Source organism: Streptomyces sp. NPDC001903 (genome assembly GCF_042891345.1).
Taxonomy (GTDB): Bacteria; Actinomycetota; Actinomycetes; order Streptomycetales; family Streptomycetaceae; genus Streptomyces.
The window spans coordinates 307336-420920 of sequence record NZ_JBIASZ010000005.1 but is presented as its reverse complement, the minus strand read 5'-3'; the positions used below and the strand labels follow the sequence as shown (position 1 = coordinate 420920).

Genomic DNA, 113585 nt, shown 5'->3' with positions numbered 1-113585 from the left:
CTGGCAGAGCTCCATGATCGCGCCGATGAACTCGGTGGGCGCGAGCACGGTGGCCCGGACGACCGGCTCGAACACGTCCGAGATCTTGCCCTCGGGGAACTCGCTCGGGTTGGTGACCTGGACTTCCTTGCCGTCCTCCAGGACGACGCGGTAGACCACGTTCGGCGCGGTGGCGATGAGGTCGAGGCCGAACTCGCGCTCCAGGCGCTCGCGGACCACGTCCAGGTGCAGCAGGCCGAGGAAGCCGACGCGGAAGCCGAAGCCGAGCGCCGCCGAGGTCTCCGGCTCGTAGACGAGCGCGGCGTCGTTGAGCTGGAGCTTGTCCAGGGCCTCGCGCAGGTCGGGGTACTCGGAGCCGTCGAGCGGGTAGAGGCCCGAGAAGACCATCGGCTTCGGGTCCTTGTAGCCGCCGAGTGCCTCGGTCGCGCCGTTGTGCAGGCTGGTGATCGTGTCACCGACCTTGGACTGACGCACGTCCTTCACGCCGGTGATGATGTAGCCCACCTCGCCGACGCCGATGCCGTCGGCCGGGGTCATCTCCGGGGAGGAGACACCGATCTCCAGCAGCTCGTGGGTGGCGCCCGTGGACATCATCCGGATGCGCTCGCGCTTGTTGAGCTGGCCGTCGACCACACGGACGTACGTGACGACGCCGCGGTACGAGTCGTAGACCGAGTCGAAGATCATCGCGCGGGCGGGGGCGTCCTTGACGCCGACCGGGGCCGGGACGGTGGCGACGACCTTGTCGAGCAGGGCGTCCACGCCGAGGCCGGTCTTCGCGGAGACCCGCAGGACGTCCTCGGGCTGGCAGCCGACCAGGTTCGCGAGCTCCTCGGCGAACTTCTCCGGCTGGGCGGCCGGCAGGTCGATCTTGTTCAGGACGGGGACGATCGCGAGGTCGTTCTCCATCGCCAGGTACAGGTTGGCGAGGGTCTGGGCCTCGATGCCCTGGGCGGCGTCCACCAGGAGGATGGTGCCCTCGCAGGCGGCGAGGGAGCGCGAGACCTCGTACGTGAAGTCGACGTGCCCGGGGGTGTCGATCATGTTGAGGATGTGCGTGTTGCCCACGCCCTCGCCCGTGGTGGGCGCCCAGGGCAGACGGACCGCCTGGGACTTGATCGTGATGCCCCGCTCACGCTCGATGTCCATGCGGTCGAGGTACTGGGCGCGCATCTGCCGCTGGTCGACGACGCCGGTGAGCTGGAGCATCCGGTCGGCGAGCGTCGACTTGCCGTGGTCGATGTGCGCGATGATGCAGAAATTGCGGATCAGCGCCGGGTCGGTACGGCTCGGCTCGGGCACGTGGCTGGGGATCGCGGGCACGCAGTGTCCTGATTCTCGGGTCGCAGTCGGAAGCGTTTCCGGCTCTCGTCGGATCTGTACGCAGGTTCCCATGGTCCCATGGACGGGGCGATGCGCTCGGTTTGGGCCGGTCGGAGCGTGCCTGGTAGCCTGGGCAGCTGTGTCTCGTATGCCCTCTCAGCTGTCGGGACACAATCCGAAGATCAAACTCTGAACCTGAAAAGGCTCTTTCGTGGCGAACATCAAGTCCCAGATCAAGCGGAACAAGACGAACGAGAAGGCGCGCCTGCGCAACAAGGCCGTCAAGTCTTCGCTCAAGACCGCGATCCGCAAGGCCCGCGAGGCCGTGGCCGCGGGTGACGTCGAGAAGGCCACCGTGGCTTCTCGCGCCGCCGCGCGTGCGCTCGACAAGGCTGTCTCGAAGGGTGTCATCCACAAGAACGCCGCCGCCAACAAGAAGTCGGCGCTGGCCACCAAGGTTGCCTCCCTCCAGGGCTGAGCTCTGATGTGATCGCCGGAACGGACCCAGCGGGCCCTCTCTCCCGCTCCTGACCGGCACCCCGCGCCGCACACGAAGCGTTCGCCACGCGGGTGCGGCGCAACAAGAAGTAACGAAGGCCCCGAGAGCCCCCCTTCCCCAGGGCGGCTCCCGGGGCCTTCGCCTTGCCCGGGGGTCGGCCGGCGGCGGGCGCTCCGAGCCCGGGCCGCCGGCCGGTCGTCAGCGGCGCTGGGGGCGGGCGGCCCGGGCCACGGCCACGACCGCCTTCTCCAGGGCGTACCCCGGGTCGTCGCCGCCGCCCTTGACCCCGGCGTCGGCCGCGGCCACGGCGCGCAGGGCGTCCGCGACTCCGTCCGCCGACCAGCCCCGCATCTGCTGGCGGACCCGGTCGATCTTCCACGGCGGCATCCCGAGGTCCCGGGCGAGGTCACCCGGACGGGCACCGCGCGGGGCGGAGGCCAGCTTGCCGATGGCCCGCACCGCCTGCGCGAGCGCGCTGGTGATCAGCACCGGCGCCACCCCCGTGGACAGCGACCACCGCAGCGCTTCGAGGGCCTCCGCCGCCCGCCCCTCGACCGCCCGGTCGGCGACCGTGAAGCTGGAGGCCTCGGCCCGGCCGGTGTAGTACCGGCCGACCACGGACTCGTCGATCGTGCCCTCGACGTCCGCGCACAGCTGCGCGGCCGCGCTCGCCAGCTCCCGCAGATCACTCCCGATCGCGTCGACCAGCGTCTGGCAGGCCTCCGGGGTCGCCGACCGGCCCAGCGTGCGGAACTCGCCCCGCACGAACGCCAGCCGGTCCGCCGCCTTCGTCATCTTCGGGCAGGCGATCTCCCGGGCCCCGGCCTTGCGGGCCGCGTCCAGCAGCCCCTTGCCCTTGACCCCGCCCGCGTGGAGGAGCACGAGGATGATCTCCTCGAACGGCGCCGCGAGGTACGCCTTGACCTCCTTGACCGTGTCCGCGGACAGGTCCTGCGCATTGCGTACGACCAGTACCTTGCGCTCGGAGAAGAGCGAGGGACTGGTCAGCTCGGCGAGCGTGCCGGGCTGGAGCTGCTCGGGTGCGAGGTCGCGCACGTCCGTGTCGGCGTCGGCGGCCCGGGCGGCCGCCACCACCTCCCGTACGACGCGGTCGAGCAGCAGGTCCTCCTGCCCCACCGCGAGGGTGAGCGGGGCGAGCGGATCGTCGGTGGAATTCTTCCTGGTGGCCATCGCGTCCAGCATCCCACGGCCCGCTGACAGCCCCCCGCACCACGGCCTCCCCCACCGCATCCCCGAGAATGGCCGGGTGAACGTGCGACATGTACTGGTACTGCCCGACCGCGACGCCGCCGAGGAGGTGGCCCAGGAGGCCGTGGACCGCTTCGGCCTCCCCGAGGAGCCGCAGCTGCTGCGCGACGCCCTCGCCGGCGAGGACGACGCCGAGGACGCCCAGTGGCTGGTGGTCGTCGAGGACCCGCAGGAACGGCTCGACACCACGGTGCTGGACGGCCTCGCCGCCGAGTACGAGGGCTGGCTCGAAGCCCCGTAGCCCCCGCGGCGCCCCGCGCCCCCCTGGGGGGTGTCCCCCTAGGCCTTGTGCACGATCTGGACGTCCAGCACCACCTGCACGCTCGAACCGATCGCCGCTATCCCCTGGGCCAGCACGGACTGCCAGTTCAGGCTGAAGTCCTCGCGGTGCAGTTCGGCGGTGGCCCGGCAGGCCGCGCGCGGTTCGCCCTCCAGCCCGGTGCCGAGACCCAGGTACTCGGTGTCCAGCGTCACCGAGCGGCTGGCCCCGTGCAGGGTCAGGGCGCCCGCGACGGCCCAGCGGCTGCCGCTGCGGTGGATGAACCGCTCGCTGTAGAACTCGACCGTCGGATACCGGGCCGCGTCCAGGAAGTCGGCGGAGCGCAGGTGGTCGTCCCGCATCCGCAGGCCGGTGTCGATGCTGGCCGCGTCGATGATCACGTGCATGGAGGAGTCCTCCATGCGGTCGGCTATCCGCACCCCGCCGGCGAAGGTGTTGAACCGGCCGCGGATCCGGGCGAAGCCGATGTGCTGCGCGGTGAAGGCGATGGACGAATGCGTCGGGTCGAGCTCCCAGTGGCCGGGCGCCGGCAGCAGCGGCGGCTCCACGGCGTCGAGCACGATCTCCCCGGTGCCGGGCTGCGCCGGGTCCCCCACCAGCGTCGCCCCGTGGAACGGCGCATAGCCCTCGGCGGTGACGGTGAGCCGGTACTCGCCCTCCGGCACGGCCGCGGTGAACCCGCCGTACGGATCGGTCTCGCCGCTGACGACGCGCCGTCCGATCGGGTCGGTCACCTCGAACCTGGCCTGTCTGACCGGCTGGTGGACCGTGTCGAGGACGCGACAGCTGAGCAGCCGCGCCGTATGAGGCAGCGTCAGTGTCGCGGATGTGTGCTGACCGGCGCTTCCGGCCGTCTCCATCCCCCTTCGGCGACCGAACATGGTTGATGCACCCCCGTGCTGTGTGGACTTGTACCGCTCTGGCGAAGACGCATTCGATCATGCTGTCGGGTTGCGGGCAAACGGAAAGGCCGTGTCCGGTATGCCCGTGTCGGCGGCGCCGCCGACGCGAGGGGAAGGCCCGCATCCCCGGACCGCTCCCGGCGACGGCGATCGAACCGTCGGTATCCGTGCGCAGCACGGTCGCACCCATGGACCGCAGCCGCGCGAGAGTGCCCGGCGCGGGGTGCCCGTAGCGGTTGCCCTCGCCGACCGGGACGAGTGCGAGCCGGGGCCGGATCCGGTCCTGGAGGCCGGGGTCCTGGTGGGCGGAACCGTGGTGGGCGACCTTGAGGACATCGACCGGCCCCAGGTCCGGACGGGCCCTCAAGAGGGCCTCCTGCGAAGGCGGTTCGAGATCGCCGAGCAGCAGGAGGGTCAGGCCCGCGGCGCGGACCAGCAGGGCGACACTGGCGTCGTTGGGCCCCTCCGGCCGCGGGCCGTCGGGCGAGGGCCACAGCACCTGCCACTCCAGCGGCCCGGCGCGCCTCCGCTCGCCCGCGGCGGCCGCCACGACGGGTACCCGCGCGGCCGCCGCTGTCCGCCGGACGAACTCGGCCTGCCCGGCCGGCTCCTCCAGCGTGGTGGTCTGAATCACACCCACCGTCCGGCCCCGCAGCACCCCGGCCAGGCCGCCGACGTGGTCGGCGTGAAAATGCGTCAGCAGGAGCAGGGGCACCCGGCTCACCCCCAGGGCGCGCAGGCACGCGTCCACCGGGCCCGGCTGGGGACCGGCGTCCACCACCACGCCCGTGCCCGGGGCGACGGCGAGTACGGCGGCGTCGCCCTGGCCCACCGCGCACTGCACGTAGCTCCAGTCGGGCGGTGGCCAGCGGGTGAGCGTACGGGTCAGCTGCGGCGGCCGCAGTACGGCCAGGAGCAGCAGCACGGCCAGGGCGGAGCACACCCACGGCCGGTGCCGGATCCGCGCGCCGAGCCCGACGACGGCCACGGTGGCGGCGGCCAGCAGCAGCCCCCCGGTGAGCCCGCCCGGCCAGGACAGCTCCGCGCCGGGCAGCCGCGCCCCGGCCCGGGCCACCCCGGCGATCCACCCGGCCGGCACCCCGGCGCAGCGGGCGAGCAGCTCCGCGACGGGCATGCACAGCGGGGCCGCCGCGAGCGCCGCGAAACCGAGCACGGTCGCCGGGCCGGCCGCGAGCTCGGCGAGCAGATTGCAGGGCACCGCGACCAGGCTCACCCGGGCCGAGAGCACGGCGACCACCGGCGCACAGGCCGCCTGGGCGGCCGCGGCGGCGCCCAGCGCCTCGGCGAGCCGGGGCCGCATCCCGCGCGCCCGCAGGGCTTCGCTCCAACGCGGGCCGAGCGTCAGCAGGGATCCGGTGGCGAGGACCGAGAGCAGGAAACCGGGACTGCGGGCGAGCCACGGATCATGGAGCACCAGCACCAGGACGGCGGCCGCCAGCGCGGGGATCACGGATCGGCGCCGCCCGGTGGCGATGGCCAGCAGGGTGACCGCCCCGCAGGCCGCGGCCCGCAGCACGCTGGGCTCCGGCCGGCACACCACGACGAAGGCCAGCGTCAGCGCCGTCCCGCACAGGGCGGTCGCCCGCAGGGACAGCCCGAGGCGAGGTGCCAGCCCGCCCCGCTCGGCGCGCTGCGCGGCGGCGGGCGGGCCGATGAGCAGGAACAGCACCACCGTCAGGTTGGACCCCGACACCGCCAGCAGATGCAGCAGGTCGGTGGCCCGGAACGCCTCGTCCAGATCGGGCGGCACCCGGGAGGTGTCCCCGACGACCAGCCCCGGCAGCAGGGCCCGCGCGTCCGGGGCGAGCCCCTCGGTGGCATCGCGCAGCCCGGCCCGCAGCCTCCCGGCGATCCGCTGGACGGTGTCGGGCCCCCCGGTCACCCGCGGCGGGGTGTCCCCCGCGGGGCGCAGCAGCGCCACGGCCCGCTCGCCGGCCCGGCCCGGCGCCAGCCGGGCGACGACCGCGACCTTGGTGGAGGGCTGCAGCCGGGCCCACCGCGGATGCCCGGCCAGCACCCGCACGGGGGTCTCGACCCGGGTCTGCGTGCCGTCGGGTGCGGTCACCCGGGTCAGCACCGCGTCCAGGACCACCACGGGCGGCCCGCTCCCGCCGCGGGCGGCCCGCGGATCGGAGCCGACGGTGAGCTCGGCGAGGACCCGGGCGTGCTCCCCCGCGAGCCCGGTGACCGGCCCGGCCCGCGCTTCGGCCCGCTGGAGGCCCGCCACGCCCGCCCCGGCGGCCGCGCAGAGCAGGGCGGCGGCCGCGGCCGAGCCGATCCGCCACAGCGACTCCGGGCGCAGGCAGGCGGCCAGGAGCAGCAGCCCAGCGCCGAGGACCCCGAGCCCGGCCCCGGCGGCGGTCCAGCCGACCGGTGCGTCGAGGGCGAGGGCGGCCGCGGCCCAGGCGGCCAGCGCCGGCAGGACCAGGCGCAGATCCACCGGGCCCGCCCCCTCGGGCCGCTTCACGGCCGGACCAGCTTGCGCAGATCGGCGAACCGCCGCTCGCCGATGCCGTCGACCTGCCGGAGCTCCTCCACCGAGCGGAAGCCGCCCCGGGCGGTCCGGAACTCCACGATGTGCTGCGCCAGCACCGGGCCGACCCCGGGCAGGCCGTCCAACTGCTCCACGGTGGCCGTACCCAGGCTCAGCGGCCCGGCGCTGCCACCGCCGCCCGCGCCCGGACCGGCGCCGGACCCCGGCCCGCCCGAGGCGGGCTGCGCCGGGACCCCGACCAGCACCTGCTCCCCGTCGACCAGCACCCGGGCCCGGTTGAGCCCGCTGGTATCCGTACCGGGCCGCACTCCCCCGGCGGCGGCCAGCGCGTCCTCGACCCGCGCCCCGGCGGGCAGCCGCCGCACCCCGGGATCACGCACCTTGCCGCTGACATCCACCACGATCCGCCCACCGGCCCCTCCGCCGGCGGCGGGGGACCCCGGGCTCGCCGCCGGGGCCGGAGCCGTCGCCGGGGCGACGACCGGGGGCGCCGTCACCGGCTGCGGCCGGGCGGTCCAGAACTGCTGCGCCCCGAAGGCGACGGCGGCGGCCGGCACCACGGCCAGGGCGGCCACCGTGCGCGGCCGCACCGCACACCGGGCCTGCAGCCACAGCGGCAGCCGCTCCCGCACGGCCAGCCGCAACACGGCTCCCCCGGACAGCGGCGGGCCCTCCCCGGACAGCGACGGCACCTCCCGCGGCGGGCCCTCCCCGGGCGGCGGGATCCCCACCGGCGCCCCGCCGGGCGGCGGATCGGCCAGGGAACGGATCCCGGGCCCCGGAGGCGCCACGCCCGGCGGCGCGCCGCCGGCGAGCGGAGGACCGCCCCCGGCCAGCAGGGCTTCGGCCCGGCGGCGCAGCGCGGCGGGCTCGGGACGGTGCGGACGCGGACGCCCCCTGCGGTGGCGCAGCCGCCCGTCCGAAAGACGGGACCGGCCGGGACCGCTGGTGGCTCCGGAGGAGGGCGAGGTACGGGTGCCAAGAGTCATGGCACGAAGGTAGGGGCGAATCCCGACCCCGGTTCGGAGTTATCAATTCCGGTGGAAATCCCAGACGTTGTGGATAACTCCGCCACCCGTTCCGGTGATCAGCGGGGCGAGACGACCGCCGCCAGCAGCCCCGGCCCGGTGTGCGCGCCGATCACCGCTCCGACCTCGCTGACGTGCAGCTCGACCAGACCGGGGATGCGTTCGCGCAGCCTCTGCGCGAGCTTCTCGGCCCGCTCGGGCGCCGCGAGGTGGTGCACGGCCACGTCGACGCTGCCCGCCCCGGCCCGCTCCACGGCCAGCTCCTCCAGACGGGCGATGGCCTTCGAGGCCGTACGCACCTTCTCCAGCATCTCGATCCGCCCGCCCTGAAGCGTGAGCAGCGGCTTCACGGCGAGGGCCGATCCGAGGAGAGCCTGGGCGGCCCCGATGCGGCCGCCGCGGCGCAGGTAGTCGAGGGTGTCGACGTAGAAGTACGCGGACATGTCCGCGGCCCGCTTCTCGGCGGCGGCCACCGCCTCGTCGACCGAGCCGCCCGCCTCGGCCACCTCGGCGGCGGCGAGGGCGCAGAAGCCGAGGGCCATCGCGACCATGCCCGTGTCGACGACGCGGACGGGCACGGGGGCGGTCTTGGCGGCGACGACGGCCGCGTCGTAGGTGCCGGAGAACTCGGCGGAGAGGTGCAGGCTGACGATGCCGGTCGCACCGGCCTCCGCGGCCGTCCGGTAGGCCCGTACGAACTCCTCCGGGCTGGGCCGGGAGGTGGTGACCGGGCGGCGCTTCTGCAGCGCCAGGGCGAGGCTGCGGGCCGAGATCTCGGTGCCCTCTTCGAGGGCCTCGTCGCCGAGGACCACGGTCAGCGGGACGGAGGTGATTCCGTGCCGCGTCATGGCCGGTTGGGGCAGGTAGGCCGTGGAATCGGTGACGATCGCGACATGGCGGGACATGAGCCGGAGGTTACCGCCCGTGGGGGCACGACGGCAGCCCGACCCCTGGCCAGGGGGACGGGAAGGGTGCCGGATCGGCGGTGCTCTGTGTGTCCGTGGGCTCAGGTCGTCGTTTCCGGCCGCGGCGCCTTCTGCCACGGGTAGCCGGTCTGCGGCGGCGTCGGGTTCAGTGCCGGCCGGGGCTCCGGAGCCCGCCCCGCCGACCCGGCGGCCCCGGCAGACCCGGTAGGCCCTCCCGCCCCCGCGGGCGGTTGCTGTGCGTCCCAGGCCGCGGCCGCCGCCGCCAGGTCGTCGACCGAATCGCGGGACCAGTCCCGCAGCGCCCCGGATTCGACCTCGATCTGCGCCGACAGCGCCGACAGGTCGTCCTCCGCGAAGCGCCGCGCCCGGTCACGGGCGGCCCAGCGCAGCGAATCCGCGGCCTCCTTGATCTTGCCGGTCCGTTCCTTCAGCTCGGGCAGCATCGCGCCGATCCGTGCCCGGTCCGGCTCCTGCTCCAGCCGCTTCAGCTCGTCGTCCAGCTCGTGCCCGTGCGCGCTCAGCCGCTCGAAGAGACCGATCGACTCCTTCAGCGAGGCATCCACCTGAACGCCCTGGTACAGCGCCTGCTGGGTGGCCCGCATCGACGTCCGCAGGTCCAGCCGCAGCTGCGCCAGCGCCCCGGCCACGCCCACCTGGCCGAAGCTCTTCGCCTTCAGCGCCGTGTCCTCCACGGTCCGGCGGGCCTGCGTGATCGTGCGGTCCACGCCGCGCTTCGCCGCCCCGACCGCCTTCACGGTGGCCCAGGCACCCAGCCCCAGGAAGGCGAACAGCACCAACAGGGCAAAGATGATGATCAACGCGCCCGCCTCCATGAGAGGCTCCCTTCCCCTGCCGTCTCCGTCCCCTCCACGGTAAACGCCACGGGCAGGCCGGGGGTTCCAATCGAACCCCCAACCTGCCCGTACGGGACAACCCCTAGACCAAGGTCACGGGGTCACACATGACACGTCATACGTCATACGTCATACGTCATACGTCATACGTCATACGTCATACGTCATACGTCATACGACGATGTTCACCAGCTTCGGAGCGCGCACGATCACCTTGCGGATCTCGGCCCCGCCCAGCGCCGCCACGACCGCCTCGTCGGCCAGCGCCAGCTGCTCCAGGTCACCCTCGGAGATCGCCGGCGGCACCTCCAGGCGGGCCTTGACCTTGCCCTTGATCTGGACGACGCAGGTCACGCTCTCGTCCACGACGTACGCCGGGTCCGCGACCGGGAAGTCCCGGTGGACCACCGAGTCGGTGTGGCCCAGGCGGTGCCACAGCTCCTCCGCGATGTGCGGGGCCAGCGGGGCGACCAGCAGGACCAGGCGCTCGGCGACCGAGCGCTCCAGCGGCCGGCCGGCCTTCGTCAGGAAGTTGTTCAGCTCGGTGATCTTGGCGATGGCGGTGTTGAACCGCAGTCCCGCCATGTCCGCGCCGGCCCCGTCGATCGCCTTGTGCAGCGCGCGCAGGGTGTCCTCGCCCGGCTCGCCGTCCACGACGGTGACCTCGCCGGACTCCTCGTCCACGATGTTGCGCCACAGGCGCTGCAGCAGCCGGTACTGGCCCACCACGGCCCGGGTGTCCCACGGGCGCGAGACGTCCAGCGGGCCCATCGCCATCTCGTACAGGCGCAGGGTGTCGGCGCCGTACTCCTCGCAGATCTCGTCCGGCGTGACGGCGTTCTTCAGGGACTTGCCCATCTTGCCGTGCTCGCGCTTGACCGGCTCGCCCTGGAAGAAGTAACCGCCGTCGCGCTCCTCCACCTCGGCCGCCGGGACGTACACGCCCCGCGCGTCGGTGTAGGCGTACGCCTGGATCATGCCCTGGTTGAACAGCTTGTGGAACGGCTCGGCCGAGGAGACGTGGCCCAGGTCGAACAGCACCTTCGACCAGAAGCGCGCGTACAGCAGGTGCAGCACCGCGTGCTCGGCGCCGCCCACGTACAGGTCGACGCCGCCGTGCGGAGCGCCCTCGCGCGGACCCATCCAGTACTGCTCGATCTCCGGGTCCACCAGCGCCGAGGCGTTGTTCGGGTCCAGGTAGCGCAGCTCGTACCAGCAGGAACCGGCCCAGTTGGGCATGGTGTTGGTCTCGCGGCGGTACGAGCGCACCCCGCGCCCGTCGCCCAGGTCCAGCTCGACGTTGACCCACTCTTCGTTCCGCGACAGCGGGGTCTCCGGCTTCGAGGCGGCGTCGTCCGGCTCGAAGGTGCGCGGCGAGTAGTCCTCGACCTCGGGCAGTTCCAGCGGCAGCATCGAGGCGGGCAGCGCGTGCGCGACGCCGTCCTCGTCGTAGACGATCGGGAAGGGCTCGCCCCAGTAGCGCTGGCGGCTGAACAGCCAGTCGCGCAGCCGGAAGTTGACCGTGCCCTCGCCGATGCCCCGCTCGGCCAGCCAGGCCGTGATGGCGGCCTTCGCCTCGACGACGCCCAGGCCGTCCAGGGAGACGCCCTCGCCCGTCGAGTTCACGATGGTGCCGTCGTACGAGGAGAACGCGTCCTCCCACTCCGCCGGGTCGGCGTCGCGGTCGTCCGAGGGGTCCACGACGCAGCGCATCGGCAGCTCGAAGGCGCGCGCGAACTCGAAGTCGCGGCCGTCGTGCGCCGGGACGGCCATGATCGCGCCGGTGCCGTAGCCCATCAGCACGTAGTCGGCGATGAAGACGGGGACCAGGTCTCCGCTGACCGGGTTGACCGCGTACGCGCCGGTGAAGACACCGGTCTTGTCCTTGGCCTCGGCCTGCCGTTCGACGTCCGACTTGGCGGCGGCCTGCTTGCGGTAGGCGTCCACGGCCTCGCCGGGGGTCGCGGCGCCGCCGGTCCACACCTGGTGCGTGCCCTCGGGCCACTCGGCCGGGACGATCTTCTCGACCAGCGCGTGCTCGGGCGCCAGCACCATGTAGGTGGCGCCGAACAGGGTGTCGGGGCGCGTGGTGAACACGGTGATGGCGTCGTCGCCGACCGCGAAGTCGACGCGCGCGCCCTCGCTGCGGCCGATCCAGTTGCGCTGCTGCAGCTTGATGGCCTCGGGCCAGTCCAGCGCGTCCAGGTCGTCCAGCAGGCGGTCCGCGTAGGCGGTGATCCGCATGTTCCACTGGCTCAGCTTGGCCTTGAAGACCGGGAAGTTGCCGCGCTCGGAGCGGCCGTCCGCGGTGACCTCCTCGTTGGCCAGTACGGTGCCCAGCCCGGGGCACCAGTTGACGGGCGCGTCCGAGGCGTAGGCCAGCCGGTACCCGTTCAGCACCTCGGCCCGCTCGGCCGCGGTCAGCCCGGCCCAGGAGCGGCCCCCGGGGACCTCACGGGAGCCGTCCTCGAAGGCGGCGACCAGGTCGGCGATCGGACGGGCCTTGGCCGCGTCCGCGTCGTACCAGGAGTTGTAGATCTGCAGGAAGATCCACTGGGTCCACTTGTAGTAGTCCGGGTCGATCGTCGCGAACGAGCGGCGCTTGTCGTGGCCCAGGCCCAGCCGGCGCAGCTGGACCTTCATGTTCTCGATGTTCGCCTCGGTGGAGACGCGCGGGTGCGTGCCGGTCTGCACGGCGTACTGCTCGGCCGGCAGGCCGAAGGCGTCGAAGCCCAGGGTGTGCAGGACGTTGTGGCCGCTCATCCGCTGGTGGCGGGCGTAGACGTCGGTGGCGATGTACCCCAGCGGGTGGCCGACGTGCAGGCCCGCACCGGACGGGTACGGGAACATGTCCATGATGAACTTCTTGGGGCGCGCGACGACCTTCGCGTCACCGGCCAGGTCACCGGTCGGGTTCGGGGCCTCGTACGTGCCCTGCGCGTCCCATACGTCCTGCCAGCGTGCCTCGATGTCGGCGGCCATGGCAGCCGTGTAACGGTGCCCCTCGGCCGCCTCGGGGGCCGGGGTGTTCGTCTCGCTCATGATTTCTGAAGCTCCATCGATCGTCTCTGCCGTCTCTGCCTGCCCAAACGAAAAAACCCCTCGCACAGGAGGGGGCGCCGCGCCGATGCCGACCGTCTCGAGGGTCGGTACTGATCAGCGCGGCTCGGTAAGCAGAAGGCGTACGGCACGCATGGCGCCAGGGTACCGCAGCGGCCTCGGCCGCCGCTCGACCGTTCCGCACAACGAGAAGCGGGCCACCCGATCCGGGTGGCCCGCTTCTTCACTGTGGAGCTAAGGAGAATTGAACTCCTGACCTCCTGCATGCCATGCAGGCGCTCTACCAACTGAGCTATAGCCCCTTGCTTCTCTGCCGCCGGGCCCCTGCTCGGTTTCCCTTGCCGGTTCCCCCTGGCGACATCGAGAACATTACACGGTCATGGCCCAGGTCCAAAAATCGGTTTCCGGTCGCTCGATTTCGCCCGTTTCGTCCCACGTGCGTGCGGCGGCTCCGCGCGCCCGGGCCACGCCGCTACGCTCTCGCGAACTGGTAGAACCGCTTGAGCGTGCAGTGCTCGTCGAGCAGCCGGCCGTAGATCGGCTCCCCCTCCAGCTCGCGGTACGTCTCGATCGGGTCGCCTTTTATGATCAGCGCCCGCGCGCATTCCTCGCACCAGTACTGGTAGTCGGGGTTGACCGGGTCCATGTCCCGCACGATCGGCGTGCCGTTGTTGCACCAGTCGCACCGCCGCCGGTGTGCACCCATCCGTCAGCGACTCCCTCCCACGTCGGGCCGTCGACTCCCCCTCCGGCGGTCCCGATTCTGCCACGCGGGTACGGGGCAGGTCAGCAGGCACCGAAGGAACAAACGGAAGGATCCCGCCCCCTGTTGGGGACGGGATCCTGATTGTGGAGCTAAGGAGAATTGAACTCCTGACCTCCTGCATGCCATGCAGGCGCTCTACCAACTGAGCTATAGCCCCGCTCTCCGCCGCGCTCCCCCCGTTTCCGGTGTTCCGCGCTGCGAACAAGAAGAACTCTAGCCTGTGACCAGCCGGAAAGTGAAATCCGGGTGGGAGCCGCCCTGAGGCGGGCTCAGTCGTCGTCGCCGAGCACCGGTTCCGGCAGCGTGCCGGCGTTGTGCTCCATCAGACGCCAGCCGCGCGCGCCCTCGCCGAGGACGGACCAGCAGCAGTTGGAGAGCCCGCCCAGGCCCTCCCAGTCGTACGCGTTCAGGCCCAGCAGCCGGCCGATCGTCGTACGGATGGTCCCGCCGTGGCTGACCACGACGAGCGTGCCGCCGTCCGGCAGCCGGTCGGCGTGCTCGAGCACCACCGGCGCCGCCCGGTCGGCGACCTCGGTCTCCAGCTCGCCGCCGCCGCGCCGCACGGGCTCGCCGCGCTTCCACGCCGCGTACTGCTCGCCGTACTTCGCGATGATCTCTTCGTGCGTGAGGCCCTGCCACTCACCGGCGTACGTCTCGCGCAGCGCGGCGTCGTGCGTCACGGGCAGGCCCGTGACGGCGGCCAGCTCGGCGGCCGTGGCGGAGGCCCGCCGCAGGTCCGAGGCGACGATGGCGGCCGGCTTCAGAGAGGCGAGCAGCCGGGCGGCGCGGCGCGCCTGCGCCACACCCGTCTCGGTCAGCTCGATGTCCGTGGAGCCCTGGAAGCGGCGCTCCAGGTTCCACGAGGTCTGACCGTGCCGCCAGAGAACGATCTTCCGGCCCGTCTTGCGGGTGGGGGTCGCGCTCAGAACAGATCACCGTCCAGGTCGTCGTCGCCCGCCGCCTCGCGCAGCTTGGCGTGCTCCTCCGCCTTGCCCTTGGTGAGCTTGGCGTCCTCGGGCAGCTCGATCTCGGGGCAGTCCTTCCACAGGCGCTCCAGCGCGTAGAAGACCCGCTCCTCGCTGTGCTGCACGTGGACGACGATGTCGACGTAGTCGAGCAGGATCCAGCGGGCGTCGCGGTCGCCCTCGCGGCGCACCGGCTTGGCGCCGAGCTCCTTGAGCAGGCGCTCCTCGATCTCGTCGACGATCGACTTGACCTGGCGGTCGTTGGGCGCCGAGGCGAGCAGGAAGGCGTCGGTGATCGACAGCACGTCGCTGACGTCGTACGCGATGATGTCGTGCGCGAGCCGGTCGGCCGCGGCCTGGGCGGCGGCGGTGATGAGCTCGATGGAGCGGTCCGTGGCGGTCACTGGCCATGCTTTCGGGTTGGCGGGCAGATCCATACAAGGGTCTCATGTACCGCCGACCCCGCCCGCGCGCAGCGTCCCGCGCGGGCGCGGCCAGGTGCCGGAGCCCGGTCAGGACGGTTTGTAGTCCTTGCCCAGGGTCACCACGACGTCGGCGTTCACCGCGTTCTCGCCCTTCTTCACCACGGTCTCGGGCAGTCCCAGCGTCTTGGCGACGTCGACCGCCTTGGTCCGCTGCGCGTCGTCCTGGTAGGTGATCTGCGTGGCGGGCTGGGTCTTGTCGGCCTTGCCGCCGTCCACGAAGGTGTAGCCGCCGTTCAGCAGCGCCGCCTTCGCCGCGACCTGTGTCTTCTCGTCGCCGGTGGCGTCCTTGAGCCCGACGCGCGGAGCGGTGCCGGCCTGGGCCGCGTTGAAGCTGCCGCCGAGCACCTCCTTGACGACGTTCTTGTTCGCGTCGTCGGTGAGCGTGCCGTCGGGCTTCACCGCGAGGACGTCGGTGCGGTACGCGCCCTCCTTGGCGTGCTCGCCGAGCTTGGCCAGCAGGGTGCCGAGGGTCTGGGCGTTCAGCGAGGGGTCGAGGATCTGGCCCATGCTCTCGACGGTGACGGTCGCCGATTTCGCGTCGCCGGGCACCTTGCGCAGCACTCCGTAGAGCACCTTGCCGAGCCGGTCCAGCTGCTTGGCCTCGGGCTCGCCCTGGCCGCGGTACGTGGCGTACGCGACGGCCATCGCACCGCTGAGGTGCTGCTTCGGGCCCTGCCCCACGGCCGGGATCTTGGCGGCGTCGTCGGCGGGGACCGCGACGTCGGTGTCGGTCTCGATGCCGCCGACCAGCTCGACCAGGTTCTCCAGGAAGGGGGTGTCCAGGCGCCAGGTGCCGCCGATGTGGGTGCCGAGCACCGAGTCGAGGGAGTCCCGTACGCCGAGGCCGCCCTCCTCGACCGCCTTGCCGAGGGCCGCGGCACTGCCGTCGTCCTTCGCGACGCCGAGCGTGTTCGGCAGCAGGACGGTGGCGCCCTTCTTGGTGGTGACGTTGTCGACGAGCAGCGCCGTGGAGGTGCCGCCCTTCTTGGTGTTGTGCAGGTGGACGACGATCATGTCGCGCTTCTGCGGTCCGGCGGCGGCCGCCGCGCCCTTCTTCTGGCCGGGGCCGTCGAGGAACGGCAGCTTGCCCGCGTACCAGAGGTAGCCGGCGCCGGCGACGACGAAGACGGCGAGGACGACGATCAGGGCGACCACCCGGTTGCGGCCGCGGCGGCGGGCCTCCTCGCGGCGCTCGGTCCGGCTCTCGGTGAACTTGAGCCAGTCGATGACGTCCTCGGAGTCCTCGTCCGGCTGGTCGATGAACGCGAACTGCTCGGTGCGGTAGTCCGGGTCGGACGGCCCGCCCCCGGGCCGGCGCGGTTCGGGGACCCGGTCGGGGTGCGGCTGCTCGGGCTCGGCCGCGGGGGCCGGGGCGGGAGCGGGGGCCGGGGGCTCGGGCGCGGTCTGCTGCGGGATCCACTGCCGGGTCTGCTGCGTGTCGTACCCGTAGCCGGGGGCCTGGGGGTACTCCTGCTGCCCGGTGTACTCCTGCTGCCCGTACTCGGGGGCGGCCGGCTGCTGGGGCTGCTGCGGGTAGTAGGCCTGCTGGCCGTACCCCTGCGGGTCGTAGCCGTACTGCTGCTGCTCGTACCCCTGGTCGTACTGCTGCCCCGGGGCGGGCTGCGCGGGCACCTGGCCGTACACCGGCCGCCCGTACGGGTCGTAGCCGATGAGCTGCTGCTCTTGGGCGTACGGGTCGTACGGATCCTGTCGGTCGTTCACCGCGGGGCCCCTCTCTCCGGAAGCTCAGGCTCCCCGGTACAGCTCACGCTTGTCGATGTAGCGCACCACACCGTCGGGCACCAGGTACCAGACAGGATCCCCCTGGGCGACCCGGGTGCGGCAGTCCGTGGACGAAATCGCCAGTGCGGGTACCTGTACCAGGGAGACGCCGTCCTCGGGGAGTCCGTCGTCGGTGAGCACGTGGCCCGGCCGGGTGACGCCGATGAAGTGGGCGAGCGAGAAGAGCTCGTCGGCGTTGCGCCAGGTCAGGATCTGGGCGAGGGCGTCGGCACCGGTGATGAAGAAGAGGTCGGCGTCTTCGTTGAGGGCGCTCAGATCGCGCAGGGTGTCGATCGTGTACGTCGGCCCGCCGCGGTCGATGTCGATGCGGCTCACCGAGAACTGGGGGTTCGAGGCCGTCGCGATGACCGTCATCAGATAGCGGTCCTCGGCGGGGGACACGGCGCGCTGCGACTTCTGCCACGGCTGGCCGGTCGGTACGAACACCACCTCGTCGAGGTGGAACAGGGCGGCCACTTCACTGGCGGCCACCAGGTGTCCGTGGTGGATCGGGTCGAATGTCCCGCCCATCACGCCGAGCCGGCGCTTGACCGGGCCGGTAGGCATCTCCTGCTCTCCCATGAGCGCAGAGCCTACTGGCCCGGCGGAGCGGTGCGGACCCGCGATCGAGCGTGTGCGCGACGACCGGTTCAGCGGTCGCGGTTCAGGCGCGTGGTCACCCAGAGCATCAGGAGCAGGATGAACAGTGCGCCGCCGCCGGTCAGGTACGGGTTCAGGCTGTCGTGGTTGCCGCCGTGCTGCTCGGCGCCCTCCGACGCGAGAACGACCAGGTTGTGGGCGGTGGAGGAGAGGCTCATCAGGCAGATACCTATCGAGTCGGGGAGCGGGCGGAGACTTCGCTCACATCGTATGCGGGGGCCTGGGGCACGCTCACGCCGACTCAGGCGTTGGAGAGGATAGACGCAGGAGCACTCAGGCCGATCAAGGGGGAGGGCGTTATGACGGAGACCGGGTTCGAGAAGGTGCCGGCGCGGGACCGCAGGAGGTTCCCCGGTATTTCCTCGCGGGCGTACGAGCACCCGGCCGACCGCTCGGCGCTGGTGGCGCTGCGCAAGCTGAGCGGGTTCGACACCGTGTTCAAGGCCCTGAGCGGGCTGCTTCCGGAGCGCAGCCTGCGGCTGCTGTTCCTGTCGGACTCCGTCCGGGTGGGCGAGACGCAGTTCCCGCACCTGCACGAGATGCTCCGCGACGCCTGCTACATCCTGGACCTGGAGAAGGTCCCGCAGATGTACGTGCAGCAGGACCCGAGGCCGAACGCGATGTGCATCGGGCTGGACGAGCCCATCATCGTGGTGACGACGAGCCTGGTCGAGCTGCTCGACGAGGAGGAGATGCGGGCGGTCGTGGGCCACGAGGTGGGCCACGCGCTGTCGGGGCACGCGGTGTACCGGACGATCCTGCTGTTCCTGACGGGTCTGGCGCTGAAGGTGGCGTGGATCCCGCTGGGCAATGTGGCGATCACGGCGCTCGTGACCGCGCTGCGGGAGTGGTTCCGCAAGTCGGAGCTGTCGGCGGACCGGGCCGGTCTGCTGGTCGGGCAGGACCTGCAGGCCTCGATGCGGGGCCTGATGAAGCTCGCGGGCGGCAACCACCTCCACGAGATGAACGTGGACTCCTTCCTGGCCCAGGCCGAGGAGTACGAGTCGAGCGGCGATCTGCGCGACTCCGTGCTGAAGATCCTCAACATGCTGCCGCGGACGCATCCCTTCGCCACCGTGCGGGCGGCCGAGCTGAAGAAGTGGTCGCAGAACCGGGACTACCAGCGGATCATGGACGGCCACTACCCGCGCCGCGAAGAGGACAAGGACACCTCGGTGTCGGACTCCTTCCGGGAGTCGGCCTCGCACTACGCGGACGCCGTGCGCAGCAGCAAGGACCCGCTGTTCAAGCTGGTCGGGGACATCGCGGGCGGGGCGGCCGATGTCGGCGGCAAGCTGCGCGACAAGTTCACGGGCGGGGCCGGCGAGGGGAAGGGCGGGGCTACGGGGCAGGGCTGACGGGAGCCGTCCCGTCGGCCGTGGGCTGCGCCAGCACACCGCACAGCCCGGCGGTGCGCCTCGGGGTGCCGCTCGCGTACGGGTCGCTCGCGGCCGGGCCGACCGTGGTCGGTCCGGCCCCGGCCAGGACCGGGCGGAATCCCTCGGCGGGCTCGGTGGAGCAGTCCTGCGGCCCGGCCATCACGTAGGCGGTGACCAGCTCGGCCCGGCGGGTCGTGAGGTCCTCCCGGTCGAAGCGCAGCTTCAGCTCCCGCCGGACGGTGAAGAGCGAGGCTCCGTCGGCGGCGGCCGGGGATCCGGTGGCGGGGCGCACCGCGTACACGAAGGTGTGGTCGGTGATCACTTCGAGGACGTCCGGGGAGACCTCGTCGACGGCGAGGGTGCCGCTGACCCGGACCCGGGTGTCGGCCACGACGGCCGTGCCCGGGTCGAAGCGGACCAGCCAACCGGTGGCGGCGTGCCGGCCGTCTCCGGAGGGCGTGGTCATGCTGCGGTCGAACTGGTCCAGCTGGTCGGGGTCGAGCAGGACGCGCACCGGCCGGGTGGCGGCCCCTGCGAGCACGTCGGGGTCCAGCGAGGACTGCACCAGATAGTCCTTGGCGATGGACAGCGCGGTGACGACCTGCCCTTCGGTGAAGTGGTGGGTGCGGCGGGCGGCGGGCAGGCTGATGCCGGCCGCCCCGACGCGGTAGTCGGCCGCCGGGCTCTTGGCGTACAGGTCGACGGGCCGCCCGCCCGATACGGCGGCCGCGGGTGCGAGTGGCACGACCGTGCTGGTCAGCGGCTCGGCGCGGCCGGTGGCCGGGGGCAGGGACGGGTTGCTCAGGCCCATGTAGACGGCCACGGCGAAGGCCACCGCAATGAGCAGCACGAGCAGCATGCCCTGGCGCGCGCCGCGGCCGGGGGTGCTGGTCCGGGGCCTGGAGGAGCCGCTGCCGGACCAGATGGACCGGCTGCGGACGGCCCGTGCGTGTTCGCCCATGCGCTCCTGGGCCGAGAACTCCTGGAGCCGGGCAGCCCGGACGAAGTCCTCGTCGAACACCACCGACCGGTACTCGTCCGACCGGAACTCCTCGTCGCCCCCGTCGATGCCCTCGGGGGTGCCGTCGGGTGGATCTCCTGGCACGGCCATTGCTTCTCCCCGCTGTCCCCGCTTCAGAGAAGCCCCCAGCTCCGGCGAACGCGAGTGGGGTCGTACCTTCAGGGTTGGCGGCCGACGGGGTGCGTAAACGCTCCGGCGCCGGTGACTTCGGTGAGCGGGGTGGTGGCGGGCGCGGGCGCGTGGTCCGCGTCGCTCGACGCGCTGCGGTAGACGGCGCTGAAAGCCAGGGCGACCATGCCGAGGCCCATCACGAAGGCGAGCACCCAGGCGACCGGGCGCAGCCAGGGCGAGCGGCCCCGGTAGGGCCGCAGGGCGCCGCCGTAGGCCCCGTACGGGCCCTCCGCGTAGCCGGGGCCGTGGTCCCAGCCGGGTTCGTCGATGCCGTACCCGTCGGGGCGGCCGTAGCCGTAGCCGTCGTAGTCGTCGTCGGAGGTCCAGCCGCCGGCTACGGCTCGGGCGGCTTCGGCCTCCGCGCGCGCCCGGTCCGCGGCCCGCTGGCGCTCCGCGGCGCTCGGCTCATGGATCTCGGCGCTCCGGACGAAGTCCTCGTCGAACACCACGGAGGCGAAGTTCTGATCCGCGCCTCCGCGGTCGTCGTTGTCGGGGTCCCCGTCGTCCGGGAACTTGCCCCCCACGTCGTCCGGCACAGCACCAGCCTAGACCGGGGGGACCGCTTTGGGCAGGGTGTGAGCCGAAATCCGGCCACCCGGTGTGCGGGGTCCGACTACCGGACGTGACCGTCGCCGGTGACGATGTACTTGGTGGAGGTCAGCTCCGGAAGGCCCATGGGGCCCCGGGCGTGCAGCTTCTGGGTGGAGATCCCGATCTCGGCGCCGAAGCCGAACTGGCCACCGTCGGTGAACCGGGTGGACGCGTTCACGGCGACCGTGGTCGAGTCGACCAGCTGGGTGAAGCGGCGGGCGGCGGCCTGCGAGGTGGTGACGATCGCCTCGGTGTGGCCGGAGGTCCAGCGGCGGATGTGGGCGACGGCGTCGTCGAGGGAGTCCACGACCCCGGCGGCGATGTCGTACGAGAGGTACTCGGCGGCCCAGTCCTCGTCGGTGGCGGGCAGCGCCGTGGCCTTGGAGTGCTCGGCGGCCGCGAGGACCCGCTCGTCGCCGTGGACGGTCACGCCGGCCTCGGCGAGGGCGTCGAGGGCGCGCGGCAGGAACGCGTCGGCGATGTCGCGGTGGACGAGGAGGGTCTCGGCGGAGTTGCAGACCGAGGGCCGCTGCGCCTTGGAGTTGACGAGGATGTCCACGGCCATGTCGAGGTCGGCCTGGGCGTCCACGTAGACGTGGCAGTTGCCGGTACCGGTCTCGATGACCGGGACGATGGACTCCTCGACGACGGTCTTGATGAGCGAGGCACCGCCGCGCGGGATGAGCACGTCGACGAGGCCGCGGGCGCGCATCAGCTCGCGGACGGAGTCGCGGGACTCGCCGGGGACGAGCTGGATCGCGTCGGCCGGGAGGCCGGCCTCGGCGATGGCGTCCCGGAGGATGGCCACGAGGGCGGTGTTGGAGGCGTAGGCGGAGGAGCTGCCGCGCAGCAGGACGGCGTTGCCCGACTTGAGGCAGAGGGCCGCGGCGTCGACGGTGACGTTGGGGCGGGCCTCGTAGATGATGCCGACGACGCCGAGCGGGACGCGGATCTGGCGCAGGTCGATCCCGTTGGGGAGGGTCGAGCCGCGGACGACCTCGCCGACCGGGTCGGGGAGGGCGGCGACGTCCCGGACGTCGGAGGCGATGGCCGCGACGCGGTCGGGGGTGAGGGTGAGGCGGTCGATGACCGTCTCGCTGGTGCCGGCCTCGCGGGCCTTCGCGATGTCCGCGGCGTTGGCCTCGACGATCTCGGCCGTACGGGCCACCAGCGCGTCCGCGATGGCCAGCAGCGCGGTGTCCTTGGCGGACCGCGGGAGGGGGGCGATGGCCGCGGCGGCGGTACGGGCCGCTTGCGCGGTGGCGATCACGGGCGAGACGGGGGCGTCGAGCGAGGTCATGCCGCCCAGGGTAGTCCCCGGCCCTGCCCGGCCCGACGGGGTTCCACCCCGCGAGACGCCCCGGCCCGGGTACGACCCGTGACCCCGCCCCGCCACCGGCGCAGCGGGCCGAAGCCGGCGAAGCGGCGCGAGGGCCGCGTCTAGTAGGGGTGCACGCCCACCGGGTGGGCCGGGGGCGGGCCGTAGCCCTCGGCCACGCGGAGGTGGTAGGTCGCGCGGTCGATGACCTCCAGGCCGACGATCTCCCACGGGGGGAGCTGCGCCGAGGAGCGGTGTTCGCCCCACAGGCGCAGGGCGACGGCCGCGGCGTCGTGGAGGTCGCGGGCCTCCTCCCAGTACCGGATCTCCGCGTGGTCGTCGGCGTACCGGCTGGTCAGGAGGAAGGGGTGGTCGTGCGCCAGCTGCTCCAGGCCCCGCCGGACCTCCGACAGCGGCGCCGGCTTGCCGGAGACGCTCAGGGTGACGTGCCAGAGGCGGGAGGCTTCGTCCTGCTCGCCGTCCCCGCCGCCGCTGATGCTGGTCAGCGCTCGTCTCACCAGCCCGCCTCCTGTCTGCGCCATGCCTGTCCGCCCCTCACAGTTGACCAGTCCACGGCCCGCCGCGCGTCGGTTTTACCGAACCTCAGCCCTCCAGCAGGACCAGATCGTCGCGGTGTACGACCTCGCGCTCGTACGCCGGGCCGAGTTCCTTCGCCAGCTCCCTGGTGGAGCGGCCCAGCAGCTGCGGGAGTTCCTTGGCGTCGAAGTTGACCAGCCCGCGGGCCACGGCGCGGCCGTCGGGCCCGCGCAGTTCCACCGGGTCGCCGGCGACGAAATCGCCCTCGACGGCCGCGATCCCGGCGGGCAGCAGCGAGCTTCCGCGCTCGGTCACCGCCCGTACGGCGCCCTCGTCCAGGACCAGGTGCCCCTGCGGGGTCGAGGCGTGCTGGAGCCACAGCAGCCGGTCCGCCGAGCGCCGGCCCGTGGCGTGGAAGTGCGTACCGGTGATCCGGCCGGCCAGGGCGTCGGCCGCCTGGCTCGCGGAGGTGAGGACGACGGGGATGCCGGCCGCGGCCGCGATCCGGGCCGCCTCGACCTTGGTGACCATGCCTCCGGTGCCGACGCCCGCCTTGCCGGCGCTGCCGATCGACACGTGGGCGATGTCCTCGGGGCCGCGCACCTCGTCGATGCGGGTGGTGCCGGGCAGCGACGGGTCGCCGTCGTAGAGGCCGTCGACGTCGGACAGGAGAACGAGGAGGTCGGCGCGGACCAGGTGGGCGACGAGGGCCGCGAGCCGGTCGTTGTCGCCGAAGCGGATCTCGTCGGTGGCGACGGTGTCGTTCTCGTTGACCACGGGCAGGGCGCCCATGGCCAGGAGCTGGTCCAGGGTCCGGTACGCGTTGCGGTAGTGGGCGCGCCGGCTGGTGTCGTCGCTGGTCAGCAGCACCTGCCCGACGCGGACCCCGTACCGGGCGAAGGAGGCCGTGTACCGGGCCACCAGCAGCCCCTGGCCGACGCTGGCGGCGGCCTGCTGGCGGGCCAGGTCGGTCGGGCGGCGGCGCAGGCCGAGCGGGGAGAGTCCGGCGGCGATGGCCCCGCTGGAGACGAGGACGATCTCCTTCTCGCCGCCGCTGCGCGCCTTGGCCAGTACGTCGACCAGGGCGTCCACCCGGTCGGCGTCGAGTCCGCCCGCCGCGGTGGTCAGGGAGGAGGATCCGACCTTGACCACGATCCTGCGGGCGTCCACGACACCTTGCCTAGCCGCTGACACGTCTGTCCCCTTGCCCCTTGCCGGTACGTCTGCCACCTCAATCTACGGGGTGGCGCGGCGCGCCCGCGCAGGGGTTTCAGCCGGTGGACTCAGGCCCCGGAGCCGCTGCGGGCCGGCTCCGGGTCCTCGGCCGCGGCGGCCGCGCCCGGGACGAGGATCTTGCGCGACAGCAGGTAGGTGAACGGGATGGCCACGACGGCGGCGACGAGCGGCGCGATCCGGGTGTCGAGCCCGGCCCAGGTCACCAGGGCGTAGAGCCCGGCGGACTGGATCACGTAGTTCGTGATGTTCGTCAGCGGGAAGAGGAGGAATTTCTTCCAGGTGGGCTTGGTCCGGTAGGTGAAGTACGTGTTCATGAAGAACGAGCCGACCATCGCCAGCAGGAAGGCGAGGGTGTAGGCCAGGAAGTACGGCATCCACGGGTGCAGCAGCAGGTAGATGGCGAAGAAGGTGCCGGTGTTGACGGCCCCGACGAGGCCGAAGCGGAGGATCTGGCCGAGCTGGCTGCGCATGGTTCAGCGCACCTCGCGCTCGGCGGAGACCGTCGGGCGCCCGGCGGACAGGCCGCCGCGCTCGCGGGCGGGGCTGTGGACCCCGGCGGCGTCGGGCCGGCCCTGCGGGTCCGCGCCGTGCGCCTCCTTCACCAGGAAGTGCGGGCGGCGCTTGGTCTCGTAGTAGATGCGCCCGATGTACTCGCCGATCAGGCCCAGCATGATCATCTGAACGCCGCCGATGCCGGTGATGATCGCGACGAGGGTGACGTAACCGGGGGCGGTGACCCCGTTGGTCATGGCCATCACGGCGATGTACACGGCGTACAGGACGGTCAGCGCCACCAGCGACACGCCCGCCCAGATCCCGATCCGCAGCGGCCGGTTGTTGAAGGAGATCAGCCCGTCCATGGCGTAGTTCAGCAGGGAGCCGAACTTCCACTTCGTCTCGCCGGCCTCGCGCTGGGCGTTGCGGTAGTCGAAGTGGACGGTGTCGAAGCCGATCCAGGAGAAGAGGCCCTTGGAGAAGCGGTTGTACTCGGGCAGGGACAGCAGCGCGTCCACGGCCGGCCGGGACAGCAGGCGGAAGTCGCCGACGCCGTCGGTGAGCTCCACGTCGACCCAGCGGTTGACGCCGCGGTAGTAGAGGCGGCTGAGCGCGGAGCGGACCTTCTTGTCGCCTTCGCGGGTGCGGCGGGCGATGATCTGGTCGTGGCCCTGGCGGTAGTAGTCGAGCATGGTGGCGATGAGCTCCGGCGGGTGCTGGAGGTCGGCGTCCATGATCACGACCGCGTCGCCGGTGGCCTCGCGCAGGCCGGCGAGCATGCCGGCCTCCTTGCCGAAGTTGCGGCTGAAGGAGACGTACCGGGTCCGGTCCCCGTGCTCGGCGGCGATCTTGCGGAGCTTGGCGAGGGTGCCGTCGCGGCTGCCGTCGTCGACGTAGCAGACCTCGTACTCGACGGGCAGGGAGTCCAGGACCCTGCGGATCTCCAGGTCGAAGCTGTCGATCACGGCTTCTTCGTTGTAGCAAGGGACTACTACGGACAGCTTCGTCATGAACACTTCCTGCTGGGTCCGAACGGGTGATTGTCGGCGACCGGACCCGCCACACACCTCTTCCTTAGAAGTATGCACGCCGGGGGTCGGCCTGCCGGATCCGAGCGCGGCACACGGTAGCTTTGACGGGTTAAGCGGAATGGAACAAAGGGATCGAGGTGCACGTGCCTGACGTCTCCGTGGTCGTCATCGTCTACAACGACGCAGAGCGTCTGCCGACAGCCGTCCAGTCGGTTTTGGACCAGACCCTGCACGGGGTCGAAGTCGTGATCGTCGACGACTGCAGCAAGGACCGGTCGTACGCGGTCGCCCAGGAGCTCGAAGCCGCGCACCCGGGGAGAGTGCGCGCCTTCCGGCTGCCGGAGAACAGCGGCGGCTGCGGTGCCCCGCGCAACCACGGCATCCGGCAGGCGACCGGCACGTACGTCATGTTCCTGGACAGTGACGACGTGCTGGAACGAAACGCCTGCCGGAACATGCTGGCCGCGGCCGAGCGGACCGGTTCCGACCTGGTCTCCGGCATGTGCGTGCGCGTGCACCTCGACAACAGGTGGGGCAAGACCACCGAGTGGTACCCCTGGATCTACTCGCGCACCCGCACGCTGGAGTCGATCACCGAGGATCCCGACCTGCTGGTCTACGACACCCTCTCCACGAACAAGTGCTACCGGCGCGCGTTCCTGCTGGAGCAGGGCCTGGAGTTCCCGGTCGGCATCCACTACGAGGACCTGCTCTTCTCCGCGCAGGCCTACGTCGCCGCCCGCCGCATCACGCTGATCCCCAACCACGTCTACTACTGGAACGTGGTCGAGAAGGCCGCGGCGAAGTCCATCAGCAACCGGCGCCACGAGATCGCGAACTTCGTCCACCGGATGGAGATCCACCGCCGCGTCGACGAGCTGCTGGCCTCCAAGGGGCACACGGACATCAAGTCCGCCAAGGACGCCAAGTTCCTCAAGCACGACCTGGTGCTGCACCTGCGCGACCTGCCCCTGCTGGGCGACGCCTACCGCCAGGAGTTCGCCCGGCTCGCCAACGGCTACCTGGCCGGCATCGACCCGGCCGCGTACGAGCACGTCACGTACCTCCAGGCGATCTGCGCCTACCTGCTGGGCAAGGAGGACTGGGACAACCTGCTCCCGGCCGCCGACGCCATGACCAACAAGGGCCGGCTGTCCTCGCCGCTGGCCGAGCGCGACGGCCGCGTCTACTGGTGCGCCGCGCACCTCGACGAGGACGACGAGGCCCGCCGGATACTGGACGTCACCGAGCAGGGCTTCCACACCGCCCCGCTCTCCTCGCTCGCGCTGGGCAACCGGCTGACCTCGTACGAGGACGACGGGCGCGGCACCGTCACGCTCTCGGGCGCCGTGGTGAACCCGCTGGGCCGGATCAGCCCGGACGCGGAGCTGACGGCCACGCTGGAGTTCCGGGCCCGCCGGCAGATCGGCGTACGGTCCTTCAGCTTCCCGGTGACAACCGTGCGGCACGCCGGTGACACGATCGAGTGGACCGCCACGGCCGACATCGCCGGCACCGTCCGCCCCCTCGGCATCATCGACGCCGTCTGGGACGTCCGCCTGAAGCTGAACGCGGGCGGCACCCGCCTCACCACCCGCGTCTCCGTCGGCGGGGTCGACCTGGAGTCGGCGGCCCGCCTGCGCGTGCGCCCGCGGCTGACCCGGCTGGTCTCGGACCGCTTCGAGCCGGAGGTCACCAAGAAGGGGAACCTCTCCTACGTCCTGACCGCCGAGGGCGCCGCCGCCGTCCGCACGCAGACGCTGATCAGCAGCGCGATGCACGGCAAGGCCGCGGGCGTGGTCAAGCGGGGCCTGCGCAAGGCCCTGCGGGCCCGCCGCAACCTCGGCTCGGGCGAGCAGAAGGTCAGGGTCTACCACGAGGTCTTCTCGAAGCTGCCGATCAAGAAGGGCACGGTCGTCTTCGAGAGCCACATGGGCAAGCAGTACAGCGACAGCCCGAAGGCGATCTACGAGGAGATGGTCCGCCAGGGCGTCCCGTTCGAGGCGATCTGGTCGTACGCGGGCGGCAAGCCCACCGGCTTCCCCAAGGACGCCACCCTGGTGCGCCGCTGGAGCTGGCCGTACCTGCGCGCGCTGGCGCAGGCCGAGTTCTGGGTCGACAACCAGGGCTTCCCCCTGGCCCTGACCAAGCGCGCGGGAACCACGTACATCCAGACCTGGCACGGCTCCGCGCTCAAGCGCATGGGCTTCCACGAGCCCCGCACCAAGGCGCAGGGCAAGGCCGGCCAGGACAAGTTCCAGGCGGCCGTCAACCGCTTCGACCACTTCCTGATCCGCTCCGAGCACGACGCCCGCACCCTGGCCAAGGGCTTCCGGCTGCGCGACGAGGTGCTGCTGCGCACCGGCTACCCGCGCAACGACGCCCTGGTCGAGGCGCACCGCGCCGAGGCGCAGAGCGGGGAGCGGGTGCGCGGGCCGCTCGCGGCCGAGCTGGGCATCGACCCGCAGACGAAGGTGCTGCTGTACGCGCCGACCTTCCGGGCGACCGCGGACGGAGCGGTGGAGGGCTTCGAGTTCCCCTTCGACGTGGAGGAGTTCGCCGAGCGGCTCGGCGACCGCTTCACGCTGCTGGTGCGCACCCACTACCTCAACAGCGTCTCGCTGCCGCCGTCGGTCGCGGGCCGGGTCATCGACGTGTCCCGGCACCACGACATCACCCCGCTGCTGGCGCTCGCCGACGGGCTGATCACCGACTACTCGTCCGTGATGTTCGACTACTCGGTCCTGGACCGGCCGATGCTGTTCTTCGCGTACGACTACGAGAAGTACGCGACGGACATCCGCGGCACGTACTTCGACCTGAAGGAGAAGGCGCCCGGTCCGGTCGTGGCCACGGCCGACGAACTCCTCCAGGCGCTGGCCGCCTTCGACGAGGCGGACGCCAAGTACGCCGAGGCGCGCCAGCGTTTCCTCACCGAGTTCGGCGAGTACGACCGCGGGGACGCCTCCCGCCAGATCGTCGAGAAGTTCTTCACCGGGAGCGGCAAGTGAGCCGGGACATCTTCATCGTCTCCAACAGCGTCGACGAGCTCGGCGGCGTGACCACCTGGTCGCACCAGATGGCCGGGCTGCTCACCGACCGCGGGCACCGGGTGCACATCGTCGGCATCGCCCCGGTCGCCGAGGAGATCCGGCAGAAGCTGCCGCAGGACCTGCCGTACGCGATGACCACCCTGTACGACGCCCACCCGCCGGGGGCCCGCCGCCTGCGCGGGATCAAGGGCAGGCTCAATGCCCCCGAGCGGCGCCGCCAGGCGGCCCGGCGGGCCTTGATGCGGGCCAAGGCGGAGGAGCTGAACGAGCTCTTCCGCGCGGCCGGCCCCGGGGCCGTCGTGATCGTCACCCAGGTCTGGGCGATGGAGTGGGTGGCCCTCGCCGACACCAAGGGGCTCAGCGTCATCGGCATGAGCCACGAGTCGTTCGAGGCCAGCCAGAAGTCCACCCGCGCGGAGCGGGTCCGGCGCCACTACCGGGAGGTCGACCGGCTGCTGGTGCTGACGCCGGAGGACGCGGACCTGTGGATCCGGGCCGGCATGGAGAACGTGGGCAGCATGCCGAACCCGCTGCCGTTCATGCCGGACTCCCCCGCGCCGCGCACGGGGAAGGTCGTCGCCAGCGTCGGCCGCCTCGCCTTCGAGAAGGGCGTGGACCTGCTGCTCGACGCGTGGGCCGACGCCGCCCCGCACCACCCCGACTGGGTCCTGCGGATCTACGGGGCGGGCGTCGAGGAGCCGGCGCTGCGGGCGCACGCCGCCGGGCTCGGGCTGACCGACTCCGTGGAGTGGATGGGCAGCACCGACGACGTGCTGGGCGCGCTGCGCGGGGCCTCGGTGTTCGCGCAGGCCTCGCGGGCCGAGGGCTTCCCGATCACACTGCTGGAGGCGATGGCCGCGGGCGTGCCGGTGGCCGCTTTCGACTGCGCGCCGGGCGTACGGGAGATCGTGGCGCACGGCGAGGACGGACTGCTGGCCCGGCTGGGCAACACGATGGAGCTGGCCGGGCACCTCGACGTGCTGATGTCGGACCGCGAACTGCGCGACCGGCTCGGCGACAACGCCTTCCGCAGCGTGCAGCGGTACTCCAGCGCCGAGATCACCGACCGCTGGGAAGAGCTGTTCACGTTCTTGGAACGCTGAGCCCTGGAGCGCCGAGCCGCCGCAGGTACGAAGAAGCCGCCCGCCCCGGAACGCATCCGGGGCGGGCGGCTTCGTACGTACGGCTGATCAGCGCTCGACGTGCTGCACTTCACCCTTGCGGTTGGCCTCCCAGCCCGCCCAGGCCGAGGTGATCATCTCGCGGACGTCGTGCTTGGCCTTCCAGCCCAGCTCGGCCGCGATCTTGTCGGCCGAGGCCACGACCTTCGCCGGGTCACCGGGGCGGCGCGGGACGACGACGGGCTCGTGCGTGTGCCCGGTGCCCTCGTTCAGCAGCTGCGCCATCTCCCGCACGGAGACGCCCTCGCCGCGGCCGATGTTGACGGTGAGGTCCTTGTACTCCCCGGTCGCGCCCCACTCGACGAGCTTGCGGGCCGCCACCACGTGGGCCTCGGCGAGGTCCTCGACGTGGATGTAGTCGCGGATGCAGGTGCCGTCCGGGGTCGGGTAGTCGTCGCCGAAGATCCGGGCGCCCTCGCCCTTGTCGAAGCGCTCGAAGACCATCGGGACCAGGTTGAAGACCCCGGTGTCCGCGAGCTCGGGGGCGGCCGCGCCCGCCACGTTGAAGTAGCGCAGGCAGGCGGTGGAGATGCCGTGCGCCTTGCCGGCGGCGCGGACCAGCCACTCGCCGGCGAGCTTGGTCTCGCCGTACGGGCTCAGCGGCGCGCAGGGGGTCTCCTCGGTGACGAGCTCCACGTCGGGCATGCCGTACACGGAGGCGGAGGAGGAGAAGAGGAAGTTGCGCACGCCGGCCGCGGCCACCGCGCCCAGCAGGACCTGGAGGCCCTCCACGTTCTCGTGGTAGTAGTACAGCGGCTTCTCGACGGACTCGCCGACCTGCTTCTTGCCGGCCAGGTGCACCACGCCGGTGATCTTGTACCGCCGGAGGGTCTCGTCCAGGTTCAACCGGTCCAGGACCGTGCCGATCACCAGCGGGACGCCCTCCGGGACGCGGTCCTCGTTACCCGTGGAGAGGTCGTCGTAGACGACGACGCTCTCACCTGCGGCGACCATCGCGCGGACGACGTGGGAGCCGATGTAGCCGGCGCCACCAGTGATCAGAAAAGTCATGCGTATCTCCCTGGGGTCCCCGGAGCGGGTCCGGAGTCCTGTCCGAAATCTCAGGCGGCCTGACGGCCGCCGGCTGTCTTCACTCCGATCCGCGGCCTGCCCGGGCCCGGTGGAGACGGTTGCGTACGAGGCTCAGCGCACCCGCGGCACCGGGCGCGAGCCGCAGAGCCAGTGATCCCCCGCCCGTACGGAACGGCTGCGCCAGCAGAACACCGTACCTGCTGCTCGGCAGGGCGCGGCGGTGCAGGAGGGCATCGAGGGGGCGCGGGGAGGTGACCAGGGAGCTGCCGTCGGCGAACTCCACGCCCACCTGGACACCCCACGCCTGCATGCCGCGGCGGCCCTGGCGGCGCCCCGCGGCGGCCACCGCGGTGAGCCGGAACGGCAGTTCGGCGGTCCAGCCGTCGCCGTCGGCGGCGGGGCCGAGCTCCACCGGCCGGTCCTGGACCGGCTGTCCGCCCGAGCGGGGTACGAAGCTGAGCCGGGCGGTGCGCGGTCCGGCTTCGGCGAGGCGCCCGTACAGCTCGCGCACCCGGATCCGGACCCGGCCGGGGCCCACCGGTTCGGCATCGATGCTGACGGGCAGTTCGGCGACCGGCAGCCCGGCCAACCCGTCCAGCTCCACCGGGAGCTCCTCGCTCCAGACGGGCCGCCCGTCCGGGCCGGTCGCGTACGGGGGCAGCAGCCGGGGCGGCTCGGCGGCGAAGCGGGTGAGCCGCTCGACGTCGGCGGGCGGGGTCGCGGTGGCCCGCAGCAGCCGGACGATCCAGCGGGCGTGCGCCCCCGCGGCCGCGACGGCGGCCTCGTCGAACCCGGCGACGTAGTCGCGGGTCAGCGTCCACCAGGCGGCCTGGTACCCGGGGTCCTTGCCGAGCTCGCGCAGGTACATGCGCAGGTCGTACTCCAGGAACTTCACCTGGCAGGCCAGGCCCAGCTCCGGCGAGGACTCGGTGATGATCCGGCGGGCCGTGCGGTGGGCCTCGATCCGGGAACGCCAGTTGCCGACGTCCTTGCGGTCCAGGGAGATCGACACCTGGGCGGCGTCGCGGCGCACGTGCCAGACGTAGACGAGGTCGCCGATGACGGCGATGCGCGGGGCGGCGGCCAGGACGCGCGCGGTGAAGACGAAGTCCTCGTAGGTGAACCGGCCGTCGGGGAAGCGGATCGCATGCTTGTCCAGGAAGGCCCGCTCGTACAGCTTGTTGACGCAGAGGGTGTCCCGGACCAGCTCGGGCCGGTCGGCGGGCCGCTCGATCACGTCGCCCGCGGTGTACAGCCCGGGCATCCACGGCACGTCGTGGTACTGGGGCAGCTCGCGGCGGACGCACGCGCCGACGGTCACCGGCGCGCGGTGCTCCTCGGCGGCGCGCACGAGGGCGTCGGCCGCCCCCGGGGGCAGCACGTCGTCACTGTCGAGGAACAGGACGTACGGGGAGCTCGCGGCCGCGATCCCGTCGTTGCGCGGGGTGCCGCAGCCGCCGCTGTTCTCCGTGCGGTGCACGACCTTCAGACGGGGGTGGACGGCGGCCAGCTCGTCCAGCACCTGCGCGGTGCCGTCGGCCGAGGCGTCGTTCACGGCGATCACCTCGGCGACGACCGGGCCCTGGGCGAGCGCCGAGGATACGGCCTCGCCCACGAGCACGGCGTCGTTGTACGCGATCACCACGACGGAAACGCTGGGAGTGTTGGTGCTGCTCACCCGTGGATCCTAGGCGACCGGGGTAAACATCACTTCAACTCCGCCGTCCGGGGCAGTGATGCGGCAAAGCAGCAGATCAGAACGGCCGGAACTCGTCGTACTCCTTCTGCGCCGAGTCCCCGCGCTGGGCTTCCTTGTCCTTGCGGCGGGTGGTGGCCGGACGCGGGGCGTCCAGACGGTGGTCCTCGCCGCGGCGGCCCAGCATCTCGGCGCCGGCCATCACGGTCGGCTCCCAGTCGAAGACGACCGCGTTGTCGGCGGCGCCGATGGCCACGCCGTCGCCGGCGCGGGCGCCGGCCTTCTTCAGCGCGTCCTCGACACCGAGGCGGTTGAGGCGGTCGGCCAGGTAGCCCACGGCCTCGTCGTTGTTGAAGTCGGTCTGGCGGACCCAGCGCTCCGGCTTCTCGCCGCGCACGATGTAGACGTCCTCGACCTCGTCGTAGGTGACGGTGAAGCCGGTGTCGTCCACGGCCTTCGGGCGGATGACGATGCGGGTCGCCTCCTCCTTCGGCTTGCGGGCGCGCGCCTTGGCGACGACCTCGGCGAGGAAGTAGGAGAGCTCCTTGAGGCCGGTACGGGCGACCGCGGAGACCTCGAAGACCTTGTAGCCGCGGGCCTCCAGGTCCGGGCGGACCATGTCGGCGAGCTCCTGGCCGTCGGGGATGTCGACCTTGTTGAGGACGACGAGGCGCGGGCGCTTCTCCAGGCCGCCGCCGTAGATCTTGAGCTCCTCCTCGATCACGTCGAGGTCGGCCACCGGGTCGCGGTCGGACTCCAGGGTGGCGGTGTCCAGGACGTGCACGAGGACCGAGCAGCGCTCGACGTGGCGCAGGAACTCCAGGCCGAGGCCCTTGCCCTGGCTGGCGCCCGGGATCAGGCCGGGGACGTCGGCGATCGTGTAGACGGTCGAGCCGGCGGTGACGACGCCCAGGTTCGGGACCAGGGTGGTGAAGGGGTAGTCCGCGATCTTCGGCTTGGCCGCGGAGAGCACCGAGATCAGCGAGGACTTGCCGGCGCTCGGGAAGCCGACGAGGGCCACGTCGGCGACGGTCTTGAGCTCCAGGACGATGTCGCCGGTGGTCCCGGGGACGCCGAGGAGCGCGAAGCCGGGGGCCTTGCGGCGGGCGGAGGACAGCGCGGCGTTGCCGAGGCCGCCGCGGCCGCCCTCGGCGGCCACGTACGTGGTGCCCTGGCCGACGAGGTCGGCGAGGACGTTGCCCTCCTTGTCGAGGACGACGGTGCCGTCCGGCACGGGCAGGATCAGGTCCTGGCCGTCCTTGCCGGAGCGGTTGCCGCCCTCGCCGGGCTTGCCGTTGGTGGCCTTGCGGTGGGGGCTGTGGTGGTAGTCCAGCAGGGTGGTGATCGCCTGCTCCACCACGAGGATGACGTCGCCGCCACGGCCGCCGTTGCCGCCGTCGGGGCCGCCGAGCGGCTTGAACTTCTCCCGGTGAACGGAGGCGCAGCCGTGGCCCCCGTTACCCGCGGCGACATGCAGCTCGACGCGGTCCACGAAGGTGGTCATGGTTGTTCCTCCAGATACATACGGGAATGTCCCGGGCAGGCCTTGCTGCCCATTAAACGTGCCTAAGCGTTCCTATGTGCCAACGCACCGAGGGCGGACCTCTCTTCCCGGCTTGCGCCGGGAAGAGTTGAGATCCGCCCTCGGGAAGTTACGTACCGCTGATCAGCAGGAGCTGGATCAGGCGGCCGGAACGATGTTGACGACCTTGCGGCCACGGTGCGTGCCGAACTGCACGGCACCGGCCTGCAGCGCGAACAGCGTGTCGTCGCCACCACGACCGACACCCGAACCCGGGTGGAAGTGGGTGCCGCGCTGGCGGACGAGGATCTCGCCGGCGGAAACGACCTGACCGCCGAAGCGCTTCACGCCGAGCCGCTGAGCGTTGGAATCGCGCCCGTTCCGGGTGGACGATGCGCCCTTCTTGTGTGCCATGTCTCAGTCCCTCTTACTTCGCAGCCGTGGGGATACCGGTGACCTTGATCGCCGTGTACTGCTGGCGGTGACCCTGGCGACGGCGGTAGCCGGTCTTGTTCTTGTAGCGCAGGATGTCGATCTTGGCGCCCTTGTGGTGGTCCACGATCTCGGCCTGGACCTTGATCCCGGCCAGCACCCACGGGTCGCTGGTCACGGCGTCGCCGTCGACAACGAGCAGGGTCGAGAGCTCGACCGTGTCGCCAACCTTGGCAGTGGAAATCTTGTCAACCTCAACGATGTCACCAACAGCAACCTTGTGCTGGCGACCACCGCTGCGCACGATGGCGTACACGCGGATCTCTCTCTCACTCGGGACGGATGCTCCTGAAGCCAGCCGCTCAGGCAGACCCCTCTTGCGGGGGGCCCGAACTGATCCGGATTGGACGAGCGGCCTCTCCTGCGGGCGGTGCCCGGCCGGAGGAAGGTGCTCAGGAGCGCGACGCGCACTAGACGTAACCATCTAGGACATGCCGACGGTCTAGGTTACGGGGCCGGTTCCGGAGGGTCAAACCGGGCCCGCGCAGGCCGTGGGCCCCGCCTCTCGGCGGGGCCCACGGGCCGTGCGGCGGATCAGGCTTCGGTCGGAGCCGAGACGGAGGGCAGCGACTGCTGCTCGGCCGCCGCGGTCTTCTTCGTCGCCCGCTTCGCCGTGGTCTTCTTGGCGGTCGCCTTCTTGGCCACGGTCTTCTTGGCGGCCGTCGTCTTCTTGGCGGCGGTGGCCTTCTTCGCCGGGGCCTTCTTGGCGGCCGTCTTGCGGACCGCCTTCTTGGCCGGCTTCTCGGCCGGGGCGGCCTCCTCTGCCTCGGGGGCCTCCGCTGCCTCGGCCGGGGCCGGAGCGGCCTCGGGCTCGGCGGCGGGGGTCTCCACGACCACCACGGCGGCCTCCGCCGCGCCGGCCGGGGAGCCGGCGGGTGCGGTGGCCTTACGGGTGGCACGGCGACGCGGACGGGCCGGTGCGGCCTCGGCCGCGGGGGCCTCGACTGCGGGGGCCTCCTCGACAAGGGCCTCGGCGACCGGCGCCTCGGCAACAGCCTCGGGCTCCGGCTCGGCGGCGACGGCCGGCTCCGGCGCGGACTCCGGCTCGGCGGCGGTCTCGGCCACCGGGGCCGGGGCCGTGGCCTTGCGGGTCGCCCGGCGACGGGTACGGCCCTTGGGCTCGGCCGGAGCCGTCTCGGCGGCCTCCACGGCCTCCGCGACGACCTCGGCGGCCGGCTCCAGCACCGTGTCGGCCGGCTCGGTCACCGGGGCGGCCTCGACGACCGGCTCCACGACGGGCTCCGCCACCGGTGCGGCGACGGGCTCGGCCTCGCGGGCCGGCGCCGGAGCGGCCGCACCGCGCGGGGCGCCCGCCGGGGCGGTCGCCTTGCGGGTGGCACGGCGGCGGTTGCGACGGCCGCTCAGGCCGGCCGCGGCCTCCGCCTCCGCCGGGCTGCTGTAGAGCTCCTCGTCCGCGACGAACGCCGGCTCGGGCAGTGCCACCGGCGCCGCGAGCTCGGCGGCCACCTCGGCCTCGGTCTCGGTGTCGGCTTCGAGGACCTCGACGGTCTCGACGCCCTCGATCTCGTGGTCGTGCTCGTGACCGCGGCCGCCGCGACGCTTGGCACGCTTGCCGTTGCCACCGCCGCCGACCACGGTCGGCGTCTCCATGTGCACGATCACACCGCGTCCGTTGCAGTGGACGCAGGTCTCGGAGAAGGACTCCAGCAGGCCCTGGCCCACCCGCTTGCGGGTCATCTGGACCAGGCCCAGCGAGGTCACCTCGGCGACCTGGTGCTTCGTACGGTCGCGGCCCAGGCACTCCAGCATCCGCCGCAGGACCAGGTCGCGGTTGGACTCCAGGACCATGTCGATGAAGTCGATGACGACGATGCCGCCGAGGTCGCGCAGCCGCAGCTGGCGCACGATCTCCTCGGCCGCCTCCAGGTTGTTCCTGGTGACGGTCTCTTCGAGGTTGCCGCCCTGACCGGTGAACTTGCCGGTGTTGACGTCGATGACGATCATCGCCTCGGTCTTGTCGATCACGAGGGAGCCGCCCGAGGGCAGCCACACCTTGCGGTCGAGCGCCTTGGCGAGCTGCTCGTCGATCCGGTACGTCGCGAAGACGTCGACCTCGGAGGTCCAGCGCGACAGCCGGTCGGCCAGGTCCGGGGCCACGTGGTTCACGTAGCCGTGGATGGTCTCCCAGGCGGTGTCACCGCTGACGATGACCTTCGAGAAGTCCTCGTTGAAGATGTCGCGCACGACGCGGACGGTCATGTCCGGCTCGCCGTACAGCAGGCTCGGCGAAGAGGTCGAGATCTGCTTCGACTTCTTCTGGATGTCCTCCCACTGGGCCTGCAGACGCTCGACGTCGCGGCGCAGCTCGTCCTCGCTCGCGCCCTCGGCGGCGGTGCGCACGATGACGCCCGCGTCCTCGGGGACGATCTTCTTGAGGATGGTCTTCAGGCGGGCGCGCTCGGTGTCGGGCAGCTTGCGGCTGATGCCGGTCATCGAGCCCTCGGGCACGTAGACCAGGTAGCGGCCGGGCAGCGAGACCTGGCTGGTCAGGCGGGCGCCCTTGTGGCCGATCGGGTCCTTGGTGACCTGCACCAGGACCGACTGGCCGGACTTGAGGGCGGACTCGATGCGGCGCGGCCCGTTGGCCATGCCGAGCGCCTCGAAGTTGACCTCGCCGGCGTACAGGACGGCGTTGCGGCCCTTGCCGATGTCGATGAAGGCGGCCTCCATCGACGGCAGCACGTTCTGGACCTTGCCCAGGTAGACGTTGCCGACGTACGAGGTGGCTTCTTCCTTGTTGACGTAGTGCTCGACGAGCACGTTGTCCTCGAGGACGCCGATCTGGGTGCGCTCGCCGGCCTGGCGGACGACCATGACGCGCTCGACGGCCTCGCGGCGGGCCAGGAACTCGGCCTCGGTGATGATCGGGACGCGGCGGCGGCCCTGCTCGCGGCCCTCGCGGCGGCGCTGCTTCTTCGCCTCCAGACGGGTCGAGCCCTTGATGGACTGCACCTCGTCGGACGGCTCGGCCTTCTCGCGGGCCGGGCGCGGCTCGCGGACCTTGACGACGGTGCGTACGCCGTCCTCCTCGCCCGCTTCGCCCTCGGCACCGGAGTCACCGCTGCGGCGGCGACGGCGACGGCGGCGACGGCTGGAGCTGGAGCCGAGGGCCTCGGTCTCCTCGTCCTCCTCGGCCTCTTCCTCTTCCGCCTCCTGCTCGGCGACGCCCTCGGCCTCGTCCTCGGCGGACTCGTCCAGGTCGGCGGCCTCACCGCGGCGGCGGCGACGGCCACCGCGACGGCGGCGGCGGGAGGGGCGCTCGCCCGTCTCGTCGCCCTCGTCGAACTCTGCGGCTTCCTCGTCGAGCTCGGCGGCCTCGGCCTCGTCCTCGACGCGCTCCACGTCGGCCAGGGAGACCGGCGCGGACTCGGCGGCCGGGGCGGCCTCGACGGCACCGCGGCCGCGGCGACGGCGGCGGCCGGCGGGCTGGGCGGCGGGGGCCTGGACGACCTCGGCCTCGACTTCGAGCTCTTCCTCTTCCTCGGCCTCCTCGGCCTCGACGGCCGCGGCGGCGGCCGCAGCGGCCATGGCGGCGGTCTCCGGGGTCTGGAACATCGGCTCGGCGAAGACCGGCGCCTGGAACACGGCGACGGCGGGGCGCACGGCGCGGCGGCCGGCCCTGGACTGGGCGGGAGCGGCGGGCTCCTCGGCGGCGGGCTGCACGGGCTCGGCGGCCGGAGCGGCCTGGGCGGCCGGGGCCGCGGACGCGGCGGAGCGGGTGGCGCGGCGGCGGCCGCCGCGCTTCGGGGAGTCCACGGCGTCGGCGACGGTGACGGTGGCCTTCGGCGCGGGCTCCTCCACGACGACCTCGGCGGCGGGCGCCTCGGGGGCGGTGACGGCGCGGGTGGCGCGGCGGCGGGCACGCGGGGCCGGAGCGGCGGACTCCTCGACGACCGGGACGGCCGGAGCGGCCGGAGCGGCGGCCTCTACGACGACCTCGGCGGCGGCCGGAGCCTCGGGGGCGGTGACGGCGCGGGTGGCACGACGACGGGCACGCGGCGCCGGAGCAGCAGACTCCTCGACGACCGGAGCGGCCGGAGCGGCGGCCTCGGCCACGACCTCGGCAGCGGCGGCCGGAGCCTCCGGAGCGGCGACGGCACGCGTGGCACGACGACGGGTACGCGGCGCCGGAGCAGCAGACTCCTCGACGACCGGAGCGGCCGGAGCGGCGGCCTCGGCCACGACCTCGGCAGCAGCGGCCGGAGCCTCCGGAGCGGCGACGGCACGCGTGGCACGACGACGGGCACGCGGCGCCGGAGCAGCAGACTCCTCGACAGCCGGAGCGGCCGGAGCGGCGGGCTCAACGACGACCTCGGCGGCGGGAGCCTCGGGGGCGGCCACGGCGCGGGTCGCGCGGCGGCGGGTACGGGCCGGGGCGGCGGCCGGAGCGGCCTCCTCGGCGGCGGGGGCGGCCGGAGCGGCCTCGGTCTCGGTCACCGCGGCGGGGGCGACGGCCGTCGCGCCGGGCGGTCCCGCGGGCCGCGACGCGGCACGGCGACGCCTGCGCGGAGGCAGGTTGTCGCTCGGGCTGCCGCTGTCGGCGCCACCGGTGGTGTTGTTGGTTTCGTTGTTGAGCATGCGGGCGGTTCTCCCGTCACGCTCCCGGGCGCCGCGGCTGACTTCCGGTCCGGCACGGATCCGCGCCGATCAGCGCGGATTCGGCCTCCGGGGCGCGTTCGCCACACGGGAGCTGTAGTCCATGGCCGCCGGTTCCGTACGTGTTGTCGTACGGCCTGGCGGAAGTCTTCAGGTCTGTGCGCGGCCCGACCCAGGTGGCTCCCGAGTGCCAGGGCTGCGCGACGACGACGATCCCTACGCGGCGGGACCTTCCGGCGCCTTCGCGTCGGCTGCTACGGCGGCCGTGGGTGGGGCGGCCGTGACAGCCTCGCGGTCGGGCGCGAGCGGGTCGGTCACCGTGCCGGACTCCTCGTCGAAGAGCCCCTGCGCCAGCCTGGTCACCGCTGCGGGGACCGGCGGCGCCAGGTCGGCCACAGCTTGGAGACCGGACAGGACGTCGTCGGGTCGCACGGCAGGTGTCAGATGCCGAACAACCAGCCGCAGTATCGCACAGGCATTGTCCGGCGTCCTATCAACCGGGGCAGGAAGCGCCTCGAGGCTGACCACCGCGCCCCGGGTGTCGAAGGTGCGCATGCCGTTCTTGGTGCGGCGCTGCACCTCCACCGCCTCGGCGGCGAGGAAGGCCTCGACCGCCCGCTGTGCGTCGGCGCTCTCCACGCCCTCCAGGCGCAGCTCCCACACGGAGGCGGTCAGCCGGTCGGCGAGCCCGGAGGTACGGGCCTCGACGGCCTCGGTGATGTCGAGTCCGACCGGCATCGATTCGTCGAGCAGCTCGCGGAGCTTCTCCGGGTCGCGGGGCTCTGCGAGGGCGATCTCCAGGTACTCGGCCTCGCTGCCGGTGCCGGTGGGTGCGGCGTTCGCGTACGACACGCGGGGGTGCGGGGTGAAGCCGGCCGAGTACGCCATGGGCACCTCGGCGCGGCGCAGGGCCCGTTCGAACGCGCGCTGGAAGTCTCGGTGGCTGGTGAACCGGAGGCGGCCGCGCTTGGTGTAGCGCAGTCGGATGCGCTGCACCACCGGTGCGGGGGGCGGGCCTTCGGGCTGTCGCTTGCCCAGTGGTTCTTCTCCTTGTGCGGGGCTCCGCGGCTCGCGCGTCGCCCTGAGGTCCGGTGAGCCGGTGGCCACGCCGTGCCCTCTCGGCTCACCCCTGCTCGTGCAGGGAGTGCTCGGGGGCGGGCGTGTTGCTCACGGCTGTCGTACTACCCAGAGTACGCGCCCGTGACCTCGCCGGTTCCCGGCCGGGGCCCCCGAACAGCGCCTTTCGCACCTCGGCCCGGACCTCGCGGACGGTGGAGCGGACGGTACGCCACACCTCCCGTACGACATGTCCGACGGGTGTCAGTACGTGCCGGTACACCTGCGTCGCGGGCCACCCGAGGAGCACCCACCCGACCAGCCGGACCCCGCGCCACACGGCCCGTACGATCCGCCCGGCGACGTGCCAGGCCCAGACGAGCACCTGCCCGAGCGGCACGAGCACGTACCGGTACAGCCCCAGCCCGACGGGGCGCAGCAGGTACCGGTGGAGGACGGCTCCGGTCCACGCCAGTGCCTGCCCGAGCGGGGTGAGCACGTACCGGTGGAACACCCCGCCCAGCCAGGCCAGGCCCCGCCCGACGGGCGCGAGCACGTACCGCCACAGCCCCACCCAGGGCCAGACGAACAGGGTCATGCACAGCGCCCACAGGGTCCACGCCACGGCCTTGGCGAGCGGGGCGAGCAGGTACCGCATCCCCCCGCGCCCCACCCAGGCCAGCGCCTCACCGAGCGGACGCAGGAGGTACGCGTGCAGCATGCGCCCGGCGGGAGCGAGCAGGTACGCGTGCACGGGCCGCACCAGATACCGCCACGCCCCGACCCAGGGCCAGACGAACACCAGCTTGAGCAGCACCGCCAGCACCCGGCCGATCCCGCGCAGGAGGGGCTGCAGCACGTACACGGAGAACGGCCCCAGCACGTGCCGCCGGGCGGCCTGCCCGAGCGCGACGAGCAGATCCCAAACCACCCGTACGGGCAGTACGACGATCAACGCCACGATCTTGACGGGCACCCGGACGACGCCCACCAGGCATCCTTCGCCGCCGCCACCGGGAGGCCGCTTGTCGAGTTCCATACCCGTAGGACACGAGTGAGGCCCCCACCCGTTGCGGGTGGGGGCCTCCTGTGACTCAAGGGTTACGCGTCACTTCACGACCGTGAGGGGAAGGAGCTTCTTGCCCGTGGGGCCGATCTGGATGTGGGTGTCCATCTGGGGGCAGACGCCGCAGTCGAAGCACGGGGTCCAGCGGCAGTCGTCGACCTCGGTCTCGTCGAGCGCGTCCTGCCAGTCCTCCCAGAGCCAGTCCTTGTCGAGACCGGAGTCCAGGTGGTCCCAGGGCAGGACCTCCTCGTAGGTGCGCTCGCGGGTCGTGTACCAGGCCACGTCCACGCCGTAGGCCGGCAGCGTCTTCTCCGCGGCCTCCATCCAGCGGTCGTACGAGAAGTGCTCGCGCCAGCCGTCGAAGCGGCCGCCCGACTCGTACACGGCGCGGATGACGTCGCCGATGCGGCGGTCACCGCGCGAGAGCAGGCCCTCGACGATGCCCGGCTTGCCGTCGTGGTAGCGGAAGCCGATCGAGCGGCCGTACTTCTTGTCGGCGCGGATCTTGTCGCGGAGCTTGCCCAGGCGGGCGTCGGTCTCCTCGGCCGACAGCTGCGGCGCCCACTGGAAGGGGGTGTGCGGCTTCGGCACGAACCCGCCGATCGAGACCGTGCAGCGGATGTCGTTCTGGCCGGAGACCTCGCGGCCCTTGGCGATGACGTTGACCGCCATGTCGCCGATCTGGAGCACGTCCTCGTCGGTCTCGGTGGGCAGGCCGCACATGAAGTACAGCTTGACCTGGCGCCAGCCGTTGCCGTAGGCGGTGGCCACGGTCCGGATCAGGTCCTCTTCCGAGACCATCTTGTTGATGACCTTGCGCATGCGCTCGGAGCCGCCCTCGGGGGCGAAGGTCAGACCGGAGCGGCGACCGTTGCGGGTCAGCTCGTTCGCCAGGTCCACGTTGAAGGCGTCCACGCGGGTCGACGGCAGGGACAGGCCCACCTTGTCGTCCGTGTAGCGGTCCGCGAGGCCCTTGGCGATCTCGGCGATCTCGGTGTGGTCCGCGGAGGACAGCGAGAGGAGGCCGACCTCCTCGAAGCCCGTCGCCTTGAGGCCCTTCTCCACCATTTCGCCGATGCCGGTGATGCTTCGCTCCCGCACGGGGCGCGTGATCATGCCGGCCTGGCAGAAGCGGCAGCCGCGGGTGCAGCCGCGGAAGATCTCGACGGACATCCGCTCGTGGACGGTCTCGGCGAGCGGGACCAGCGGCTGCTTCGGGTAGGGCCACTCGTCGAGGTCCATGACCGTGTGCTTGGACACGCGGTACGGGACGCCCGACTTGTTCGGCGCGACGCGCGCGATGCGCCCGTCGGGCAGGTAGTCGACGTCGTAGAAGCCCGGCACGTAGACCTGACCGGTCTTGGCGAGGCGGAAGAGGACCTCTTCGCGCCCGCCCGGACGGCCCTCGGCCTTCCACGTGCGGATGATCTCGGTCATGTCGAGGACGGCCTGCTCGCCGTCGCCGATGACCGCGCAGTCGATGAACTCCGCGATCGGCTCGGGGTTGAAGGCCGCGTGGCCGCCCGCGAGGACGATGGGGTGGTCGACCGTACGGTTCTTGGCCTCCAGCGGGATGCCCGCCAGGTCCAGCGCCGTGAGCATGTTCGTGTAGCCCAGCTCCGTGGAGAAGGACAGGCCGAACACGTCGAAGGCGCCCACGGGGCGGTGGCTGTCCACGGTGAACTGCGGCACCTTGTGCTCGCGCATCAGTTCTTCGAGGTCCGGCCACACGCTGTAGGTGCGCTCGGCGAGCACGCCCTCGCGCTCGTTCAGCACCTCGTACAGGATCATGACGCCCTGGTTGGGCAGCCCGACCTCGTACGCGTCCGGGTACATGAGCGCCCACCGGACGTCGCACGAATCCCACGGCTTGACGGTGGAGTTGAGTTCACCGCCGACGTACTGGATGGGCTTCTGCACATGCGGGAGCAGAGCTTCGAGCTGTGGGAAGACCGACTCGGACATCACGCGACTTTCGTGAAGCGGGCAGGGGGCGACTCTCAAGCGTAACCCGAGGCGCAGCCGCCTCCTGCCGCCGTGATCGCGGCCTAGCCGCCCAGCTCCGCCCGGAGCGCGGGGTCGGAGGCTTGCCCCCATACGTCCGTTAGCTCCCGCTCACCCTGTGCGGCCAGGGATTCCTCGCGGGCGTAGAGCACGCCCCAGGTGAAAGCGGACTCCCCCGCTCCGGCCGCTTGGGCGCCGAGACTGTGCAGGGCCTCGCGGGCGACGACGCTGTCCTGGTGGTCGCCGAGCAGGCTCTGGACCGATTTCATGGCCTTGGCCAGGTGCTTTGCCGGTTTGCCGAGCTCGGGGGTGGCGGCCTCCGCCGCGTAGCGGGCGCGTTTGGCGGCCTTGCGGGCCGCGTGGAGGGCCAGGTCGCGTTCTTCGCCCGGGCCCAGGTCGAGGGCGCCGGTGACCCGGGTGGCGAGCCGTTCGTAGTCCTTGAGGACCGCCTTGGGCAGGGCCTGGGCGGCCGGCTTGGCCGCGCCGGGGAGCAGGGGCGGATCGGCCAGCAGGGCGTCGAGGGCGTCGAGCAGGGCCGCGTACCGCTTACCGTCGAGGGCGGCGAGGGCGCGGCGCCGGGTCGCCGAGCGGCGGGCGTTGTTCCACGTCCGCAGACGGCCGCGGACGGGTCCGACCACGAGGGTGCGGGGGAGGTCGGCGACATGGGTCTGGATGCGGTCGAAGAGGACCTCCTGGTCCCGGTCGAGGCCGAGCTCGGCGGCCAGCCAGCGCAGCTCCTCGCCGAGCGGGTCCGTGACGGCGCGGTCGAGGACCTTGCGGTACGTCTTGAAGGCGCTGCGCATCCGGCGGCAGGCGACCCGCATCTGGTGGACGGAGTCGGGCAGGTTGCGGCGGACGGCGGGGTCCTGGGCGACGAGCGCGTCGCGCTGCTCGCGCAGGTACGAGAGGACCTGCGCGCCCGCGGTGCCCCCGGCGCCGGCGGGCCCGGGCCGCTGCGGCGGCTCGGTGCCCGTCTCGGCGAGGGCCCGGGCGAGTTTGGAGGGGGCGTCGGAGACCTTGAGCCCGGCTTTGCGGAACTTCTTCTCGACCGCGTCGAGGAGCGCGGGGTCGACGCCGTCGGCGAGCTCGACCTCGACCTCGGTCCAGGCCGCGGCGGCCTCGTCCCGTTCGGCGCGGACGGCGTCGGTCGAGAGCTCCGCGAGGAGGGCGCCCTCGGCGTCGAGGAGGTGGGTCACGCGGCGCGAGGAGAGGAGCCGGACCTGCGGCTCCAGGGCGGTGTCGCGGACACGGGAGCGGACGAGGGCGGCGAGGGAGCGCGGGAGGGTGTCGCTGAGCGGGGCGGCGACCTCGTCGCGGACACCCGGTGAGACGGGCAGTTTGAGGTGCCAGCCGGCGTCCGCACCGCCGGTGCGCCGCCGCAGGGTGAGGCCGTCGGCGGCGAGCCGCTGGTCGGGGGTGTCGTAGTAGACCGCGTCGAGGTCGACGGTGCCCTGGTCGGCGACGGCCGCGATCGCGGCCGTGCCGGTCAGGTCCGGGACTCCGCGGCGCGCGGCCTTGCTCGTCGTGAACTCGAATTTGCGCTCGATCTCGCGTTTCGTGTCCGCCATGGATTGAACTTAGTCCTGAACGGACAACCACGGCAGGGTGAACGGGGAATCGGCGGCGGAACCGGCCGAAGATCGGCCCCGCTAGGCCGACATCGGCCGTTGCACCCTGATCGACTGCAGCAGTCCGACCGCCACCCACACCGCGAACATCGATGATCCTCCGTAGGAGACGAACGGCAGCGGGAGCCCCGCCACCGGCATGATCCCGAGGGTCATCCCGATGTTCTCGAAGGCCTGGAAGGCGAACCAGGCGATGATCCCGGCGCACACGATCGTCCCGTACAGCTCGGTGGTCTCGCGGGCGATCATGCAGGCGCGCCAGAGGATGACGCCGAGCAGGACCAGGATCAGCCCGGCCCCGAGGAAGCCCAGCTCCTCCCCCGCCACCGTGAAGACGAAGTCGGTCTGCTGCTCCGGCACGAACTGGCCGGTGGTCTGCGAGCCCTTGAAGAGGCCGGAGCCGGTCAGCCCGCCGGAGCCGATCGCGATCCGCGCCTGGTTGGTGTTGTAGCCGACGCCGGCGGGGTCCAGGTCGGGGTTGGCGAAGGCCGCGAAGCGGTTGATCTGGTACTCGTCGAGCACGCCGAGCTGCCAGATCAGGACGGCCCCGGCCGCGCCGGAGCCCATCAGCCCCACCACCCAGCGGTTGGACGCGCCGGAGGCGAGCAGGACGCCGAGCACGATGACGACCATGACCATGACGGAGCCGAGGTCGGGCATCAGCATGACGATGCCCATCGGCGCGGCGGCCAGGCACAGCGCCTTGACCACGGTGCGGTGGTCGGGGTGGACGAGATCGCCCGCGTCCACCCGGGTGGCCAGCAGCATGGCCATGACCAGGATGATCGTGATCTTCACGAACTCGGAGGGCTGGAGCGAGAACCCGCCGCCGATCACGATCCACGCGTGGGCGCCGTTGATGGTGGCGCCGAGCGGGGTGAGCACGGCGAGGATCAGCACCAGGGAGAGCCCGTACAGGATCGGCACGGCGCCGCGCAGGGTGCGGTGGCCCAGCCAGACGGTGCCGATCATCAGCACGAGGCCGATGCCGGTGTTCAGGGCGTGCCGGACCAGGAAGTAGTACGGGTCGCCCTGGTTGAGCTGGGTGCGGTTGCGGGTCGCCGACCACACCAGCAGGGCGCCGATGAAGGACAGGGCGAGCGCCGAGAGGAGTATCGGCCAGTCGAGTCGGCGCAGCACCGAGTCGCGCGAGGTCAGCTTGGCCATCGCGCCGCGCTCGGGCGCGTACCGGGATACGGAGAACTTGTTCGCGGTCTGCATCGGGGTCTCAGTCCTGCCGCGCGGCGGGCGGGGCGGGGGGACCGGCGAGCGCGGGCGGCGCCGATTCCTCCGGGGACGGGGGCACGTACGGCTTGATGTCGGGGGCGTCGATGGTTCCGTCGGGCCCGATGGTGGGGAGCTTGGCCTCCGGCTTGAGCAGGAAGGCCTTCTCGGTGTCCTGCTTGCCGGACATGCTCAGACCGTAGATGGCGTTGTAGATGTTGCGGACGGCGGGTCCGGAGGCACCCGAACCGGTACCGCCCTGGGAGATCGTCATCACGATCGTGAAGTCCTCGGTGTACGTGGCGAACCACGAGGTGGTCTGCTTGCCGTAGACCTCGGCGGTGCCGGTCTTGGCGTGCATGGGGATCTGCTTCTGGGGCCAGCCGCCGAAGCGCCAGGCCGCGGTGCCGCGGGTGGCGACGCCCTCCAGGGCCTCGTTGATCTTGCGGCGGGTGGCCTCGGTCATGGGCAGCTTGCCGTGCGCCTGCGGCGGGATCGGCTCGACGTGCTTGCCGTCGGCGCTGATGACGGCCTTGCCGATGGTCGGGTTCCACATGGTGCCGCCGTTGGAGATGGCCGCGTAGATGGTGGCCATCTGGATCGGGGTGACCAGGGTGTCGCCCTGTCCGATGGAGTAGTTGATGGCGTCACCGGCGCGCATGAGGTTGCCTTCGAGGCAGTTCTCGTACGAGAGCAGCTCGACGTAGGTGCCGCCCTTCTTCCCGGTCTTGCACCACATGTCCTTGTTGGCCTGCCAGAACCTCTGCTTCCACTCCCGGTCGGGGACCCGGCCCTTCTCCTCGCCCGGCAGGTCCACGTGGGTCTCGGCGCCCAGGCCGAACTGGTGGGCGGTCTTGTAGAAGATCTCGGCCGGGGGCTTCTTCGGGTGGAGTCCGCCGTCCTTGATCCACTGCTGGTGGCCGAGGGCGTAGAAGACGGTGTCGCAGGAGACCTCGAGGGCCCGGCCGAGCGTGATGCTGCCGTGGCCCTGGGACTCGAAGTTCTTGAAGACCTGGCCGCCGATGGCGTACGAGCTCGGGCAGGGGTAGTTCCCGTCGAAGTCGTACCCGGCGTTGACCGCGGCCGCGGTCGGGATGACCTTGAAGATGGAGCCGGGGGCGGCCTGGCCCTGGATCGTCCGGTTCATCAGCGGGACGTTGGACTCCTTGGCGGTGAGCTTGGCGTAGTCCTTGCCCGAGATGCCGCCGACCCAGACGTTCGGGTCGTAGGTGGGCATGGAGGCCATGGCCACGACCCGGCCCGTCTTGGACTCCAGGACGACCACGGCCCCGGCGTCGGCCTTGTAGGGGACGCCGGTGTTGCGGTCGATCTGCTTGCGGGCCTCGACCATGGCCGCGTTCAGCTCGAACTCGGCGACGCCCTGGACGCGGGCGTCGATGCTGGTCACGAGGTGGGCGCCGGCGACCGTCGGGTCGTTCTTGGCCTGGCCCATGACGCGCCCGAGGTTGTCGACCTCGTAGCGGGTGACCCCGGACTTGCCGCGCAGGGTCCTGTCGTAGGTGCGCTCCAGGCCGAAGCGGCCGACCTGGTCGGAGCGCAGCAGCGGCGAGTTGGTGTTCTTCGCCTTCTGGATCTCGTCGTCGGTGACCGGGGAGAGGTAGCCGAGCACCTGGCCGGTGTTGGCGCCGCCGGGCGCGGGGTAGCGGCGTACGGCGGTGGGCTCGGCCGTGATGCCGGGGTACTCCTCGGGGCGCTCGCGGATCTGCAGGGCCTGCTGGGTGGTGGCCTCGGTGGTGACGGGGATCGGCTGGTAGGGGGAACCGTTCCAGCAGGGCTTGGGGGTCTGGGAGTCGCAGACGCGGACCTTGTTCATGACGTCCTGCGGCTTCATGTCCAGGACCCCCGAGAGCCGGGTCAGGACGCCCTTGCCCTTGTCCTTCATCTTCATCAGCGCCGTGCGGCTCGCGGAGACGACCAGACGGGTCTCGTTGTCGGCGAGCGGGACCCCGCGGGCGTCCAGGATCGAGCCGCGGACGGCCGGCTGGACGACCTGCTGGACGTGGTTGCTCTTGGCCTCGTGGTAGTACTCGGCGCCGTTGCGGACCTGGAGGTACCACAGGCGCCCGCCGAGGGTGAGGAGGAAGGAGAGGACGAGCACCTGCATGATCACGAGTCTGATCCGCACGCGGGAGGTGCGGCCGGTCTCGGGGGCGTTGGTCACGGGAGCTCCTCCCTCACAGCTTCTTGACGCTCTTCACACTCTTGATCGCCTTGACGCCCTTTATCCGGCCGGCCTTGTTGGCGCGGCCGCGCGCGAGCCCGCGCCGCAGGCCGCCGCGCTGGCTGCCGATGCGCAGGCCGGTGCCGCCGGCGAGCCAGCCGGAGGACACGTCCGCCGCCTTGGCCGGGCCGCCGCCCGCCTCGACGGCCATCGGGTCGTTCTCGGCCCGCCGGGCCAGCGCCATGATGAAGGGCACGGTGAACGGGGCGAGCAGCAGGTCGTAGAGGGTCGCGGTGAACAGCAGCCCGGTGAGCCCGACGTGGCGGGCGGCCGTGTCGCCGACGAGGGCGCCCACCCCGGCGTAGAGCAGGGTGGAGCCGATCGCGGCGGCGACGACGGTCAGCAGCGGGCCCCAGGCGGAGCGGAACCGCCCGGAGTCGGGGCGGGCCAGCCCGGCCGCGTACCCGATGACGCAGAGCACGAGCGCGTACCGCCCGGCGGCGTGGTCGGCGGGCGGGGCGAGGTCGGCGAGGAGTCCGGCGGCGAAGCCGATGAGGGCGCCGCTGAGGTGCCCGTACACGAGGGCGAGGGCGACGACGGTGAGCAGGACCAGGTCGGGTACGGCGCCGGGCAGTTGCAGCCGGCCCAGGACGGAGACCTGGACGACGAGGGCGACCACGACGAGCGTGGCCGAAAGCAGGATCCGGTTGAAGCGCATGACGGTGGGCTCCTACTCGTCGGCCGGCTTGGCGGGCACACTGGCGGACGGCGACGGCGTCACCGTGACGGTGACCGTCGGGGTGGGCTTCACCTCGGGCTTGGGGGGCAGCACGGCGTCGCGCGGGTCCTCGCGCGGCGGCATGACGACGACCCCGACGATGTCCAGGCGCGAGAAGCCGACGAACGGCCGGACCCAGATGGTGCGGGTCAAATCGCCGCGCGAGGGGTCGACCTTGACGACCTCGCCGATCGGGACGCCGGGCACGAACGGCTTGTTGCCGCGGGAGCCGAAGGTGACGAGCCGGTCGCCGGGGCTGACCTTGGCCTTGCCGTTGAGCATCTGCACCGACAGGGCGCGGTCGCCCTGGCCGGTCGCGAAGCCGAGCTCGCCGGTCTTCTCCAGGCGGGTGCCGACGGTGAAGTCGGGGTCGTTGGCGAGCACCACGGTGGCGGTGTCGGGGCCCACGGTGGCGACCCGTCCGACGAGTCCTTCCCCGTTGAGCACGGTCATGTCGCGCTCGATGCCGTCCTTGCTGCCGGCGTCGATGGTGACGGTCCAGGAGAAGCCCTGCGCCGCTCCTATGGCGATGACCTCGGCGCCCTTGATGCCGTACTGTCCGGCGCCGGCCCGCTTGAGCATCTCGTCGAGCTCGTGGATGCGGCTGCGGGTCTGGTCGTCGCTGCCCAGCTTGGCCTTCAGGGCGGCGTTCTCGCGCTCCAGCGTGGCGATGCGGTTGTGCCGCTCGCCGGAGTCGCGTACGGCCCCTATCGCGTTGGCGACAGGGTCGACCGCCGTCGCGACGCCCTTCTCGACCGGGCCGAAGACCGCGGCGGCGGCCTGCCGGGCGCCGTCGACCGGAGACTCCTCGCCTGCCCTGATGTCCACCGTGATCAATGCGAACGCGATGGCGATCAGGAGCACCAGGAGCAGCCGGCTTTCTCGTGTGTCCCTCACGTGCGGCGGCCGTGCCTTCCTCGTCGGAAACTTACTGGTCTGTATATCAACGATCCGCCGCACAGGCGCGGCAGCACCCGTACGGCGGATCCTTGTGTTCCGCATGGCCCCCGGAGGGGGTCTGTTCAGCGCCGGGGCTGGGCGTCCAGAACCTGCTGGAGCGCCTCGAACTCCTCCACGCACTTGCCGGAGCCGAGGGCGACGGAGTCGAGCGGGTCCTCGGCGATGTGGATCGGCATGCCCGTCTCGCGGCGCAGCCGCTCGTCGAGGCCGCGCAGCAGGGCGCCGCCGCCGGTGAGCACGATGCCGCGGTCCATGATGTCGCCGGAGAGCTCGGGCGGGCACTTGTCGAGGGTGGTCTTGACCGCGTCGACGATGGCGTTGACCGGCTCCTCGATGGCCTTGCGGACCTCGGCGGCGGAGATCACGACCGTCTTCGGGAGGCCGGAGACCAGGTCCCGGCCGCGGATCTCGGTGTGCTCGTCCTTGTCGAGGTCGTAGGCCGACCCGATGGTGATCTTGATCTGCTCGGCGGTGCGCTCGCCGAGGAGGAGCGAGTACTCCTTCTTGATGTGCTGGATGATCGCGTTGTCGAGCTCGTCGCCGGCGACCCGGATGGACTGCGCCGTGACGATTCCGCCGAGGGAGATGACGGCGACCTCGGTGGTGCCGCCGCCGATGTCCACGACCATGTTGCCGGTGGCCTCGTGGACGGGCAGGCCCGAGCCGATGGCGGCGGCCATGGGCTCCTCGATGATGTGCACCTGGCGGGCGCCGGCCTGCGTGGACGCCTCGATGACGGCGCGGCGCTCCACTCCGGTGATGCCGGAGGGGACGCAGACCACGACGCGCGGGCGGGCCAGGTAGCGGCGCTTGTGGATCTTGAGGATGAAGTACCGGAGCATACGCTCGGTGATCTCGAAGTCGGCGATCACGCCGTCCTTGAGGGGCCGTACGGCGACGATGTTGCCGGGCGTCCGGCCGATCATCTTCTTCGCCTCGGAGCCGACCGCCAGAATGCCGCCGGTGTTCGTGTTGATGGCGACCACGGACGGCTCGTTCAGGACGATCCCCCGGCCCCTCACGTACACCAGCGTGTTGGCGGTCCCGAGGTCGATCGCCATGTCACGGCCGATGAACGACATGTTGTTCCCCTTGTTCCCCATGAGGAGCGTCTGGCCTTCCAGTTGATAGCGGCTGCTGTCAGGTCGGCGAGGTGGGTGTGTGGGTGGAGGCCCCATCGTAGTGCCGCAAGTATGAACACCGCGCGACGGGACTCCGGCAATCCCGCCGGAACGGAAACCCGCCCCCTAGTGGTGACGACGTGTCCTGCACATGCGTTCCCGCGTCAGCCCGGTAATACCAAGGGGCGACCGAAATTACTTCGGTCGCCCCAGGTCATGAGCGCTATTCGGCTGATGTTACGTCAGGAAGGACTCATCAGAGGGAGGGGAAGAACAGCTTCAGCTCGCGCTCCGCGGACTCCTCGGAGTCCGAGGCGTGGATCAGGTTCTCCCGGGTGATGGAGCCGAAGTCCCCCCGGATGGAGCCGGGCGCCGCGGCGATCGGGTCAGTGGGTCCGGCCAGCTGGCGGACACCCTCGATCACGCGTTCCCCTTCCACCACGAGGACCACGACCGGGCCGCTCGCCATGAAGCCCATGAGGGGCTCGTAGAAGGGCTTGCCCTTGTGCTCGCCGTAGTGGGTCTCCAGGGTCTCCTGGTCCAGCGTGCGCAGCTCCAGAGCGGGAACGGTCCAGCCGGCCTTCCGCTCGATGCGGCCGATGATCTCGCCGATCAGGCCTCGACGGACGGCGTCGGGCTTGAGGATGACGAGCGTGCGCTGGGTCATGTTGCGGCTCCTTGCGGCATACGGGTGCGGTCCGACGAGGCTACAGGGAGTCAGCGGAGCCCTTGCGCGGAGCCCCGCGCCCCGCGGCCGGGGCGGCCGGGGGCACCGGGCCTCAGGCCTGGGCCTCGCTCTGCGCCGCCCAGCGGGCCTTGATCGCGTCGATCTTGGAGCCGTAGTGCACCGAGCACCACCACAGGCCCGCGAACGCCGCGCCGAGGAAGAACATCATCGGGACGACGAACCCGCTCAGGATCAGCCCGATCTGCAGGGCCCAGCCGATCTGGACCGCGCCCGGGCGCGACAGCATCCCGCACAGCAGCACCGACAGCAGCATGGCGATCCCGCAGACCGTCCACACCGTGGCCTGGGTCAGATCCGGGTTCTTCATGGCGACCAGTCCGGCGAAGCCGATCACGAAGAACTCGCCGATCAGCGTCGAAGCACACAGCGTGCGCATCCCTCAGCCCCTCTTCAGCAGCAGGCGGGCCTCGCCCACCGTGATCACGGAACCGGTCACCAGGACCCCGGCCCCTCCGTACTCGGCCTCTTCCTCCGCCAGGGTGATCGCCGCCTCCAGGGCGTCGTCCAGCCGCGGCTCCACCTGCACCCGGTCCGGCCCGAAGACCTCGACCGCGACGGCCGCCAGCGCGTCCGCGGACAGCGCCCGGTGACTGGAGTTCTCCGTGACGACGATCTCCGCGAAGATCGGCTCGAAGGCCTCCAGCACCCCCTTGACGTCCTTGCCCTCGCTGGCCGCCATGACCCCGATCAGCCGGCTGAAGCCGAAGGCCTCGGTCACCGCCTCCGCCGTGACCCGCGCGCCCGCCGGGTTGTGCGCCGCGTCCAGCACCACCGTCGGACTGCGCCGTACGACCTCCATCCGGCCCGGCGAGGTCACCGAGGCGAAGGCCCTGCGCACGGTCTCAAGGTCCAGCTCCCGCGACTGCTGCGCGCCGACCCCGAAGAAGGCCTCGACCGCCGCCAGCGCCACCGCCGCGTTGTGCGCCATGTGGGCGCCGTACAGCGGCAGGAAGATGCCGTCGTACTCACCGCCCACGCCGCGCAGCGTCAGCATCTGCCCGCCGACCGCCACCTCGCGCGAGACGACGCCGAACTCCATGCCCTCGCGGGCCACCGTCGCGTCGACCTCGACGGCCTTCTTCAGCAGCACCTGCGCGGCGTCCACCGGCTGCTGCGCCAGGATCACGGTGGCGTCCTGCTTGATGATGCCGCCCTTCTCCTGGGCGATTTCGCCGGGCGTGGAGCCGAGCCGGTCCGTGTGGTCCAGGCTGATCGGGGTGACCACCGCGACCGCGCCGTCGATCACGTTGGTCGCGTCCCAGGTGCCGCCCATGCCGACCTCGACGACGGCCGCGTCCACGGGTGCGTCCGCGAAGGCCGCGTACGCCATGCCGGTGAGCACCTCGAAGAAGGACAGCCGGTACTCCTCGGAGGAGTCGACCATCTCCACGTACGGCTTGATGTCGTAGTACGTCTCGATGAAGCGCTCGGCGCTGATCGGGGCCCCGTCGAGGCTGATCCGCTCGGTGACCGACTGCACGTGCGGGCTGGTGTAGCGGCCGGTACGCAGCTCGAAGGCGTTCAGCAGGGCCTCGATCATGCGGGCGGTGCTGGTCTTGCCGTTGGTGCCGGTCACGTGGATGGAGGGGTACGCGCGCTGCGGTTCGCCGAGGACGTCCATCAGCGCGGCGATGCGCGTGACGGAGGGCTCCAGCTTGGTCTCGCCCCAGCGGGTGGAGAGCTCCTGCTCCACCTCCTGGAGCGCCCGCGCCACCTCCGGGTCGAGGGGGTGCGACGGTACCGGGTCGCCCTGGGGCGGTCCGGCCTGGGCGCGCAGGGTGCGGCTGCCGGCCTCGATCACCGCCAGGTCGGGGTCGCGGTCGGACTCTTCGGCCACGATCCGTTCGAAGAGATCGGAGGTCTCGTCGCGGTCGTCGGGTCCGTTGCTCTCGGGCTGCTGCTCACTCACGGGGCCAGTCTACGGACGGGGGGCCCGGGGACTTTCGACCCGGCCGTTTCGGGACGTTCGGCGGCCGCTGCGACCTGATCGTTATGCAAGCCTTGCGGACAGGAGATAGGGGAACAAATGCCGCAGGCCAGCACCGCCAAGTCCGCTTCCAGCCGCGACATAGGGATCGACCTGGGGACCGCGAACACCCTCGTCTACGCCCGGGGGCACGGGATCGTCCTCAATGAGCCGTCCGTGGTGGCCGTGAAGGCGGGCACCACCACGGCCCTGGCCGTGGGGACCGAGGCCAAGGAGACCATCGGCCGCACCCCCGGCTCCATCACCGCGATCCGCCCCCTGAAGGACGGGGTGATCTGCGACTACGAGGCCGCCGAGGAAATGATCCGGCACTTCGTCCGCAAGGCGGTGCCCGGCCGGCGGCCGCGCACCCGGATGGTGATCTGCGTGCCCTCCGGGGTCACGCCCGTCGAGCGGCGGGCCATCGTGCACGCCTCGACGCGGGCCGGGGCCAGGGCCGTCCACCTGATCGAGGAGCCGATGGCGGCGGCGATCGGCGCGGGCCTGCCGGTGTCCGAGCCGCGCGGCTCGATGGTGGTGGACATCGGCGGCGGCACCACCGAGGTCGCCGTCATCTCGCTCGGCGGGATCGTCACCTCCCGGTCGCTGCGGGTCGGCGGGGACCGGCTGGACGGCGCGATCATGGACTACGTGCGCAAGGAACACGGGCTGCTCATCGGAGAGCGCACCGCCGAGGACGTCAAGGTCGGCATCGGATCGGCCTGGCCGGTGCCGGACCGGCCGGAGCTGGAGACGCGGACCTTCACCGTGCGCGGCCGGGAGCGGGTCGGCGGCATGCCGAAGACGCTCCCGCTGGGGGCGGCGGACGTGCGGGCCGCCCTCGACGAGCCGGTCGAGGCGATCATCGCCGCGGTGCGCACCACCCTGGAGGAATGCCCGCCCGAGCTGTCGGGCGACGTGATGGAGCACGGCATCGTGCTGACGGGCGGCGGGGCGCTGCTGCCGGGGCTGGACCTGCGGATGGCCTCCGCGACGGGCATCCCGGTCTTCGTCGCCGACGCCCCGCTGGACTGCGTGGCACTCGGCTCGGGCAGGTGCGTGGAGGACCTGGACACGCTGAACAGCCTGCTGGTCCCGGCGAAGGCCTAGGCGGGGCGGTGGGCGCGGCGGTGGGCGGGGCCCCCTAGGCCCTGGGGAGGGTGGCGACCACCGTGTACGAGTCCTCCGTGCGCGTCGCCGTCAGCGATCCGCCCAGGCTGCGCACCCGCTCGGACATGCTCGCCGTGCCCGAGCCCGCGGAGACGGGGGCGCGGCCCGGCGTCCGGACGGGCAGGCCGTTGCGGACCGCGATCCGCAGCTGCGGGCCGTCCGCCTCGATCGACACGTCGATGGTCTCCCCGCAGGCGTGTTTGGCCGCGTTGGTCAGGCATTCCTGCACCACCCGGTAGACCGCGGCCTGGCGCAGCGGCGACAGACCGTGCACCTGCGGGTCCAGGGCCAGCCGTACGGGCGAACCGGCCCGGCCGCTCTCCTCCGCGAGGGCCGACAGCCCCTCCACCCCCGGGGTCGAGGCCCGCTCCCCGCGCTGCACGATGATCTCGTTGAGCACCAGGTGGGCCCGGCGCGCGGTGTCGGCCAGCTCCTCGAAGTCCTTCGCGTACGACGTCTCGCGCGCCCGCGTCGACAGCACCTCGGAGCGCACGGTCAGCAGGGTCAGTTCGCGGCCCACGAAGTCGTGGACGTCGCGGGCGACCGAGGTGCGCTCCTGCTGGACGGCCTGGAGGACCGCCGACTCGGCGCGCCGGGCGGCCAGCTCGCCCACCAGGTCGCGCCGGTAGGCGGCGATGCCGACGGCCGAGGCGAGCACCCCGATCGGCACGACGAGGCTCAGGAACGAGCTGAGCGTCTGGGCCCGCGGTTCCGGCCAGCCCGGGACGCTGAAGACGATCAGCGCGAAGGCCACGTACCCGAGGGTGGCCAGGACGGCCGGCCGCCGCCCCCGGTAGCGGCCGACCGAGTAGAGCGCGAACTGGATCAGCGTCAGCTCGTGCAGCCAGCCGATGAAGAGCAGCGCGGTGAGGTACGAGACCCACGGCGCCCGGCGGCGCACCACCAGGCCGGAGCAGCCGACGGCGAGCACGACGGCGGCCATCGGACCGCTGAGGGAGTTGTCCGCGGCGGCCAGGCCGGGCAGGTCCAGCGCCATCAGCGCCAGGCAGCTGAGTGCGGTGAGCACGTCAAGAGCCCGGGGCGACCCGGCCCAGCTCGCGGCGAGCCGGCGGCCGGCGGCCGCGGCCCGGTGGAGCGCCGAGGCGACGGGCGGGACGTACATGCCTTCCATCATCCGTGCTCGGCGCGGGGTATCGGATCAGCCAACCCGGCCGAAAACGTGATGTGCGACACTCCGGACAACTCGGGACACAACCCATCAGGACGCCGGATCGGCGCCCGGGCCCGCGTAGTCGGAGCCGAAGCAGGACCGGATCTCCCGCTCCGAGTCCGGACGTCCCGCGAAGTTGAGCCGGGAGTCCTCCTCCTTGGGGGCGGCCTTGGGGTCGGCGTCGAAGGAGACCGACCACCAGTAGACGCCCGTCATCCTCCGCTCCCGGACGACCTGGCAGACCGCCTTGTACCAGGTGGCCTGCACCCCCGGATTGAGCTTGCGCCGTGCGTAGAAGTCGCCGGGCGCGTGGTACGCCCCGTCCATGGCGCTGATGCCCGCCTCGGCGAGCACGATCCGCGGCAGCGGGCCCTTGCTCTTCTTGTCCAGCCAGGTGTTCCACCCGTCGACGAGCTGGTCGACGGAGGCGTCGTCGGGGACCTTGACGGGGAAGTACGCGTCGACGCCGAGCCGCTTGACGGGCACGTCGATGTGCCCGCCCACGTAGTTGTCCCAGTTGGCGTCGTAGGACACCTCGCCCTTGAACCGCTTCTCGGCCGCCGCGATCAGGCCCTTCCAGCCCGGGTGGCCCTCCATCGAGTTCAGCTCCGTGCCGATCACGAACGTCGCCGCCCGCTGCCGCTGGGCCACGTCGAGGTAGGGGCCGAGCAGGGCCTCGTACGAATCGAACCAGGCCTCCTTGTCGGTCGGCTTGATGTTCCCCCGCCAGCCCTCCGGCGGGACGAGCACCGCCTCGTCCAGCGTCGGGCGCACGGTGGTGCGCAGTCCGGCCTCGTGGAAGACGCGCAGCACCGTTTCGAGGTGCTCGGGCGTCGGGGTGCCGCGGCCGGCCGCGAGCTTCGTCGAGGTACGGCCCTCCGTGTAGAAGGGGAAGGACACGGAGACGGAGTTGGCCTTCAGCCCGACGAGATAGGCGGCCTGCTTGTGCGCCTGCTTCTCGATGTACGCGTCGTCGTGCTCCTTCTTGTCCTCCCAGAAGATCTGGACGCCCCATTCGGGCATGCCTGCCTTCCAGGGCTTGTCCACCACCGGCACGGGCCCGACGGGCTGGGGCTCCTCGGTCTCCTGGCCCCCGGCCACGGCGGGTGCGCCGGTGCCGCCGTGGGCGGTGGCGCGGGTGGGGCCGGAGGCGGAGTCGCGCAGGACCAGGGCCGGCTCGAGGGAGCCGGCGCTCCAGCGCAGGGGATGGTCCCCGACCACGAACGGCAGGCCTATGACCAGGGAGGTCACGGTCACCGGCAGGATCGCGAGCAGCGGGACCTTGGAACGCCTGGCCGCCGCCTTCTGGCTCTTGTTCTCGTTGTCGTTCTTGTTCTTCATCTCGTCGTTCACGAGGGCTCTCGGTTTCTCAGGCGGGCTTGGCGATGACGACGAACTTGTTCTCTTCGCGCTTGATGAACTTGATCAGCCCGCGCAGGCCGCCGAGCCCTTCCATCACGGAGAACACCGGGATGAGGCCGAGCACGACGATCGGCTCCCACCACAGGCGCCGGCCGTTCGCCGAGACGAGGCCGTTGAGCCTCAGCCCCTCCCAGTACGTCCAGATGACGTACGCGAAATTGAGCGCCCACATGATCACTACGGTCTGGGCCACGGGGGAGGTGTTGAAGTCGCCGATGAGCCAGGCCACGAAGAGCACCGTCGCGACGTGCTGGAGCGGACCGAAGACCCAGGTGGCCACGCAGAGCAGCAGGAACCAGCGGTACCGGAACGGCACCGTGCGGTTGAAGCACAGCGCGACGAGCCCCCAGGCCCAGCGCTCGCGCTGCTTGACGAAGTCCCTGGTGGTGGCCGGGGAGGCGCCGTAGCAGCGGCCGTTGAACCAGTCGCTGCGGCCCGGGTACGTGCGGCAGAACGTCAGCGCCAGCTGCGCGTCCTCGACGATGGCCTTCGGGCCGAAGTCCCAGCCGATGGTCGCCTCGATGGAGGCCCGGAGCAGCAGCAGCTCCCCGTGTACGCCGGCGACCGGCGTCCCGAGACCGGTGAGGGCCCGGAACCGGGCTATGTCGTCGGCGGGGCGGACCGCGTCGGCGAGCCAGGTGAAGCGGTTCACGGCGTTCTCGCGCGGGTAGGCGAGGATGCCCTGCGCCATGTGCTTGCCCTCGTCCCCGGCCCGCCGCTGGCGGTTGACGAACTGGGCGATGGACGCGGCGGTGTCGGGGCCGACCCCGGTGTCGTCGTCCATGTGCAGGACCCAGATGTCGTCGAGGGCCTCGCCCTCGTCGATCCGCAGTTCGTGCGCGTAGTGGTTGGCGCGGGCCTTGAACCGGGTGCCGTTCGCCGTCTCGTACGCCTTGGGGACGGTGACCACCCGGATCAGCGGGTTCATCGCGGCCAGGTCGTCGATCCGCTCGGCCGCCTCGCAGCCCTCCTCCGTGAGGACGTCGACCCGCATGAGCGGGAAATACGGGGGCAGGTGCTCCACGTAGCTCAGGACCGAGCGCTCCAGCGCCGGGTAGGTGTCGTGGCGGCCGATGGTCGGCACCAGCACGATGAGGAAGTCCTCCTCCACCGGCGTCGGCGGGACCATCTCGTGCGACTTCCGCAGCCGGCGGCGGATCAGCAGGGCGCCCTGGAGGCCGACCATGACGCCTACGCCGGGCAACGACCAGACGACCGACAGGGTCCAGCCCAGCGGGGTCGGATTCGGCTTGAACGACCACAGGCCGAAGGCGGCGAGGAGCAGGAAGGGCAGCAGGAAGGGCAGCACACCGGGTTTCCAGTCGGCGTGGCGCTGCACCATCTTCGCGTCGCGCCGGGTGGCGGGCGCGACCTCTTGTGTGGAGGCGGGGGTCATGGCAATGGTCCTTCGCGGTTCCTACGGCTACTGCTGTTGCGGCGGCGGCGACTGCCGGGGCTGCTGGGGCTGTTGAGGCTGCTGGGGCCAGGCGGGCTGACTGCCGTACGGGCCGGGCCCGTAACCGGGTTGGGGCTGCTGCGGCGGATAGGGCTGCTGGGGCGTGGGCTGCGGCCGGGCGTAGCCCGTCTGCGGCAACTGCGGTGCGGGCTGCGCCGGATAGGCCGGTGCGGCGCCGAAGCCGTGGGACGGCTGAGGAGACTGCTGCTGCGGCACCTCCCGCGCCAGCCGGGCTTCATTGGCCTGCTGGGTCCACGGGTTCACCGGAGGCTGCCACGCTTCGTACACCGCGAAGTCCCGCAGCAGCAGGACGATGAGCGTGCAGGTCACCAGGGTGCCGACCGCGAAGGTCGCCAGCTTCAGGCCGCCCTGTGCGGTCGTGGTGAAGTACTCGGCCTGCTTGTCGTCGAAGAGCGCGCCCGACAGGCTGCGCACCCGGTTGTAGCCCTCGATGGCGGCGCCGCCGATGATGATGCCCCGCCCGAGGGTGTTCCCGCGCAGGACCAGCAGTCCGCCCGACACATAGACGACACCCCAGTTGAGGTTGAACGTCTCTGCGGTCCCGGAGCCGTCACCCGTGCCGTAGTACACGATGCCCTGGAGGAAGTCGGCGACGCCGACCTGCCAGAAGCAGTTGTACACGGCCCAGAGGAGAAGGATGCCTGCCCAGCCCATGGCCACGAAGGCGGCCACACGGTGGGCGCGTGGCGTTGACGCGCTCAACTTCACTCCTATTCGAAGGTTCCGTCGTGCAAGGCGAGCCATTGCACGCCCGCGGGGCCGGATTCCCGGCCGCCGGTGATCGTCTTGGGGTCGTCGTAGGTCTGCCGGACATCGGCGTTCGAGTTCTTCGCGGTGAGCCCGTCGCCCCACACCGTCCACAGCACCCACGGGGACTGGTCGAGCGTCGTGCGCTGCGCCGCGCCCAGCGGCACGTGGAAGGACTCCGCGAGGATCCGCGGCTTGCCGTAGTCCCCCAGCCCGCGGTGCCACGTGGAGGTCCAGGCGCCGGTGTCGAAGGGCCGGTCCGGGGTTCCGCTGTAGTCGTCGACACCGACGACGTCCACGTATTCGGGGCCCGGGTAGAAGTCCCACGGTTCGCTGCCGTGGACGCCGTCCCAGGCCGTGGGGGCCCAGACGAAGATCAGGTTGTGCAGTCCGCGGGAGCCCACCAGGTAGTGGTAGAGCAACTCCCACAGGGCCGTGTACTGCCCGGGCTTCAGCCCCGCCCACCAGAAGCTCTGCTCCCCGCCGAGCGAGTTCATCTCGTGGTACGGGCGCAGCAGTACGGGGACGTCGTACGCGGCCAGATAGCCGAGGTGGTCCGCGAGGAAGGACAGGTCGAGCAGGAGCGCCGCGTGCTCGGTGGTACCGGGGGTGAGCAGCCGGTCGATCCAGCCGGGGTCCTTCGCGGAGGGCGCGTTGCGGCGCAGCGTCTGCTCGTAGCTCTTGACGGGGCTGCCCGGCCACGGCTGGTGGAACGACATGCCGACCAGGCCGGCGGGTGCTCCCCCGTTGGTCGGCAGCACGGTCTTGGTGCCGTTCCACAGGCTTTCGGTGCCGGTCGGGTTGTACGAGCCGTCGTCCGTGCGGGGCAGCCCGTGCCAGACGCCCATGGCGAGGTCGACGACGTCGTTCGTGTAGGTCCAGAACTCCCGGCGGGCGGGCCAGGCCGCGCGCGAGTAGTCCCGCGCCTCGCCCACGCCCCAGTTCTCCTGCTGGTAGCCCGGACCCAGGTCCAGTTCGAGGAAGGCCGGCAGCTTCCCGGTGATGTCCTGGGGCTTGCGGTAGTAGTAGCCCGGGGGTTTGGGACCGCTGTGGTCGCCGTACTCCGGGTTGTACCGCTCGTTGTGCACCTCGGCGTGCTGGCCCATGAGGGTGCCGCGGCGGTGGCCGGCCCGGGCGTCCGCCTCCAGTCCCGCCAGCAGCCGGTACACGGACCGGGCGGCCTTGGAGGCCTTGGGGTCCCGCGACACCAGGTCCTTCTGGAGTCCGGCGGCGGGTGCGCGCGAGGTGCTGAAGGCCGCCACTCCGGCGAGGGCGCCACCCGTGGCCACGGTGGCGGCCGCACCCAGGAGGAGATTGCGGCGCTTCAGGTCGCGGCTTAACGCCGCGCGACCCGGCACGTCACGACCCGACACTCCGAGACCCCCCTCGGTCGACAGCTGGCCGACGATCGCCCCTGCCGGTCGCACGCGACCCTTGGGGCGGGTGTCACCCTACGCGTCGGCCCCCGAGCGATGTGCTCGGGGGCCGATGGTTCACCGTATGTACGTGTGGTTCACCGTTTGTACGTGTTACGCGGCGGGCAGCGTGTCCAGTTGGGCCTGAATCCGCGCGATGTCCGCCTCGGCCTTGGCCAGCCGGCCCTTGATCTTGTCCACGACGTTGTCGGGGGCCTTGGCCAGGAAGGCCTCGTTCCCGAGCTTCGCCTCGGCCTGCTGCTTCTCCTTCTCGGCGGCCGCGAGGTCCTTGGAGAGCCGCTTGCGCTCGGCGGCCACGTCGATCGTGCCCGACAGGTCGAGCGCGACCGTGGCACCGGCGACCGGCAGGGTGGCGGTGGCCGTGAACTCCTCGCCCTCCGGCTGGAGGCGCAGCAGCTGGCGCATGGCCGCCTCGTGCGCACCGAGCGCCGTGGCGCTCAGGTCCAGGCGGGCCGGGACCTTCTGACCGTCCTGCAGGCCCTGCTCCTTGCGGAACCGGCGGACCTCGGTGACGACGGCCTGGACGCTCTCGATCTCCGCCTCGGCGGCCTCGTCGCGGAAGCCGCTGTCCTTGGGCCACTCGGCGATGACCAGGGACTCGCCCCCGGTCAGCGTGGTCCACAGCGTCTCGGTGACGAACGGGACCACCGGGTGCAGCAGCCGCAGCATGACGTCGATGACCTCGCCCAGCACCCGGCCGGAGACCTTGGCCTGCTCGCCGCCCGCGAAGAAGGTCGTCTTCGACAGCTCGACGTACCAGTCGAAGACCTCGTCCCACGCGAAGTGGTAGAGCGCCTCGCTGAGCTTCGAGAACTGGAAGTCCTCGTAGTACGCGTCGACCTGCGCGACCGTCTTGTTCAGCCGGGACAGGATCCAGCGGTCGGTGGCGGACAGCTGCTCGACCGGGGGCAGGTCGCCCTCGATCGTCGCGCCGTTCATCAGCGCGAAGCGCGTGGCGTTCCAGATCTTGTTGGCGAACTTGCTGGAGGCCTGGACCCAGTCCTCGCCGATCGGCACGTCGGTGCCCGGGTTGGCGCCCTTGGCCAGGGTGAAGCGGACGGCGTCGGAGCCGTACTTGTCCATCCAGTCCAGCGGGTCGACGACGTTGCCGAAGGACTTCGACATCTTCTTGCCGCGCTCGTCGCGGACCAGGCCGGTCAGCGCGATCGTCTTGAACGGGACCTCGCCGTCCATGGCGTACAGGCCGAACATCATCATCCGGGCGACCCAGAAGAAGATGATGTCGTGGCCGGTGACCAGGACGTCGGTGGAGTAGAACTTCGCCAGGTCCGGGGTCTTCTCCGGCCAGCCGAGCGTGGAGAACGGCCACAGGCCGGAGGAGAACCAGGTGTCGAGGACGTCGGTGTCCTGGGTCCAGCCCTCGCCCGTGGGTGCCTCGTCGTCGGGTCCGACGCAGACGACCTCGCCGTCCGGGCCGTACCAGACCGGGATGCGGTGGCCCCACCACAGCTGGCGCGAGATGCACCAGTCGTTGAGGTTGTCGACCCAGTCGAAGTAGCGCTTCTCCATCTCCTTCGGGTGGATCGTGACCCGGTCGTCGCGGACCGCGTCGCCGGCGGCCTTGGCGAGGGTCTCGACCTTGACCCACCACTGCAGCGACAGGCGCGGCTCGACGGTGGTGGAGCAGCGGGAGCAGTGCCCGACGGAGTGCAGGTACGGGCGCTTCTCGGCGACGATCCGGCCCTGCTCGCGCAGCGCGCCGACCACCGCGGACCGGGCCTCGAAGCGGTCCAGGCCGAGGAAGGGGCCGTGGACGGTGATGTTGCCGTGCTCGTCCATGATCGTCATGTTGGGCAGGCCGTGGCGCTGCCCGATGGCGAAGTCGTTCGGGTCGTGCGCCGGGGTCACCTTGACGCAGCCGGTGCCGAACTCCGGGTCGACGTGCGTGTCGGCGACGACCGGGATGGAGCGGTCGGTGAGCGGGAGCTTGATGAGCTTGCCGACGAGGTGCTTGTAGCGCTCGTCGTCCGGGTGGACGGCGATGGCCGTGTCACCGAGCATCGTCTCGGCGCGCGTGGTGGCGACGACGAGCGTGTCCTCGCCCTCGCCGTACTTGATCGAGACGAGCTCGCCCGCGTCCTCCTGGTACTCCACCTCGATGTCGGAGATGGCCGTGAGGCAGCGGGGGCACCAGTTGATGATGCGCTCGGCGCGGTAGATCAGCTCGTCGTCGTAGAGCTTCTTGAAGATCGTCTGGACGGCCTTGGAGAGGCCCTCGTCCATGGTGAAGCGCTCACGGGACCAGTCGACGCCGTCGCCGAGGCGGCGCATCTGGCCGAGGATCTTGCCGCCGTACTCTTCCTTCCACTGCCAGACGCGCTCGACGAACTCCTCGCGGCCCAGGTCGTGGCGGGACTTGCCCTCCTCGGCGAGCTGCTGCTCGACCTTGTTCTGGGTGGCGATGCCGGCGTGGTCCATGCCGGGCAGCCACAGCGACTCGTAGCCCTGCATGCGCTTGCGGCGGGTCAGGGCGTCCATCAGCGTGTGCTGGAAGGCGTGCCCCAGGTGCAGGGAGCCGGTGACGTTCGGCGGCGGGATGACGATGGTGTACGCGGGCTTCTCGCTCGCGGCATCGGCCGTGAAGTACCCACGCTCTACCCAGCGCTCGTAGAGCTTCCCCTCTACCTCGGCCGGAGCGTACGCGGTCGGCAGTTCGGAGTCGGGGCTGCTGGGTGTCTGCGTGTTCTCGGTCACGAGGCACAGTTTAGAGCCGTAACAGTCCAGCTATGAAACCGGTAATCCGGGGGCCCGGCGGCCTGTGGGGGATCGGCTTCCGACAGGATGTCTGAAACGCATAAGGATTCCTGAAGGGGGATGCGGGCATGAGCTACAACCAGCCGGGGCCGTACGGAGGCCAGCCGCCGCAGCAGCCGGGACCGTACGGGGGCCAGCAGCCGGGACCGTACGGGCAGCCCGCGCCGCAGCCCGGCTACGGCTACCCGCAGCAGCCCCCGCAGCCGGGCGTCCCCCCGCAGGGCTACCCGCAGCAGCCCCAGCCGGGCTACGGGTACCCGCAGCAGCCGCCGTACGGCATGCAGCCGCAGCAGCCGAAGAAGTCCAAGGCGGGCGTGGTGATCGCCGTGATCGTCGCGGTGGTGGCCGTCGCCGGCGCCGGCTGGTACTTCACGAAGGGCGGCGGCGCCTCGGGCTCGGTCTCGTCCGCCACCAAGGGCTACAAGCTGGTCGCCCCGGAGACGGTGGCCGACTTCAAGAAGAACCCGAACTACAAGGAGAAGCCCCTCAGCGACAAGGACCGCCAGGAACTGGAGGGGATCGGCATCAAGAACCCCACCAAGGTCGCCATGGACTACACCTCCGGCGATCCGGCCAACCCGCTGACGACCAAGGGCCTCAGCTTCCAGGGCCTGTACGGCGAACTCGCGGATCCCGAGAAGTCGGTGGACGCCTACTTCGCCACCGCCAAGCTCAACGCCGGCAAGGACAAGTCCGCGACGGTCGAGATGATCGGCAGCCCGAAGTCGATGTCCCCCTCCGGGTTCAGCGGCGCCGTGATGAAGTGCCAGGAAATGAAGATCACGTCGACGAGCACCACGGCGTCGAAGGGCCCGAAGGAACTGACCCTTCCGATCTGCATCTGGGGTGACTACAGCACCCTGACCATGGTCAGCGCCTCCGACGCGGCCTCGATCCTGGCGGGCAAGCCGGGCTACACCCTGGAGCAGACCGCCGACCTGACGGCGAAGCTCTACAACACCGCCCGCGTCAAGAAGTAGCGGCCGGTCCACCTCATGCGGAAGGGGTGCCCCCGAGGGGGCACCCCTTCCGCATGAGCGCTGTTCAGGCTGCCGTCAGGCCGACTTCTCCTGCGGGCCCTGGTCCTTCGGGACGATGCGGGGGACCAGCGTCGGGTTCACGTTCGAGCGGACGACGTCCGAGGTGATGACCACGCGGGCCACGTCCTTGCGGGACGGGACCTCGTACATCACCGACATCAGGACCTCTTCCATGATGGCGCGCAGCCCTCGCGCGCCCGTCTGGCGCAGGATCGCCTGGTCCGCGATGGCCTCGAGCGCCTCGCGCTCGAAGTCCAGCTCGACGCCGTCGAGTTCGAAGAGGCGCTGGTACTGCTTCACCAGCGCGTTCCGCGGCTCCACCAGGATCTGCAGCAGCGCCTCGCGGTCCAGGTTGTGCACCGAGGTGATGACGGGCAGACGGCCGATGAACTCGGGGATCATCCCGAACTTCACCAGGTCCTCCGGCATGACCTCCTGGAACTGGTCGCTCGCCTCGATCTCGCGCTTCGAGCGGATCGTCGCGCCGAAGCCGATGCCCTTGGCGCCGGCCCGCGACTCGATGATCTTCTCCAGGCCTGCGAAGGCGCCGCCCACGATGAACAGCACGTTCGTCGTGTCGATCTGGATGAACTCCTGGTGCGGGTGCTTGCGGCCGCCCTGCGGCGGGACCGACGCCGTCGTTCCCTCCAGGATCTTCAGCAGGGCCTGCTGCACGCCCTCGCCGCTCACGTCGCGCGTGATCGACGGGTTCTCGCTCTTGCGGGCGACCTTGTCGATCTCGTCGATGTAGATGATCCCGGTCTCGGCCTTCTTGACGTCGTAGTCGGCCGCCTGGATCAGCTTGAGCAGGATGTTCTCGACGTCCTCGCCCACGTACCCGGCCTCCGTCAGCGCCGTCGCGTCGGCGATGGCGAACGGGACGTTGAGCATGCGCGCGAGGGTCTGGGCCAGCAGGGTCTTGCCGGAGCCCGTCGGGCCCAGCAGCAGGATGTTGGACTTCGCGAGCTCGATCGCGTCGTCCCGGCCCTGCGCGCCGCCGTTCTCGCCGGCCTGGACGCGCTTGTAGTGGTTGTACACCGCCACCGAGAGGGCCTTCTTCGCCGGCTCCTGGCCGACGACGTAGCTCTCCAGGAACTCGTAGATCTCACGAGGCTTGGGGAGTTCCTCCCACCGGACCTCGGAGGTCTCCGCGAGCTCCTCCTCGATGATCTCGTTGCAGAGGTCGATGCACTCGTCGCAGATGTACACACCGGGTCCTGCGATGAGCTTCTTCACCTGCTTCTGGCTCTTTCCGCAGAACGAGCACTTGAGCAGGTCGCCGCCGTCACCGATGCGTGCCACGAGGTGCTTCCCCTTCGCCTGGGAGACGCCTGGTTCAGCGCTCCTGGTGCCTCATATCCGACGGTACCTTGCCGGGGGCCCCGTACGGGGCCCCCTTGACGTGGTTCACATCGCCGAATGTGACGACGTGCCCACGCCAACTGGTGGCAAGGATCAGTGGGAGTTCTTGCGGGTCGAGACGATCTGGTCGATCAGGCCGTACGCGAGCGCGTCCTCGGCCGTCAGGATCTTGTCGCGCTCGATGTCCTCGCGGATCTTCTCGATCGGCGTGGTCGAGTGCTTGGCCAGCATGGTCTCCAGCTGGTCACGCATGCGCAGGATCTCCTTGGCCGCGATCTCCAGGTCGGAGAGCTGCTCGCGGCCGGTTCCACCGGAGGGCTGGTGGATCAGCACGCGGGCGTTCGGCAGCGCCATGCGCTTGCCGGGGGTGCCGGCGGCCAGCAAGACGGCCGCGGCGGAGGCCGCCTGGCCCATGCAGACCGTCTGGATGTCCGGCTTCACGAACTGCATCGTGTCGTAGATGGCCGTCAGCGCCGTGAAGGAGCCGCCCGGGCTGTTGATGTAGATCGAGATGTCGCGGTCCGGGTCCATCGACTCCAGGCACAGCAGCTGCGCCATGACGTCGTTGGCGGAGGCGTCGTCGATCTGCACGCCGAGGAAGATCACGCGCTCTTCGAAGAGCTTCGCGTACGGGTCGTACTCGCGCACGCCCTGCGAGGTGCGCTCGACGAAGCGCGGGACGACGTAGCGGTTGTCCACCTGAGCGCCGGTGTGGAGGCCGCTCGCGGGAGAGAGGTTGTTCATGTGCATCTGGGTGTTCACCATCCTGGTGGCGTTCTGCGGGCTGGGGCTTGCCGGGTGCGGGCGGGCGCGTACGGGTCCTCCGGGTCCTCGTGGGAGGACCCGCGCGCCGGGGCCGGGATCAGGCCCCGGTGCCGCCGCCGCCCGGGACCAGCGACGCGGCGGAGATGATCTCGTCGATGAGGCCGTAATCCTTGGCCTCCTCCGCGGTGAACCAGCGGTCGCGGTCGCCGTCGCGGATGATCGCCTCCACGGTCTGGCCGGAGTGGTGCGCGGTGATCTCGGCCATGCGCTGCTTCGTGCGCAGCAGGTACTCGGCCTGGATCTTGATGTCCGAGGCGGTGCCGCCGATGCCGGCGGAACCCTGGTGCATCAGGATGTCGGTGTTCGGGAGCGCGAAGCGCTTGCCCTGGGCGCCGCCGGTGAGCAGGAACTGGCCCATGGAGGCCGCCATGCCCATGCCGATGGTGACGACGTCGTTCGGGATGTACTGCATGGTGTCGTAGACCGCCATGCCCGCCGTCACCGAGCCGCCCGGGCTGTTGATGTACAGGTAGATGTCCTTCTCCGGCTCCGCGGCCAGGAGGAGGAGCTGCGCCGTGATCTTGTTCGCGATGTCGTCGTCGACCTGCTGGCCGAGGAAGATGATGCGCTCGCCGAGCAGCCGGTTGTAGACATGGTCGCCGAGGCCGCCACCGATGGACGGCTCACCCGCGGCGTAAGGCTTCAGATTCGTCACGTATCCACCTGCTCGTCTCCGACGGCCACTTGCCGTCTCAGCGTCTCGTTCTGGGGCGCGGACCGGCCGGGGCGGCGGTGGCCGCCGGCGTCCGAGTACTCCCGTGCCCTCGTATTCATGGACCCTAACGCGCAGGTCGGACAACGCCATCCCGCTTCCCGAACTGTTCGCTCGGAGCGCAAGGTCCGCAGGGGCTCCGAGACGGCGGAAAGGCCCGCACACACGGCGGTGTACGGGCCTTCCCGGATGCTGCTCAGCGGGCGTCGCGCAGGGCGGCGCCCAGGGTGTTACTTGGCCTCTTCGGCGTCACCCTCGACAGCGGCCTCGACGGTCTCGGCGGCCGTCTCGACCTCGTCCTCGTCGTCGGAGAGGTCCACGACCTCACCGTTGGTGTCGACGACCTTGGCGGCCTCGACGACGACCGCGAGGGCCTTGCCGCGGGCGACCTCGCCGACGAGCATCGGCACCTGGCCACCCTCGACGACGGCCTGGGCGAACTGGTCGGGGGACATGCCGGAGGAGGCCGCACGGCGCATGAGGTGCTCGGTGAGCTCCTCCTGGTCGACGCCCAGCTTCTCCTTGTTGACGAGCGCGTCCAGGACGAACTGGGTCTTGATGCCCTTAATCGCCTGGTCCTTGGTCTCGGCGTCGAACTCCTCGACCGTCTTGCCCTGGAACTCCAGGTACTTCTCGATGGTCAGGCCCATCTGGCCGAGCTGGTGGTGCTCCAGGTTGTGCTTGCGGGTGTTGACCTCGTCCTCGAGGAGCTTCTCGGGGATCGGCACCTCGACGAGCTCCAGCAGCTTCTCCAGGACGCGCTCCTGGGCCTGCGTGGCCTGGTCGTACTGCTTCATGTTCTCGAGGCGCTTGCGGCTGTCCGCCTTGAGGTCCTCGAGGGTGTCGAACTCGCTCGCCATCTGCGCGAACTCGTCGTCCAGCTCCGGGAGCTCCTTGGCGGAGACCTTGGTGACCTTGACGGTGACCTCGGCGTCCTTGCCCTCGGCGGAGCCGCCCTTCAGCTGGGAGGTGAAGGTGGCCTCGCCACCGGCCTCCAGGCCCTTGACGGCCTCGTCGATGCCGTCGAGGAGCTCGCCCGAGCCGATGGTGTACGAGACGTCGGAGGCGACGCCGTCGGGCAGCACCTCGCCGTCGACCTTGGCCTCCAGGTCGATGGTGACGACGTCACCCTCGGCGGCGGCGCGCTCGACGTCGTTCGTGGACGCGAAGCGGCCGCGCAGCTGCTCGACCGACTTCTCGACGTCCTCGTCGGAGACCTCGACCGCGTCGACCTCGACCTCGATGCCGGAGTAGTCCGGGATCTCGATCTCGGGGCGGACGTCCACCTCGGCGGTGAAGGCCAGCAGCTCGCCGTCCTTCAGCTCCGTGATGTCGACCTCGGGCTGGCCCAGCGGGTTCAGGTCGGCCTCGTTGACCGCCTCGGTGTAGAACTTCGGGAGGGCGTCGTTGACGGCCTCCTCCAGCACCGCACCGCGACCGAAGCGCTGGTCGATGACCCGGGCGGGGATCTTGCCCTTGCGGAAGCCCTTCACCGTGACCTGCTGGTTGATCTTCTTGTACGCCGCGTCGAGGCTGTCCTTGAGCTCCTCGAAGGGCACCTCAACAGTGAGCCGAACCCGAGTCGGGTTCAGGGTCTCCACGGCGCTCTTCACGGTTCGGTCTCCTTGTGGCTGACTGCTTGGGGTCTGCGTCCACGCTGCGATTCAGCGGTTCGGCGGATTCGGCCCGGTCCATCAGACACACGGGCACGCAGCTTGCATAGTAACCGCAAGCGGCAATCAGCCCACAACGCGATCTTGTGATGCGGTGGTGGTGGTCGGGGTGGCCGGATTCGAACCGACGACCTTCCGCTCCCAAAGCGGACGCGCTACCAAGCTGCGCCACACCCCGTCGGTGCGACACGTAGGGTACATGGCCGGAGACCCTCTGATGCGCGGGGTTTTTACGAACGTTTCCGGACGCCGCACCGCGCCCCCGCAATGAGGTGTGCACTCCCCCGGCCCGACCCGCTAGGATGCTGTCCGTGCCGCGGTCCCCGGACCTGCGGCGCACGTGTTGCGGGCGTAGCTCAATGGTAGAGCCCTAGTCTTCCAAACTAGCTACGCGGGTTCGATTCCCGTCGCCCGCTCTGAAGCACGAAGGGCCAGGTCAGAGGATGTTTCCTCCGCCTGGCCCTTGGTCATTTCCGGGCCTCCGATCAGCCCGCCGTGCCCCCTGCGTGCCCCTTGCGCGGTGGATCTTCCTTCGTGCCCTTGCGGCTCTTCTTGACGAGCCCGCTGAGCGCGTCGGCGATCAGCCGGTCCCGGTCGGCGCTGGCGTGTTGGTAGATCAGCGCGGCGCGGGCGGTGCTGTGGCCCATCCGCGTCATCAACTCCCGCGTGCTGGCCCCCGTTGACGCGGCGAGCGTGTTGCCCGTGTGCCGAAGATCATGGAAATGCAGCCCCTTGATCCCCGCCTCACGGCAGGCCTTGTGCCACAGCCGGTTGAAGTGGTTCCGGCGCGGGGTGGCTTTCTTGGCCCCGATGAAGACGCGGCCGTCGGCGCCGGCCTCGGCGTACTGCCTCAGGTGCTCGCGGATATCCGGAAGGATCACACCGGGGACGGAGACGGTCCTCTTGCCCGCGGCACTCTTCGGCGCCTTGATCTCCCGCTGCCCGTTGCCCAGCTCGGCGACGGCCCGCCGGACGCGTACGGTCCCGCGCTCCAGGTCCACGTCCCGCCGGTGCAGTCCGATCAGCTCGCCCCAGCGCAGCCCCAGGAACCCGGCCATGAGGACGAGTGCTCGATAGCGCGGCTGGATCGCCTCGGCCAGCGCATAGACCTCCTCGACCGTGGCGGTCGGCCGCTCAGGCGTGTGCACGGAGCTGGCCCCCTTGACCTGGCAGGGGTTCCGCCGGATCAGCTCGTCGGACACAGCAGTCCCCAGAATGGCCCGCAGCAGGGCATAGGCCTTGGCCACGGTGGTGGGCCCGGTCCCGCCGGCCAGCTTGTCCGCACGCCAGCTCCGTACGAGCGGCGGCGAGATCTCCGACAGGTTGACGGCGCCGAGGACCGGCTCCAGGTGGTGCTTGAGGAGCGAGCCGTAGAGCTGCCGCGTGGTGCTGGTCAACTCGCGCTCTTTGATCCACGCGACGGCGTACGGCCCGAAGGCAACCTTCCCGGCGTCCGGATCCTGCCAGTCGCCACGGCGCATCTCGGTCTGCTTGTCGGCGAGCCAGTCGTCAGCGTCCCTCTTCGTACGGAACGTCTCGGGTGCGGGACGGAGCTGTCCGTCCGGGCCGAGGTACCGGGCCTGGTACCGGCCGGAAGGCAGCTTCCGGACCCGGCCGAACTGGCGGCGCTTCCCGGCCATCAGGCAGCCACCCCCAACCGGCGACGGCGCGGCTCGATGGTGTTCGCGCTGATGAATGCCTGGACGGCGCTCTCGGGGATCCGGACATGACGCCCGACCTTCACGTAAGTGATCCGCCGCTCCTCGACCAGCCTGCGAGGAAACCTCACGGTGGTCCCGAGGAGCTCGGCGACCTGGACGACGGACAGGTACCGCTCATTCATGCTGCTCCCCCTTCAGGGCTTCGCGGGCGGTCTCCCGGTTGAGCTGGATGTCGCGGGCGATGGTGGCGGCGAAGACCGACTCCCCCGGGCTGTGTCCGTGGCCGGCGTACTGCCATGAGGTGAGGACGAGCACCGTGTCCGGCTCGATGTCGTCCAGGCCGCGCGCCTCTCGTTCCTGGGCGGCGCGGTAGTCGGCGCGGGTCTGCCGTAAGGCCCCGAGGGTGGTCGAGTAGGAGCGCGACTTCGTGGAGAAGTGGCCGCGGAAGCCGAGCATGTGCGACCAGGCGGCGAGGCGCCGGTCCGGGTAGAGCGGGTCGAGGTCGAGGCAAGCCGAGATCAGCCGGGCGGTGTGGTCCGGCACGTCGAGGAACACCAGGGCCTCGCGATTCCCGACGCGCCGATCGAGCGTCCCGGTGTTCTCGGCGGCCTTGGTCGCGTACTTGGCGACGTACGAGGCCACGGCCTGTTCGGTGACGTCGGAGCCGTCCCCGAACGCCTTGATCGGCCGTATGTCGAGCTGCTTACCCCAACGGAAAGACCGGGCAGGCTGGTCCCCTGCCGCCGGCACGCTGACAGAGGTGTACGAGTGAGCAGCGGCGGCACGGATCGAGGCAGTCAGAAGTTCCGTCGTGGCCCAGGCAGGCGGCGGACTGTCCGGCCCGCCGGGACCGTCGATCCGTACGACGGCGTGGAAGTGGATCGCCCCGCGCTTCTGAAACTCGGCGACTTTCCCGTACGAGAGCCGGGCCACCTCCTTGAGCTCCCGTTGGGTCAGCCCGGCGTACGCGGCGATCTCGCGTCGCAGTCGGGTGGTGAACCGCTGCCAGAGCTGGCCGGCGTGGTTGTTGAAGAGGACGGCGCCCGCGTAGTCGTACGTGGCCGGGTCGAGCGCGGTACCGAGCTCGGCGGCGTCTTCCTGGTGGTGCTTGCCGCAGCGGCAGCCACGGTCAGCGGGGCGGTTGTGGACCGCGCCGAAGGATGGGGCGGTGAGGGTGGCGAAGACCCGGGGGTGTTCGCGGACGGTGGCCGGGATGTCGCGGCGCTCGTCCCCCGCGAGACCGGCCCGGATCAGGTGGTACGTGTCTCCGGCGTACGTCCAGGCGCAGGCGGGACAGCGGGAGGCGCGGCGGTTGCCGCAGGCGATCCGCAGTCGGCCACCGGGCTCGTTCTGAGTCGAGTAGCGGTGCAGGGTCTCGCCGGAGGTCTTGTCCTTGGAGACGGTCCAGCCGGTGATGTGGATCGGGTCGGAGCAGCCGCCCGTACGGCGGATCTGCTCCTCCCAGCGGGCGTAGTCGGGGGCCGCAGCCACCTTCAGCATTTCGCCGAGGAGGCCCGGGGCGGGGTGAGGCCGGGACATGATGGAGCTTCCTTCCGGATCTCTGGTTCGGGCAGGAGCACGGCGCCGGGACGGCGGAGACTTGGCGGTTGAGGCCGTCCCGGGGCCTGTCAGCGGTGGTGCTGGCCGTTGAGCAGCGAACGCAGGACGACAGCGCAGACGGCGACCGAGGCGCCGGTGATGGCGACGGCCAAGAGCATCGAGACGAGGACCGCGCCGACGACGAGGACCAGGCCCGCTCCCCCGGCGACGGCGGCGACGAGGCCGGCCGGAGTGAGGCGGACGGCGGGCAGCTGCACGCGGGGCGTCGGCTGAACCGGGCCGTGGTGGCAGTCGCAGGCATGAGCCGCACCCGTGTGGGGTTCAACGGCGGTAGTCGGTCGGTCGAGCGGGATGACGAGGCCGGTCGGGAGCGGGTTGACCGGGATCTTGGGCCGGATCATCTGATCCTCCTTCCGAGGTGGGCTACTTGTTGATCGCGGTGTCGATGGCCGGGGCGAGGAAGCTGTCCGCGAGGAGGAAGCCGCCGAGGAGAATCACGGCGACGAGCCACAGCGGCGGGCGGATGAGCTTGAAGCCGAGAACGCCTACGACGATCAGGGCGAGCCAGAGCGGAACATCCACGGCGGTTTGTCCTTCAGGTCAGTTGATGCGGCAGCGGTGGGAGCGGGCGGCGAGCTGAGCGGCGGCGGAGCTCGCGTAGTCGGCGGACCAGCCGCAGCCGTCGGCAGTGCACACGGCGGCGTGCTTGGTGCGGCCGCGGTTGTCGCGGTAGGTACCGATCCGGACCGGGCCGATCTTCATGAGCGAGTGGAACGAGTTCCGGACGGACATTGGGCTCTCCCCTCAGACGAGCTGGACGGCGATGGCCTCTGCCATCGGGAGCGGTACGCCGAGCCGGGCGCGCAGGGTCTCGGTGTCGATCTCCGAGCCGGTGCGGGTGCGGTGATCGGCGGCGAGCTTCTGGGCGTGAGCGACGAGAGCAGGCGGAGCGGTGACGGCAGGCACCTCCTCAACCGGGGCGGGCAGTGCCGGAGCGGGTTCAGGCTCGTCAGGCGGTTCCCGCTCAAGCACGGGGCCGGGCACGGAGGCCGATTCAGGCGCAGCGGACTGGGCCGCATGCGGGTGGACGAGCAGAGTCCCGCCGAGGAAGGCGAGCGCTGGCCATCCGGCGACGAGGATCCGGAGCCAGTCCGGGACGTGGGCCAGGTCGAGGAGTCCGGCGGTGGCGACGTTCGCTCCGAGCGACGCGGCCAGGGCGACGGTGAACCAGGTCCACGCGGGCCCGGTCGACTCCCCCGCATCCCGGAGACTGCGGAGTCGGCGCCAGGCGGCGACGAGGAGCAGGTCCACGCTGACCGGGTAGGCCCAGGCTTTCCATCCGTCCTGTCCTGCCGCTGCGGCGAGGTCGTGCAGGTGGGCGAAGGACAGGGCCCCCGCGATGACTGCTTGGACGAGTACGGCATCCGGGCGGACGAGGCGGGCCACGTGCTTCACCTCCTTTCGGGCATGGGTCGGTAGGGACTTGGCGCGAGAGGTCACGCCGACCGAGTGGGGCAGGTACCTACGGCAGGACAGTCCCGCTGAGAACGCGGGCAGGCAGCACCGGGCGGAAGGGGTCCAGCTCCGGAATCTGCGGCGTGCGGTACGCGTGGGCGTTGCAGACGTCCACGGCCTGGCGGAGCGTGGTGTGCGGCGTACGGATGCGGGTCCAGCCGCCGGAGGAGTCGCCGACGACGGCGGTGCCGGGCCGGTCCTTGTCGATCTGGATGGCGGCGAGCACGGCCTCGGAGGAGATGTCGCCGAAGGCCATGTTGGCCGAGGTCTCGTCATTGACGCGGTGGGCGGTGCGGCCGGTGAGCTGGGCGCGGAGCATGGTGATGCCCTTGCCGAGCTCGGATCCGAAGCGCTGGCCGCAGATCTCCAGATGGATGCCGGCGGCGCGGCCGAGCTGGGAAAGCCGTACGAGGTGGGTGACGATCTGGTCCCGCCGGACCTCCTCCTTCTTGGTCGCGGCGAGGGCCAGCTCAGCGACCTCATCCACGAGGAGCACGACAGGAGTCGGGCGCAGATGTTCGGGCAGGTCCCAGATATCGGCAGTGATCTCCACATCCGGCAGATCCGCGCTGACCCGCTGCTCAGCACGTATGACCTGGTAGACGCGATCCATGTACTGGACGAGGGCGGCGAGCAGGTCAGCGGCCGTATCGGGGTTGTCGGCCAAAGCCGTGAACCGCCTCGCAAGGGGAGCGAGTTCGACGCCGTTCTTGCAGTCGATCCCAACCAGAGCGACATCACACGGTGCAAGACCGGCGACCAAGTTGCGCTGGTACACAGACTTCCCGGACTTCGTGGCACCCACGTTCAGCGCATGCGGCACCGACCGGTAGTCGCGATGATGCACGGCCCCGTCCTCCCGCAGAGCAACAGGAACCCGAAGCACCCCAGAAGCCGGACCAGAAGCAGGCATCCGAACCTCCCGCAGGACGTCGTAGCCGGTCATCCGCAGCTCAACGACTCCGGAGCGGATCTCCTGCGCGGTGACGGCGTGCAGTACGAAGGAGTGCCGGAGGCGGTCCGAGGCGGCCGAGAAGTCGAACGCGTCCTGACCGGACCGAATCTTGAGGCGGAGCGCCAGGCCGGTACGGGTGGGGCGGATCCACAAGATCCGGGGCGACCGGGATTCCGGCGCGGGACGGTCGGTCAGCCGGGCCAGTGCCAGGCGCCAGCGCGAGGGCGGGACAGTGAGCCCGCAGGCATCCATGACCGACCGGTAGCGGGCCAAGACGCGGACCGCAGCGCAGGTGACCCCGAAGGTCACCCAGTACCAGCCGGGACGGTACCGCCGCAGGACGAGCGCGACGGCGATGATCAGCAGCGGCAGGACGACCCATAAGGCGTCCATGATCAGGCGGCCTTCGGCGTGGAGGCGGCCTGGACGAGCGAGGTCACCGCGACGGCGCGGAAGCTGATGCCGTGCCGCTTCTGGCCGTTGAACTCGTTCTCCCAAGGGCGGGCAACGAGTCCGGTCAGTCCGACCGGCGTGCCCATCACGAGCTCGCCGGTGATGCCGGTCTCGGGGACGGTGACGGAGAGGACCTCGGCCTCGCCGTAGGCGGCGAAGAGCACGTCCACGGTCATCATGCGAACGCCGGTCTCGGGGTCGGTGGCGATCTCGCCGGTACGGCGGTCCTTGACCTTGGCGGCCGGCGGCTGGGCCACCATCACCATGGCGGCGGAGGTGTCGACGGGGATCTGACGCACGGAAGATCACTCCTCTATAGGGGTCGAACTCCTTCACTCATGTACATGAGTGACATGAAGAAGAGTGCCCGACTCCTATACATGAGTCAACCCGCTGCGGAAGAAAACTCGCAGCGGGCTGTGGGGAGTTGAGGAGCCGTCAGTCGCGCGCCGGGATCCGATACTCGAAAACGAACTGGTCAGCGGCCATGAGGGTGTCGCAGACCTCCACCACGCGACCCGCCTCCGTCACCGCATCTCGCACCAGATGCACGACAGGCGCACCAGGACTCAGCGCCAGCTCGGACGTCTCAGCCTTGGAGGCCGGCCGGGCCTGAAGCGTCTCCACGAACTCGGCGAAGACATGCCCATGCTCCTCAAGCCGGGCGTAGATCCCACCGCCACCAGGATTCTCGGCGAACAGCTCAGGGATGTCCTTCACGACGTCCCACGGCAGGTAGGAGCTCGCAGTCTCCACCGGGGTCCCGTTCCGGAAGTACAGCCGCCGCCGGGCAAGCACCTGCGTGCCCGCCTCGACCCCAAGCCGTCCGGCAATGCCTTCCGGGGCCTCCATGGGCCCGATGAACAACACGCTCACCTTGGCCTCGGCGCCGGACTGCGCGGACTCGGCGAGGTAGGCCGCTCGCCCCTCCTGCCGATGCGTACGCCGGAACCGATCAGACGACCGGTGCCGCACGGGCGGCCGGGCCTTAACAATCGACCCCTTGCCGTGCCGGGTCTCCACGAGCCCACTGGCCCGCACCTCGACCATGGCCTTGCGGATGGTCCCGCCGGAGACCCCATACCGGTCCACGAGCTCGGACTCACTCGGCACCATGTCGCCGGCACCCAGCACCCCGGCCCGGATCTGCTGGACGATCTCGTCGGCGATCTGGACGTACCTCGGTACGGCCTTGCCACCTCCCACTGCGGTTCCCATAGTCCTTCTCTTCCTCCTATGCTCCTGTACATGAGTACGGGTTCCCCGCAGCACAAGTCAACGCCACTGCATTCCGTGTCCGTGGCCGGGGCCGTGCTACGAGAGGACGGCCGACTCCTGGCGATCCGCCGAGCGGACAACGGCACTTGGGAGCTCCCGGGCGGAGTCCTCGAACTCACCGAGTCCCCGGAAGCCGGCGTCCGCCGCGAGGTCCTGGAGGAAACCGGCATCGAGGTAGAGGTCAACGACCTGACCGGGGTCTACAAGAACACCACCCGCGGCATCGTCGCCCTGGTCTTCCGCTGCAAGCCCTCCGGCGGCACGGAACGCACCTCCAACGAGTCGACCGCAGTCGCCTGGCTCACCCCGGAAGAGGTAGCGGCCCGCATGTCCGGGGTCTACGCGATCCGCCTCCTGGACGCCCTGGACGACGCAGGCCCCCACGTCCGCAGCCACGACGGCCGAACCCTCATCCCCACCCACTGAATACAGATAAGTTGACCACCAGCCTCGCCCTGAACTTCGAACGCACCTCCACCCGCGGAGACCACAAAGATCTCCGGCTGAGCATCGCCACCCATCGACACTTCTGCGATTCGTACTACCTCGCCATCGACGAGTCCCCGGCAGCCGCAGGCGCAGGCCTCGGAAGCAAACTCGGACGCTTGCTGGAGCAGTGGAACGAGCAGATCTCCGACCTGATGGGGTCCGGCGGCACTGCCTACCTGCCCTACGACTTCTCGGACCAGTGCACGGCATGGCTCCGCGTCTCATCACCGGACGGACAAGCAGCTCATGTTCAGGCCGGCTGGAGCCACATCGAGGCCTGGGGCATCGAGCCCTCCAACTACGCCACGACTGCTCCCAGAGTCACCGACTTCGCCCCGATCGAGGGCGCCCAGATCGATTGCTCACTAGCCGATTTGAGCACTCACATCGAAGCGAACCGCGCTGCCCTGGTAGCCACAGGCCCGTAGCGCGGTAAGAGTTTCCCTACTTCATCAAGGCACCCGCCGCGCACAGCGCGGCGCGCGCGGCCCGTCGCCCGGGCCTGCGCTCCTGTCTCCGCCCCGCTCAAGCCCGACCGCCGTCCGCACGCCTACAGCGCGGGTTGATGGGTGACCCGTGGCGGCTCGGACTACCGCTCAGTTCACGTCAAAGCCATGCCTCCGGCGGGGGCGCTCCGACTCCGGGATGGCGAGGCGCCGTACGCGCGTGCCGGCACATTGTGGCGAGCGGGGGGCTCCCATCCCGTCTGCCGTCGACCCAGGCAAGCCGAGCAGACGCGGGCCCTGGCGTCCAGGTCGTTCGTACAGTGGCGCGCTCCACCTGGACGCCAGGACCCGCGCCCGCTCCACATACGTGTGGGTCGACGGCAGACGGGATGAGGGTTGGTCTGCCAGTGCGGCATTTTGCCCCTTATCTGCTCTCGACAATGCCGATTCAGTGAGCCTCGGTTGCCGCCATCGCATGTAGGTCCTGGTGGGACACCCAGACTGGAGCCAGCGTCTCAAGCTGCCGTGAGACCAGTTCGCAACTCTCCAGGTAATCCAGTGCGGCTCCGGGCAGCACGCTGGCATCTCCGTGTGCAACGCGGTTCCGCATGGACGACAGTCTCAGGATCAAAGAGCTTGAGGTACCAGGAAGCCCGAGTTCAGAGAGTCGCTGGATGGCCGTCCCGACAGGGACGAAAGGTGCATCTTGCAAGCTGTAGTTACCACTCAGAACACGCCGGTAGGTGACTTCCACATGTCGCCAGCCGAGCAGAACTGCGGCATCTGGTGAGGTATCGAGAATCTCCATGGCTTCATCAATGACCGAAGAGAAACGCGGAGCGCGAGCGGGCTGCTCTTCACCACTGCCATCGTTGTCTGCCGGAGCTTCGATCTCAGCCGCCTCCTCGTGGACGGCACGCGCCTCAGCAGCGAAGTCCATCGCACCGGCTGGAGTCTCCAGACGAGTCACACGGCTGAACATCCGTTGAAGCTCGCCCTTGAAGAGCCAGGCAAGCGAAGCCGTTATCGCAGGCCAGACCAGGGCTTCGATGTACTTGAGGACCATTTCAGCGATCTGCACAGTGTCAGTCTGAACCAGACTGGGGGCAAGCGCAGTCGAAACGCATCATCTCCGTCCGACAGCGGCAGCCATGCCAGAGTCGGCAGGCTTGGTCACGTCAGAGGCATGCCAGGTAGAGCGGTCCCCAGCGGTCAGCGACGGGGAGCCGGAGCGCGCAGCAGAGTCCTTCCTAGTGCTCATTTTCGCTGGTCATGAGCAAGTGAGGACGCCCAAAATGGGTGATTCCGTAGCTCTGTCGGCAGGTTGTGCGGGCCAAGCGCCGAGCAGCGGCCGAAGTCGGGCACGGCCGAGTCAAAGGCCTCTGCGGCCCACCATTCCCCTGGAAGACTGACGGGGTCAGGACCGGGGCAGAATCTCTCGGGCGTCGAGCGGCTACAGGACCAGCGCAGATAGGAGCAGCAAGACAGTTATGAGACAAGAGGCGCGGGAACTACTACTTACACGGCAAGGATTGGGCGCGATTTTCGCCGCAGCTCTAGCGTCCTTCGGCCTACTGAGTGCAGTTTTTCAAGTTGCCCTAGCAGTGTGGCCGAGCCTAGCTCGGCATGACGTCTGGATCCTGTGCTCTCTAGCCGCGAGCTGCATTATTGCAGGCACTTTACACGCCTGGCCGAGATTCGAAACGAGCCACATCTACCATTACCCGAATTTCTCAATCAAGATAAAGTGCGGCGATATACTAGACGAAGAGGGGGATATTGTAGTAGGATTTACAGATACTTTTGACACGGACACGATGGGCGGATTCGTAATTAGCCCACGTAGCATACAGGGGCAATTTCAAGATAAGTATTATCGCGCAGATTTGAGCCGTCTGGATCTAGAAATACAAGAGGAGCTGGCTCGCATCCCTGTCGCATTCAGTGAAACGATACAATCCAAAGCGCGGGGGAAGCTCGATCGGTATCAGGTGGGCACTACCCTCACGCTGGATGCGGGAGGCAGGCGGGTTTACGCGGCTGCCTACGGGTTTATGAGAAACGACCTGCGCGTGAGCTGTTCCGTGGATGCGCTATGGAAGACCTTGACATCCATCTGGGACTCAGTACGAGTTAACGGGAATCTCGATTCGGTCACCATTCCCGTAATTGGATCAGAACTGGCTCGCGTGGGATCGCTGGATCGAACTAGCCTAATGAAGATGATCGCGCTCTCCTTCGTTGCGTCGTCTCGCGAAGAGATAGTTTCGCGCCAGCTAGCTATCATCGTGCACCCGAAAGATCGCCGATCCGTAAACCTACTCGATGTCGATAGGTTTTTGAAGTCTCTATGAGGAATCTCGCCCAGCTGCGAGTCAAACGAAAATGGCCATGGGTAGAATCTGCACGGCAGGAAACTTCACCAAAGGGTCATTAGATTGAAGGTTGAATCCTTCCAGGGTTCCCATTGTCACGGCAAATGACTCCCCTTCTTCCCCCATTTTCCCCATCACCGTTCGACGCGCAAGATTAATGGACTCACCTTCGCGCAGAATGCGTGTTACCTTACCAAGTACGGAGAAGTCGCCGGCGCTGAGCTTCTCGGCGACTGCATTATCGTAGTACTCGGAAGCCACTGTAAGTACGGCCTTGATTCCCGAAGGCGTCTCAAGTACGACATCGTGAACCGGACACGATTCCAGTTCTTCCTTCATTTTCATGATCATGCGCATCTCCACCCCCTTCTGAATCTGCTGGAACTGCTGGACCGTCTCAGTCCAGGGATGCGATTCTTTGCCACTAATGGCGGATGCGCGAGTTTGAGGGTTCCCAGATTTTCGGTTTGTTGAGTTTTGTGAGCGAGCCCCTTCTACACCTTGAGACACGTCCTCCATATAGGCGAAAATCTGGCTAAGCATGGCCAGCATTTCTTCAAGCGGATTTCCGGTGTAGCGGCCCGATACTTTCACGAAGTCTCCGGGATGTAGATCAGAAAGACTCTCCCGATTTCCCAACGAAACAATCGCTCCATCTTCGTTTAGAAATGCATACAAGGCATTGAATAGACTTGCAGCCGTATGGTGGCGGGCGACTTTAGTCTCTGCCGTCTCCCCCACATGACTGGTGGTCTCCCCCGCTAGAGAAGCCTCAAGACTTAGTAGTGCGCCGAGGGAGGGAAGCTTGCTCCCGCTCAGTCCACCGCCCCTTAGCGCTTCCTTCTGCACGGTTTCTTCGCTGGAGACATAAACGCCGCCCTCCAGATAGGCTAGGAAGCTGACCATCATCTGCACATCGAGGTATAGGGGATGAGCCAGTCTGTATTTAGTCATGCGCCAGGCATAGCACAGGACGGAGTCCTTGGCGCGACAAAGCGAAAGATCCACTCAGACGTGCGGGTCGGTTTGCGCCATCTATATGCTATTGTCCATCTAGTGGTGACTGTTCGACGACCACGGCGCGCAGCACTAACATTCGAAATAGGCCGTAGTCGTAGATTCGGGGAGCCCGTCGAGCTTCTCGACTGCCCGTATGGCTAGCTAAGCTACCTGGCATGGCCTATCGAACTATCACGCTGAGCGTCCTGATCGCGTCGCCGGGAGACACCCCCGAGGAGCGGGACGCTGTGGAGAACGTCATCCGCAGCTGGAATAGCGACCATACGCTCCAGCGAAAAATTCATCTACTTCCCCAACGCTGGGAACTGGGCGCCGTGCCGATCATCGGCCAGCAAGACGCACAGGAGGTAATTAACGAACAATTCGCCGATACGTCAGACATCGTGGTTGCTGTATTCAACAGTCGCCTTGGCCAAGAGACTAGGCGCGCTGCATCAGGTACGGCTGAGGAGATTCTTCGAGCGCGTGATCGCGGCGCGCTTGTGCACGTCTTCTTCTCTGATGCGCCAATTCCGAGAAATCACGATCCAAAACAGCTTTCAGCTCTCAATGAATTTCGCGAACAGCTTCGAGAACATGGCCTCACGGGAAGCTACGCTTCGCTTGACGACCTTGTCTCAAAGGTCAGAAGATGCCTTGAGCACGACGCATACAAGCTTGGCAATATCGGCGATACAGATTTCAATGAAAAACCTGATGTCCCAGGCGCGGTATTGCGCTCAAGCTACCGTTACGAGACGGAGCCCACCCAGGACAGTAAAGGTCGAACAAAAATGAAGCGCGTCAGGCAGCGGCTTCGCGTTGAAAACCTTGGCGAAGCGGTAGCTGAGGAAGTCTCTCTAGAGATTACCCCTGTCGGCGAGGGTGAGAACCCACGGATGCTCGAATCGGCAACTGCGGGACGCATTCCCCCCCGATCCTACGTGGACTTCGTCGTTGCTCTACATTTGGGCGTAGCTTCTCAAGGAACTGTGGTTCACCGATGGAGCGAGGACGGAAAGTCGTATTCCGATGAGCAAACGATCTCCTGGACATAGTCGTCGCTGACTGGTCGGACAAAATGCACCGTCGCCCCCGGCAGCTCGCTCTTTGGGCAGCAATAACCATAAAAGCGGGAGGAGACAGCTCTTCTTAGCGCCTGCTCATGGCCCTCCGTGGCCGTGTGTGCCGAAGCGGACCCTGACTGGTGTACGGGTCCGCTCGGGTGTCGCGTGCAAGCTCTTGCTAGCCGAGGTGTGTTGGCAGTCTTTCGTGGGCTGATTGAGCTGGACTTGAGAGGCGGTGGCCGCGGCTGGTTGCTACGCGGACCGCGTCTTGGAGGGCTCCGGTCAGATCTGTGGCCAGGAGCCGGAGTTCCTCTGGGTCCGAGTGCACGTCGGCGAGTACCTCGACGGCGTGGGCTAGGAGTTCGGCTCCCAAGCCGAGTTGGGTCTCTTCGGTGTGGTCCGCCAGGCGGGACAGGTAGCCGGCGGTGCTGTCGGTGCTCAGGTAGCAGGGCTTGTCGTCGGGGCCAGTCCAGGGGAGGAGGCGCAGGCCGTTGCTCGGCGTCATTCCGTCGGGATCCCCTCGTCGGATGTGAGGCGGGTGGTGAAGAGTGCGTCCGCTCTGTCGCCGGGGAGGACTATGCGGGCTACCTCGACCACGCGGCCGGCGATGTTGGTCGCCACGCGGGTGAGTGAGAGGACCGGCAGGGATGCGCTGATCCGGAGAGCCGTTGACTCTTCTTGGGTTGGAAGGCGGGCGCCGAGTCGCTCTTGGACTTCGGACAGTGGTGGGTGGAGGTCCGCCAAGCTCGCTCGCATCTTCTCGGGCGAGGGGCAGTCGGCTGGCGCCAGGTCTCGGGGGACGTAGATGCGGGCCAGGCTGTGAGGCGCCTTCCCGTCGTGGGTCACGTAGAGGAGCTCGGTCAGCGGGCTGAGGGGCGGGACGTTCAGGAGGGCGGGCAGGTCGCCGTGCGCTTCGAGGTTCATGGTGCGGACAGTTGCTCGGAGGGGTGGGATTGGCGATGTGCCGATGCCTCCGACGTACGTGAATCTGGGGAGGGGACGGCGGACATAGTTGCCGCTGCCGTGGATCTTCTCCACCAGGCCTTCGCCTTGGAGGAGCGCGAGGGCGCTGCGGAGGGTTGGCGTGCTGACCGTGTAGCGGGTGGCGAGTTGAGCCTCGGAGGGGAGGCGTTCGCCGGCCTTGAAGTGGCCCATTCGGATTTGCTGGCGGAGGTCGTCGGCGATGGCGTGGCGGCGGGAAGGCATGGGCCGGTCACCATTTCCTCGTCATGCGGAGGGCGATCAGTCGGGTTCTTGCGTGCATCGTCAGCGCCTCTCCCGACTCGAAGACCAGCCGCTTGGCGCCGGCGCGGAGTTGGACGAGGTCGGATACGCGGCATGGTTGGCCGCCGATCTGGATGACGTCGCCGCGCTGGACGCTGTCTGAGGTGATCTCGACGGGCGTGGCGAGCGCGCCGGCGGGAGCCCTCACTGGTTCGCCTGCCGCGGTTCCGACGGTTCGTTCGGGGTGTGGCAGGCGCAGGAGCAGGCCTCGTAGATCACGGGTACGCCGACGGGTGCCGTGGCGAGGGACGACTGGGTGCATTCGGAGTGGGCGCCGATCGCGCATGAGGTCGACCGGTAGGTCAGCCTCGCGTGCGTGGCGTAGGAGAGTGGGGGGAGTTGCGGCCCACTGGTGTAGGCGTTGGTGGGGCCCGTACGGTTGTGCACGCTGATCAGCTCCTATCGCTGACGGCCAGGTCCCCGGACATCGCCCGTCGCGGGGACCGCTTTGTTTACGGCGGCCCAGAGGGTGCGGCCGGTCAAGCTGCTGGCGACGAGCCCGAATCGGTCGGCTTCCGCCACCACTTCCAAGACCTCCCGCCACGATTCGGCGGGCAGCGCTTCCGGCACCTCCGCCTCGATCGACGTGTACGTGGCGTGCGGCTCCACGCGCGTGGTCAGTCCGAGGGCCGACAACCGGGCGGCGAGATCCTTGGCCCTTGCTTCTGAAGCGGGCACAGGGCCTCCGTCGCCGATTGAACACGTTGAGTGAAGCTAGTTAACTAGATTAGAGCTAGTGGACTAGATTTTCCACATGCCTGAGCAGCCGCCTTATCTCCGCATCGCCGACGTCCTGCGGCAGCGGATCGCGGAGCACGTGTGGACGGCCGGAGATCGACTGCCTTCGCGCGCCCAGATCGCCGAGGAGTGCGGTGTCGGCGAGAACGTGGTCCGTCGGGCCCAAGAGCTCCTGATCTCCCAGGGCGTGCTGGAGGGGCGAGCGGGGTCCGGAACGTACGTGGCCGAGCCTCGGCAGCGTGTGCGGGTGGTGCGCTCCTCAGCCAGGGAGCAGCCGGACGGCTCACCGTTCCGGGCGGACATGCGGGCGCTGGGCAAGCAGGGGCACTGGGAGAGCCGGACCGAGGCGAAGGTACCGGCCCCGGCCGAGATCGCAGCGCGGCTTGGGATCGCCGAGGGTGACCTGTGCGTGCGTACGGTCTACGAGTTCCTCGGTGATGGCCGGCCGGTGCAATTGTCGACGAGTTGGGAGCCGTACGAGCTGACCGGCGGCACGCTCGTCGTACTGCCGGAGGGCGGGCCTCATGCGGGGGTCGGCGTCGTGAACCGGATGGCCGCGATCGGGATCACGGTCAGCCACGCCGTGGAGCAGCCGGAGCCGCGGCAGGCGAGTGCCGAGGAAGCATCGCTGCTCGGGATCCAGAAGGCCGCTCTGGTCACGCACATCCGGCGGACGTACTACAGCGACCAGGGGCGGCCCGTGGAGACGGCGGACATCGTCATCCCCGCTGCGCTGTGCGAGGTCGTTTACGAGATCCCTGTCGGTCGCTAGAGCGGCTGGCAGAGGCCGGAGGGATACCGCCTTGGACGCGGAGCGAGAGGCTCGCATAGCGGAGGTAGCAGCGAGAGCGCGGCCCGTGTGGGCGGAGAACCGCGACGGCGGGGCTCTGCAGGAATTCTTGAAGGAGATCGGCTGTGACGGCGTGGACGCGGTCATGGTGACCAGGCAGGTGGTCGGATGCAGTCTCGGCGAGGCTCAGGAAATGTTCCTCACCGCGCCCTGCCGGGCCACCGAGCTCGCCTTCCACAACGCGTTCATGGAAGCCCTTGAGCGGTCTCAGGGCGACGCCTGACCCCTCCGGTCCACTCCTTACTCGGGTGGGGCCCCGTCCGGCCGTCGTACGCCCGCACAGGCGATCAGGTCGCCGCCGTCTTCCGTGATGAAGAACGTGTAAATCCATGACCCGTCGGAGGCTTTGACCTGCCCGATGCGGATGGGCTCAGCGCGCTCACGGAGCAGTTCTACCGCTCGTTCCCATCCCAGGGTCTCGGCGCCCTTCCGCTGCATGCACCGGTGGCGGATCGCGAAGGTGCCTGCGTGGCTGTCCGAAGGCCTCGCCCCGGCTTCCCATACGTCGTAATCGGCGCCGGCAGTGAGGGCTGCCAGAGCTGCCTTGGATGCCGCGCCGTCGCCGGCCAGCAGCCGCATCAGCTCATGTCGTTCCATGGTCAGCCCTCCCCCGCCTGAATCCTGGTGGATCGCGGCAAGGCGCCGCAACGCCGTTAGTAGGGTCCTCGGCATGACCAGCAACGCGCCCACCTGCCCGGAGTGCAGCCAAGCCATGAAGTTCGGCGGATTCGTGCTCTGTCGCCGGGAGGACGACGGCGAACGGGTCTGCCGGTCGCTGTGGAAGTGCCCCGCTCGGCATGTCTGGTGGCACTGGGCCGACCGGCCGGACGAGGCCCTGGAGGCGTGCCCGATACCGGAGGCGTTCCGCTGACGTCCGTGTCCGCACGCGTGCCCTTCGTGTGCCCGATCAGACGGCGCGTGGTGGGGAACCACGGTCATCTGCGGTGGGCGCTCGGCTCGCGTGCAGGTCAGGCGGTTGGCTGGTGGGCGGGTGGGTGCGTACGCGATCTTCCAAACTAGCTACGCGGGTTCGATTCCCGTCGCCCGCTCTGAAGCACGAAGGGCCAGGTCAGAGGACACTTCCTCCGCCTGGCCCTTCGTCGTTCCGCAGCCGTTTCGGCCGAGCCCTCACCCGCCCACTGAATACGGATACGTTGACCACCGATCTCGCCCTGAAATTCGAACGCACTTCCACGCGGGGAGATCACAACGATCTCCGGCTGAGCATCGCCGACCATCGGCACGTCTGCGATTCGTACTACCTCGCCATCGACCAGTCCCCGATGGCCGCGGGCGCAGGCCTGGGAGCCAGACTCGGGCGGCTGTTGGAGCAGTGGAACGAGCAGGTCGGCGGGCTCACGGGCTCCGGTGGCACGGTCCACCTGCCGTATGACTTCTCGGACCAGTGCACGGCGTGGCTCCGCGTCTCCTCGCCGGACGGGCGGACAGCCCTCGTCCAGGCCGGCTGGAGCCGCGTCGAAGCCTGGGGGCATCGAGCCCTGTGACTACGCCACCACCGCTCCGGAAGTCACCGACTTCGCCCCGATCGCCGGCGCGCAGATCACCTGCTCACTAACCGACTTGGTCACCCGCATCGAAGCGAACGGCGCCGCCCTGGTGGCCACGGGCCCCTAGGGGCTCAGTAGTGGACCGAGGTGCAGGTCACCGTGGTCTTGCCGTCGGCCGTCTTGACGACGTACTTGGCTCCGGTCAGGCCGCCGAGGTCGAACCTGCCCGACTTGTCGATGGGGACGGAGCCCGTGCTCGAGCCGGAGTAGGTCACCGTCGTGCCGGCGGGGAAGCCCTCGCCCCACACGTGGTACTTGCCGGCTGAATCCACCTCGACGTTGCACTTCGCGGCCGCGGGGGCCGCGGTGGTCGAGGCGTGTGCGGCGACGGCGGGGCCCAGCGCGAGGGCGGGGGCCGCGAAGAGGGCGAGCGCTGCGAGACGACGTGTTCGGTTCATCATTCAACCTGCCTAGGACGCTGATGGCGCGGCCGGTGAGGCGTCACGGCTCCGATACGCGGCTTATATCGTATCGTCCGCTTTGTCCCGCGGCATCTCGCGGATGGTCTTGACGGCCGCCGGGGCGGGCTGTCTACTCCCCGCATGTCGGGGGCGGGCGGGGCGCGGGAGTACGTCGAGACGCGGCTGGGTCAGTACCAGCAGTGGTACGACCGCAAGGCCGTGCGGAGCAAGGCCGCCCATGTGCGGATGCGGACCCTGTCGGTGGTCGGCGGGGCGCTCGTGCCCGTACTGGTCAACCTCGACGGGCCGTTCGCCCGGATCGCCGCCACCGTGCTCAGCCTGCTCGTGGTCGTCTCCGTGTCCCTCGAGGGCGTGTACCGGTACCGGGAACAGTGGAAGAACTACCGGTCGGCCGAGCAACTGCTGGGGCACGAACGGGTCTACTTCGAGACCGGGGTCGGCCCGTACGCCGGATTGTCCGGGGCCGACGCCTTCGCGCTGCTCGTGTCCCGGGTGGAGAAGGCGATCGCCAACGAGAATTCGGCCACCCTCGACGTCATGGCGCTGGGCGGCCGGGTGAACGCGGACCTGGAGTACCGGCGGACGGCCGGCACTCCCTGACCTCTAGAGCTTGATGCCCGCGATGGTGTCCGCGAGGGAGTTGAGGAAGCGGTTGACGTCCGGCGCGATGGAGCTGGACGCCAGGAAGAAGCCGAAGAGGACCGCGACGATCGCGGGGCCGGCCTTGATGTGGTTGCCGCGGATCAGCACCACCAGGATGACCGCCAACAGAACCACCACTGACAGCGAAATGGCCACTACTGATCACACCTTCGGTCGTCCCCTGGTCGGCCTGGGGCACACGGCCACGCGCACCCCCACATGCACCATCCTCCCACCAACGGGCCCCGGCTATCCGTCCCGTGGCGAATCGGCATCGGCGCTTTCCCGCCAACCGGCCATGCGCCGGGCATATTTCGGACGTCAGGGCGGGGTGAGACCGGGGTCAGGGCGCGGTGAGGCCGAGGAGGGAGCGGACATGGGCGTACTTCGCGGACAGCCGGTCCCGGGTGGGGCCGTCCAGCACGGAGAGCCTCACGGGGTCCGCGTTGTGCGCCAGATCGGCCTCCTTGACCAGGAGGGCGCCCGGGGTGGCGCGGATCCGGGCCGCGTACTCCTCCACCGGCTCACCGGGGCGCTTGGTGACCGCCAGCACCATGTCCTTGACCGACTGGGGCAGGGCCGCGGAATCCAGCCACTCCCGGCTCAACGCGTCGTCCTCGACGGCGTCGTGCAGCCAGGCCGCCGCCTGCTGCTCCGGGCTGCCGCCGCGGACGCGGACGCCCTCGGCGACCGCCGCCAGGTGCTCGGCGTACGGCCGGCCGGCCTTGTCGGTCTGGCCCTCATGCGCCGAGCGCGCCAGTGCCTCGACCTCGATCAGGGTCAGCGGTTGCTGCCGCCCTTGCGTCATGCCGTCCCCTTCGCCGCCGTACGGAGGGCCTGCGCGGCCCGGCGTACGTCCTGCTGCGTCGTACGCCAGTTGGAGAACGCCGCGCGCAGGGCCGGGGTTCCCGCGTAGACGGTCGGGGTGACGAAGACCTCGCCCTGCGCCGCCTCGCGCAAGGCCGCCAGGCGGGCCGGGGTGGGGTCCTCGGCGAGGGTGAAGCAGACGACGTTCAGCCGGACCGGGGCGAGGAGGCGGAAGGCCGGGTCCCGCTCCAGCGCGGCGCCGAAGGCCCTGGCGCAGGCGATGTCGCGCTCGACGATCTCCCGGTGGCCCGCGCGGCCGTACGCGCGCAGCGTGAACCAGGCGGCGAGCGCGCGCAGCCGGTGCGAGTTCTCGGGGGTGAGGTGGACGAGGTCCGGGCACTCGCCCAGGGGGCCTAGGTAGGCGGCGGCGTTCTGGAAGACGCGGGCCTGGAGGTCCTGGCGGCGGGTGAACTGGACGGCGCTGTCGTAGGGGACGTTCAGCCACTTGTGCAGGTCGACGCAGACGGAGTCGGAGGCGTCGAGCCCGTCGGCGAGGTGGGCGTGTTCCGGGGAGAGCGCGGCGAAGGCGCCGAAGGCGGCGTCGGTGTGGAGCCAGAACGTGTGGCGCTCGCGGAGGGCGGCGATGGCGCGGAGGTCGTCGAAGTCCACGGTGTTGACGGTGCCGGCGTTGGCGACGACCACGGCCGGGCCGGGGGCGTCGGCGAGGGCGCGGTCGAGGGCGGCGGGGTCGACGGCCTCGCGGCCGGGGAGGGTGGGGACGGGGACGAGCGAGCTTCGGCCGAGGCCGAGGACGGAGAGGGCCTTGGCGATGGAGGAGTGCGGGGCTCCGGACAGGACGCGGACCGGGCCGAGCGCCGCCGCGCCGTCCTCCGAGGGCGAGACGCCGAGGCGCTCGCCGAGCCACTCGCGCGCGATGGCGAGGCCGGTGGTGTTGGACATGGTGGCGCCGCTGACGAAGGTTCCGGTGTGGGCGTCGGTGAGGCCGAAGAGCTCGCGGAGCCAGGCCACGGTCTCGCGTTCGAGGTCCTGACCGGCGCCGTCCAGGGCGGAGTTGGAGTTCTGGTCGTGGACGGCGGTCAGCCAGTCGCCCGCGAGGGCGGCGGGGGTCGCGCCGCCGGTGACGAAGCCGAGGTAGCGGGGGCCGGCGGAGGCGGACAGCCGGGGCGCCCAGCGCTCCGCGAAGGCGGTGAGGGCCGATTGGGCGCCGGCGGCGTGCTCCGGCAGGGGCTCGGGTGTGCGCGGGGGCCCGGCGGGCGGTACGACGGGACGCGCGTCCAGGGCTTCGAGGGCGTCGGCGGCGATACGGCGGGTGGCCTCCAGGAGGTCGGGGAGGCGGGCGAGGTCGGTGGCGAGCGTGCGGTCCATGGGGGCACGGTAGGGACCCGCCGGGCCCGGCGGACCGGCCAATCGCAGGTGATTGGCCCGCTTTCCGGATTGCCGGCCTCCCGGCCTCCCGGCCGCGCGGAGCCCCGCCCCTCGCCTCGCCGGAGGGCGCCGGCCCCGGTGGGGGCGGGAGTCGGGCGGCGTAGGGTCGGGGGATGACTCGGTGGCTGGTGGGGGTTGTCGGAGCGGCGGTCGCGGTGGGCGTGGTGACGGGGTGTGACGTGCCGCCCGCGCCCGCCGCCGCGCCCGGACCCAGTGTGGTGCGGCCCCCCGCGCCCACTGTCGCGGCCTCCCCTCCCGCGACCTCCGCTCCGGCCTCCCCTCCCGCGGACCCGGCCCCTGCGTGCCCGGAGGGCGGGGTGCGGCTGCTCGAGGGGGCCGGGGACTCCGCCATGGGGCTGCGCGTCGCCGACGTCCGGCTCGTCAACTGCGGTACGCAGCCCTACGCACTCGAGGGCTACCCGGAGATCCGGTTGCTGGACAGGAAGCGGGCACCCGTGGAGGTGGCGGTCGTACACGGGGCCGACGGGATCACCTCCGCACCGACCGGTGTGGAGGGCGTCCCGCAGAAGGTGGAGCTCCGGCCCGGCCAGGCGGCCTCCCTCGCCCTGGTGTGGCGGAATCTGGTGACGGACTCCACGGTGCCCGCCGCCGAGGGGTGGGTGCTGGAGGTGACCCCGCGCGCCGGTGCGCCCCGGGTGGAGCTGGAGCTCCGCCATTCCGTGGACCTCGGGAACACCGGGAGGCTCGGGATCAGCCCGTGGAAGGCGACGGCCCGGTGATCATCTGGCTCAACGGTCCCTTCGGGGCGGGAAGGCGCAGACCGCGTACGCACTGCACCGGCGGCCGCCCGGCAGACGTCGGCCGGCTGTGCGAAGCGACCGGCCTGCGGGCCGCCCCGGACACCGACGGCCCGCTCCGCGCGAGGCTGCGGCGCGCGCTCGTCGGCGTCCGGCACATCCGGTTCGACCAGGGCATGCCCTTCGGATCACGCCGGGCTCGTCCGAAAAGGCGCGCACAGGACACCCTCTAGGGGGTGTGCGTCCCCCCGCGCAGGGTCCAGCGGGCCGGGAGGGCGGTGGCCGCCAGGCCCAGGGTCAGGGCCGCCGCCGCGAAGGAGGCGTACAGCACCGGCGGGATGTGCGGGGGCGCGCCGGTCAGGGCCTTGGTCAGCGGGAACAGCGTGGCCAGGGCGATCGCGCTGCCCAGGGTGACGCCCGCGCCGCCGATCAGGAGCGCCTCCCAGCGGAGCATCCGCAGCACCTGGCGCCGGGTCGAGCCGACCAGGCGCAGCATCCGCAGTTCGCGGCGGCGGTCGAGGACGGTCATCACCAGGGTGTTGGCGGCGGCCACGGCCGCGAAGCCGCCGAGGAGCGCCGCCATGACGGTGTTGGCCCAGGCGTTGACCTCGCGGTCCGTGTTCTGGGCGGCGGTCCACTCCGCGGTGGGCATCGCGGCCCCCAGGGCCCCCAGGGCCGCCGGGACCGGGCCGCGGATCAGCAGCTCGGTGGCGCGCCCGGCGGTGGTGTGGCCGGTGAGGTCTGCCGCCGGGAGGGTGACCTGGCCGAGGCCGAGGCCCCGGGTGTAGACGGCCACGATCTCGGGGGTCGCCGGGGACCCGTCGGGGAGGCGGAGTTCGACGCGGTCGCCGATCCCGAGGCGGGCCGAGTCGGCGAGGCTGCGGTCCACGGCGACCGCGCCGGGGCGCAGAGCGGCGAGGCTGCCCTCGCGCACGCCGAGGTCCTGGACGGTGGTGACGTCGCCCGCGACGCCCTGCGCCGAGACGGACTGGAACCGCCGCTCGGCCCCCTTGCCGAACATCGCGAGGACCGAGGTACGGGTGACCGCGACTCCCCCGCGCGCGTCGCTCGGCGGGTCGGCGACCACGTGCTCGGCGAGCAGTCCGGCCTCCTGCTGCTGCCGGACGGCCTGTTCCTCGCTGGTGTGCAGGAAGACCAGGGTCGAGGAGAAGGCCATGGCGAGCACGATCGGGGTGATCGCGGAGGCCAGCCGGCGGGCGTGGGCCCGGGAGTTGGCGGCGGCGAGCGAGCCGGACGCGCCGCCGGCGCGCAGCGGGAGGCCGAGTACGGCGGCGCAGGCGCGGGCGATCAGCGGCCCGAGCAGGGCCACGGCCAGCATGAAGAGCATGACCACGCCGAGGGCGGCGTTGGCGGCGTCGTCCCCGCCGGAGGTGGCGGCCAGGCCCGCGCAGGCGGCTCCGCCGGCCAGCGCGGCGATGCCCAGGGGCGTACGGATCCACCCCGGCCGCAGGCGTTCCACGGCGGCCGCGGCCAGCGCCTGGCCGGGCCGGATCCGGGCGGGCCGGCGGGCGGCGGCCCAGCCCGCGAGCAGGGCGGTGACGAGGCCGGTGCCGGCGGCGGAGACGAGCGGGATCCAGGAGACGGCGAGCTCGACGCCTTCCGGGATCGCGCCCTTGGCCTGGAGCTGCCCGAACCACCAGGCGGCGAGGCCGATGCCGGGTACGCAGCCCAGCACCCCCGCGGCGGGCGCGACGAGCAGGGCTTCGGTGGCGACGATGCGGCGGATCTGCCGCGGGGTGGCTCCGACGGCGCGCAGCAGGGCGAACTCGCGGGAGCGCTGCCCGACGGAGAGCGCGACCGTACCGGCGGCGGTGAAGACGGCGACGAGGGCGGCGATGCCGCCGAAGGAGCCGCCGAGGCCCATCAGCAGTTCCTTGGCGCCCGCGAGCCGCGGGTCCACGGCGCGGGCGGCGCCGGTCAGCACCTGGGCGCGGCCCTCGACCGCGGCCCGCACCCGCTCCGGGTCGGCGTCGAACAGGACGACGGCGTCGAGCGCGCCGGGGTGTCCGGACAGGGCGCGGGCCTCGGCGTCGGAGAACCAGGCTCCGGTGCCTGCGGCCCGGCCCACGACCCGGAACTCCCGCTTCCCGACGGGGGTGTCGAGCGCCACCCGGTCCCCCGCGAACCCCGTGCCCGTCCCCAGCACGACCTCCCCGGCGGCCTCCGGGGCCCGGCCGGCCGCGAGCGCCGCACCCGTGAAGGCCGATGCCCCCCAGCCCGAGGCCTCCGCGGAGCCCGCGTCGCCCCGTACGGGGAACACCACGTCGGGGACGGCCCGGCCGAGCGGGGCGAGGCGCTCCAGCAGGGCGGCGTCGACCCGGGCCCGCTCCGGGACCCGTACCGCTTCCTCGTAGGCGCCTTCGCCGCTGCCCGCCTGCCAGCGGATCTGCTGGTCGGCGGCGACGACCACGGGCGCCTGCGCGTACCGGGTCGGCGGGATGGCCGCCCGGGCCCCGCTTTCCAGCAGGATCCCGCACGCGGAGACGATGGCGACGGTCATGAGCAGGGCGACGAAGGTGCCGGCGAAGGCGGCGGGGCGAAACCGCACCGCGGCCCGGGCCAGGCCGTTGGGGTGGAACGGCATCAGGCGGCCGCTCCGGCGTAGGCGGGGGCGGTGAGGGCGGTCATCCGGGCCGCGACGGCCGCGGCGGAGCTCCGCGGCAGCCGGTCGGCGATCAGCCCGTCGGCGAGGAAGAGCACCTGGTCGGCGGAGGCGGCGGCGGCCGGGTCGTGGGTGACCATGACGATGGTGGCGCCGAGGGTGTCCACGGCGGACCGGAGCAGTGCGAGGACCTCGGCGGCGGTGGTGGTGTCGAGGGCGCCGGTCGGTTCGTCGGCGAAGACGACGTCGGGCCGGGTGACCAGGGCCCGTGCGATGGCGACGCGCTGCTGCTGGCCGCCGGAGAGCTCGGCGGGGCGGCGCCGGCCCTTTCCTTCGAGGCCGACGCGGGCGAGCAGGTCGGCGGCCCGGTCCCGGTCCTGCCGCGAGGATCCGCCGCCGGCGAGCCGCATCGGGAGCAGCACGTTCTGCTCGACGGTGAGGGAGGGCAGCAGGTTGAAGGCCTGGAAGACGAAGCCGAGGCGGCTGCGGCGCAGTTCGGTGAGCTCGTTCTCGTTCATGCCGGTGATCTCGGTGCCGCCGAGGCGGACGGAGCCGGCGGTGGGGACGTCGAGCCCGGCCGCGCACTGGAGGAAGGTGGACTTGCCGGAGCCGGAGGGGCCCATCACGGCGGTGAAGCTGCCGCGCGGCAGGCTGAGGTCGATCCCGCGCAGCGCGTGCACGGCGGCGGCCCCCCGGCCGTACTCGCGCCGTACGCCGCGCAGCTCGACGGCCGCCGTGCCCTCGTGCGCGGCCCGCCCGGTGCCGCCGTACGTCTCCCGCCCGGTGCCCTCGTACGCCGCCTGCGCGCTCTCGCGCCGCCGCCCGCTCCGCCGGAGCCCCATGATGTGCCGCCTTCCGTACCCGTCGTTGATCGTGGTCACGACGCTACGGAGGCGGGTGCGGGTGCCGACATGGCGGAGCCAGGCGGATCGGGGGTGGGGAAAACCCCCGTACGCGGGTCAGGGCGAGCGGCGGATGAGCAGCAGGGCCCGGTCGTCGTTGACGTCCTTGGCGACCTTCTCGATCAGGTGCCAGGCCGCGCCCTCCCAGCCGGCTGCGACGTAGCGGTCGGCCTCGCCGGTGAGGCGGTCGATGCCCTCGCTGATGTCGCGGTCGGCGGTCTCGACCAGCCCGTCCGTGAAGAGCATGAGGACGTCCCCGCGGCGGAGGTTGCCGCGGGCGGGCTCGAACTCGGCGCCGTCGTAGACGCCGAGCAGCGGGCCCTCGCCGGACTTCTCCTGCCAGCGGCCGGTGCCCGCGGAGAGCTGGAGGGCGGGCAGGTGGCCGGCGGAGAGGAGCTCGTAGTCGCCGGTCTCCAGGTCCAGCACGAGGTGGATGGAGGTGGCGAAGCCCTCGTCCCAGTCCTGGCGGAGGAGGTAGCCGTTGGCGGCGGGCAGGAAGCCGTGCGGGGGCAGGGCGCCGAGCAGGCCGCCGAACGCTCCGGACAGCAGCAGGGCGCGCGAGCCGGCCTCCATGCCCTTGCCGGAGACGTCGGTCAGGACGATCTCCAGGGTGCGGCCGCCGTTGGTGCGGGCGGCGACGACGAAGTCGCCGGAGAAGGACTGGCCGCCGGCCGGGCGCAGGGCCATCTCGCGGTGCCAGCCGCGCGGCAGGGTGGGCAGCTTGCTCTGGACCCGGATGCGTTCGCGCAGGTCGAAGAGCATGGTGCCGCCGCGCCGCCAGGGCACGCCGACGCGGCTGCGGAACTGCGCGATGACCAGTCCGAAGAATCCGCAGGCGGCGACGACCAGCACCGTGCCGGGGGTGACCCGGGCGGGGCCCAGCGTGTACGGACCGAGGACCAGGGCCTCGACGATGAGGGCGGCCGCGGAGGCCGCGTACAGCGCGAGCAGGCTGGCGGGGCGCAGCAGCAGGCCGCCCGCGACGATCGGCAGGACGAGGGCCGAGGGCGAGAACCAGACAGGCAGCATGAGCGTGCCGCAGGCGATGGCGGGGACGGTCGCGAGCAGCCCGGCGAAGGCGAGCCAGTCGGAGGCGTCTCCGCGGAAGTAGTCGACGGCGGATTTGCGCAGGGCGGTGCGGGCCCGGTGCGACAGCATGCGCGTCCGGGCCATGAGCGTCTCGATGCGTGCTCCGGCCATTGCTTCGGGACCCTATCCATCCTGGCTGTGCGCGCGCAGGGGGACCCCCGGACCGGGTGGCCCGGGCCGGTCGAAAACCCTTCGACTGTGACGGAATGCCCTGATAGGGATGGCCGTATGGCTCTTGAGATGCGCGTATTGCAAGCCAATGAGTGGGATGTCTGGTACGACCATCTGGAACTGGCGTTCGGTGGCGTGCCCGACTCCCCCGCGGAGCGGAAACTGTACAAGTCACTGATCGAGACGGAACGCTCGCTCGCGGTCTGGGACGGCGAGACCTGTGTGGGCTCGGCCGGGGCGTTCAGCTTCCGCCTCTCGCTTCCGGGCGGTGCGCTGGTTCCGGCCGCCGGGGTCACGACGGTGGGCGTCTCCCCCACCCACCGCCGGCGCGGTGTGCTGACCTCGATGATGCGCCGCCAACTCGACGACATCCGGGCGGGTGGCGAGCCGATCGCCGTGCTGACGGCCTCGGACCCGGCGATCTACGGGCGTTTCGGCTACGGCACCGCGACGTACTCGATGTCCGTGGACATCGACACGACGCGGGTGCGGCTGTCCGTGCCGCCGGGGACGGACGACGTACGGCTGCGCCTCGTCGATCCGCAGAAGGCGCTGGCCGACTGCGAGCGGGTCTACGCCGGACTGGTCGCGCGGCGCCCCGGGATGCCGGCCCGGCAGCCGGGCTGGGAGCGGCAGGGCCTGCTGGACCCGCCGGCCATGCGGGACGGCGGGTCGCCGCTGAAGTGCGTGGTCGCGGAGGCGCCGGACGGCGAGGTCGTCGGGTACGCGCGCTACCGGGTCAAGCCCGACTGGGACCAGAGCGGCTCGGACGGCAAGGTCGGCGTCGCGCAGGTGGAGGCGCTGGAGCCCGCGGCGTACGCGGCGCTGTGGCGGTACTTCTTCGACATCGACCTGACCTGGCGGGTGCAGGCGTACGGGCGGCCCGTGGACGATCCGGTGCTGCACCTGGTCAGCGACATCCGGCGGGTCCAGGCCCGGCGGCGCGACGCCCTGCACGTGCGGCTGGTGGACCTGCCCGCGGCGCTCCGGGCGCGGACGTACGGGACCGGGCTGGACGTGGTCATGCAGGTCGAGGACGCGTTCTGCCCGTGGAACGAGGGCCGGTGGCGCCTGACGGCCGAGGCCGGGGGCGAGGTCGCCTGCACCCGCTCGGACGCGCCGGCGGACCTGGAGCTGTCGGTACGGGAGCTGGGCTCGGCGTACCTCGGAGGGACCACGCTGACCTCGCTGGCGGCGGCCGGCCGGGTGCGCGAGCTGCGCCCGGGCGCCCTGGCGGCGGCCTCGCGGGCCTTCCTCGGCGATGTGGAGCCCTGGCTCCCGCACGGGTTCTAGGGGGACACCCCCGGGGGCCTCAGCGGGTCTGACAGGCCGGGCACCAGAAGAGGTTCCGCGCCGCCAGGTCGGCGGTGCGGACCTCGGTCCCGCAGATGTGACAGGGCATGTTCGCCCTGCGGTAGACGTACACCTCGCCGCCGTGGTCGTCCACGCGCGGCGGGCGGCCCATGACCTCGGGCAGGTGCTCGTCGCGGACGGTGTCGATCCGGTTGTTCCGCACGCCCTCGCGCATCAGCGCCGCCAGGTCGGCCCACATGGCGTCCCACTCGCCGCGCGTGAGGTCCTTGCCCAGCCGGTAGGGGTCGATGCCGTGCCGGAACAGGACCTCGGCGCGGTAGACGTTGCCGACGCCCGCGATCACCTTCTGGTCCATGAGCAGGGCGGCGACGGTGGTGCGGGAGCGGGAGATCCGCTTCCAGGCGCGGTCGGGATCGTCGGCCGGGCGCAGCGGGTCGGGGCCGAGCCGCTCGTGTATCGCCTTCTTCTCGGCCTCGCCGATCAGCGCGCAGGCGGTGGGGCCGCGCAGGTCGGCCCAGTGCTCCGCATTGAGCAGGCGCAGCCGGACCGTGTCGGTGGCCGGGGGCGCGGGGGCGGGGCCGAAGCCGAGCTTGCCGAACAGGCCGAGGTGGATGTGGATCCAGGCGTCGCCGAGTTCCAGGAACAGGTGCTTGCCGTGCGCCTCGGCGCTCTCCAGGTCCCGCCCGTCGAGCAGGGCGGCGCTCTCGCCGAAGCGGCCCTGCGGGCTGCTCACCCGGACCGGCCGCCCGGCGAAGCGCTCGGTGTGGTCCTGGGCGAGGCGGTGGATCGTATGCCCCTCGGGCAATGCTCTGCTCCTGCCTCTGGCTGCTGACTCTGGAAACGGCCGTGCCGCCGGGCCGGGAGCCACGGCGGCACGGTGAAGCGGAGGATCAGCCCTGCGGGTGGTGGGCCGGGATCGGGGGGAGCTCGCCGGTCTGCTCGTACGCGGAGAGCATCTCGATGCGGCGGGTGTGGCGCTCCTCGCCGGAGTACGGGGTGGCCAGGAAGGCCTCGATGAAGGAGACGGCCTCGTCCTGGGTGTGCATGCGGCCACCGACGGAGATCACGTTGGCGTTGTTGTGCTCACGGCCGAGCTTCGCGGTCTCGACGCTCCAGGCCAGGATGGCGCGGACGCCCTTGACCTTGTTCGCGGCGATCTGCTCGCCGTTGCCGGAGCCGCCGATGACGATGCCGAGGCTGTCGGCGTCGGCGGCGGTCTTCTCCGCGGCGCGCAGGCAGAACGGCGGGTAGTCGTCCACCGCGTCGTAGATGTGGGGCCCGCAGTCGACGGGCTCGTGGCCGTTGTTCTTGAGCCAGTCCACCAGGTGGTTCTTGAGCTCAAAGCCGGCATGGTCGGATCCGAGGTACACGCGCATGGGACGAGTGTGGCACGGGCACCCCCCGCAGACCGCGGCAGGGTGTCGCGTAAGTCACTTCTAAAGCTCAAGTAAACCCAAAGAACGCAGATGGGACACGGCGGGACCCATGTCCTGGACGTTCGTCCCAAAGCAACGATCCGGACTGAGGTCTTCCGTCCTGCGTTCATCTCAGGTTTGAATGCCCGGGCTCGCAACCCGAGAACCTAAGGATCCGTCCATGAGCTCCACGACGACCCTTCAGAAGGCAGGCGACCCGTCCGGTAACTCCGGCGACACGCAGCCCTCCGACGGTCTGAAGGCCGGTCTCAAGAACCGCCACCTGTCCATGATCGCCATTGGCGGCGTCATCGGCGCCGGCCTCTTCGTCGGCTCCGGTGGCGGCATCGCCAAGGCCGGCCCCGCCATCCTGATCTCGTACCTCCTCGTCGGCGCGATGGTCGTCTTCGTGATGCGGATGCTGGGCGAGATGGCCGCCGCCAGCCCGAACTCCGGCTCCTTCTCCGCGTACGCCGACCGCGCGCTCGGCCGCTGGGCCGGCTTCTCCATCGGCTGGCTGTACTGGTTCTTCTGGGTCGTCGTGCTCGCCGTGGAGGCGACCGCCGGTGCGAAGATCCTCGAGGGCTGGATCCCGGCCGTCCCGCAGTGGGGCTGGGCCCTGATCGTGATGGTGGTCCTGACGATCACCAACCTCGGCTCCGTCTCCTCCTACGGCGAGTTCGAGTTCTGGTTCGCCGGCATCAAGGTCGTCGCGATCGGCGCCTTCGTCATCGTCGGCATGCTCGCCGTCTTCGGCGTGCTGCCGGGTTCGGACAACCCGGGCGCGGGCTTCGCCCACCTCACCGACGCCGGCGGATTCATGCCGAACGGCTGGGGGTCCATCCTCACCGGTGTGCTGATGGTCGTCTTCTCCTTCATGGGCAGCGAGATCGTCACCCTGGCGGCGGGCGAGTCCGAGGACCCGCGCCGCGCGGTCACCAAGGCCACCAACTCGGTGATCTGGCGCATCGGCGTCTTCTACTTGGGCTCGATCTTCATCGTCCTCACCCTGCTGCCGTGGAACGACAAGTCGATCGTCGAGAAGGGCTCGTACGTCGCCGCCCTCGACTCCATCGGCATCGCGCACGCCGGCCAGATCATGAACGTGATCGTCCTGACCGCCGTGCTGTCCTGCCTGAACTCGGGCATGTACACGGCCTCGCGCATGGCGTTCTCGCTGGGCGAGCGCGGTGACGCGCCCAAGGTCTTCGCCAAGGTCAACAAGCGGGGCGTGCCCACGGCCGCGATCCTCGGCTCGGTGGTCTTCGGCTTCGCCGCCGTCTACTTCAACTACAGCTCCCCGGACACGGTCTTCAGCTTCCTGCTGAACTCCTCGGGTGCGATCGCGCTCTTCGTGTGGCTGGTCATCTGCCTGACCCAGCTGCGGATGCGCAAGATCCTGGTCCGCGAGGCGCCGGAGAAGCTGACCGTCAAGATGTGGCTCTTCCCGTACCTGACGTGGGCCACCGCCGCGATGATCACCTTCGTCCTGGGCTACATGGTCTACGACAAGGACAACCGCGAGACGGTCATGCTGTCGCTGCTGGTCGCCGCGATCGTGCTGGTCATCGGCGTGGTGCGCGACGTGCGCCGCAAGGCCGCCGCGCGCGCCTAGGCACGCGTGCGCAAGCACGGCAGCCCCGGACCACACCTGGTGGTCCGGGGCTGCCGTGCTTGCGCCGCGGCCGGTCGGCTACTTGCGGCCGACCAGCTTCCACGTGGCGGGCAGCAGGCCCATCGCCAGCGCCGCCTTCAGGGCGTCGCCGATCAGGAACGGGGTCAGCCCCGCCGCGACGGCCGCGCCGAAGGACATCCCGGTGGACAGCGCCAGGTACGGCACGCCCACGGCGTAGATCAGGGCCGAGCCCAGCACCATCGTGCCCGCCGTACGGAGGACCGAGCGGTCGGCGCCGCGGCGGGCCAGCGCGCCCACGACGGTGGCGGCGAGGAGCATGCCGAGCACGTAGCCGAACGAGGCACCGCCGGCGCCGGAGGTGCCGCCCGCGAACCACGGCACGCCCGCCATGCCGGCGAGCGCGTACAGGGCGAGGGAGAGGAAGCCGCGGCGGGCGCCGAACGCGGTACCGACCAGCAGGGCCGCGAAGGTCTGGCCGGTGACGGGGACCGGGGAGCCGGGGACGGGCACGGCGATCTGCGCGGCGAGGCCGGTGAGCGCGGCTCCGCCGGCGACGAGCGCGATGTCGCGGACGCGGCTCGCGGGCAGCAGGTCGGCGAGGACGGCGCCGGGGCGGAAGGAGACGGAAGCAGTGCTCATCAAGGGCTCCGCGGAGTGAGGGTGACGGGACGATCACCGACGCTAGTGCGCGGCCGGGCGCCGCCCCACCGACGTCCGGGACAAAGCCCTGCTCACCGCTTTGGTGGGGAGTGCACAAAGAGGCCGGTTCACACCCCGGGGGGAGTGATCCGCGTCACGAGCCAGATTCAGACAACACGTCCGTTTTGCGCGGATGGGCGCCGTCCGGCGAGACTGTAGGGTCCCGCCAATCCGAATGCGGAGCCCCCACCGCCGCTGCCGAGCACGAGAGTACGAGCATCCACTCATGCGCGACCGCTTGCCCACCACTCCTCCGAGCGGACCCCACCCTCCCACCGGGCCCGATTTCCCGGCGGAACCCCTCAGCCACAGCCTCAAGCAGCGCCACCTGACCATGCTGGGCCTCGGCGGCGTGATCGGCGCCGGGCTGTTCGTCGGCTCCGGCGCCGGCATCGGCATCGCCGGCCCCGCGATCATCTGCTCGTACCTGCTCGCGGGCGCCCTCGCCATGCTGGTGATGCGCGCGCTCGGCGAGATGTCGGCGGCGATGCCCGCCTCCGGTTCGTTCTCCGTGTACGCGGAGCGGGCGCTGGGGCGCTGGGCCGGGTTCTCGGCGGGCTGGCTCTACTGGTTCCTGCTGGTCGTGGTGCTGGCGGTGGAGGCCACCGGCGCGGCGAAGATCGCGAACGGCTGGCTGCCCTCGGTCGACCAGTGGGTCTGGGTGCTGATCTTCATGGTGGTCTTCACCGTGAGCAACCTGGCCGCGGTGAAGAACTTCGGCGAGTTCGAGTTCTGGTTCGCGGCCCTCAAGGTCGGCGCGATCGTCCTCTTCCTGATCCTCGGCACGCTCGCGATCTTCGGCCTGCTGCCCGACACGGACCCCATCGGGATGGCCAACCTGACCGGGCAGGGCGGGTTCTTCCCCGAGGGCTTCGGCGGGGTGGTCGCCGGCATGCTCGCGGTCATCTTCGCCTTCGGCGGCCTGGAGGTCGTCACCATCGCGGCCGCCGAGTCCGACAACCCGGCCAAGTCCGTGGCCCGCGCGGTGCGCAGCGCCGTGTGGCGCATCCTCTTCTTCTACGTCGGCTCGATGGTGGTCATCGTGACCCTGCTGCCGTGGGACTCGCTGGAGCCGGGGCAGAGCCCGTACGTCGCCGTCCTGGACTCCATCGGGATCCCGGGGGCCGGCCAGATCATGAACATCGTGGTGTTCGTGGCGCTGCTCTCGGCCCTCAACGCCAATCTGTACGGCTCCTCGCGCATGGTGTTCTCGCTGGCCGAGCGCGGCGAGGCGCCCAAGGCGCTGCTGAAGGTGTCGGGCGGCGGGGTGCCGCGCCGGGCCGTCTTCGCCTCGGTGGCCTTCGGCTTCGTGTCGGTGGTGCTGAACCTGCTGTGGCCGGACACGGTCTTCCTCTACATGCTGAACGCGGTCGGCGCGGTGCTGCTGTTCGTGTGGGCGCTGATCGCGGTCTCGGAGCTGAAGCTGCGGCGGATGCTGGAGCGGGAGATGCCGGAGCGCCTGACGCTGCGGATGTGGTGCTTCCCGTACCTGACGTGGGTGGCGCTGCTGGGCATGGCGGCGGTGCTGGTGCTGATGCTGTTCGACGACTCGGCGCGGCCGCAGCTGCTGTGGTCCGCGGGCGCGGCCGCGGCCGTCCTCGTGGTGGCGTGGGTGCGCGAGATCCGGGCCCGCCGAGCCTGATCCAGCGGCGGCGGTGAAGGAGCGGGCCCCCGCGCCGGAAGGCGGCGGGGGCCCGCTCTGCGTTCGGGGCCGTCAGGTCCGCAGGTAGGAGGCGCCGTTGACGTCGAGGACGGTGCCCGAGCTCCAGGCCGCCGCGGGCGAGGCGAGGTGGAGGACCGCGGCGGCGACCTCCTCGGGGGTGCCGACCCGGCCGAAGGGGCTCTGGGCGCGGATGCGCATCCCCTCTTCCCCGTCGAGCCGGTCGGCGACCCGTTCGGTGGCCACGAAGCCGGGTGCGACGGCCGCGACCGCGATGCCGTGCGGGGCCAGGGAGACGGCGAGGGACTGGCCGAGGGCGTGCAGGGCCGCCTTGGTGGCCCCGTACGCGGGGTGGTCGGGCTCACCGCGGAAGGCTCCGCGCGAGCCGATGTTGACGACGCGGCCCGCGCGGCCGCCTTCGATCATGCGGCGGGCGACGCAGTGCACGAGGTTGGCGGCGCCGAACAGGTTGACCGCGACGGTGTGCTGCCAGGCCGCCTGCCAGTCGGCGTACGAGGTGGTGGGCAGCGGGTGCGCGACCATGACGGCGGCGTTGTTGACCAGCACGTCCACACCATCGAGCGCCTCCTCGGCCGCGGCGGCCAGGTCCGCCACCTGCGCGGGGTCGGCGAGGTCGCCGGTGAGCAGGACGTGGCCGTCCCCGGGCAGCTCGGCGAGGGTCCGTTCGGCGTCGGCCCGGCGGGCGGTGCAGTGCACGGCGACCCGGTCGCCCTGACGGGCGAAGGCGGTGGCGACGGCCCGCCCGATGCCGCGGGAGGCTCCGGTGACCAGTACGCCCCGGCCCGTCGCCGCCAATTCCCGTATGCCGTGGTCCATTCGGCCCCCTGCCGCGTCTTCGGTGTCTTGTCGCGAGCGTACGGGGACGATCACCGATGGTCATCCCGTTGTCCGAATAACGGACGCTTCACGTCCGATGATCGGACAGGGGTGAGACTGGGGCACTTCCTCCCGTCCACCCGCACACCGGACAGGCAACACCTTCATGAGCCAGACCTCCACCGCAGCCCGCACCCAGGAGGCACCCTCCTCGGGCGGCGCCGGATCGCCCCTCGGCAACGGCCTCAAGCAGCGCCACCTCTCGATGATCGCCCTCGGCGGGGTCATCGGCGCCGGCCTCTTCGTGGGCTCCGGCGCCGGCGTCGCCGCCGCGGGTCCCTCGATCGTGATCGCGTACGCCGTGTCCGGTCTGCTCGTGATGTTCGTGATGCGGATGCTCGGCGAGATGTCCGCCGCCAACCCCGCCTCCGGCTCCTTCTCCGTGCACGCCGACCGGGCGATCGGCCCCTGGGCCGGATTCACGGCCGGCTGGATGTTCTGGACCCTGCTGTGCGTGGGCGTGGCCATCGAGGCGATCGGCGCGGCGCACATCATGACCGGCTGGTTCCCGGGCACCCCGTCCTGGGTGTGGGTACTGGCCTTCATGGCGCTGTTCTGCGGCACCAACCTGGCCGCCGTCTCCCACTTCGGCGAGTTCGAGTTCTGGTTCGCCGCCCTCAAGATCGGTGCGATCGCGCTCTTCCTGGGCCTGGGCGTACTGGCCGTCCTGGGCCTGCTGCCCGGCACCTCCTCCCCCGGCACCGCCAACCTGCTGCACGACGGCGGATTCCTGCCCAACGGCATGGACGGCCTGCTGGTCGGACTGCTCGCCTCGGTCGTCGCGTACGGCGGCCTGGAGACGGTGACCATCGCGGCCGCCGAGTCGGAGGACCCGGTCAAGGGCGTGGCCCGGGCCGTGAAGACCACCATGTGGCGGATCGCGATCGTCTACGTCGGCTCCATGCTGGTCATCGTCACGCTGCTGCCGTGGAACGACCCGGCGGTGACCAAGGACGGCCCGTACGCGGCGGCCCTGGACCACCTGGGCATCCCGGCCGCCGGCGAGATCATGAACGTGGTCATCCTGATCGCCCTGCTGTCGGCGATGAACGCCAACATCTACGGCTCCTCGCGCATGGCCTACTCGCTCGTCTCCCGCGGCCAGGGCCCGAAGGCGCTGGGCAAGATCAGCGGCCGGGTGCCGCGCCGCGCGGTGCTCGCCTCCTGCGGCTTCGGCTTCGTCACCGTGCTGCTGTCGTACTGGTACCCGGACACCCTGTTCGCCTGGCTGCTGAACATGGTCGGCGGGGTCATCCTCGTCGTCTGGGGCTTCATCGCCGTCTCGCAGTTCGTGCTGCGGCGCCGGCTGGAGCGGGAGGACCCTTCGAGGCTGGTCGTGAAGATGTGGGGCTTCCCGTACCTGACCTGGGTGGCGCTGGCCGGGGTGGCCGGGGTGCTGGTCCTGATGGTGCTCGACCAGGACACCCGGGTCCAGGTGGTCTTCACCGGCGGCCTGACCGCCGCCCTCGCGGTGACCGGCTACGTGATGCAGCGCCGGGCGGCGGCCGCCCGCTGACACACCCCCGAACCCAGGTGGGCCCCGTGCGTTCGCACGGGGCCCGCCGGCGTTCTACAGAGGTGACCCTTACGTGATCACCGGAATAGATACTGCTAGCGTGCAGTTGCGCATTGATTGCAATAAGCAGTTGGCACGCTGAGGGGACCGGATAACACGCATGGCCATCTACACGCTTCCTGAGCTTCCGTACGACTACGCGGCGCTGGAGCCGGTGATCAACCCGCAGATCATCGAGCTGCACCACGACAAGCACCACGCGGCTTACGTCACCGGCGCGAACAACACGCTGGAGCAGCTGGCGGAGGCCCGCGACAAGGAGAACTGGGGTGCGCTGAACGGCCTGGAGAAGAACCTGGCCTTCCACCTCTCCGGTCACATCCTGCACAGCATCTACTGGCACAACATGGCCAGCCCGAAGACCGGCGAGGGCGGCGGCGAGCCCACCGCGGCCGACGGCCTGGGCGACCTGGCCGACGCGATCACCGAGTCCTTCGGCTCCTTCGCGAAGTTCAAGAAGCAGCTGACCTTCGCGTCCTCCGCCACGCAGGGCTCCGGCTGGGGCGTGCTCGCGTACGAGCCCGTCAGCGGCCGCCTGGTCGTCGAGCAGGTCTACGACCACCAGGGCAACGTGGGCGTGGCCAGCACCCCGATCCTGGTCTTCGACGCCTGGGAGCACGCCTTCTACCTGCAGTACAAGAACCAGAAGGTGGACTTCATCGAGGCCATGTGGAACGTCGTCAACTGGCAGGACGTGGCCAAGCGCTACACCGACGCCAAGGCGAACACCCCGCTGCTGATCCCCGCCAAGGGCTGATCGCAGCCCCCGAGCCGCCCGCCTCGTGATCGTCTTCTCAACCTTCGCGTGCGGGCGTGTCCAACGGAAGACCCCCGCAAGGACGTGACTTGCGGGGGTCTTCTGTGTGCGTCGGGGGACCGGCAGGCCCGGCCTACTCGAAGGACGGGCCCTTGGTGCGGGTGCGCTTGATCTCGTAGAAGCCGGGGGTGGAGGCGACCAGCAGGGTGCCGTCCCACAGCCGGGCGGCGGCCTCGCCGCGCGGGGTCGGGGTGACCACCGGGCCGAAGAAGGCCACCTCGTCGCCCTCGGCGCCGGGCACGGAGATCACCGGGGTGCCGACCTCCTGGCCGACGCGCTCGATGCCGTCGTTGTGGGAATCGCGCAGCACCTGGTCGTACTCGTCGGAGTCGGCGTAGGCGAGCAGCTCGACCGGCAGGCCGACCTCCTCCAGCGCCTCGGCGATGACCTCGCGGGTCGCGCCCTTGTCCTCGTTGTGGATCCGGGTGCCGAGCGCGGTGTACAGCTTGCCGGTGATCTCGTCGCCGTGCTTCTGCTGGGCCGCGATGACGACGCGGACCGGCGCCCAGCCCTTGGGGCCGAGCAGCTCGCGGTAGCGCTCGGGCAGCTCGTCGAGCTTGTTCTCGTTCAGGACGGCGAGGCTCATCACGTGCCAGCGCACCTCGACGTCGCGGACCTTCTCGACCTCCAGCATCCAGCGGGACGTCATCCAGGCCCAGGGGCAGAGCGGATCGAACCAGAAGTCGACCGGGGTCTTCTCGCGCACCTGGGTGTCGGCCATGTCTCTCCTCGAATCGCTGTGTGCATCACTGGTCGTGTTCCCCCTCGCCAACCAGGCCGGGCCCGCGCGCATTCCCCCGTGCGAGGATTCCGTCAGGTATCGCGATCACGCACGAAGGAGTGCACGTGCCCGGAGAGAATCTGTCCCGTGACGAGGCCCGCGAGCGGGCCGAGCTGCTGTCCGTCGACGGGTACGAGGTGGTCCTCGACCTGAGGTCCGCCGTGGACGAGGCCGAACCGGCCGAGGGTCCGCGGACCTTCCGCTCGGTGACCACGATCCGTTTCCGGGCCGCGACCCCCGGCTCGGCCACCTTCGCGGACCTCATCGCCCCGTCGGTGAACTCCGTCACCCTCAACGGGCAGGAGCTGGACCCGGCCGCCGTCTTCGACGGGGCGCGGATCGCCCTGGCCGGCCTGGCCGCCGAGAACGTCCTGGTGGTGGACGCGAACTGCGCGTACAGCCGGACGGGCGAGGGCATGCACCGCTTCGTCGACCCGGAGGACGGCGAGGTCTACCTCTACACGCAGTACGAGCCGGCCGACGCCCGCCGCGTGTACGCGAACTTCGAGCAGCCCGACCTGAAGGCCCCGTACCGCTTCGAGGTGACCGCGCCCGAGGGCTGGCACGTCTGGAGCAACGGCGCCGAGGAGTCCCGCGAGGGACTGACCCGGCGCTTCGCCGAGACCGCGCCGATCTCCACCTACATCACCTGCGTGGTGGCGGGCCCGTACCACTACGTGACGGACACCTACACGCGCGGGGACCTGACGATCCCGCTGGGCGCGATGTGCCGCAAGGGGCTGGCGAAGCACTTCGACGCGGACGACGTCTTCCTGGTCACCAAGCAGGGCTTCGACTTCTTCCACGAGCACTTCGATTACCCGTACCCGTTCGGGAAGTACGACCAGGCCTTCGTGCCCGAGTACAACCTGGGCGCGATGGAGAACCCCGGGATGGTGACCTTCCGCGAGGAGTACATCTTCCGCGGCAAGGTGACGCGGGCCGCGTACGAGCGGCGCTGCAACACGATCCTGCACGAGATGGCCCACATGTGGTTCGGCGACCTCGTCACCATGAAGTGGTGGGACGACCTGTGGCTGAAGGAGTCCTTCGCGGACTTCATGGGCTCCTTCTCGCAGGTGGAGGCGACCCGCTTCGACCAGGCGTGGGTGACCTTCGCCAACAACCGCAAGGCGTGGGCGTACCGGGCCGACCAGCTGCCCTCCACGCACCCGATCACGGCCGACATCCGTGACCTGGAGGACGCGAAGCTCAACTTCGACGGCATCACCTACGCCAAGGGCGCGGCGGTGCTCAAGCAGCTCGTCGCGTACGTGGGGCGCGACGCCTTCCTGGAGGGCGCGCGGCGCTACTTCAAGGCCAACGCGTACGGGAACACCACGCTGGACGACCTGCTGTCGGTGCTCGGCGCGGTCTCCGGGCGGGACATGGCCGAGTGGTCGCGGGCCTGGCTGCAGACGGCCGGTGTGAACGTGCTGACGCCGGTGCTGACGTACGACGCGGGCGGCCGGGTGACCGAGCTGGCCGTGGTCCAGGAGGGCGACGAGCTGCGCCCGCACCGGGTGGCGGTCGGCCTGTACCGGCTGGAGGACGGCGCGCTGGTCCGCTACGCGCAGGCCGAGGCGGACGTGGCCGGCGCCTCGACGGTCGTGGCGAAGCTGGCCGGGCAGGAGCGGCCCGACCTGGTGCTGGTCAACGACGACGACCTGACGTACTGCAAGATGCGCTTCGACGAGGGCTCGCTGGCGACGCTGCGCGAGCGGCTCGGGAGCGTGGCGGACCCGCTGGCGCGGGCGCTGTGCTGGTCGGCGCTGTGGAACCTGACGCGCGACGGGCTGATGCCGGCGCGCGACTTCATCTCGATGGTGCTGGCCCACGCCGGCCGCGAGAGCGACGTCGGCGTGCTGCAGATGCTGCACTCGCAGGCGCTGGCCGCGGTCACGCACTACGCGGCGGCCGACTGGCGCGAACAGGGCGGCCGCGTACTGTCGGCGGTCGCGCTCCAGGAGCTGCGGATGTCGGAGCCCGGCTCGGAGCACCAGCTGACCTGGGCCCGCTTCTTCGCGGCGGGCGCGGCGACCGAGGGCGACTTCCAGCTGCTGCTGGGGCTGTTGGACGGTTCGGCGCGGATCGACGGGCTGGAGGTGGACCAGGAGCTGCGGTGGGACTTCCTGCTTCCGCTGGCCGCGCACGGCGCGGTGGACGAGGCCGCGCTGGCGGCGGAACTGGCGCGCGACGACACGGCGTCGGGCAAGCGGCACCAGGTGCGCTGCCTCGCGGCGCGGCCGTCCGAGGCGGTCAAGGACCAGGCCTGGGCGGCGGTCGTCGAGTCGGACGCGCTGTCGAACGCGCTGGTGGAGGCGACGATCGCGGGCATGCAGCAGCCTTCGCAGCGGGCGCTGCTGGCGCCTTACGCGGGGCGCTACTTCGAGGTGATCGAGCGGATCTGGGCGGACCGGTCGATCCAGATCGGCATGCACGTGGTGAAGGGGATGTACCCCTCGCTGGAGGACTCGGAGCCGACGCTGGCCGCGACGGACGCCTGGCTCGCCGCGCACGCCGATGCCGCTCCGGCGCTGCGCCGCCTGGTGCTGGAAGCCCGTGACGACCTGGCCCGGGCGCTGCGCGCGCAGGCCTGCGACGCGGCCGCCGCGTCCGGTTCCGCCGCACTGTAGCGCGGTCGTCGGCGGGGCCGGTGCCTTGGCGGGCCGGCCCCGCCGATGAATGGGAACGGCGGTATCGGCTATCGAACGGCCGTACTTTAGTGCGGGCTTGTCCCGATTTGTCGACGGGCGTGTAACAGGGGTTAGCGGGGCCGGGGTGGGCGGGAATCTCCGCCGCATGAACCACAACGCGCCCCTCCCCCTCGCCCACCTCACCGGCAGCCGGCCCCGCGTGATGAGCCTCGCCCAGCTCCGCGAGCACGGCGTCAGCGCATCCGAAGCGGCCGAGCGGCCCTGGCAGGAGATCCTGCCGGGGGTGTTCCTCCTCCACCCCGGCGCCGCGACCAGCGAGGAGCGCCTGCACGCCGCCCTGCTCTACGCGGGCCGCCGCGGCGGCGAGGCCATGGTCACCGGGCTCGCCGCCCTCGCGCTGTACCGGTTCGGCTCGGCCCCCGCACTGCTCGCCCTCACGCAGATCGACGTACTGGTGCCCCACACCCGCCGGCTCCGCTCCGTCGACGCCGTCCGGATCGTACGGACGCACACCCCGCCGCGCCCGCAGCAGGTGACCGGGGTGCCCGTCGCCCCCGTGGCCCGGGCGCTGGCCGACGCGGTCTCCCAGCTCTCCGACGCCGGCACCGTACGCCGCCTGCTCAGCGAGGCCGTCCGCGGCGGCCACTGCGAACCCGCCGCCGTCGTACGGGAGTTGACGGTGGCGCGGCTGCTGAACCGCCCCCACGTCGTGGACGCCGTCGAGTCCCTGCTCGCGGAGGGCCGGGCCATCGCCGAGGACCGGCTGTACCAGCTCGTACGGGGCTACGAGCTCCCCGAGCCGGTCTGGAACGTGGACCTGCGCCTGCCCGGCGGCCCGCACCTCGGCGGGGTCGACGCCTACTGGCCCGACCAGGCCGTCGCCATCGAGATCGACACCCGCGCACCCCGGCAGGGGGAGGACGAGCAGTTCTCGGAGGCGGTCCGCAAGCGCGAGACCCTGGAGCGGCTCGGCGTGACCGTCCTGCACATCACCCCGCGCAAGCTCCGCGACTGGCCCGAGCAGCAGGCGGCGGTGGTCCGTACCGCCCTGACGGCGTCCGCCGACCGCGAGCCGGCCGCCTACCTGGTCGTCCTCCCCCGGTGAGGCCCCGGCGCCGGGTTGGCCGGCGAGTACTCCGGCGCGCTCCAGAGCAGCCGCCCCGGGTGCAGGGCCTCCACCACGGCCTCGACGCGGAAACGGATGCTCCGGCTGCCGTCCGGCCCGAATTCGGTCCGGGCCCGGCCGCTGAGCTGGAGCACCGCCCCGCTCTCCCAGTCCGGGAAGAGCAGCCCGGCCCGCGGATCGGCGGCCAGGTTGCCCAGGGTCAGGAACATCGCGTTGCCCGGGTAGTCCGGCCAGGCCAGCTCGACCGGCGAGAGCACCTCGACGAAGCCCGGCATCCCTCCGCGGTGACTGGCGTCGGTCCGGTCCCCGGCGGTGGTGGCGATGAAGAAGGTGTCGGCGGCGCGGACGGCCCGCTCCTGGTCGGGGGTGAGCGCACCCCCGCGCCGCACGACACCGGCCCCTTCCGCGACCAGCTCCAGCGGCTGCCGCTTCTGGAGGTACTTGGGGCAGTTGGCGAAGACCTGCCCGGCCTCGACGGCGAACCCGCCGGCCGTCACCTCCAGGGTCCCGTTCAGCCGCATCCGGCGCCGGGTGCGCGGGTCGAGGGAGAGGGTGCCGACCCGGGTGCCGGACGTGGCCAGCGCCCCGTCGAGGGGATCCCCGGCCGGCAGTCCGCCGCGGACCGCCATCCGGTGCGGACCGGTGGCCCGTACGAATCCGGGCGCGCCGGTGAGCAGCGAGGCCCACAGCGCACCCGCCCCGTCGGCGGCTCCGACGACGAGGTGCGGCTGCAGGGCGAGGAAGGCCGCGGCGACGTCCTTGATCCCCGTGCCGATCGAACGGCCGACGTGATCGGCCAGCTCGCGTACGCCGACGCGTTCCTGTACGGCCAGCGAGCCCTGGTGGTACCGCTCCATGATGCCGCCTCCTGCCTGAGCGCCTAGAAGAACCCGCAGGTCGGAGCCCCCGGCGTGGGGGCGGGTGCCTCTTCGGCGCCGGCCGGCGCCGAGATCTCCAGGCGGGTGCCGTCAGGGTCATGGAAGAAGATCCCGCCGGAGGCCCTGCCCTCTCCGTGCGCGACGACCCCCTCGTACGCGAACTCCACGCCCAGCCCGCGCAGCCGCTCCTCGTACGCGCGGACCTCACCGATGGTGGCCGCGGAGAGCGCCAGGTGGTGCAGTCCGGCCGCGGCCGGGGCGTACGCGTCGGCGGCCTGCTGCCAGAGCGTGAGGACGAGTTCGCCGTCCCGGCCGAGGAAGGCGAAGCGGCGGCCCTCCTCCTTTCCCTCGCCGAGCAGTTCGAAGCCGAGGGCCCCTTCGTAGAAGGCGAGCGAGCGGGTGAGGTCGGTGACGTTCAGGCCCACGTGCCCGGTGCGCAGCTTGCTGATGACAGCCGTCACGGCTGCCCCCTTCCATCGGTTCGACGCTTCGTATCTAACCTTCTAAATCAAAGTTACCGGTTAGATCGAAAGGGGTCAACCGGCCACGTACCCTTGAGGGGTTAGTAAGCGCGCACAGAGGAGCGGCAAGATGGCGACAGAGGCGGCGGACCCCCGCCCCCTGACGGGCGAACCGGTCTCCCTGGACCTGCTGAACACGCGCTGGATGCGCGAGGGCGAGCTCACCGACCTCTTCGCCGGCGCCTTCGGGCTGACCCGGGTCGAGGGGCTCGCGCTCTGGCTGCGCAGCACCGGACTGGCCGACCGCTTCCGCGCCGATGCCGCGACCCTCGTCCACCTGCTGACCGCCCGCGAGGCACTGGCCCGCGCGGTCGCGAACCCGTCGGACGAGAGTGCGCGCGCACTGATCGACGCCGTCCTGGAGCACGGACGGGTCCGGGTGACCTTGACCGCCGAAGGCCCGGGCGAGCGCTCCGAGTTCGACGACCCGACGTGGGGGCCGGCCTGGACGGCCGCCCGCGACTACCTGGAGCTGCTGGGCACGGCGCCCGAGCGGATCCGCACGTGCGCCTCCGAGACGTGCGTACTGCACTTCCACGACACCTCGCGCAACGGCACCCGTCGGTGGTGCTCGATGTCCGTGTGCGGAAACCGGGCGAAGGCTTCGCGGCACTACGCGCGCACGCGCGTGCGCTGAAGACCCCGAAGTCGTCACACCCGGTCTGAGACCGCACCCCGGACCACCCTCGCAATGAGGTCGGGAAGTCGATAAATCTCCTCTTCAACCCCTGCGATTCGTACGAGTACGCCCCGGTACGGGCTCGATGGCGCATGACCCCACCTGGCGAGAGTCCGCCATGTCAGGTCTCGGTCAATGACAAGCCTCCCCAAAGAGCGGTCGGTTGCGCAAAGCTGACCGGTCATCCGGCACCGAAATCCGGACCGTATCTTTCACTTATCCAGGGATGCTGATGACCCTCGAATCCCCCAGCTCCATATCCGGGGCCAGACGCGTCGCGCGCGTCGCGGCCGCGGCCGGCCTGGTCGCCGCACTGGCGACCGCGGGCGCGATGCCCGTGTTCGCGGCGACCGGCCCCGCCGGCACCCCGGGCACGAGCCCGGCCGTCAAGTCCGCCGACGAGAAGATCGGCTCGGCGGACGCCGAGCTGCTCCAGCAGGCCAAGGCCAAGGGTGACGCGACCGTCACCGTCATGGTCGCCACCGCCCCCGGCCAGACCAAGCAGGTCGCGGACCAGCTCGGTGCGGTCCAGGGCGCCTCGGTCGGCCAGACGAACGACAAGCTCGGCTACGTGCGGGCCACGCTGCCGACCGCCAAGGCCGAGGCCGCGCTGAAGGCGGCCGCGAAGCTGTCCTCGGTGCACGCCCTGGACCTCAAGCACGAGATCCAGCTCTCGGACCCGCGTCCCGACGCGGGCAAGGACGCGGGGGCGGCGAGGAAGACCGCCTCCGAGACCTACCCGGGGCCGGACAAGAACACCCCCGCGAAGAACCCGTACAACCCGTCCTTCGAGACGGGCGCGGTGGACTTCGTCGCCAAGAACCCGCAGGCCGACGGCCGCGGCGTGACCATCGGCATCCTGGACTCGGGCGTCGACCTCGGCCACCCGGCGCTCCAGAAGACCACCACCGGCGAGCGCAAGATCGTCGACTGGGTCACCGCGACCGACCCGATCACGGACAACGACGCCACCTGGCGCGCGCAGATCACCCCGGTCACGGCCGCGGGCGGCACCTTCAGCGCCGGCGGTCAGAGCTGGAAGGCCCCGGAGGGCTCGTACCAGTGGAGCCGCTTCAGCGAGTCGATCACCGCCACGGGTGACATGAAGGGCGACGTCAACCGGGACGGTGACACCACCGACCGGTTCGGCATGCTCTACGACGCCGCCGCCGGCACCGTCCGCGTCGACACCGACCAGGACGGCGACTTCACGAACAACGAGCCGATGAAGCCGTACAAGGACGGCTACCAGATCGGCTACTTCGGCACGGACAACCCGGCGACCGAGGTCGCCGAGCGGATCCCGTTCGTGATCCAGATCCGCAAGGACGTCCCGATGGACCCGCTGGGCGGGGACTGGGTCGGCAAGAAGGCCGACTTCGTCAACATCGGCATCATCGAGTCCGAGCACGGCACGCACGTGGCCGGCATCACCGCCGCCAACAGCCTCTTCGGCGGCAAGATGAACGGCGAGGCGCCGGGCGCGAAGATCGTCTCCTCGCGCGCCTGCTCCTGGTCCGGCGGCTGCACCAACGTCGCGCTGACCGAGGGCATGATCGACCTCGTCGTCAACCGCGGTGTGGACATCGTCAACATGTCCAT

At 70.8% G+C, this 113585-nt stretch carries 106 protein-coding genes, 4 tRNA genes and 1 pseudogene (2 of these 111 only partly in view); 27 read left to right on the top strand and 84 right to left on the bottom strand.

What is annotated here, in order from left to right:
* A protein-coding gene (gene lepA, locus ACFYZS_RS14465) for a translation elongation factor 4 (RefSeq protein ID WP_134075450.1) crosses the window boundary here: on the bottom strand, window positions 1–1323 show its 5' portion. The gene continues 543 nt to the left of window position 1, outside the view; the window shows 1323 of its 1866 coding nt (coding positions 1–1323); the start codon lies at window positions 1321–1323; the stop codon falls past the left edge of the window.
* Window positions 1324–1534: 211 nt separating this feature from the next.
* Here lepA and rpsT point away from each other — a divergent pair, with 211 nt between their 5' ends.
* The gene (rpsT, locus tag ACFYZS_RS14460) at window positions 1535–1801 is read left to right on the top strand and encodes a 30S ribosomal protein S20 (protein WP_382984841.1); all 267 of its coding nucleotides are present in this window, start codon (window positions 1535–1537) and stop codon (window positions 1799–1801) included.
* Between the two features lie 219 nt (window positions 1802–2020).
* On the opposite strand, the gene holA is transcribed toward rpsT, so the two are convergent.
* Window positions 2021–3013, bottom strand: coding sequence for a DNA polymerase III subunit delta (holA, locus tag ACFYZS_RS14455; RefSeq protein ID WP_389011225.1), 993 nt, complete (start codon window positions 3011–3013; stop codon window positions 2021–2023).
* A 76-nt stretch (window positions 3014–3089) separates the two neighbouring features.
* Between holA and ACFYZS_RS14450 the strand changes: the two genes are divergently transcribed.
* A complete protein-coding gene (locus ACFYZS_RS14450; RefSeq protein WP_389011222.1) occupies window positions 3090–3332 on the top strand; it encodes a hypothetical protein in 243 nt (80 codons plus the stop codon).
* Window positions 3333–3370: 38 nt separating this feature from the next.
* Here the strand turns inward: ACFYZS_RS14450 and ACFYZS_RS14445 are convergent, their stop codons facing one another.
* The 14 genes and pseudogenes from ACFYZS_RS14445 to ACFYZS_RS14380 form a co-directional block, all read right to left on the bottom strand.
* Complete coding sequence (locus ACFYZS_RS14445; protein ID WP_389011219.1) at window positions 3371–4252, bottom strand: YceI family protein; 882 nt, start codon at window positions 4250–4252, stop codon at window positions 3371–3373.
* A gap of 136 nt (window positions 4253–4388) precedes the next feature.
* Window positions 4389–6761, bottom strand: a pseudogene (locus ACFYZS_RS14440) (ComEC/Rec2 family competence protein); the annotation flags it as partial.
* Window positions 6758–7777, bottom strand: a complete 1020-nt coding sequence (locus ACFYZS_RS14435) for a helix-hairpin-helix domain-containing protein (RefSeq protein WP_389011216.1) — start codon at window positions 7775–7777, stop codon at window positions 6758–6760. The pseudogene ACFYZS_RS14440 and the gene ACFYZS_RS14435, both read right to left, overlap by 4 nt.
* 98 nt (window positions 7778–7875) lie before the next feature.
* On the bottom strand, window positions 7876–8721 hold the full coding sequence (locus tag ACFYZS_RS14430; RefSeq protein WP_389011213.1) for a DegV family protein: 846 nt from the start codon (window positions 8719–8721) through the stop codon (window positions 7876–7878).
* Between the two features lie 101 nt (window positions 8722–8822).
* Window positions 8823–9575, bottom strand: a complete 753-nt coding sequence (locus ACFYZS_RS14425) for a hypothetical protein (protein ID WP_389011210.1) — start codon at window positions 9573–9575, stop codon at window positions 8823–8825.
* A gap of 192 nt (window positions 9576–9767) precedes the next feature.
* Window positions 9768–12638 (bottom strand): leucine--tRNA ligase, encoded by a 2871-nt coding sequence (leuS, locus tag ACFYZS_RS14420; protein WP_389011207.1) that lies wholly within the window; start codon window positions 12636–12638, stop codon window positions 9768–9770.
* A gap of 247 nt (window positions 12639–12885) precedes the next feature.
* A tRNA-Ala gene (locus ACFYZS_RS14415) sits at window positions 12886–12958 on the bottom strand.
* Window positions 12959–13128: 170 nt separating this feature from the next.
* On the bottom strand, window positions 13129–13362 hold the full coding sequence (locus tag ACFYZS_RS14410) for a hypothetical protein (protein WP_008738908.1): 234 nt from the start codon (window positions 13360–13362) through the stop codon (window positions 13129–13131).
* 144 nt (window positions 13363–13506) lie between these two features.
* Window positions 13507–13579, bottom strand: a tRNA-Ala gene (locus ACFYZS_RS14405).
* Between the two features lie 112 nt (window positions 13580–13691).
* Complete coding sequence (locus ACFYZS_RS14400; protein WP_389011664.1) at window positions 13692–14348, bottom strand: histidine phosphatase family protein; 657 nt, start codon at window positions 14346–14348, stop codon at window positions 13692–13694.
* Window positions 14345–14791, bottom strand: coding sequence for a ribosome silencing factor (gene rsfS, locus ACFYZS_RS14395; protein ID WP_389011204.1), 447 nt, complete (start codon window positions 14789–14791; stop codon window positions 14345–14347). The genes ACFYZS_RS14400 and rsfS overlap by 4 nt, the downstream gene beginning before the upstream one ends.
* Window positions 14792–14899: 108 nt before the next feature.
* Complete coding sequence (locus ACFYZS_RS14390) at window positions 14900–16594, bottom strand: LytR C-terminal domain-containing protein (RefSeq protein ID WP_389011201.1); 1695 nt, start codon at window positions 16592–16594, stop codon at window positions 14900–14902.
* A 24-nt stretch (window positions 16595–16618) separates the two neighbouring features.
* Window positions 16619–17236 carry a nicotinate-nucleotide adenylyltransferase gene (nadD, locus tag ACFYZS_RS14385; protein ID WP_030862415.1) on the bottom strand — a complete coding sequence of 206 codons (618 nt, stop codon included), beginning with the start codon at window positions 17234–17236 and terminating at the stop codon, window positions 16619–16621.
* A gap of 68 nt (window positions 17237–17304) precedes the next feature.
* Window positions 17305–17472: a hypothetical protein gene (locus ACFYZS_RS14380; RefSeq protein ID WP_037836848.1), complete on the bottom strand. Its 168-nt coding sequence runs from the start codon at window positions 17470–17472 to the stop codon at window positions 17305–17307.
* Window positions 17473–17613: 141 nt separating this feature from the next.
* Between ACFYZS_RS14380 and ACFYZS_RS14375 the strand changes: the two genes are divergently transcribed.
* Window positions 17614–18672, top strand: coding sequence for a M48 family metallopeptidase (locus tag ACFYZS_RS14375; protein ID WP_389011198.1), 1059 nt, complete (start codon window positions 17614–17616; stop codon window positions 18670–18672).
* Here ACFYZS_RS14375 and ACFYZS_RS14370 read toward each other — a convergent pair.
* From ACFYZS_RS14370 to ACFYZS_RS14340, 7 genes are all read right to left on the bottom strand, one after another.
* A complete protein-coding gene (locus ACFYZS_RS14370) occupies window positions 18656–19804 on the bottom strand; it encodes a hypothetical protein (protein ID WP_389011195.1) in 1149 nt (382 codons plus the stop codon). The two genes, ACFYZS_RS14375 and ACFYZS_RS14370, sit on opposite strands and share 17 nt — an antisense overlap.
* Window positions 19805–19872: 68 nt before the next feature.
* On the bottom strand, window positions 19873–20421 hold the full coding sequence (locus ACFYZS_RS14365; RefSeq protein WP_389011192.1) for a hypothetical protein: 549 nt from the start codon (window positions 20419–20421) through the stop codon (window positions 19873–19875).
* A gap of 77 nt (window positions 20422–20498) precedes the next feature.
* Window positions 20499–21776 (bottom strand): glutamate-5-semialdehyde dehydrogenase, encoded by a 1278-nt coding sequence (locus ACFYZS_RS14360; protein WP_389011189.1) that lies wholly within the window; start codon window positions 21774–21776, stop codon window positions 20499–20501.
* A gap of 140 nt (window positions 21777–21916) precedes the next feature.
* On the bottom strand, window positions 21917–22336 hold the full coding sequence (locus ACFYZS_RS14355; protein ID WP_078613336.1) for a hypothetical protein: 420 nt from the start codon (window positions 22334–22336) through the stop codon (window positions 21917–21919).
* Between the two features lie 61 nt (window positions 22337–22397).
* Complete coding sequence (gene proB, locus ACFYZS_RS14350; RefSeq protein WP_389011185.1) at window positions 22398–23525, bottom strand: glutamate 5-kinase; 1128 nt, start codon at window positions 23523–23525, stop codon at window positions 22398–22400.
* Between the two features lie 89 nt (window positions 23526–23614).
* Window positions 23615–24037, bottom strand: coding sequence for a GtrA family protein (locus tag ACFYZS_RS14345; RefSeq protein ID WP_030159337.1), 423 nt, complete (start codon window positions 24035–24037; stop codon window positions 23615–23617).
* 3 nt (window positions 24038–24040) lie between these two features.
* Entirely contained in the window at window positions 24041–25072 is a 1032-nt protein-coding gene (locus ACFYZS_RS14340; protein WP_389011182.1) for a glycosyltransferase family 2 protein, read from the bottom strand.
* 158 nt (window positions 25073–25230) lie between these two features.
* Here ACFYZS_RS14340 and ACFYZS_RS14335 point away from each other — a divergent pair, with 158 nt between their 5' ends.
* Complete coding sequence (locus ACFYZS_RS14335) at window positions 25231–28104, top strand: CDP-glycerol glycerophosphotransferase family protein (RefSeq protein WP_389011179.1); 2874 nt, start codon at window positions 25231–25233, stop codon at window positions 28102–28104.
* Entirely contained in the window at window positions 28101–29249 is a 1149-nt protein-coding gene (locus tag ACFYZS_RS14330) for a glycosyltransferase (RefSeq protein ID WP_389011176.1), read from the top strand. Before ACFYZS_RS14335 ends, ACFYZS_RS14330 begins: the two co-directional genes overlap by 4 nt.
* A gap of 87 nt (window positions 29250–29336) precedes the next feature.
* Here the strand turns inward: ACFYZS_RS14330 and galE are convergent, their stop codons facing one another.
* The 18 genes from galE to ACFYZS_RS14240 all read right to left on the bottom strand — a co-directional run bounded on the left by galE (window position 29337) and on the right by ACFYZS_RS14240 (window position 53362).
* Window positions 29337–30338 carry a UDP-glucose 4-epimerase GalE gene (gene galE / locus ACFYZS_RS14325; protein ID WP_389011173.1) on the bottom strand — a complete coding sequence of 334 codons (1002 nt, stop codon included), beginning with the start codon at window positions 30336–30338 and terminating at the stop codon, window positions 29337–29339.
* A gap of 79 nt (window positions 30339–30417) precedes the next feature.
* Window positions 30418–32037, bottom strand: a complete 1620-nt coding sequence (locus tag ACFYZS_RS14320) for a glycosyltransferase family 2 protein (RefSeq protein WP_389011170.1) — start codon at window positions 32035–32037, stop codon at window positions 30418–30420.
* A gap of 76 nt (window positions 32038–32113) precedes the next feature.
* Window positions 32114–33559 (bottom strand): GTPase ObgE, encoded by a 1446-nt coding sequence (obgE, locus tag ACFYZS_RS14315; protein ID WP_389011167.1) that lies wholly within the window; start codon window positions 33557–33559, stop codon window positions 32114–32116.
* 177 nt (window positions 33560–33736) lie between these two features.
* Window positions 33737–33991 carry a 50S ribosomal protein L27 gene (gene rpmA / locus ACFYZS_RS14310; protein ID WP_030027134.1) on the bottom strand — a complete coding sequence of 85 codons (255 nt, stop codon included), beginning with the start codon at window positions 33989–33991 and terminating at the stop codon, window positions 33737–33739.
* 13 nt (window positions 33992–34004) lie between these two features.
* Entirely contained in the window at window positions 34005–34325 is a 321-nt protein-coding gene (rplU, locus tag ACFYZS_RS14305; protein WP_030159347.1) for a 50S ribosomal protein L21, read from the bottom strand.
* Between the two features lie 278 nt (window positions 34326–34603).
* The gene (locus ACFYZS_RS14300) at window positions 34604–38668 is read right to left on the bottom strand and encodes a ribonuclease E/G (RefSeq protein WP_389011164.1); all 4065 of its coding nucleotides are present in this window, start codon (window positions 38666–38668) and stop codon (window positions 34604–34606) included.
* A 234-nt stretch (window positions 38669–38902) separates the two neighbouring features.
* Window positions 38903–39682: a TIGR03936 family radical SAM-associated protein gene (locus ACFYZS_RS14295; RefSeq protein ID WP_389011162.1), complete on the bottom strand. Its 780-nt coding sequence runs from the start codon at window positions 39680–39682 to the stop codon at window positions 38903–38905.
* A 127-nt stretch (window positions 39683–39809) separates the two neighbouring features.
* On the bottom strand, window positions 39810–40781 hold the full coding sequence (locus ACFYZS_RS14290) for a hypothetical protein (protein ID WP_389011159.1): 972 nt from the start codon (window positions 40779–40781) through the stop codon (window positions 39810–39812).
* A 69-nt stretch (window positions 40782–40850) separates the two neighbouring features.
* Window positions 40851–42776: a TIGR03960 family B12-binding radical SAM protein gene (locus ACFYZS_RS14285; protein ID WP_389011156.1), complete on the bottom strand. Its 1926-nt coding sequence runs from the start codon at window positions 42774–42776 to the stop codon at window positions 40851–40853.
* A gap of 80 nt (window positions 42777–42856) precedes the next feature.
* The gene (locus ACFYZS_RS14280) at window positions 42857–44380 is read right to left on the bottom strand and encodes a CHAD domain-containing protein (RefSeq protein WP_389011153.1); all 1524 of its coding nucleotides are present in this window, start codon (window positions 44378–44380) and stop codon (window positions 42857–42859) included.
* Window positions 44381–44461: 81 nt separating this feature from the next.
* A complete protein-coding gene (rodA, locus tag ACFYZS_RS14275) occupies window positions 44462–45661 on the bottom strand; it encodes a rod shape-determining protein RodA (protein ID WP_389011150.1) in 1200 nt (399 codons plus the stop codon).
* 7 nt (window positions 45662–45668) lie between these two features.
* Window positions 45669–47846 (bottom strand): penicillin-binding protein 2, encoded by a 2178-nt coding sequence (gene mrdA / locus ACFYZS_RS14270; RefSeq protein WP_389011147.1) that lies wholly within the window; start codon window positions 47844–47846, stop codon window positions 45669–45671.
* A gap of 13 nt (window positions 47847–47859) precedes the next feature.
* Complete coding sequence (gene mreD / locus ACFYZS_RS14265; protein WP_389011144.1) at window positions 47860–48564, bottom strand: rod shape-determining protein MreD; 705 nt, start codon at window positions 48562–48564, stop codon at window positions 47860–47862.
* 12 nt (window positions 48565–48576) lie between these two features.
* Window positions 48577–49521 carry a rod shape-determining protein MreC gene (mreC, locus tag ACFYZS_RS14260; protein WP_389011141.1) on the bottom strand — a complete coding sequence of 315 codons (945 nt, stop codon included), beginning with the start codon at window positions 49519–49521 and terminating at the stop codon, window positions 48577–48579.
* Window positions 49522–49646: 125 nt separating this feature from the next.
* A complete protein-coding gene (locus ACFYZS_RS14255) occupies window positions 49647–50666 on the bottom strand; it encodes a rod shape-determining protein (protein ID WP_008738981.1) in 1020 nt (339 codons plus the stop codon).
* A 295-nt stretch (window positions 50667–50961) separates the two neighbouring features.
* Window positions 50962–51372: a nucleoside-diphosphate kinase gene (gene ndk / locus ACFYZS_RS14250; protein ID WP_214930516.1), complete on the bottom strand. Its 411-nt coding sequence runs from the start codon at window positions 51370–51372 to the stop codon at window positions 50962–50964.
* Window positions 51373–51484: 112 nt separating this feature from the next.
* On the bottom strand, window positions 51485–51829 hold the full coding sequence (locus ACFYZS_RS14245; protein WP_389011137.1) for a DUF4233 domain-containing protein: 345 nt from the start codon (window positions 51827–51829) through the stop codon (window positions 51485–51487).
* A gap of 3 nt (window positions 51830–51832) precedes the next feature.
* Entirely contained in the window at window positions 51833–53362 is a 1530-nt protein-coding gene (locus tag ACFYZS_RS14240; RefSeq protein ID WP_389011134.1) for a bifunctional folylpolyglutamate synthase/dihydrofolate synthase, read from the bottom strand.
* Between the two features lie 117 nt (window positions 53363–53479).
* Here ACFYZS_RS14240 and ACFYZS_RS14235 point away from each other — a divergent pair, with 117 nt between their 5' ends.
* Window positions 53480–54529 (top strand): rod shape-determining protein, encoded by a 1050-nt coding sequence (locus ACFYZS_RS14235; RefSeq protein WP_389011131.1) that lies wholly within the window; start codon window positions 53480–53482, stop codon window positions 54527–54529.
* A 34-nt stretch (window positions 54530–54563) separates the two neighbouring features.
* On the opposite strand, the gene ACFYZS_RS14230 is transcribed toward ACFYZS_RS14235, so the two are convergent.
* The 6 genes from ACFYZS_RS14230 to ACFYZS_RS14205 all read right to left on the bottom strand — a co-directional run bounded on the left by ACFYZS_RS14230 (window position 54564) and on the right by ACFYZS_RS14205 (window position 63557).
* Entirely contained in the window at window positions 54564–55712 is a 1149-nt protein-coding gene (locus ACFYZS_RS14230; protein WP_389011128.1) for a sensor histidine kinase, read from the bottom strand.
* Window positions 55713–55808: 96 nt separating this feature from the next.
* Window positions 55809–57113, bottom strand: coding sequence for a glycoside hydrolase family 113 (locus ACFYZS_RS14225; RefSeq protein ID WP_389011125.1), 1305 nt, complete (start codon window positions 57111–57113; stop codon window positions 55809–55811).
* Window positions 57114–57129: 16 nt separating this feature from the next.
* On the bottom strand, window positions 57130–58578 hold the full coding sequence (locus ACFYZS_RS14220) for a glycosyltransferase family 2 protein (RefSeq protein ID WP_389011122.1): 1449 nt from the start codon (window positions 58576–58578) through the stop codon (window positions 57130–57132).
* A gap of 27 nt (window positions 58579–58605) precedes the next feature.
* Window positions 58606–59361 carry a hypothetical protein gene (locus tag ACFYZS_RS14215; protein WP_389011118.1) on the bottom strand — a complete coding sequence of 252 codons (756 nt, stop codon included), beginning with the start codon at window positions 59359–59361 and terminating at the stop codon, window positions 58606–58608.
* 8 nt (window positions 59362–59369) lie between these two features.
* The gene (locus ACFYZS_RS14210) at window positions 59370–60764 is read right to left on the bottom strand and encodes a glycosyl hydrolase (RefSeq protein ID WP_389011115.1); all 1395 of its coding nucleotides are present in this window, start codon (window positions 60762–60764) and stop codon (window positions 59370–59372) included.
* A 171-nt stretch (window positions 60765–60935) separates the two neighbouring features.
* A complete protein-coding gene (locus ACFYZS_RS14205; protein WP_389011112.1) occupies window positions 60936–63557 on the bottom strand; it encodes a valine--tRNA ligase in 2622 nt (873 codons plus the stop codon).
* A 128-nt stretch (window positions 63558–63685) separates the two neighbouring features.
* On the opposite strand from ACFYZS_RS14205, the gene ACFYZS_RS14200 reads away from it, so the two are divergent.
* Window positions 63686–64597, top strand: coding sequence for a hypothetical protein (locus ACFYZS_RS14200; protein WP_389011109.1), 912 nt, complete (start codon window positions 63686–63688; stop codon window positions 64595–64597).
* Between the two features lie 75 nt (window positions 64598–64672).
* Here ACFYZS_RS14200 and clpX read toward each other — a convergent pair whose 3' ends face one another.
* From clpX to ACFYZS_RS14175, 5 genes are all read right to left on the bottom strand, one after another.
* Complete coding sequence (gene clpX, locus ACFYZS_RS14195; protein ID WP_030159377.1) at window positions 64673–65959, bottom strand: ATP-dependent Clp protease ATP-binding subunit ClpX; 1287 nt, start codon at window positions 65957–65959, stop codon at window positions 64673–64675.
* Window positions 65960–66112: 153 nt separating this feature from the next.
* Complete coding sequence (locus ACFYZS_RS14190; RefSeq protein ID WP_389011106.1) at window positions 66113–66784, bottom strand: ATP-dependent Clp protease proteolytic subunit; 672 nt, start codon at window positions 66782–66784, stop codon at window positions 66113–66115.
* Window positions 66785–66881: 97 nt separating this feature from the next.
* Window positions 66882–67499, bottom strand: coding sequence for an ATP-dependent Clp protease proteolytic subunit (locus ACFYZS_RS14185; RefSeq protein WP_389011103.1), 618 nt, complete (start codon window positions 67497–67499; stop codon window positions 66882–66884).
* Window positions 67500–67786: 287 nt separating this feature from the next.
* Window positions 67787–69169: a trigger factor gene (gene tig, locus ACFYZS_RS14180; protein ID WP_389011100.1), complete on the bottom strand. Its 1383-nt coding sequence runs from the start codon at window positions 69167–69169 to the stop codon at window positions 67787–67789.
* Window positions 69170–69330: 161 nt separating this feature from the next.
* Window positions 69331–69407, bottom strand: a tRNA-Pro gene (locus ACFYZS_RS14175).
* A gap of 167 nt (window positions 69408–69574) precedes the next feature.
* Here ACFYZS_RS14175 and ACFYZS_RS14170 point away from each other — a divergent pair.
* A tRNA-Gly gene (locus ACFYZS_RS14170) sits at window positions 69575–69645 on the top strand.
* Between the two features lie 69 nt (window positions 69646–69714).
* Here ACFYZS_RS14170 and ACFYZS_RS14165 read toward each other — a convergent pair.
* The 10 genes from ACFYZS_RS14165 to ACFYZS_RS14120 all read right to left on the bottom strand — a co-directional run bounded on the left by ACFYZS_RS14165 (window position 69715) and on the right by ACFYZS_RS14120 (window position 76591).
* On the bottom strand, window positions 69715–70869 hold the full coding sequence (locus ACFYZS_RS14165) for a tyrosine-type recombinase/integrase (RefSeq protein ID WP_389011097.1): 1155 nt from the start codon (window positions 70867–70869) through the stop codon (window positions 69715–69717).
* Window positions 70869–71072 (bottom strand): excisionase family DNA-binding protein, encoded by a 204-nt coding sequence (locus ACFYZS_RS14160; RefSeq protein ID WP_386164474.1) that lies wholly within the window; start codon window positions 71070–71072, stop codon window positions 70869–70871. Before ACFYZS_RS14160 ends, ACFYZS_RS14165 begins: the two co-directional genes overlap by 1 nt.
* Window positions 71065–72429: a replication initiator protein RepSA gene (gene repSA, locus ACFYZS_RS14155; RefSeq protein ID WP_389011094.1), complete on the bottom strand. Its 1365-nt coding sequence runs from the start codon at window positions 72427–72429 to the stop codon at window positions 71065–71067. Before repSA ends, ACFYZS_RS14160 begins: the two co-directional genes overlap by 8 nt.
* A gap of 89 nt (window positions 72430–72518) precedes the next feature.
* Window positions 72519–72851 carry a SpdD-like protein gene (locus ACFYZS_RS14150; protein WP_389011091.1) on the bottom strand — a complete coding sequence of 111 codons (333 nt, stop codon included), beginning with the start codon at window positions 72849–72851 and terminating at the stop codon, window positions 72519–72521.
* A 22-nt stretch (window positions 72852–72873) separates the two neighbouring features.
* A complete protein-coding gene (locus ACFYZS_RS14145; RefSeq protein ID WP_389011088.1) occupies window positions 72874–73032 on the bottom strand; it encodes a hypothetical protein in 159 nt (52 codons plus the stop codon).
* 18 nt (window positions 73033–73050) lie between these two features.
* Complete coding sequence (locus tag ACFYZS_RS14140) at window positions 73051–73242, bottom strand: mobile element transfer protein (protein ID WP_389011086.1); 192 nt, start codon at window positions 73240–73242, stop codon at window positions 73051–73053.
* 12 nt (window positions 73243–73254) lie between these two features.
* Entirely contained in the window at window positions 73255–73896 is a 642-nt protein-coding gene (locus ACFYZS_RS14135; RefSeq protein WP_389011083.1) for a DUF2637 domain-containing protein, read from the bottom strand.
* A gap of 76 nt (window positions 73897–73972) precedes the next feature.
* Window positions 73973–75313 carry an FtsK/SpoIIIE domain-containing protein gene (locus ACFYZS_RS14130; RefSeq protein ID WP_389011080.1) on the bottom strand — a complete coding sequence of 447 codons (1341 nt, stop codon included), beginning with the start codon at window positions 75311–75313 and terminating at the stop codon, window positions 73973–73975.
* Window positions 75314–75315: 2 nt separating this feature from the next.
* Window positions 75316–75672 carry a hypothetical protein gene (locus ACFYZS_RS14125; protein WP_389011077.1) on the bottom strand — a complete coding sequence of 119 codons (357 nt, stop codon included), beginning with the start codon at window positions 75670–75672 and terminating at the stop codon, window positions 75316–75318.
* A 139-nt stretch (window positions 75673–75811) separates the two neighbouring features.
* Window positions 75812–76591 carry a GntR family transcriptional regulator gene (locus ACFYZS_RS14120; protein ID WP_389011074.1) on the bottom strand — a complete coding sequence of 260 codons (780 nt, stop codon included), beginning with the start codon at window positions 76589–76591 and terminating at the stop codon, window positions 75812–75814.
* Window positions 76592–76609: 18 nt separating this feature from the next.
* Between ACFYZS_RS14120 and ACFYZS_RS14115 the strand changes: the two genes are divergently transcribed.
* Together ACFYZS_RS14115 and ACFYZS_RS14110 are read left to right on the top strand one after the other, a co-directional pair.
* Entirely contained in the window at window positions 76610–77077 is a 468-nt protein-coding gene (locus tag ACFYZS_RS14115; protein ID WP_389011071.1) for an NUDIX hydrolase, read from the top strand.
* Window positions 77078–77088: 11 nt separating this feature from the next.
* A complete protein-coding gene (locus tag ACFYZS_RS14110) occupies window positions 77089–77568 on the top strand; it encodes a hypothetical protein (protein ID WP_389011068.1) in 480 nt (159 codons plus the stop codon).
* A gap of 466 nt (window positions 77569–78034) precedes the next feature.
* On the opposite strand, the gene ACFYZS_RS14105 is transcribed toward ACFYZS_RS14110, so the two are convergent.
* Entirely contained in the window at window positions 78035–78667 is a 633-nt protein-coding gene (locus tag ACFYZS_RS14105; RefSeq protein ID WP_389011065.1) for a hypothetical protein, read from the bottom strand.
* A gap of 409 nt (window positions 78668–79076) precedes the next feature.
* On the opposite strand from ACFYZS_RS14105, the gene ACFYZS_RS14100 reads away from it, so the two are divergent.
* Window positions 79077–79940 carry a macro domain-containing protein gene (locus tag ACFYZS_RS14100; RefSeq protein ID WP_389011062.1) on the top strand — a complete coding sequence of 288 codons (864 nt, stop codon included), beginning with the start codon at window positions 79077–79079 and terminating at the stop codon, window positions 79938–79940.
* Window positions 79941–79961: 21 nt separating this feature from the next.
* On the opposite strand, the gene ACFYZS_RS14095 is transcribed toward ACFYZS_RS14100, so the two are convergent.
* Window positions 79962–80915, bottom strand: coding sequence for a hypothetical protein (locus ACFYZS_RS14095; protein WP_389011059.1), 954 nt, complete (start codon window positions 80913–80915; stop codon window positions 79962–79964).
* A gap of 221 nt (window positions 80916–81136) precedes the next feature.
* On the opposite strand from ACFYZS_RS14095, the gene ACFYZS_RS14090 reads away from it, so the two are divergent.
* Entirely contained in the window at window positions 81137–82018 is an 882-nt protein-coding gene (locus tag ACFYZS_RS14090; RefSeq protein ID WP_389011056.1) for a hypothetical protein, read from the top strand.
* 187 nt (window positions 82019–82205) lie between these two features.
* Here the strand turns inward: ACFYZS_RS14090 and ACFYZS_RS14085 are convergent, their stop codons facing one another.
* Genes ACFYZS_RS14085 through ACFYZS_RS14065 form a run of 5 tightly spaced genes read right to left on the bottom strand, consistent with a single transcriptional unit; the run spans window position 82206 to window position 83989 of the window.
* Window positions 82206–82532: a hypothetical protein gene (locus ACFYZS_RS14085; RefSeq protein ID WP_389011053.1), complete on the bottom strand. Its 327-nt coding sequence runs from the start codon at window positions 82530–82532 to the stop codon at window positions 82206–82208.
* Window positions 82529–83233, bottom strand: coding sequence for a GntR family transcriptional regulator (locus ACFYZS_RS14080; RefSeq protein WP_389011050.1), 705 nt, complete (start codon window positions 83231–83233; stop codon window positions 82529–82531). The genes ACFYZS_RS14085 and ACFYZS_RS14080 overlap by 4 nt, the downstream gene beginning before the upstream one ends.
* 7 nt (window positions 83234–83240) lie before the next feature.
* A complete protein-coding gene (locus ACFYZS_RS14075) occupies window positions 83241–83459 on the bottom strand; it encodes a hypothetical protein (RefSeq protein ID WP_389011047.1) in 219 nt (72 codons plus the stop codon).
* Window positions 83456–83698 carry a hypothetical protein gene (locus tag ACFYZS_RS14070; RefSeq protein WP_389011044.1) on the bottom strand — a complete coding sequence of 81 codons (243 nt, stop codon included), beginning with the start codon at window positions 83696–83698 and terminating at the stop codon, window positions 83456–83458. The genes ACFYZS_RS14075 and ACFYZS_RS14070 overlap by 4 nt, the downstream gene beginning before the upstream one ends.
* A gap of 12 nt (window positions 83699–83710) precedes the next feature.
* Entirely contained in the window at window positions 83711–83989 is a 279-nt protein-coding gene (locus ACFYZS_RS14065) for a hypothetical protein (protein ID WP_048479352.1), read from the bottom strand.
* A 76-nt stretch (window positions 83990–84065) separates the two neighbouring features.
* Between ACFYZS_RS14065 and ACFYZS_RS14060 the strand changes: the two genes are divergently transcribed.
* Both ACFYZS_RS14060 and ACFYZS_RS14055 read left to right on the top strand, forming a co-directional pair.
* On the top strand, window positions 84066–84821 hold the full coding sequence (locus tag ACFYZS_RS14060; RefSeq protein ID WP_389011040.1) for a GntR family transcriptional regulator: 756 nt from the start codon (window positions 84066–84068) through the stop codon (window positions 84819–84821).
* Between the two features lie 85 nt (window positions 84822–84906).
* A complete protein-coding gene (locus ACFYZS_RS14055) occupies window positions 84907–85122 on the top strand; it encodes a hypothetical protein (RefSeq protein WP_389011037.1) in 216 nt (71 codons plus the stop codon).
* A 17-nt stretch (window positions 85123–85139) separates the two neighbouring features.
* Here the strand turns inward: ACFYZS_RS14055 and ACFYZS_RS14050 are convergent, their stop codons facing one another.
* Entirely contained in the window at window positions 85140–85496 is a 357-nt protein-coding gene (locus ACFYZS_RS14050; RefSeq protein WP_389011034.1) for a hypothetical protein, read from the bottom strand.
* A 73-nt stretch (window positions 85497–85569) separates the two neighbouring features.
* Here ACFYZS_RS14050 and ACFYZS_RS14045 point away from each other — a divergent pair, with 73 nt between their 5' ends.
* Window positions 85570–85770 carry a dehydrogenase gene (locus ACFYZS_RS14045; RefSeq protein ID WP_389011031.1) on the top strand — a complete coding sequence of 67 codons (201 nt, stop codon included), beginning with the start codon at window positions 85570–85572 and terminating at the stop codon, window positions 85768–85770.
* A 283-nt stretch (window positions 85771–86053) separates the two neighbouring features.
* Complete coding sequence (locus ACFYZS_RS14040) at window positions 86054–86404, top strand: hypothetical protein (RefSeq protein WP_389011028.1); 351 nt, start codon at window positions 86054–86056, stop codon at window positions 86402–86404.
* 134 nt (window positions 86405–86538) lie between these two features.
* Here the strand turns inward: ACFYZS_RS14040 and ACFYZS_RS14035 are convergent, their stop codons facing one another.
* The gene (locus ACFYZS_RS14035) at window positions 86539–86868 is read right to left on the bottom strand and encodes a hypothetical protein (protein WP_389011025.1); all 330 of its coding nucleotides are present in this window, start codon (window positions 86866–86868) and stop codon (window positions 86539–86541) included.
* A 141-nt stretch (window positions 86869–87009) separates the two neighbouring features.
* Here ACFYZS_RS14035 and ACFYZS_RS14030 point away from each other — a divergent pair, with 141 nt between their 5' ends.
* On the top strand, window positions 87010–87489 hold the full coding sequence (locus ACFYZS_RS14030) for a DUF4231 domain-containing protein (RefSeq protein WP_389011022.1): 480 nt from the start codon (window positions 87010–87012) through the stop codon (window positions 87487–87489).
* Window positions 87490–87492: 3 nt separating this feature from the next.
* On the opposite strand, the gene ACFYZS_RS14025 is transcribed toward ACFYZS_RS14030, so the two are convergent.
* From ACFYZS_RS14025 to ACFYZS_RS14015, 3 genes are all read right to left on the bottom strand, one after another.
* Complete coding sequence (locus ACFYZS_RS14025; protein WP_030159386.1) at window positions 87493–87687, bottom strand: hypothetical protein; 195 nt, start codon at window positions 87685–87687, stop codon at window positions 87493–87495.
* A gap of 187 nt (window positions 87688–87874) precedes the next feature.
* The gene (locus ACFYZS_RS14020) at window positions 87875–88339 is read right to left on the bottom strand and encodes an HD domain-containing protein (protein WP_389011019.1); all 465 of its coding nucleotides are present in this window, start codon (window positions 88337–88339) and stop codon (window positions 87875–87877) included.
* The gene (locus tag ACFYZS_RS14015; RefSeq protein ID WP_389011016.1) at window positions 88336–89724 is read right to left on the bottom strand and encodes a pyridoxal phosphate-dependent decarboxylase family protein; all 1389 of its coding nucleotides are present in this window, start codon (window positions 89722–89724) and stop codon (window positions 88336–88338) included. Before ACFYZS_RS14015 ends, ACFYZS_RS14020 begins: the two co-directional genes overlap by 4 nt.
* A gap of 173 nt (window positions 89725–89897) precedes the next feature.
* Between ACFYZS_RS14015 and ACFYZS_RS14010 the strand changes: the two genes are divergently transcribed.
* On the top strand, window positions 89898–90524 hold the full coding sequence (locus tag ACFYZS_RS14010) for a DUF4232 domain-containing protein (RefSeq protein WP_389011013.1): 627 nt from the start codon (window positions 89898–89900) through the stop codon (window positions 90522–90524).
* Window positions 90525–90771: 247 nt separating this feature from the next.
* Here ACFYZS_RS14010 and ACFYZS_RS14005 read toward each other — a convergent pair whose 3' ends face one another.
* The 3 genes from ACFYZS_RS14005 to ACFYZS_RS13995 form a co-directional block, all read right to left on the bottom strand.
* On the bottom strand, window positions 90772–93147 hold the full coding sequence (locus ACFYZS_RS14005; protein WP_389011010.1) for an FtsX-like permease family protein: 2376 nt from the start codon (window positions 93145–93147) through the stop codon (window positions 90772–90774).
* On the bottom strand, window positions 93147–94007 hold the full coding sequence (locus ACFYZS_RS14000; RefSeq protein ID WP_389011661.1) for an ABC transporter ATP-binding protein: 861 nt from the start codon (window positions 94005–94007) through the stop codon (window positions 93147–93149). The genes ACFYZS_RS14005 and ACFYZS_RS14000 overlap by 1 nt, the downstream gene beginning before the upstream one ends.
* Window positions 94008–94124: 117 nt before the next feature.
* On the bottom strand, window positions 94125–95267 hold the full coding sequence (locus ACFYZS_RS13995; protein ID WP_389011007.1) for a PP2C family protein-serine/threonine phosphatase: 1143 nt from the start codon (window positions 95265–95267) through the stop codon (window positions 94125–94127).
* 117 nt (window positions 95268–95384) lie between these two features.
* Here ACFYZS_RS13995 and ACFYZS_RS13990 point away from each other — a divergent pair, with 117 nt between their 5' ends.
* Entirely contained in the window at window positions 95385–96620 is a 1236-nt protein-coding gene (locus ACFYZS_RS13990) for a GNAT family N-acetyltransferase (protein WP_389011004.1), read from the top strand.
* 19 nt (window positions 96621–96639) lie between these two features.
* On the opposite strand, the gene ACFYZS_RS13985 is transcribed toward ACFYZS_RS13990, so the two are convergent.
* The gene (locus ACFYZS_RS13985) at window positions 96640–97446 is read right to left on the bottom strand and encodes an Fpg/Nei family DNA glycosylase (protein WP_389011001.1); all 807 of its coding nucleotides are present in this window, start codon (window positions 97444–97446) and stop codon (window positions 96640–96642) included.
* 85 nt (window positions 97447–97531) lie between these two features.
* Window positions 97532–98017 carry a ribose-5-phosphate isomerase gene (locus tag ACFYZS_RS13980; protein ID WP_054226804.1) on the bottom strand — a complete coding sequence of 162 codons (486 nt, stop codon included), beginning with the start codon at window positions 98015–98017 and terminating at the stop codon, window positions 97532–97534.
* Between the two features lie 220 nt (window positions 98018–98237).
* Between ACFYZS_RS13980 and ACFYZS_RS13975 the strand changes: the two genes are divergently transcribed.
* A complete protein-coding gene (locus ACFYZS_RS13975) occupies window positions 98238–99671 on the top strand; it encodes an amino acid permease (RefSeq protein WP_389010998.1) in 1434 nt (477 codons plus the stop codon).
* Between the two features lie 78 nt (window positions 99672–99749).
* Here ACFYZS_RS13975 and ACFYZS_RS13970 read toward each other — a convergent pair whose 3' ends face one another.
* Window positions 99750–100331 (bottom strand): biotin transporter BioY, encoded by a 582-nt coding sequence (locus ACFYZS_RS13970; RefSeq protein WP_389010995.1) that lies wholly within the window; start codon window positions 100329–100331, stop codon window positions 99750–99752.
* A 286-nt stretch (window positions 100332–100617) separates the two neighbouring features.
* Here ACFYZS_RS13970 and ACFYZS_RS13965 point away from each other — a divergent pair, with 286 nt between their 5' ends.
* Complete coding sequence (locus tag ACFYZS_RS13965; RefSeq protein WP_389010992.1) at window positions 100618–102033, top strand: amino acid permease; 1416 nt, start codon at window positions 100618–100620, stop codon at window positions 102031–102033.
* Between the two features lie 72 nt (window positions 102034–102105).
* On the opposite strand, the gene ACFYZS_RS13960 is transcribed toward ACFYZS_RS13965, so the two are convergent.
* Window positions 102106–102888, bottom strand: coding sequence for an SDR family NAD(P)-dependent oxidoreductase (locus ACFYZS_RS13960; RefSeq protein WP_389010989.1), 783 nt, complete (start codon window positions 102886–102888; stop codon window positions 102106–102108).
* Window positions 102889–103054: 166 nt separating this feature from the next.
* On the opposite strand from ACFYZS_RS13960, the gene ACFYZS_RS13955 reads away from it, so the two are divergent.
* Both ACFYZS_RS13955 and ACFYZS_RS13950 read left to right on the top strand, forming a co-directional pair.
* Entirely contained in the window at window positions 103055–104464 is a 1410-nt protein-coding gene (locus tag ACFYZS_RS13955) for an amino acid permease (RefSeq protein ID WP_389010986.1), read from the top strand.
* A gap of 160 nt (window positions 104465–104624) precedes the next feature.
* Complete coding sequence (locus ACFYZS_RS13950; protein ID WP_376021332.1) at window positions 104625–105281, top strand: superoxide dismutase; 657 nt, start codon at window positions 104625–104627, stop codon at window positions 105279–105281.
* Between the two features lie 133 nt (window positions 105282–105414).
* On the opposite strand, the gene ACFYZS_RS13945 is transcribed toward ACFYZS_RS13950, so the two are convergent.
* Window positions 105415–106062 carry a DsbA family protein gene (locus ACFYZS_RS13945; RefSeq protein WP_389010982.1) on the bottom strand — a complete coding sequence of 216 codons (648 nt, stop codon included), beginning with the start codon at window positions 106060–106062 and terminating at the stop codon, window positions 105415–105417.
* Between the two features lie 125 nt (window positions 106063–106187).
* On the opposite strand from ACFYZS_RS13945, the gene pepN reads away from it, so the two are divergent.
* The gene (gene pepN / locus ACFYZS_RS13940; protein WP_389010979.1) at window positions 106188–108758 is read left to right on the top strand and encodes an aminopeptidase N; all 2571 of its coding nucleotides are present in this window, start codon (window positions 106188–106190) and stop codon (window positions 108756–108758) included.
* 166 nt (window positions 108759–108924) lie between these two features.
* Window positions 108925–109884 (top strand): hypothetical protein, encoded by a 960-nt coding sequence (locus ACFYZS_RS13935; RefSeq protein ID WP_389010976.1) that lies wholly within the window; start codon window positions 108925–108927, stop codon window positions 109882–109884.
* On the opposite strand, the gene ACFYZS_RS13930 is transcribed toward ACFYZS_RS13935, so the two are convergent.
* Together ACFYZS_RS13930 and ACFYZS_RS13925 are read right to left on the bottom strand one after the other, a co-directional pair.
* Entirely contained in the window at window positions 109860–110762 is a 903-nt protein-coding gene (locus ACFYZS_RS13930) for a pyridoxamine 5'-phosphate oxidase family protein (RefSeq protein ID WP_389010973.1), read from the bottom strand. The two genes, ACFYZS_RS13935 and ACFYZS_RS13930, sit on opposite strands and share 25 nt — an antisense overlap.
* A gap of 23 nt (window positions 110763–110785) precedes the next feature.
* Window positions 110786–111244, bottom strand: a complete 459-nt coding sequence (locus ACFYZS_RS13925; protein WP_389010970.1) for a VOC family protein — start codon at window positions 111242–111244, stop codon at window positions 110786–110788.
* Window positions 111245–111374: 130 nt separating this feature from the next.
* On the opposite strand from ACFYZS_RS13925, the gene ACFYZS_RS13920 reads away from it, so the two are divergent.
* The gene (locus tag ACFYZS_RS13920; protein WP_389010967.1) at window positions 111375–111941 is read left to right on the top strand and encodes a CGNR zinc finger domain-containing protein; all 567 of its coding nucleotides are present in this window, start codon (window positions 111375–111377) and stop codon (window positions 111939–111941) included.
* Between the two features lie 274 nt (window positions 111942–112215).
* Window positions 112216–113585, top strand: the start of a protein-coding gene (locus ACFYZS_RS13915) for a S8 family serine peptidase (protein ID WP_389010964.1). It continues 1957 nt past the right edge of the window; 1370 of the gene's 3327 nt are visible here — the first part of the coding sequence; it begins with the start codon at window positions 112216–112218; the stop codon falls past the right edge of the window.

Coding starts and splice junctions, on each gene's coding strand:
- holA (WP_389011225.1), bottom strand. CDS start 3,013: ATGGCCACCAGGAAGAATTCCACCGACGATCCGCTCGCCCCGCTCACC.
- ACFYZS_RS14445 (WP_389011219.1), bottom strand. CDS start 4,252: ATGTTCGGTCGCCGAAGGGGGATGGAGACGGCCGGAAGCGCCGGTCAG.
- ACFYZS_RS14435 (WP_389011216.1), bottom strand. CDS start 7,777: ATGACTCTTGGCACCCGTACCTCGCCCTCCTCCGGAGCCACCAGCGGT.
- ACFYZS_RS14430 (WP_389011213.1), bottom strand. CDS start 8,721: ATGTCCCGCCATGTCGCGATCGTCACCGATTCCACGGCCTACCTGCCC.
- ACFYZS_RS14425 (WP_389011210.1), bottom strand. CDS start 9,575: ATGGAGGCGGGCGCGTTGATCATCATCTTTGCCCTGTTGGTGCTGTTC.
- leuS (WP_389011207.1), bottom strand. CDS start 12,638: ATGAGCGAGACGAACACCCCGGCCCCCGAGGCGGCCGAGGGGCACCGT.
- ACFYZS_RS14410 (WP_008738908.1), bottom strand. CDS start 13,362: ATGGGTGCACACCGGCGGCGGTGCGACTGGTGCAACAACGGCACGCCG.
- nadD (WP_030862415.1), bottom strand. CDS start 17,236: ATGGGAGAGCAGGAGATGCCTACCGGCCCGGTCAAGCGCCGGCTCGGC.
- ACFYZS_RS14380 (WP_037836848.1), bottom strand. CDS start 17,472: ATGAGCCTCTCCTCCACCGCCCACAACCTGGTCGTTCTCGCGTCGGAG.
- ACFYZS_RS14375 (WP_389011198.1), top strand. CDS start 17,614: ATGACGGAGACCGGGTTCGAGAAGGTGCCGGCGCGGGACCGCAGGAGG.
- ACFYZS_RS14370 (WP_389011195.1), bottom strand. CDS start 19,804: ATGGCCGTGCCAGGAGATCCACCCGACGGCACCCCCGAGGGCATCGAC.
- ACFYZS_RS14360 (WP_389011189.1), bottom strand. CDS start 21,776: ATGACCTCGCTCGACGCCCCCGTCTCGCCCGTGATCGCCACCGCGCAA.
- ACFYZS_RS14355 (WP_078613336.1), bottom strand. CDS start 22,336: ATGGCGCAGACAGGAGGCGGGCTGGTGAGACGAGCGCTGACCAGCATC.
- ACFYZS_RS14345 (WP_030159337.1), bottom strand. CDS start 24,037: ATGCGCAGCCAGCTCGGCCAGATCCTCCGCTTCGGCCTCGTCGGGGCC.
- ACFYZS_RS14340 (WP_389011182.1), bottom strand. CDS start 25,072: ATGACGAAGCTGTCCGTAGTAGTCCCTTGCTACAACGAAGAAGCCGTG.
- galE (WP_389011173.1), bottom strand. CDS start 30,338: ATGACTTTTCTGATCACTGGTGGCGCCGGCTACATCGGCTCCCACGTC.
- obgE (WP_389011167.1), bottom strand. CDS start 33,559: ATGACCACCTTCGTGGACCGCGTCGAGCTGCATGTCGCCGCGGGTAAC.
- rpmA (WP_030027134.1), bottom strand. CDS start 33,991: ATGGCACACAAGAAGGGCGCATCGTCCACCCGGAACGGGCGCGATTCC.
- ACFYZS_RS14300 (WP_389011164.1), bottom strand. CDS start 38,668: ATGCTCAACAACGAAACCAACAACACCACCGGTGGCGCCGACAGCGGC.
- ACFYZS_RS14290 (WP_389011159.1), bottom strand. CDS start 40,781: ATGGAACTCGACAAGCGGCCTCCCGGTGGCGGCGGCGAAGGATGCCTG.
- ACFYZS_RS14280 (WP_389011153.1), bottom strand. CDS start 44,380: ATGGCGGACACGAAACGCGAGATCGAGCGCAAATTCGAGTTCACGACG.
- rodA (WP_389011150.1), bottom strand. CDS start 45,661: ATGCAGACCGCGAACAAGTTCTCCGTATCCCGGTACGCGCCCGAGCGC.
- mreD (WP_389011144.1), bottom strand. CDS start 48,564: ATGCGCTTCAACCGGATCCTGCTTTCGGCCACGCTCGTCGTGGTCGCC.
- ACFYZS_RS14255 (WP_008738981.1), bottom strand. CDS start 50,666: ATGTCGTTCATCGGCCGTGACATGGCGATCGACCTCGGGACCGCCAAC.
- ndk (WP_214930516.1), bottom strand. CDS start 51,372: ATGACCCAGCGCACGCTCGTCATCCTCAAGCCCGACGCCGTCCGTCGA.
- ACFYZS_RS14245 (WP_389011137.1), bottom strand. CDS start 51,829: ATGCGCACGCTGTGTGCTTCGACGCTGATCGGCGAGTTCTTCGTGATC.
- ACFYZS_RS14235 (WP_389011131.1), top strand. CDS start 53,480: ATGCCGCAGGCCAGCACCGCCAAGTCCGCTTCCAGCCGCGACATAGGG.
- ACFYZS_RS14230 (WP_389011128.1), bottom strand. CDS start 55,712: ATGTACGTCCCGCCCGTCGCCTCGGCGCTCCACCGGGCCGCGGCCGCC.
- ACFYZS_RS14220 (WP_389011122.1), bottom strand. CDS start 58,578: ATGACCCCCGCCTCCACACAAGAGGTCGCGCCCGCCACCCGGCGCGAC.
- ACFYZS_RS14200 (WP_389011109.1), top strand. CDS start 63,686: ATGAGCTACAACCAGCCGGGGCCGTACGGAGGCCAGCCGCCGCAGCAG.
- ACFYZS_RS14190 (WP_389011106.1), bottom strand. CDS start 66,784: ATGGTGAACACCCAGATGCACATGAACAACCTCTCTCCCGCGAGCGGC.
- ACFYZS_RS14165 (WP_389011097.1), bottom strand. CDS start 70,869: ATGGCCGGGAAGCGCCGCCAGTTCGGCCGGGTCCGGAAGCTGCCTTCC.
- ACFYZS_RS14160 (WP_386164474.1), bottom strand. CDS start 71,072: ATGAATGAGCGGTACCTGTCCGTCGTCCAGGTCGCCGAGCTCCTCGGG.
- repSA (WP_389011094.1), bottom strand. CDS start 72,429: ATGTCCCGGCCTCACCCCGCCCCGGGCCTCCTCGGCGAAATGCTGAAG.
- ACFYZS_RS14150 (WP_389011091.1), bottom strand. CDS start 72,851: ATGATCCGGCCCAAGATCCCGGTCAACCCGCTCCCGACCGGCCTCGTC.
- ACFYZS_RS14140 (WP_389011086.1), bottom strand. CDS start 73,242: ATGTCCGTCCGGAACTCGTTCCACTCGCTCATGAAGATCGGCCCGGTC.
- ACFYZS_RS14130 (WP_389011080.1), bottom strand. CDS start 75,313: ATGGACGCCTTATGGGTCGTCCTGCCGCTGCTGATCATCGCCGTCGCG.
- ACFYZS_RS14120 (WP_389011074.1), bottom strand. CDS start 76,591: ATGGGAACCGCAGTGGGAGGTGGCAAGGCCGTACCGAGGTACGTCCAG.
- ACFYZS_RS14115 (WP_389011071.1), top strand. CDS start 76,610: ATGCTCCTGTACATGAGTACGGGTTCCCCGCAGCACAAGTCAACGCCA.
- ACFYZS_RS14100 (WP_389011062.1), top strand. CDS start 79,077: ATGAGACAAGAGGCGCGGGAACTACTACTTACACGGCAAGGATTGGGC.
- ACFYZS_RS14095 (WP_389011059.1), bottom strand. CDS start 80,915: ATGACTAAATACAGACTGGCTCATCCCCTATACCTCGATGTGCAGATG.
- ACFYZS_RS14090 (WP_389011056.1), top strand. CDS start 81,137: ATGGCCTATCGAACTATCACGCTGAGCGTCCTGATCGCGTCGCCGGGA.
- ACFYZS_RS14085 (WP_389011053.1), bottom strand. CDS start 82,532: ATGACGCCGAGCAACGGCCTGCGCCTCCTCCCCTGGACTGGCCCCGAC.
- ACFYZS_RS14080 (WP_389011050.1), bottom strand. CDS start 83,233: ATGCCTTCCCGCCGCCACGCCATCGCCGACGACCTCCGCCAGCAAATC.
- ACFYZS_RS14060 (WP_389011040.1), top strand. CDS start 84,066: ATGCCTGAGCAGCCGCCTTATCTCCGCATCGCCGACGTCCTGCGGCAG.
- ACFYZS_RS14050 (WP_389011034.1), bottom strand. CDS start 85,496: ATGGAACGACATGAGCTGATGCGGCTGCTGGCCGGCGACGGCGCGGCA.
- ACFYZS_RS14045 (WP_389011031.1), top strand. CDS start 85,570: ATGACCAGCAACGCGCCCACCTGCCCGGAGTGCAGCCAAGCCATGAAG.
- ACFYZS_RS14035 (WP_389011025.1), bottom strand. CDS start 86,868: ATGATGAACCGAACACGTCGTCTCGCAGCGCTCGCCCTCTTCGCGGCC.
- ACFYZS_RS14030 (WP_389011022.1), top strand. CDS start 87,010: ATGTCGGGGGCGGGCGGGGCGCGGGAGTACGTCGAGACGCGGCTGGGT.
- ACFYZS_RS14020 (WP_389011019.1), bottom strand. CDS start 88,339: ATGACGCAAGGGCGGCAGCAACCGCTGACCCTGATCGAGGTCGAGGCA.
- ACFYZS_RS14015 (WP_389011016.1), bottom strand. CDS start 89,724: ATGGACCGCACGCTCGCCACCGACCTCGCCCGCCTCCCCGACCTCCTG.
- ACFYZS_RS14010 (WP_389011013.1), top strand. CDS start 89,898: ATGACTCGGTGGCTGGTGGGGGTTGTCGGAGCGGCGGTCGCGGTGGGC.
- ACFYZS_RS14005 (WP_389011010.1), bottom strand. CDS start 93,147: ATGCCGTTCCACCCCAACGGCCTGGCCCGGGCCGCGGTGCGGTTTCGC.
- ACFYZS_RS14000 (WP_389011661.1), bottom strand. CDS start 94,007: ATGGGGCTCCGGCGGAGCGGGCGGCGGCGCGAGAGCGCGCAGGCGGCG.
- ACFYZS_RS13995 (WP_389011007.1), bottom strand. CDS start 95,267: ATGGCCGGAGCACGCATCGAGACGCTCATGGCCCGGACGCGCATGCTG.
- ACFYZS_RS13990 (WP_389011004.1), top strand. CDS start 95,385: ATGGCTCTTGAGATGCGCGTATTGCAAGCCAATGAGTGGGATGTCTGG.
- ACFYZS_RS13980 (WP_054226804.1), bottom strand. CDS start 98,017: ATGCGCGTGTACCTCGGATCCGACCATGCCGGCTTTGAGCTCAAGAAC.
- ACFYZS_RS13975 (WP_389010998.1), top strand. CDS start 98,238: ATGAGCTCCACGACGACCCTTCAGAAGGCAGGCGACCCGTCCGGTAAC.
- ACFYZS_RS13970 (WP_389010995.1), bottom strand. CDS start 100,331: ATGAGCACTGCTTCCGTCTCCTTCCGCCCCGGCGCCGTCCTCGCCGAC.
- ACFYZS_RS13965 (WP_389010992.1), top strand. CDS start 100,618: ATGCGCGACCGCTTGCCCACCACTCCTCCGAGCGGACCCCACCCTCCC.
- ACFYZS_RS13960 (WP_389010989.1), bottom strand. CDS start 102,888: ATGGACCACGGCATACGGGAATTGGCGGCGACGGGCCGGGGCGTACTG.
- ACFYZS_RS13955 (WP_389010986.1), top strand. CDS start 103,055: ATGAGCCAGACCTCCACCGCAGCCCGCACCCAGGAGGCACCCTCCTCG.
- ACFYZS_RS13950 (WP_376021332.1), top strand. CDS start 104,625: ATGGCCATCTACACGCTTCCTGAGCTTCCGTACGACTACGCGGCGCTG.
- ACFYZS_RS13945 (WP_389010982.1), bottom strand. CDS start 106,062: ATGGCCGACACCCAGGTGCGCGAGAAGACCCCGGTCGACTTCTGGTTC.
- ACFYZS_RS13935 (WP_389010976.1), top strand. CDS start 108,925: ATGAACCACAACGCGCCCCTCCCCCTCGCCCACCTCACCGGCAGCCGG.
- ACFYZS_RS13930 (WP_389010973.1), bottom strand. CDS start 110,762: ATGGAGCGGTACCACCAGGGCTCGCTGGCCGTACAGGAACGCGTCGGC.
- ACFYZS_RS13920 (WP_389010967.1), top strand. CDS start 111,375: ATGGCGACAGAGGCGGCGGACCCCCGCCCCCTGACGGGCGAACCGGTC.